Here is an 83,073-nt window from a genome sequence, read left to right as displayed (position 1 = left end):
CCCCCCCCCCCCCCCCCCCCCCCCCCCCCCCCCCCCCCCCCCCCCCCCCCCCCCCCCCCCCCCCCCCCCCCCCCCCCCCCCCCCCCCCCCCCCCCCCCCCCCCCGCGACGGCCAGGTCGTGGGCATGGCCCTGTGGTTCCTCAACTTCTCCACCTGGCGCGGCACCCACGGCATCTACCTCGAGGACCTCTACGTCCAGCCGCGGCACCGGGGCACGGGCCTGGGCAAGGAGCTGCTCCGCACGCTCGCCGCGGTCTGCGTCGAGCGCGGCTACTCCCGGCTGGAGTGGTCGGTGCTGGACTGGAACACCCCGTCGATCGAGTTCTACCGGGCGGCCGGCGCCGTCCCCATGGACGAGTGGACCGTGTTCCGCCTGACCGACGACGCGCTCGCGTCGTTCGCCTCCGACGACCGAACCTGACCGCGCGGCGCTAGCGTTCGACCCGTGACCACCGAGCGCGGACCGATCGAGTGCTGGCTGACGGACATGGACGGGGTCCTCGTCCACGAGGGGAACGCCCTGCCGGGTGCCAAGGAGTTCCTCGACCGGCTGGTCGAGCGACGGCGCCGGTTCCTGGTCCTGACCAACAACTCCATCTTCACGCCCCGCGACCTCGCGGCCCGGCTCAGCCGGACCGGCCTGCTCGTACCCGAGGAGGCGATCTGGACCTCGGCACTCGCGACCGCCGACTTCCTCGCCACCCAGCTGCCCGGCGGCTCGGCGTACGTCATCGGCGAGGCGGGGCTGACCACCGCGCTGCACGAGGTCGGGTACGTCATGACCGACACCGATCCGGACTACGTCGTCCTCGGGGAGACGCGCACGTACTCGTTCGAGGCGATCACGCGGGCGATCCGGCTGGTGGAGGGCGGCGCCCGGTTCATCGCGACCAACCCGGACGTGACCGGCCCCTCGCCGGAGGGTCCGCTGCCGGCCACCGGCTCGGTGGCCGCGATGATTACCGCGGCGACCGGCGCCAAGCCGTACTTCGTCGGCAAGCCCAACCCGATGATGTTCCGCAGCGCGATGAACCGGATCGAGGCGCACTCGGAGTCGACGATCATGGTCGGCGACCGCATGGACACCGACGTCGTCGCCGGTATCGAGGCGGGCCTGGAGACGGTGCTGGTCCTCTCCGGGTCCACCTCCGCGAGCGAGGTGAGCCGCTTCCCGTTCCGGCCCAGCCGGGTCCTCGACTCCATCGCCGACGTGATCGACCTGGTCTGAAGAAGGACCCCGTCGCCCAACCCCCTACCGGCCCCCTTCAGAGGCCCGGCCCCGAGCGTGACAGGGGCGGGGGGAAGGACGTCCTCGTTCAGCGGCCGTCGTACGCCAGCCGCGAGTCGGGCGCGGCCAGCAGGTAGAGCACCGCGCCCACCAGCGCCAGGATCGGCAGGCCGATCAGCGGCTGCTGCGCGGAGAAGGCGAACGTGAAGCCGGTCAGCCCCAGGAACAGCTGCATCGCCACCACCGGCGCCCGGGCCCAGCCGGCGACCCGCCACAGCCCTCGCGCGGCGGCCCCGAGCACGCCGGCGGCCAGCGCGGCCAGCACCACCTCGGCGAGCGCGCGGGGCACGCTCTGCGGGGCGCCGGTCAACGTGAGGTAGAGCAGCACCAGCGCGCCCACCGCGAACGCCACGGCCTCCAGAGCCACCGCCAGGGCCGCCCGGCGCAGTGACGGCGGCGCCTCCGTCGCCGGCCCGGCGGGGCGCGGCGCCGGCTGCGCGGCGGTGGCGCCGAACAGCCGGTCGGCGAGGCGACGGGGCGGCGGGGTGGGCGCTCCGCGGTCCTCGGTCACGACGGCGAGATTACGCCCGGGCTGCGGTCGCCCACCGGACGTCCTGCTGGTCCACGCCGGGCCGCTGGATAGCCTGGCGGCATGCGCGCGCTCGTGGTCGTCAACCCTGCGGCCACGACCACGACCGCCAAGATGCGCAACGTGCTCGTCGGCGCGCTGGCCAGCGAGCTGAAGGTGGACGTCGCCGAGACGACGCACCGGGGGCACGGCCGTGAACTGGGCGCCCGGGCGACCGCCGAGGGGATCGACGTCGTCGTCGCCCTCGGCGGTGACGGCACCGTGAACGAGGTGGTCAACGGCCTGCTCACCGACGGGCCCGGACCGGCCGTGCCGACGCTGGCGGTCGTGCCGGGCGGGTCGACCAACGTGTTCTCCCGGGCCCTCGGCCGGTCGCGCGACCCGGTGGAGGCGACCGCCGAGATCCTCGCCTCGCTGCGCGCCGGCCGGACGCGGTCGGTGTCGCTGGGCACCGCGAGCGCCACCGGCACGAGCACCGCGGCGGTCACCGGGGTCGCGCCGGAGGCGGCAGAGGCGGTTGCCCGGGCCGACGCCGACGCCGACGGCCCGGGGTGGACCGCCCCCCGGTGGTTCGTGTTCGCCGCCGGCTTCGGGTTCGACGCCGAGGTGATCGCCCGGGTGGAGGCCCATCGCGCCCGGGGGCGCCGGTCGACCGGCGCGCTCTACGTCCGGGAGGGCACCAGCGCCTTCCTGTTCGGGCGGGAGCGGCGACGCCCGGCGATGACGCTCCAGGTGCCCGGCGAGCCACCCGTCGAGGAGCTGTTCCTCTGCCTGGTGTCCAACGTCAGCCCCTGGACCTACCTGGGGGCGCGACCGGTCAACCCGACGCCGCAGGCCTCCTTCGACACCGGGCTGGACGTCTTCGCCCTGGGCCGCATGGGTGCCGCCCGGATGCTGCGCGCCCTGCGGCAGACCATGCGGCCCGAGCCGGATCTGCGCGGACGCGGCCTGCACCGGTGGCACGACCTCCGGGAGCTGACGATCACCGCCGTCCGGCCGCAGGGTTGGCAGGTCGACGGCGACCACCTGGGCACGGCCACCGGCGTCCGGATCACGGACGTGCCGCACGCGCTGCGCGTCATCGCCTGACGGCGTTCCTTGAGCGCTCGGCACGGAGTTTCCCCCCGCCGGGTGGCGGGCCTAGCACGGGCGTGGTGAGGTTGCTCACGCGGGGGTCAGCGTCGACCCCGATTCGCTTGACAGGCGTCCGGCACGTGAAAACATCGCTGCTGGGACGCAACCTGCCGGTAACAAAGCAGGCAGTCGCTGCCGCCAAGACGCTGGGTGACCGGTGTCGGCCCGGCGATCGCAGACCGAGCAAGGCGACTGACGCACCGACCGCAGACGACATCGAGGAGTACAACGCCATGGACTGGCGCCACCGCGCGCTCTGCCGGGACGAGGACCCGGAGCTGTTCTTCCCGATCGGGACGACCGGCCCCGCTCTCGTCCAGATCGAGCAGGCCAAGGCCGTGTGCCAGCGCTGCCCGGTGGTCTCGTCGTGCCTGGACTGGGCCCTGCGCTCGGGCCAGGACTCCGGTGTCTGGGGTGGGCTCTCCGAGGACGAGCGGCGCGCGCTGAAGCGGCGTCAGGCTCGCACCCGGGTCCACACCGCCTGATCCGGACCACCACGACGGCCGCCGGGGTTCACCGGCGGCCCACCGCACCACCGCGAACGCACCGACCGCCACGAGGCCGGTCCGGGTCCTCCCGGACCGGCCTCGGCGTCGTCCGGGACGGTGCAGCTCTCACCGCCGCGGCCGGGCGGTGCAGGGCAACGTCAGCACGACCTCGGTGCCCGACCGGCCCTCCAGCGTCCCCATCGTCAGGCTCCCGCCCAGCTCGCTGGTGACCAGCGTCCGCACGATCTGCAGGCCGAGCCCGTCGCTCGCCGCCGGGTCGAAGTCCGGTGGCAGGCCCTGCCCGTCGTCGCGGACCCGGACCCGCAGGTCGTCCCCCTCGCGCTCGGCGACCAGCTCGATGACCCCCGGCTCCCCCTCGGGGAACGCGTGCTCGGCCGCGTTGTGCAGCAGCTCGGTCACGGCGAGGACCAGCGGGGTCGCCGCCGCCGCGGGCAGCTCGCCGAACGAGCCGGTGCGGCGGGTGCGGGCCGCGGGCCCCACGGAGGTCAGGTCACCGAGCATCGGGAGCACCTGGTCCAGGACGTCGTCGACGTCGACGACGTCCTCCCGGCTGCCGGCGAGCGTCTCGTGCACGACCGCGATGGACGCCACGCGGCGCACCGACTCCTCCAGCGCCGCCCGGGCCGCGGGCTCGGTCATCCGGCGGGCCTGCAGACGCAACAGCGCGGCGACCGTCTGCAGGTTGTTCTTCACCCGGTGGTGGATCTCCCGGATGGTCGCGTCCTTGGTGAGCAGCGCCCGGTCCCGACGCCGCACGTCGGTCACGTCGCGGACCAGCACCAGCGCCCCGGGCTCGGCGCCGGGGGCGTGCAGCGGCAGGGCCCGCAGGAGCAGCGTCGCGCTGGCTGCCTCGACGTCCATGGGGTCCAGGTAGCGACCCGCGATCGCCGCGGTGATGCCGGCGGCCGCCGCTTCCCCCGCCACGCGGTCGGTGACCACGCGGCACGTCACCTCCGCGAGGACGGCGCCGGCCAGGTCGCCGACCACCCCGATCCGGCGGTAGGCCGAGAGGGCGTTCGGGCTGGCGTAGGTGACCCTGCCCGCCCCGTCGAGGCGCACCAGCCCGTCCCCCACACGCGGGCTCATCTCCGCGTCCTGCGCCCTGACCGGCGGGAAGGTGCCCGCGGACACCATGAGGCAGAGGTCGGCGGCGATGTCGAGGTAGGTGAGCTCGAGCGTCGACGGCGCCCGCGTCACCGCGAGGTTGGTGTCCTTGGCCAGGACGGCGATCCCCACGCCCTCGTGCCGCACGGGGATGACCTCGCGCCGGCGCGGGGGCGTACCCGACGGATCCGGCTCCCCGCCGGTGACCGGCCGCCCGTCGCGGAGCGCCGCGGTGAACGACCGGGCCGCGTCGGCGTCCACCTCGACGCCGACCATGTCCTCCGGCCGGCTGGTCGGCGCCGTCAGCGGGCGGACCTGGGCGACGCACCACCACGATCCCGAGGACAACGGCACCCAGAGCGTCAGGTCGGCGAAGGCGAGGTCGGCCAGCAGCTGCCAGTCGGCGACCAGCCGCCGGGCGTGGTCGATCTGGGCGGGGCTGGACGCCGTGCCACGGGTGAGGCGCTCCGAGAGGCTGCTCATGGTGCCCCGAGCCTATGGCCCGTCCCGAGGCCCACCCCGAGCGGGCGAGCGGGACCGGGTCCTCTCCTACGCTGCACCGCGTGCCTCCCCTCCCCGCCGTCCGCATCGAGCCGGCGGTCCCCGCCGACCACGACCGCATCGCCGCGCTCACCGTGGACGTGTATTTGCGCGGCGGCCTGGCGTCGGCGGGGTACGCCGCCGAGCTGGCCGACGTGGCCGGTCGTGCGCGGCTGGCCGAGCTGCTGGTCGCCCGCGACGAGGCCGGCCGCCTGGTCGGCAGCGTGGCGTTCGTGGCGGGCGGCGACTTCGGCGAGGTGCTCGAGTCCCCCGACGAGGCCGGTTTCCGCATGCTCGTGGTCGACCCGCGGGCGCAGGGCCGCGGGGTGGGTGCCGCCCTGGTGCAGGCGTGCCTGGCCCGCGCCCGCGCGGCGGGCCGGCGGCGCGTCGTCATCTCCACCGGCACGCGCATGAGCGCGGCCCACCGGCTGTACGAGCGGCTGGGCTTCACCCGGCTGCCGGCGCGCGACTGGACGCCCGCCCCCGGCGTCGACCTGCTCGTCTACACCCGCGACGTCTGCTGAAGGACCCCGCCCTCCTCACCCCTCGCACGCTCGGGGCGAGCCTCCGGGCGGGGCCGTCAGGCGTCGCCGACGGTGGCGATGAGGTCGCCTTCCTGGAGGACCTCGCCCTCGACCACGTGGAGCTCCTGCACGGTCCCCGCGCGCTCGGTGAGCACCGGGATCTCCATCTTCATGGACTCCAGGATCACCAGCGTGTCACCGGCGGACACCCGCGCACCGGGCTGCACCAGGACCTTCCAGACACTGGAGACCATCTCCGCGTGGATCTCCTCGACCGCCACCGGAACCTCCCGCGCCCGCCCGATCATGAGCCCCCATCCAAGCACGGGCCCCGGGCGTCAGGTTCCGGGGAAGGCGCGCCCCTCGGCCAGCCCGCCGAGCACCGCGCAGACCTCGGGGCCGTCGTGCGGCACCCCGGCCCCGGCCAGCCCGGACAGCGCCAGGCCGGCCGCACGCGCCGCCGCCGCGACGTCGTCCGCGCCGGCGCTCACGGTGGCCAGCAGCGCGTCGTACCAGCCGTCCAGCCGGTCACCGGGGTCGTAACCGCTGACCGCGACCAGGTCGACGCCGCCCTCGGTCGCGGGCGGGCGCCCGGAGCCGGGGAGGCGACCGCTGATCCGGCCGGCTCTCCCCGGCGGGAGCGTGGCGCGCAGCTGTGCGACGACCGCGGCCCGCGGTTCGCTGCGGGCCACGGGGCCCGGCCCGGGGACCCGGGGTCCGACGGCGCTGCGCAGCGCCAGCTCGACGGCGTCGACGCCGTGCGACCGCTCGAGCACCGCCATGTCCAGCGAGAAGCCCGCGGCGACCTCGGCCAGCTCGCCGTCGGGGTCGATGCCGACGGTGACCAGCCCGCGCCAGCCCACCTCGGCGAGGCGGTGCGCGGCCGCGGGCAGCTGCCGGGGCTCGCCGGGGGTCCAGGACACCCGTGCGATACCGGCGGCACGATCCCGGGCCACCGAGGTGGCGAAACGCAGTCCGTCGGCGGTGACCCAGGCGAGAAAGCCGCGTTCGCTGGCCGGCTCCACGCCGTCACCACCGAGGCGTTCCAGCACCTCGGCATCGGGACCGCCCCAGCGCAGCCCCGCCCGGACCACCTCGGCGGCCAGTCGCGCGTTGCCGGCCAGGGCGGGAGGAACCGGGAGCACCGTGTCGGCTCCGCTGCGCCGGGCCGCCTCCACGATCCGGTCGACGGCCAGGTAGGACTCGGCGGCCGGCGCAGGCCCCAGCAGCACTGCGTCGTCGGCCAGGCGGACGTGCCGTGCCGAGCGCTCCGTCTCGCTGTGCACCGCCACCGCCTTGAGGCCGAGCCGCTGGCACGCCCGGACCACGGCGCACCCAGCGGGTCCCCGTCCGGCGACGAGGACGGTCTCGATCCCCAGCTGCGGCACTGCTGCTCCTCCTGCGTTCGCCCTGCCCGGCGCACGGCCGGCTCTCCCCGTGAGAGGCTTGCCGGGTCAGCTTGGCGGGTCCGTCAGCGCGGCGCACCCCGCGTGCGCCGGCTCCGGCCCCCCGCACAACCCACGGGCCGCCCGGCCCACCAGCAAGTATGAGAGGAGGGCAGCGATGTCCAAGCGCGGACGCAAGCGTCGCTCCCGCAAGGGGAACAAGGCCAACCACGGCAAGCGCCCCAACGCCTAGAAGGACCCCGTCCTCCCCACCCTTCGCAGGCTCAGGGTGGGCCCCTGAACGGGGCCGGACGTCAGAGGCCCAGAACCCGTCGGGTTCTGGGCCTCTGACGTTCGGCCGCGTGCTCTCAGGCGGTGGGACGCTCCTCCGAGTGCTCGATCGTCAGCCGCTCGACGCTGACCTGGGTCCCGTCCTCCTCGAACGAGACGCTCGTCAGCTGCATCTTGATGCGGTCGCGCAGACCCGACGGCGGCTTGTCGCCACCGCAGCGTCGCCGGACCAGCGCCTTGAACTCCTGCTCGATGCCGAACTGGCGCAGACAGGGCGAGCACTCGTCGAGGTGCTCGGCGATCACGCCCCGGCGCTCGTCGGAGGTCTCGTGGTCGAGGAACTCGAAGACGTGCGTCAGGACGTCGTCGCACGAGTTGATGTCGAGGGGCTCACCGGCCCCCTGCTGGTCGCTCACGGGCGGGTCGCCTCCTCACCGGCCCCGGCGCGGACGAAGCCCCGCTCCCGGGCGTAGTCGGCCAGCAGCTTCTGCAGCCCTCGGCGACCGCGGTGCAGCCGGGACATCACCGTGCCGATGGGCGTGCCCATGATCTCGGCGATCTCCTTGTAGGCGAACCCCTCGACGTCGGCCAGGTAGACCGCGAGCCGGAAGTCCTCCGGTAGCTGCTGCAGGGCCTCCTTGATGTCGGAGTCCGGCAGGTGGTCCAGCGCCTCGATCTCGGCCGACCGCAGGCCCGAGGAGGTGTGCTCCTCGGCGGCGTAGAGCTGCCAGTCCTGCACCTGGTCGGTGGGGTACTGCTGCGGCTGCCGCTGCTTCTTGCGGTAGCTGTTGATGTAGGTGTTCGTGAGGATCCGGTACAGCCAGGCCTTGAGGTTGGTGCCCTCGGCGAACTGGTGGAACGCGGAGTAGGCCTTCACGAAGGTCTCCTGCACCAGGTCCTCGGCGTCGGCCGGGTTGCGGGTCATCCGCAGGGCCGCCGGGTAGAGCTGGTCCAGGTAGGGCAGCGCGTCGCGCTCGAACCGGGCGTCCCGCTCGGCGCGGGTCTCGGCGAGCTCCGTGCGACTCCCGCCCTCGCGGGCCTCCGGCACCTCCACCGGCGCGCCCTCGGGCAGCTGACCGGGGTTGTCGACCACGGAATCCTCAGGCACCGACCGTCCTCTCCGGGGCCCCCGGACGCGGGGCCCCACGTCGGTCGATCCTAGCCGTGCGGCGTCCGGACGGCCCGGGGGACGCCGGTGCACAGCCCGTGCGCGAGTGGTGGAGACGCTGCTGCTCACGGCCGGTGCAACGGCACCGGCGGCCGCGGCCATTCCCGACGGGCCGGTGCTCGCTACGCTGCGGCGCCGTGGCGGCAACCCCGGCGGTACGGGTCCTGGAGCAGGCGAAGGTGGCCCACACGCTGCACCCGTACGACCCCGAGCACCCGGCCGACCAGGGCCACGGCGAGGCCGCGGTCGCCGCGCTGGGGGCTGATCCGCGGCAGGTGTTCAAGACCCTGGTCACCCGGGTCGACGGCGTCCTCACCGTCGCCGTGGTGCCGGTCAGCGGGACCCTCGACCTCAAGGCGCTGGCCACCGCCGCCGGTGGACGCAAGGCGGCGATGGCCGACCCGGTCGACGCCGAGCGGGCCACCGGCTACGTCCTCGGCGGCATCAGCCCGCTGGGGCAGCGCAAGGCGCTGCCCACGGTCGTCGACGCCTCCGCCCTGGACTTCCCGACGGTGCTGGTCAGCGCCGGGAGGCGCGGGCTGCAGCTGGAGCTGCCCCCGGCCGAGCTGGTGCGGCTGACGCGCGCCCGCACCGCCTCCATCGGACGCTGAGGTCAGGGCGCCGCGTACGGCGTCAGGAGCTGGTCGACCGGGGCGAAGTCGTCGGTCAGCACGCGGGCGTCCCCGATGAACCTGGTGAGCTCCTCCCCCTCCGCCACCTGCCAGGCCAGGTCCCGGCGGGTCAGCGCGGCGGCGATCTCCTCGGCGGGCAGCGGCCGCTGCGACCCCACCGCGATGACGTTGCCGCCGTCCTCCCCGGCCAGAACCGGCGCGCGGGCCAGGAGGACCACGTGCTCGAACGCCTCGCGCATCGTGGCCAGCTCGGCGCGCACGAACGACAGCGGTGGGTGGTCGATGAGGTTGACCGCGTATACGCCGTCGTCGGCCAGCGCCCGGTCGACCAGCTCCAGCGCCTCCCGGGTGGTCAGCTGCCAGGGCACGGAGAGCCCGCCGAAGGCGTCGCCGACGACGAGGTCGCGCTGCCCCGCCGGCTCCTCGGCCAGCCCGACCCGGCCGTCGGCGACCCGCACCCGCAGGTCGGCCGACGTCTCCAGCCCGAGCTGCTCGCGGTCCATCGCGACCACGCCGGGGTCGACCTCCACCACCACGCTCTCGGTGCCGGGCCGCACCTCGGCGAGGTACCGCGGCAGCGTGAGCCCACCACCCCCGACGTGCAGTGCGGAGATGGGCTCGCCCGTGGGGAAGACGGCATCGGTCACCGCGGCGACCGCCCGGATGTAGGCGAACTCCAGGTGGGTCGGGTCGGCGAGGTCGACGTAGGAGTGCCGGAGGGTGTCGAGCATCAGCACCCGGCCCGAGGGCCGCTCCGGATCGGCCACCACCCGCGCGCAGTGGTAGGCCGTCTCCTCCTCGCAGGGGGTCGGGGCGACCGCGGCGAGGCCGGCGCCGACGACGGCCAGGACGAGCAGGCCGGCCGGGACGGTGCGCGGCCCGCCACCGCGCCGCAGGACCACGCCGACCGCCACGCCGGTGAGCACGGTGACCGCACCGGTGGCGACGAGGATGACGCTGCTGGGCAGCACCGCCACGAGCACGAACCCGGTGGCGAACGTCGCCGCGATCCCCCCGAGCGTGCCGATGCCCGACAGCCGCCCGACGACCGCGCCGGTCTCGTCCAGGCTGGCGAGCTGGAGCTTCACGACCATCGGCGGGACGGCGGAGAGCAGCGCCGCGGGCACGACCACGGCGACCGCGGCCAGCAGCAGCACGCCCCCGGCGTCGGCCCCGCTGAGCAGCGAGCCGGTGAACCGGACCAGCGGCAGCACGGCGACGACCAGGGCCCCGCCGGCGATCAGCAGCGGCGCCAGCAGCCGGCGCGGGTCCGTGCGGTCGGCCGTCGCACCACCCAGCCACGCGCCGACGGCGATCGCCGCGAGGGCGAAGCCGATCACGGCGGTGCTCGTCTGGACGGTCACGCCGACGTAGGGCGCGATCAGCCGAAGGCCGACGATCTCCAGCACGAGGACCGCGCCGGAGCTGAGGAAGGTCAGCCCCGCCGCGACCCAGGCCGGCAGCGCGCCGCCCGGTGGTGGGGGTGGCGGCGGCGTGTCGACCGGAGCACCGGCGGATGCCTCGTCCGCTGCCACGTCAGAACAGCGCCGGCTGGTCGGCGGGGGCGTCCACGCCGTCCGCCCGGGCCAGCAGCTCGGGCCCGTTGTTGCGCACGCTGTTGACCGCCGGGCTCACCGGCCGCAGCTCCAGGCCGGCGACGAGCTCCGGCGGGGTGGACCGGGCGAGCTCCGCCACGTCCTCGCGTGCGGGGTCCAGCCACTCCGCCCAGCGCTCCCGCGGGAGCACCAGCGGCATCCGGTCGTGGATCTCGGCGAGCGCACCGGTGGCCGGGGCGGTGACCACGGTGCACGTGTAGAGCCGGTCCTCCCCCTTTCCCCAGACCTCCCAGAGGCCGGCCATGGCGAGCACCGACCCGTCCTCGGGGGTGATGAAGTAGGGCTGCTTGGCCGGGGAGTCCAGGCGCTTGGCCCACTCGTACCAGCCATCGGCCGGGACCAGGCACCGCCGCGAGCGCGCCGCGCTGCGGAAGGCCGGCTTCTCGGTCAGCGACTCCGCCCGGGCGTTGAGCATCCGGTTGCCGACCGACACGTCCTTGGCCCACGAGGGCACCAACCCCCAGCGCACCGCCCGCAGCTCGCGGAACCCTCCACCGGTCGGCACGCCCTCGGTGTCGCGCTCGCGGGCGTGCCGGACGACGTAGACCTCCTTGGTCGGCGCCACGTTGTAGTCGGCGGCCAGCGGGGGCTGCCCGCCGGCCGGGACCGCCTCGAACTCGAGCGCGAGGTCCTCGGGCTTGCGGCTGGCCGCGTAGCGACCGCACATGACGCCTCCTCGAGGGCACGGGGCTGTTCCCCCAGCACTGTAGGTGCGGCCACCGACGAGCCGGCGCCCGTGCGTGTGCCAGCGACCACCGGGTAGGGCCCCTCTGTCGGAACGCTCGACGAGAGACGAGGATCACCGCGTGACCGCGACGCAGAACCCACCGACCGACCACCCGAAGACCGCCAGCGACAGCGCCGACCGGCGCTACGCGACGGTCAACCCCTTCACCGGCGAGACGGAGAAGGAGTTCGACTTCACGCCGACCGAGGCGATCGACGGCATCATCGAGCGGGCGCACGCCGCCTACCAGCAGTGGCGCGAGCTCCCGGTCGCCGACCGCGCCGCCGTGGTGCGCCGAGCCGCCGAGCTGATGGACGAGCGCCGCGAGGACCTGGCGAAGCTCATCACCACGGAGATGGGCAAGCGCCGCGACGAGGCCACCGGTGAGCTGTACCTCTGCTCGATGATCCTCAAGTACTACGCCGACAACGGCCCCGGCTTCCTGGAGCCGACGCCGATCCAGCCGCTGATGGGCAAGGGCGAGGCGGTCATCGAGACCCGCCCGATCGGCGTCCTGCTCGCCATCGAGCCGTGGAACTACCCCTTCTACCAGGTGGTCCGGGTGGCCGGCCCGAACCTGGTGCTCGGCAACACCGTCATCCTCAAGCACGCCGAGATCACCCCGCAGTGCGCGGTGGCGATCGAGCAGCTGTTCGCCGACGCCGGTGCACCCGAGGGCGTCTTCACCAACACCTTCCTGCGCATCTCCGACGTCGAGCAGGTCATCGCCGACCCCCGCATCCAGGGCGTGACCCTCACCGGGAGCGAGCGCGCCGGCAGCGCGGTCGGCGCGCTGGCGGGCAAGCACCTCAAGAAGTCGGTGCTCGAGCTCGGCGGCAGCGACCCGTTCATCGTGCTCGACGCCGACGACATGGCCGCGACGGTCAAGGCCGCGACGATGGGCCGGATGCAGAACACCGGGCAGGCGTGCACCGCCTCGAAGCGGCTGATCGTCACCGAGGAGCTGTACGAGCCGTTCGTCGAGGGGCTGAAGCAGGCGTTCTCGACCTTCTCCCCGGGCGACCCGGCCGACCCCTCGACGTCGCTGGCGCCGCTGTCCAGCGAGCGGGCCGCGCAGGACCTGCACGCGCAGATCCAGGACGCGATCGACAAGGGGGCGACCGTGGTCGCCGGCGGCCGGCGGCCCGACCGCCCGGGTGCGTTCGTCGAGGCCACGATCCTCACCGACGTCACCCCGGACATGCGCGCCTACAGCGAGGAGCTGTTCGGCCCGGCCGCCGTCGTCTACAAGGTGAAGGACGCCGACGAGGCGGTCGAGCTGGCGAACAACAGCGCCTTCGGCCTCGGCGCCACGGTGATGAGCAGCGACCTCGACCGCGCCCGCGCGGTGGCCGAGCGGCTGGAGGCCGGGATGGTGTGGATCAACCAGCCCACCGGCTCCTCCCCCGAGCTGCCGTTCGGCGGCATCAAGCGCTCGGGCTACGGCCGGGAGCTCTCCGAGCTGGCGATGTTCGAGTTCGCCAACCGGCGGCTGCTGCGCACCGTGCCGGTCAAGAAGGCCGACAAGCCGCAGGCGGGCTGATGGAAGGACCCCGTCCTCCTCTCGCCTCGCACGCTCGGCGCGAGCCTCGGGACGGGGCCACGGTGCGGCGCGGGTGACCGGGCAGACTGATCACGTGTCAGACGTCTGGTCCGCGCCGCACCACCCGGCTCCCGTCGACGCCGTCGTCACGCTGCCCGGCTCCAAGTCCCTCACCGCGCGGGCGCTCGTGCTGGCCGCCCTGGCCGACGGCCCCAGCCGGCTGGTCCGCCCGCTGCGCGCCCGGGACACCGACCTGATGGCGGCGGCGTTGCGGGCACTGGGGGTGCGGGTCGACGAGGACGGCGAGGACTGGCTGGTCACCCCGGGCGGGCTGCGGGGGCCGGTGACGGTCGACGCAGGCCTGGCCGGCACCATCCTGCGGTTCCTGCCGCCGGTGGCCGCCCTCGCCGACGGCGACGTGACGGTCGACGGCGATCCGCGGCTGCGTGAGCGCCCCAACGCCGGGCTGATCGGCGCCCTGCGGGCACTCGGGGTCGAGGTCGACGACGACGGCCGGGGCCGGGCACCGTTCACCGTGCACGGCACGGGGCGGGTGCGCGGGGGCGCGGTCACCGTGGACGCGAGCGAGTCCTCGCAGATCGTCTCCGGGCTGCTGCTCGCCGCGGCCCGGTTCGACGAGGGCATCGACCTGGCCCTGACCGGCGGGGTGCCGTCGATGCCGCACGTCGAGATGACGGTGACGACCCTGCGCGAGCACGGCGTCGACGTCACCGGCACCGGGAGCGGCTGGCGGGTGGTCCCCGGGCCGGTCGCGGCGCTGGACCGCGTCGTCGAGCCCGACCTCTCCAACGCCGCCCCGTTCCTCGCCGCCGCGCTGGTGACCGGCGGGCGGGTGACGGTCCGCGACTGGCCGGCGGTGACCACCCAGCCGGGCGCGCAGCTGGACCGGCTGCTGGCCGCCATGGGCGCCTCCGTCGAGCGGACCCCCGACGGCGCGCTGCGGGTCACCGGCGGGGCGGGCGTCCGCCCGCTCGTGGCCGACCTCGGCGAGGTGGGCGAGCTGACGCCGGTGCTGGCCGCGCTGTGCGCCCTGGCCGACGGCCCCTCCCGGCTGACCGGGATCGCCCACCTGCGCGGGCACGAGACCGACCGGCTGCAGGCGCTCGACGAGGTGCTCACCGCCGTCGGCGCCCGGGTGCGGCAGCTGCCCGACGGGCTGGAGATCGAGCCGGGCCCCCGGCGACCGGCCCACCTGGACAGCTACGCCGACCACCGCATGGTCATGGCGGCCGCCGTCCTCGGCCTGGCCGTCGAGGGGGTCCGGGTGGCCGACCCGGGCGCGGTCACCAAGACGCTGCCCGATTTCCGTGAGCGGTGGTCGAGGTTGCTGGGCGGGCCGGGCGGAGCCCTCTCGTGAGCGCGCAGCGCGGCGCCCGGCGCATGGACGAGGACGACGTCCGGGTCCGGCCGAGCCGCCGTGGCTCCCGCCCCCGCACGCGCACCCGCCCGACGCACGCCGACGCCGTGCCCGGTCTGGTGATCGCCGTGGACCGCGGACGCATGACGGTGCGGGTCGACGGGCCCGACGGCGCCGTCGACGTGACCACCATGCGCGCCCGCGAGCTCGGCAAGCACGGCGTCGTCGTCGGTGACCGCGTGCGGGTGGTCGGCGACACCAGCGGCCACACCGACAGCCTTGCCCGCATCGTCGCGATCGAGGAGCGCACGACCTCGCTGCGGCGCACCGCCGACGACACCGACCCGACCGAGCGCGTGGTGGTGGCCAACGCCGACCTGCTCGTCATCGTCACCTCAGTCACCGACCCCGAGCCGGCGCTGGGCTTCCTCGACCGCTGCCTGGTCGCCGCGTACGCCGGCGGGCTCGAGCCGCTGCTGTGCCTCACCAAGACCGACCTGGCGTCACCGCAGCCGCTGCTGGACCGCTACGCCGGGCTGAGCCTGGACGCCGTCCCGATGTCGCTGGAGCTGCCGCTGGACGCCCTGACCGAACGGCTGCGGGACCGGATGAGCGTGTTCGTCGGGCAGTCCGGCGTCGGCAAGTCGACCCTGGTCAACCGGCTGGTGCCCGACGCCTTTCGCGCCACCGGCGACGTGAGCAAGATCGGCAAGGGCCGGCACACGTCGTCGTCGGCCGTGCTGTTCGACCTCCCCGGCGGGGGCACCGTCATCGACACCCCCGGCATCCGGTCCTTCGGCCTGGCGCACGTGACCGCCGACGACGTCCTGGCCGCCTTCGAGGACATCGCCGAGGCCGCCACCGAGTGCCCACCGGGCTGCGGGCACACCGCCGAGGACCCCGAGTGCGCGCTGGACGCCTGGGCTGCCGCGGGACCGCCGGCCCGGGAGCAGCAGCTGGCCGCCCTGCGCGTCCTGCTGGGTGCGGTGGGCCAGGTCGGCCCCGGTTACTGACGGCGGAACCAGCTCCGCCGCGGCTCGGTGAACAGGTCGTCGGCCATCGGCTCGTCGACCGCCTCGATCCGCAGGTCGTGGCCCTGACCCGCCACGTCGCCCCCGAGGGCCTCGGTCAGCACGCAGGCACCGGTCTGCAGGTCCAGGCGGACCCGGTGCGCCTCGGGGTAGGTGGCCAGCACCTGCTGGGGGTGGTCCCGGTACTCGACGACGTCCACGTCCCGCGAGCGGAGCAGCGAGCAGCACCCGCAGCGCGGCTCGTAGGCCGGCGTCACCCGGGCGACGGCCTCCCACGCCGGGCGTCCGCCGTGCTCGGTCGTGACCACCGTGTCCACCAGCAGGGGCGGTTCGCCGGGCTCCGCATCCGTGTGCGAGTCGGCGAGCTCGGCCGGGTCCAGCATCGCGATCCAGAAGTAGTTCTCGTACATCGGGTCGTCGTGGAGCACTCCCCACGGCCGCTCCGCCACCAGACCGTCGGCCCGCCACACCGGCGCGGCAGCGGGCACGGTCAGGCGCGAATCACGGCCGGCCTGCAGCACCGCGCCGTCGAGGTCCTCCACCCGCAGGGAGTCGGGCCGGCGCAGCCACGCCCGCACGGGCGTGGCCCGCCACGGGTCGCCCGGCCAGGACACCGTGAAGCGGAGCGTCGCCCACCGCCACGGCGAGGAACGCGCGAGAGCGGCGAAGGCATCGGCGGACGGGGTCGGGGCCACGCCGGCAGTCTGCGGGGGCCGGCAGCGGGTCGTCGAACGGATTCGTCGACAGGTCGACACGTCGACGAGGTGACTCAGACCTCCACGTAGCCGCCGCTGCGCCAGTAGACCCCCGCGTCTCGGCTGAGCAGGCCCTCGTCGACCAGGTAGCGGCGCAGCGCGGCGACGTCGGGGTGCCAGACCGCCAGCAGCGCGTTCACCTCGCGCTCGGGGTAGCGGACGCCGGGCTCGAACACCCGCACCAGGTGGTCGAGGACCACCAGCCGCTTGCTGTGCTGGGCGGGGATCGATGTCAGCCGGCCGTCACGGACGAACGCCGACAGGACGGCGTCCACCGCGGGGTCCTCGGAGAGAGGCTCCGGTGCCGGGGCGGCCTCGGCGGCGGCACGGGCGGCCGTGCCGAACCGCTCGGTGTGCAGCGCCAGGACGTGGCCGTCGCGGTCGACCAGCCCGGCGCGGGCCAGCCGCCGGGCGGCGAGCGCGACCTCCTTCAACGACAGCCCCGACGCCGCGGCCACCTCCTCGATGGTCGTGGCGCCCAGCGCCAGCGCGGCCACGACCTTCAGCCGCACCGGGTCGGCGAGCAGCCCCGCGATCGTCGCTGCGTCCACGCACCCGACGGTATCCGTGCATCGGTGCCCGGGTGCGGGGTAGGACCCCGACCATGGTCAGCCCCATCGACATCCAGAAGGCCCTGTCCGGCATGGACTACCCCGCGGGCAAGGACGACATCGTCAAGCACGCCGAGCAGCACGGTGGCGACAAGGATGTCCTCGACGCGCTGAGGAACATCGAGGACCGCGAGTACGAGGGCCCGAGCGGGGTCAGTTCCGCCGTCTTCGACTGACTCCCCGCTAGGTTGGGTGCCCATGACGTCGGGTCGGGGCTTCTCAGAGGACATGCGGCTGGCACACGTGCTGGCCGACCAGGCCGACTCGATCAGCATGGAGCGGTTCAAGGCGCAGGACCTGACGGTCGACACCAAGCCCGACCTGACCCCGGTCACCGACGCCGACCGGGCGGTCGAGGAGATGCTGCGCATCACGCTGAGCCGGGCCCGCACCCGCGACGCGGTGCTGGGCGAGGAGTTCGGCACGACCGGCCACGGGTCCCGCCGCTGGGTGCTCGACCCCATCGACGGCACGAAGAACTTCGTCCGCGGCGTGCCGGTGTGGGCCACGCTGATCGCGCTGTTCGACGGCGACGAACCGGTCGTCGGGCTGGTCTCGGCGCCGGCGCTGAACCGGCGGTGGTGGGCGGCGAAGGACGTCGGCGCCTGGACCGGACGCCGGCTGGAGTCGGCCACCCGCTGCCGCGTGTCGGAGGTCGCCCGGCTCGGTGACGCCAGCCTCAGCTACTCCAGCCTCTCGGGCTGGGAGGAGCGGGGGCAGCTCGACGGCTTCCTCGACCTCACCCGCTCGGTGTGGCGCACGCGTGCCTACGGCGATTTCTGGAGCTACGTCCTCCTGGCCGAGGGGGCGGTGGACATCGCCTGCGAGCCGGAGGTCTCGATCTGGGACCTCGCCGCGCTGGATGTGATCGTGCGCGAGGCCGGCGGCCGGTTCACCGACGTCTCCGGCGCTCCGGGACCGGCCGGCGGGAGCGCCCTGGCGACCAACGGCAAGCTGCACGACGCCGCCCTGGAGCGGTTGGGGGCGGGCGAGACGGTCCACCCGCTGACCTCCGCCCCGCCGGTCCCGCCCTCCTGATCAGCTCCACTGATCAGCACCGCGACGGATCGACCACCGGCCCGGCCTCGCGCACCGGGACGACGTCCACCCCGACACCGCGCGCGGCCAGCAGCGCCGCACCGACGGCCGAGGCGCTGCGCAGGTGCACGACCTGGACCGGGCGCCGCAGGGCGTCGGCGAGCAGCTGCGGCACCGGAGCGGACCGCACCCCGCCACCGGTGAGCACCACCGGGACGTCGTCGTCGGGTGGCTCGAGCAGGCCCGTCGCGGCGGCCACCGCCCCGACGACGCCCTCCACCGCCGCACGCGCCAGGTGCGCCCGGCTGGTTCCCGGGTGCAGCCCGTCCCAGCCGGCGCGGTCCTCCGGTCCGGCGACCCCGCCCCGCTCGCCGGTGAGGAAGGGCCGGAAGACCGCTCCCCCGGCGTCGGGCACCGACGCGGCCGCCGCGAACAGCTCGGCCCAGGACAGGCCCAGGACACCGCACACCCAGGCCCAGGCCGAGCCGCCGTTCTGCAGGGCCGCCATCGCGTACCAGCCGCCCTGCGCGTCGGCGTAGCCGTGCACCAGGGGGTCCACCACCGGACACGGCGACCAGCCCGGGCGCAGCACCTGCGCACCGGTGCCCAGGTTCACCTGCAGGCCGGTGTCCGTGCCCGCCGCCAGCAGGGCCAGCGGGGTGTCCGCCGCGCCGACGACGACCGGCACCTCCCCGACGGGCAGGGCAGCCGCGCCGACCAGCTCCGTGCCGGGGCGGACCGTGGGGAGCAGCCGCGCCGGCACCCCGGCGGCAGCGGTCGCGGCACTCGACCACCCGTCCGCCGGGACGTCCCACAGCAGCGTGCCGGAGGCGTCGCTGCGGTCGGTGACCGGCGAGCCGCCGGGCACGAGCGCGGCCCGCAGCGCGTCCTTGGGCAGCAGGACGGCCGCCGCACGCCCGAGCACCTCCCGCTCGTGCCGGGCCAGCCAGGCGAGCACCGGCCCGGTCATCCCGGGCACGAGCGGGTTGGCCAGCGCGGCCCGGTCCGCCGAGGCGAGCTGCCGCCAGCCGGCCAGCTCGTCGACCGCGCGGGTGTCCGGCCAGAGCACCGCCGGCCGCAGCGGCGCACCGGCGTCGTCCACCAGGACGGTGCCGTGCATCTGACCCGACAGCCCGAGCGCTCGCACCCGGGAACCCCGCAGGACCGGCGAGAGCTCGTCCAGGGCCGCGTCCAGGGCGCCCTGCCACACCGCCACGTCGATCTCGGCCCGGTCCGGCGCCGGCCGGTCGTACGCGTACGGGGACTCGGCCTCGGCCACGACGGCGCCGTCGTCGCGCAGCACGACCACCTTCAGCCCGCTGGTGCCGAGGTCCGCCCCGAGGAAGAGGCCCGTCCTCATCGGCTGCCGACGGTTCCCAGCGGGCCGGGGCCCGGCATGTCGGCGGCCGCGCTCACGCGGCCGGCTCCGGGCTGTCCCCGTAGGCGTAGCTGCTGTCCACGTACCGCCCGCCGACCGCAGCGCCCGGCGGCGCGATGGCGTCCAGCCGGGCGAGGTCGTCGTCGTCGAGCTGGACCCCGACGGCGGCGACGTTCTCCTCCAGGTAGCGCCGGCGCTTGGTCCCCGGGATGGGGACGACGTCGTGGCCCTGGGCCAGCACCCACGCCAGCGCCAGCTGACCGGGCGCCACCCCCTTCTCCGCGGCGAGCTCGCGGACGGCGTCCACCAGGCGCAGGTTGGCCGCGAACGCCTCCCCGGTGAAGCGGGGGTGGCCCCGCCGCCAGTCGTCGGCGTCGAAGTCCTCCGGGCCCCTGATCGCCCCGGTGAGGAACCCCCGGCCCAGCGGGCTGAACGGCACGATGCCGATGCCGTGCTCGCGGGCGACCCCCAGCACCTCTTCCTCCAGGTCGCGTGTCCACAGCGACCACTCGCTCTGGAGCGCGGCGATCGGGTGGACGGTGACGGCGCGCCGGATCGACGCCGCACTCGCCTCGGAGAGGCCCAGGTGACGGACCTTCCCCTCGGCCACCAGCCCGGCCATGGCACCGACGGTGTCCTCGATCGGCACCCGTGGGTCGACCCGGTGCTGGTAGTAGAGGTCGATCACCTCGACGCCCAGCCGGCGCAGGCTGGCCTCGGCGCAGGCCCGTACGTTCTCCGGCCGGCCGTCGATGGTCATCCCGCCGTCCGGGCGGCGGGACAGCGAGAACTTGGTCGCCAGCTGCACCTCGTCCCGTCGCCCGGCGATCGCCTCGCCCACCAGCTGCTCGTTGTGGCCGCTGCCGTAGACGTCGGAGGTGTCGAGGAACGTCACGCCCAGCTCGAGGGCCCGGTGGATGGTCGCGATCGACTCGGCGCGGTCGGCCGGGCCGTACATCTGGCTCATCCCCATGCAGCCCAGGCCGACGCTCGAGACGGTCAGGCCGTCGCGGCCGAGCGTGCGGGTACCGACGGGAGGCGGCGTGGCGGCAGGCATGCCCGCATCCTCGTCCGGGCGTCGCGCCGTCCGCCACTGCTCAGGCGGCGTCCCGCACCCACCCCGACCCGGCAGCGGGAGGTCGCGGGCGGGCCGCCCCCAGCCGCGCGGACGGGACCGCGCCGGTGGAGCGCACCGTCCGCACCCGCGCACCGGCGGACCAGCGCCGGCAGGCACGGTCGGCGAGGCGCCAGAGCGTGGGCAGCGTGAGGAGCACCAGCGCCCCGGCGGCCCACCCCGCCAGGACATCGCTGACCCAGTGGGTGCCCAGGTAGACCGTGGTGGCGCCGACCGTGGCCGCGAGCACCGCCGCGACGACCGCCGCCACGCGCCGGTGACGCGTGACGAGGTACGCGACGAGCCCCCACATGACGACGGCGTTGGCGGCGTGCCCCGACGGGAACACCATGCCGTCGGTGAAGACCTCGGCGGCCCCGGGCCGGAGCGCGGCCTCCTCGAGCTGCAACGGGCCGAGCCGCCCGAAGGCGATCTTGGCCGCGCCCACCGTGGCGTTGAGCAGCAGCGTCGCGGCAGCCACCACGAGCAGCGGGCGCGGATCGCGGTCCCGGAGGAACCGCACGGCCAGCCAGCCGCCCAGGACCACCAGGCAGACCATCCGCTGCCCGAGCAGGACCCAGTGCGACAGCAGCGGTTCCCACTCCGGCCAGCGGAGCGCGGGCTGCCAGCGGAGGGCCGCGGCATCCACCGCCACCAGGGGCGATCCGGTGCGGACGGCGACTGCCAGGGCGGCGTAGACGGCGACCAGCACCCCCGCCAGCAGGACCTTGCGGTACCGATGACCGGGGCGCGGCGAGGAGGGTGAGGACCCACCGTCGCCCGGGATTCCCACGGGTCGAGGCTAGGCGGGGCGGCCCGACCGCGCCCCGCGACGACGGGCGGCGGCGGGCCGTTCGGCGCGTGCCCCCCACGACGCGCGTACCGAGGCACGCCTCCGCGCCCGCGTCCTCACGCACCGTCGCCGGCCGCGGGGAGTTTCCGGGTGCGGGCCGGGGGTAGCCGGGCAGGGCGTCCGGGTGCTCCCACCGCGCTGCACCGGCGCCGGGGCCGCCGCCCGGGCCCGCGCGACGTCACCCCGCCGGACGAACGTCCGAGGACGGACCGACCGAACCGGAGGATCCCATGAGCTCCCACCGCAGCCGGCCCGGCCTGCGCCGCACCGCCCGCGCCCTCGGCCTGGCCAGCACCGGCCTGGGCGTGGTCATGCTGCGCGACCCCGACGGCGTCGCCCGGCTCTCCGGGGTCGACGACTCCGCCACCGCCCGGTCGCTCATCCCCGCCGTGGGGGCCCGCGAGCTGGTGCACGCCGTCGGGTTGCTGGCCGGCCGGCCGGGCTGGGCCTGGACCCGCGTGGCCGGCGACGCGATGGACCTCACCGCTCTGGGCATCGCCCTGTCGCACCGCGAGGGCGACCGCCACCGGCGGCTCCGCAACGCCACGATCGCCGTCGCCGGGCTGGCCGCGCTCGACCTGCTCACGGCGATGCGGTCGGCGCGGCAGGGCGGCCGCAGCGCCGCGCGGGAGCTGCTGCCCGCCTCCCCGCCCTGGACGAGCGCGATCGACGTCTCGGCGGCCGCCACGGTGAACAAGCCGCCGCAGGAGGTCTACGCCCGCTGGCACGACTTCTCCCGGCTGCCGGAGTTCATGGCCCACGTGCGCGAGGTCCGCCCCGCCGGCATCGGGCGCTGGCACTGGGTCGCCGAGGCACCGGGCCGGCGCACCGTGGCGTGGGACGCCGAGGTGGTCGAGGAGTCCCCGGGCGAGCGGATCCGCTGGCGGTCGCTGCCCGGGGCCGACATCGAGAACGCCGGGGTGGTCGAGTTCCGCCCCGCCCCCGGCGGCCAGGGCACCGAGGTGCGGGTCCGGCTGGCCTATGCGCAGCCGGCCGGGAAGCTGGGCAAGGCGGTCGCGAAGCTCTTCGGCGAGGCCCCCGACCAGCAGATCCGCGACGACCTCGCCCGCTTCAAGCAGATCCTCGAGACCGGGCAGGTGGTCCGCTCCGAGGGCACGCCCGAGGGCCCGCTGGCCCGCCGGATGGCCAAGCAGCAGCCCGCCGCACCCCGCTCCTGATCCCGCCCCGTCTACGGAAGGACACCCCCGTGCGCGCCACCCAGTGGATGGGCAAGAACCACGTCGAGGTCAACGAGGTCCCCGACCCGCAGCTCCTCAACGACCGGGACGCGATCGTGAAGGTCACCTCCACCGCCATCTGCGGCTCCGACCTGCACCTCTACGACGGCTTCATCCCGACGATGAAGAAGGGCGACATCCTCGGCCACGAGTTCATGGGCGAGATCGTCGAGGTCGGCAAGGGCGTGTCGAAGCTCCGGGTCGGCGACCGGGTCGTCGTCCCGTTCCCCATCGCCTGCGGCGCCTGCAATGCCTGCGAGCGCGGGCTCTTCTCCGTCTGCGAGAACTCGAACCCGAACGCCGGGATGGCCGAGAAGCTGTGGGGCCACTCCCCCTGCGGGATCTACGGCTACTCCCACCTGGTCGGCGGGTACCCCGGCGGCCAGGCCGAGTACGCCCGCGTGCCGTTCGCCGACGTCGGTCCGCTGAAGATCGAGGACGACCTGACCGACGAGCAGGTGCTGTTCCTGACCGACATCTTCCCGACCGGCTACATGGGCGCGGAGATGTGCGACATCTCCGGCGGCGACGTCGTCGCGGTCTGGGGCGCCGGGCCGGTCGGGTTGTTCGCGGTCGCGAGCGCGAAGATGCTCGGGGCCGAGCGGATCATCGCCATCGACCGGTTCGACTACCGGCTGGCGAAGGCGCGGGAGGCGGGCGCCACCGACGTCCTCAACTACGAGGAGGTCGACGTCCTCGACGCGCTCAACGAGCTCACCGCGGGCCGCGGACCCGACGGGTGCATCGACGCCGCCGGGCTGGAGGCCACCCACCCGACCGCCGTGGTGGACGCCTACGACCGGGCCAAGACCGCGGTCATGGCCGAGACCGAACGACCGCACGCGCTGCGCGAGGCGATCATGGCCTGCCGCAACGGCGGCACCGTCTCGATCATCGGCGTCTACGGCGGGCTCATGGACAAGTTCCCGGTCGGCTCGCTGATGAACCGGTCGCTGACCGTGCGGACCGGCCAGGCGCACGTCCACCGCTACCTGAAGCCGCTCTACGACAAGATCCGCGACGGCGAGATCGACCCGACGTTCCTGATCTCCCACACGCTGCCGCTGGAGCAGGCGCCGCTGGGCTACCGGATGTTCCGGGACAAGGAGGACGACTGCACCAAGGTCGTCCTCAAGCCCTGACCGTCCATCTGCTGAGATGACCATGACCTGGCACGGCGACGGCGCCGCGCCCTGGTGGGAGGAGGGCGCCACCGTGCAGTACGCCGAGTCCGTCGTCGACCTGGTCGGCAACACCCCGCTGGTCAAGCTGTCGTCGGTGACCCGCCACCTGGGCCCCGACGCGCCGCTGGTGCTGGCCAAGGTCGAGTACCTCAACCCCGGCGGCTCGGTGAAAGACCGGATCGCCGTGCGCATGGTCGACGCGGCGGAGGCCGACGGCCTGCTGAAGCCGGGCGGGACGATCGTCGAGCCGACCAGCGGCAACACCGGCATCGGCCTGGCCCTGGTCGCCCAGCAGCGGGGCTACCGCTGCATCTTCGTCTGCCCCGACAAGGTCGGGCAGGAGAAGATCAACGTGCTCAAGGCCTACGGCGCCGAGGTGGTCGTCTGCCCGACCGCCGTGGACCCGGCCGACCCGCGGTCGTACTACTCGGTCTCCGACCGGCTCAGCCGGGAGACCCCCGGCGCCTGGAAGCCCGACCAGTACTCCAACCCCAACAACCCGCGCTCGCACTACGAGACGACCGGCCCGGAGATCTGGGCGCAGACCGAGGGCCGGGTCACCCACTTCGTCACCGGTGCGGGGACCGGCGGGACGATCAGCGGCGTCGGCCGCTACCTCAAGGAGGCCTCCGGCGGCCGGGTGCAGGTCATCGGCGCCGACCCCGAGGGCTCGGTGTACTCCGGCGGCACCGGCCGCCCCTACCTCGTCGAGGGCGTCGGCGAGGACTTCTGGCCGACGACCTACGACCCGGCCGTCGCCGACGAGATCGTCGCGGTCTCCGACGGCGACTCCTTCGCCATGACCCGCCGGCTGGCCCGCGAGGAGGGGCTGCTGGTCGGCGGCTCCTGCGGGATGGCGGTGGTGGCGGCGCTGCGCGTGGCCGAGCGCCTGACGAAGGACGACGTCCTGGTCGTGCTGCTGCCCGACGGCGGCCGCGGCTACCTGAACAAGATCTTCAACGACGCGTGGATGGCCGACTACGGCTTCGTCGAGGCCACCGGCGGCGAGACCGTCGGCGAGCTGCTGCACACCAAGTCCGGCGAGACGCCGAGCCTGGTGCACACCCACCCGAACGAGACCGTGCGCGACGCCATCGACATCCTCCGCGAGTACGGGGTCAGCCAGCTGCCGGTGGTCCGGGCGGAGCCACCGGTCACCGCCGGGGAGGTCGTCGGCTCGATCGACGAGAAGACGCTGCTCGACGCGCTCTTCGCCGGCCGGGCCTCGCTCGCCGACCGGGTGGAGAAGCACATGTCGCCCCCGCTGCCGATCGTCGGCTCCGGTGAGGCGGTCAGCGCCGCCGTCGCCCAGCTCGGCTCGGCGGACGCGCTGCTGGTGCACGTCGACGGCAAACCGGCCGGTGTGGTCACCCGGCAGGACGTGCTCGGGCACCTGGCCGGCATCACGCCTACGGTCGGCGCATGAGCGAGCTCCCGGGCTTCAACACCCGCGCCATCCACGCCGGGCAGGACCCCGACCCGGCCACCGGCGCGGTCATCCCCCCGCTGCACCTCACCACCACCTACAAGCAGGACGGCGTCGGTGGGCTGCGCGGCGGCTACGAGTACAGCCGCAGCGGCAACCCGACCCGCGACACGCTGCACGCCGCACTGGCCGCGCTGGAGGAGGGCACGACGGCGCTGGCGTTCGCGTCGGGCCTGGCCGCCGAGGACACCCTGCTGCGCACCACCTGCCGGGCCGGCGACCACGTCGTCCTGGGTGGCGACGCGTACGGCGGCACGTTCCGGCTGATCTCCCGGGTGCTGTCGGAGTGGGGCCTGGAGCACACGCCGGTCGACCTGGCCGACGCCGACGCGCTGCAGGCAGCGATCCGCCCGACCACGCGGGTCGTCTGGTGCGAGACGCCCAGCAACCCGCTGCTCAACATCACCGACATCGAGGCGACGGCGACGATCGCGCACGAGGCCGGCGCGCTGCTCGTCGTCGACAACACCTTTGCCTCGCCCTACCTGCAGCGGCCGCTGACGCTCGGTGCCGACGTCGTCGTGCACTCGACGACGAAGTACCTGGGCGGCCACTCCGACGTCGTCGGGGGCGCGCTCGTCACCCGGGACTCCGCGCTCGGCGAGAAGCTGGCCTACAACCACAACGCGATGGGTGCGGTCGCGAGCCCCTTCGACTCGTGGATGGTGCTCCGGAGCCTCAAGACGCTCGGCGTCCGGATGGACCGGCACTGCGCCAACGCCGCCCGGATCGCGGAGTTCCTCGCCGGCCGGCCCGAGGTCACCTCCGTGCTCTACCCGGGCCTGCCCGACCACCCGGGCCACGGGATCGCAGCGAAGCAGATGTCCGGCTTCGGCGGGATGATCTCGTTCCGGCTCCGCGACGGCGAGGACGCGGCGCTGACGGTGTGCGAGCGGACGAAGCTCTTCACGCTGGCGGAGTCGCTCGGCGGGGTCGAGTCGCTGATCGAGCACCCGGGCCGGATGACCCACGCCAGCGCCGCCGGCTCGCCGCTGGAGGTGCCCGCCGACCTCGTGCGGCTCTCGGTCGGTATCGAGGACGTCGACGACCTGCTCGCCGACCTCGAGCAGGCCATGACCTCGTGATCCTCCGGATCACACCGCGGCCACGTGTCGTCCCCCGCTCGCGCTGAGCCGCTGCGTCGTTCCTCGCGGGAGCCTCCGGCCCCCACTCGTCACGACCGGCACTCACCTGGGGAGGGTCAGGATCCTGGGCCCGTCCTCGGTGACGGCGACCGTGTGCTCGACGTGCGCGGCGCGGCTGCCGTCGGCGCTGCGCAGGGTCCAGCCGTCGGCGTCCACCCGGTAGTCGTCGCTGCCGCCGGCGAGGAACCACGGCTCGATGGCGATCACCAGGCCGGGACGCAGCGGCACCCCCCGCCCGGCGCGGCCCTCGTTGGGCACGGACGGCGCCTCGTGCATGCTCCGGCCGACGCCGTGGCCGCCCTGGTCGGTGTTGATCCCGCAGCCGCCTGCCCGGCCGACGGCGCCGATGGCGGCGGAGATGTCGCCGACCCGGTTGCCGACGACGGCCGCCGCGATGCCCGCGGCGAGCGCGCGCTCAGTGGTGGCCACGAGCTCGAGGTCCTCGGGCCGCGGGGTGCCCACCGGGAAGGTGATGGCCGCGTCCCCGACCCAACCGTCCAGGACGGCGCCGGCGTCCACGCTCAACAGGTCGCCGTCCTCCAGCACCTGCGGTGTCGGGATCCCGTGCAAGGCCACGTCGCTCACCGACAGGCAGACGACGCCGGGGAACGGCGGGGTGGTGGACAGCGGCGCGTAGCCGAGGAACGGCGAGGTGGCGCCGGCGTCGGCCAGGACGTCGCGGGCGACGGCGTCCAGTTGGCTCAGCCGCACGCCCGGCGCGGCGAACGCCCGCACCGCCGCGTGCATGTCGGCGACGACCGCGCCGGCGGCCCGCATGGCATCCAGCTCACCGGGGGTGCGCAGCTCAATCAACGGTTCTCCTCGTGCGGGTCGGCCGTGAGCACCGTCGTGTAGTGCTCGACGACGGGGAACGGGTCGTAGAAGGGGTGCAGCAGCGCCCGCCACTCCTGGTAGGCCGGCGAGCCGCGGAACCCCTCGGTGTGGTCCTCGAGACGGTCCCACTCCACCAGCAGCAGGTAGCCGGTACCCCGTTCCAGGCAGCGGGACAGCCGCAACCCGCGGAAGCCGCGGATCGACGCGATGAGGTGCCGGGCCCGCGCGAACGCGGCCTCGAACGCCGCCTGCTCGCCGTCCCGGACGGTCAACGGTGCATGTTCGAGGATCACGGCGGCACGGTACGGGAGGCAGGTGCTCCCCCCTCGCGTCAGCGTCGTCATCGCCACCCGGGACCGCCGCGAGTCGCTGCTGCGGTCGCTCGGCCGGCTGGACCGCGACGGGGTGCCGGTCGTGGTCGTGGACAACGCGTCGACCGACGGCACGGCGCAGGCGGTGCGCGAGCTGCACCCCGCCGTGCAGGTGGTCGAGCTGCCCGTGAACCGCGGGGCGGTGGCCCGCACCACCGGCGTCGAGCGGGTCGCCACGCCCTACGTCGCGTTCGCCGACGACGACTCGTGGTGGGCGCCCGGTGCCCTCGACCGGGCGGCGGACCTGCTGGACGCCCACCCCGGCGTCGCCGTCGTCGCGGCGCAGGTCCGGATGGCCGCCGACGGGTCGGTCGACGCGGTCACGCGCAAGCACCGGGCCGCCGTGCTGGGCACGACGCCGGGCGCCCCCGGCCCCGACGTGCTCAGCTACCCGGCGTTCGCCACCGTGGTCCGCCGCGACGCGTACCTGTCGGTCGGCGGCTTCTCGCCGCTGCTGTTCTTCGGCGGGGAGGAGCACCTGCTGGCGCTCGACCTCGCCGCGGCCGGGTGGCAGCAGGTCTACGCCGACGACGTCGTCGCCTGGCACGACCCCGCCGGGCCGGCCACCGTGTCCGCCGATCGCTGGGCGCTGCAGACGCGCAACGACCTGCTGGTGGACTGGCTGCGCCGGCCGCTCCCGGTGGCGCTGGCCGCCACCGCCCGGCTGGCCCGGCGGGCGGTGACCGAGCCGGCCGCCCGGCGAGCGCTCCTGGGGTGGGTGCGCCGGCTACCGGCCGTGCTGCGCCGACGCCGACCGGTCCCTCCGGCCGTCGAGCGCCGGTTCAGCCGTGCGCAGCGCCCGCTGGACGCCCCAGCTGCGCGCTGAACCACCGCCGCGCCTCCTCGATCCCGGCGGCCCCCCGGAGGCGCGACCGGGTCACCGCGTCGGCGAGGTCACCGGACAGGCAACGGGCGAGCGCCTCGTCCAGGGACTCGGCGGTGACCTCCCCGGGGTCCAGCACCAGCGGCCAGTCCAGTGCCCGCGCCTGCCCGGTCACCTTGGCGCCGCCGGCGATCGGGTCGCAGGCGATGACCGGGCGGTCGTTCTTGAGACCGAGGACCAGGCCGTGCAGCCGCATGCTCACGACGGCGTCCGCACGCCGGAGCAGCGCCTCGACCTGCGCCGGTCGCCGCGGGTGGGGCTTGTCGAAGAGGTCGGTGTCGATGGGGAACCAGGGCAGGGCGCGCGCGGCCAGCCACTCCTCGATCACGCCGCGGACGCGGTCGGCCCGGCTGCGGTCGCCGTACTCGCCCTGCACGGGCGCGAACGCCACCGCCAGCACCGGCGCCTCCGGTGCCGGGCCCTCCACCGCGAGATCGGGCCGGGTGATGTCCGGGGCGTCCCGCTCCCAGACCTCGTCGAACATCGACCGCACGGCGTCGTCGACGACGGAGACATTGACCGCCAGCCGCCGGGCGGTGGCGAAGGTCGCCGTCAGCTCCCGGAGCGGAGCGAGGTCCCTCCCGACCGGTCCCGTGGTAAAGACCAGGTGCGTGTAGTCCGCCGGGTCGACATCGCGCCAGTGCACGCCTCGCCCCAGGTAGGGCGCCCACGCCACGTCGTGGTCGATGCCCAGCTCGGTCAGCCACCCGGCGACGGCGTCGGCCCCCAGTTCGTCGCCGACGGTGGCGATCACCTCGTCGAAGCTGAACCATCCCGCCACCAGAACACGCACGACGTCCAGCCTCGCAGCCGGACGTCGCCCGGGCATCCGGAGGAAAGGAGATCCTCGCCCCCGTCCCGCGCCTCAGCGGTCGGTGTCGGCCACCAGGTCGGCGTAGTCGGGGTGCCGCTCGATCCAGCCGGCGACGAACGAACAGCGCGGCACCACGGCACCGCCCCGCGAGCGCACCTCGTCGAGAGCGGCGCGGACGAGGGTGCTGCCCAGCCCGGACTGCCCGGCGTCGGGGTCGATCTCGGTGTGGGTGAACACGAGGGTGTCGCCGCGGCGCTCGTAGGCGGCCACGCCCAGCACGCGGTCGCCGTCGCGGATCTCGAACCGGTCGGACTCGGGGACGTCGGTGACGGTGGTCTCCATGCCAGCGGTCAACCGGCCGCGGTGGCCGGCTGTTCCTCGACCAGCTGCAGGGCGCGGGTCGGGCACTGCCGCACCGCCTCCTCGGCGTCGCGGAGCTCGCCGCCTTCCGGGTGCGGGCGCAGCACCGTCACCGTCCCCTCGTCGCTGACCTCGAAGAGGTCCGGCGCGAGGGCCTCGCAGGCGCCGGCGCCCACGCAGCGCTCCAGGTCCGCCGCCAGCCGGCTCATCAGCTCCCCGCCAGCCGGGCCGGGAGCCGCTTGAGCCCGTTGACGAACGAGGACCGCAGCCGGTCCGGCGGACCGGTGATCTCCAGGTCCGGCAGCTGCTCGAACACCCGGGCGAAGGTGATGGCCAGCTCGCGCCGGGCCAGGTGGGCGCCCAGGCAGAAGTGCGGCCCCTTCGACCCGAAGCCGACGTGCGGGTTGGGGTCGCGCCCCAGGTCGAAGCGGTGCGGCTCGGCGAACACCTCGGGGTCGCGGTTGGCGGCGGCGTAGAAGAGCAGAAACTTGTCACCGGCGGCGAACCGGTAGCCGTTGAGCTCCCCGTCGCGGGTCGCGGTACGGCGCATCCAGGTGATCGGGCTGGTCCAGCGCACGATCTCCTCGACGGCCGTGCGGGTGAGCCCCGGATCGGCGAGCCAGCGGGCCCGCTGGTCCGGGTGCTCCTGCAGCGCCAGCAGCCCCTGCGAGATGGCGTTGCGGGTGGTCTCGTTGCCCGCGACCAGCAGCAGGATGAAGAACGAGGCGATCTCCTGGTGGGTCAGGCGCTCGCCGTCGACGTCGGTGGTGACCAGGGCCGTGGTGAGGTCGTCGGTGGGCCGCGCCACCCGCTCGGCGGCCAGGCGCTCCATGAGCCCGGCCAGTTCGATGCCGGCCATGAGCACCCCGGTGAGCGGGTCCTCCTCGTTCTCCACGAGCTCCGGGTCACCGCCGGAGAGGATGACGTTGGACTTCGCCAGCACCATCGCCCGGTCCGCCTCGGGGATGCCCATCATGTCGCAGATGACCCGCAGCGGGATGGGTGCGGCGAGGTCGGCCACGACGTCGAACGTGCCGTCCCCCGCGGCCGCCTTCCGCCGCACCTCGGCCAGGACGTCGTCGACGATCCCGGCCACGGAGTCCACCACGCGCTCGAGCATCCGCGGGGTGAACGTCTTCGCCACGATCCGGCGGATCTTGGCGTGCCGCGGGTCGTCCATGCTGATCAGCGAGCCGTAGAACTCGTTCAGGTCAGCCGGGATGTCCTGGATGGAGACCGCGCCCTCCCCCGAGCAGAAGACGGCCGGCTGGCAGCTGATCGCCTCCAGGTCGGCGTAGCGGGTGACCGCGTGGTAGCCGGGACCGCTCGGCATGTTCGGGATCTCCGGCTCGGCGAAGAACGCGAACGGTCGCTCGGCCCGGAGCCGGTCGAAGACGGCGTGGCGCTCGGCCGGGGGGCGCAGCCAGAAGTCGCGGTCGGACAGGTCGATGCCGAGGTCGGCGGCGCCCGCCTTGCGCGGGGGCGGCACGGTTCCCGGTGCTGGTGCGGCGTCGACGGACACGAGCGGTCCTCCCTGGGCGGCGGTCGTGCCCCGCACGCTAGAGAGAATCGGGGTGACACACAACACACTCCCGCGGGAGGCCCCGGGCCTGACGCACGGAGGCCCGATCACCTGCGTGACCGGGCCTCCGTCGTGGTAGCGGGGACAGGATTCGAACCTGCGACCTCTGGGTTATGAGCCCAGCGAGCTACCGAGCTGCTCCACCCCGCGTCGGTGATCCCCACAGTACACCTGCCGGGCACCGGAGTCACACCTGCCGGCCACCGGAGCTCCCGTCGGTCCCGCGACGCGCGCGACGCCACGCCCGCGACGACACTGTGACCAGCCGCTCGTCCCCTGGAGGTCCCCCGTGTCCCAACCGTCCGCCGGCCTGCGCAACGTCGATCTGCTGACCATCTACTGCAACGACCACCTGGCTGCCTCGACCGGGGGCATCGAGCTGGTCCGGCGGATGCTGGACGTGCACCGGGGGACGAAGTACGCACCCAGGCTCGAACAGCTGCTGGCCGAGCTGCATGAGGAGAAGGCCGCGCTGAGCGCCACCATGGACGCCCTCGGCCTCCCGATCCAGCGGCACAAGCAGGTGGCGCTGTGGATCGGCGAGAAGATCTCGCGGCTGAAGCTCAACGGCAGGCTGCTGAGCCGCTCCCCCCTGAGCGACCTGGTGGAGTTCGAGTTCCTCGCCTCCGCGGTCCGGGCCAAGCGCAGCGGCTTCGAGACCCTGCGGGAGGTGGCCGACGCCGACGACCGCCTCGACAAGGAACAGCTCGACGGGTTGGTCGAGCAGGCCAACCGGCAGCACGAGTGGGCCACCGTCGTCCGGCGCGAGGTCGCCGCGCGAATCTTCGGCGGGAACGACCACGCGTCGGACCGGGCGGCGGACTGACCCCTCCGGGTCCCGGCGGGCCCGGAACGTCCTCCGGAACGGGTTTGCCGCCCCCGCGGGTCGTGCACACCGGAGGAGGCCGATGTCGCCGCACCTCCCCGGTCGCGGCACCGCGTTCGTGCGGCCGGGCCGCGCCCGCGCCGCGACAACCACGGAAGGGGCTGCCGTGCGCGCAACGGGAGAAGCCGGGACCGGTCGGGTCGTCGTCGTGACCGGTGCGAGCGGGGGGATCGGGCGGGCCACCGCCGTCGCCTTCGCCCGCAGAGGGGACCGGGTAGCCCTGCTGGCCCGGGGCGAGACCGGCCTGGCCGGGGCAGCAGCGGACGTGCGGGCCGCCGGCGGCACCCCGCTGGTGATCCCGGTCGACGTCGCCGACGCGGCGGCCGTCGACGCGGCGGCGAGCCGGGTGGAGGAGGAGTTCGGGCCGATCGACGTCTGGTGCAACGTCGCCTTCAGCACCGTGTTCGCGCCCTTCGAGGAGATCACCGCCGAGGAGTGGGAGCGCGTCACCCAGGTCACCTACCTCGGGTTCGTGCACGGCACCATGTCGGCGCTGCGGCGGATGAAGCCCCGGGACCGCGGCGTGATCGTGCAGACCGGCTCCGCCCTGGCGTACCGGGGCATCCCCCTGCAGAGCGTCTACTGCGGGGCCAAGCACGCCATCAAGGGCTTCACCGAGTCCCTGCTGACCGAGCTCCGGCACGACGGCAGCAACGTGCACGTCACGATGGTCAACCTGCCCGGGGTGAACACCCCGCAGTTCGACTGGGTCCTCAACAAGCTCCCGGAACGGCCGCAGCCGGTGCCCCCGATCTACCCGGTGGACATGATGGCCGACGCGCTCGTGCACGCCAGCGAGCACCCGCGCCGCCGCGCGTGGTGGGTGGGCAACCCGACCGTCTGGACGATCCTCGGCAACAAGGTCTGGCCGCAGTTCCTCGACTGGTACCTCGCCCGGAACGGGTACGAGGGCCAGCAGCGGGGCGAGAAGGCCTCGTCCACCGACCCGGTCAACCTCTGGGAGCCGGCCGACGGGCCCGACGGCCGTGACTTCGGCGCCCGCGGCAGCTTCCGCCACCGCACCCGCGACCGGGATCCGCAGATCTGGGCCTCCCGTCACCACGGGACCCTCGCCGCAGCCGGCGCCGGGCTCCTGGCGACGGCGGTGGCCGCCTGGCGCCGCGATCGCTGACCAATGGCACGGCGGATCGAGGACTACGGGCTGATCGGTGACCTGCAGACCGCCGCCCTCGTGGGCCGCGACGGGTCGGTGGACTGGTTGTGCCTGCCCCGCTTCGACTCCCCCGCCTGCTTCGCCGCGCTGCTCGACGACGACGACGCGGGTCGCTGGCTGCTGGCACCCAGCGGGGCGGCCACCTGCACCGGACGCCGCTACCGCGGGGACTCGCTGGTGCTCGAGACGGAGTGGGAGACGCCCGACGGCTCGGTCGTCGTCATCGACTTCATGCCCGTGCGCGGCGAGTCCGCCGACGTCGTCCGGGTCGTGCAGGGGCGCTCGGGGGCGGGTGCGGATGCAGACCGACCTGCGGCCGCGCTTCGACTACGGCCAGCTCCGCCCGTGGATCTACACCGAGGGCGACGATCTCGTCGCCGTCGCCGTCGCCGGACCGGACGCGCTGTGGCTGCGCACCCCGATCCCCCTCGAGCAGCACGACGGCACGGCGCGGGCGGAGTTCTGGGTCGACGCCGGGGAGCGCGTGCCGTTCGTCCTCAGCCACGGTTCGTCCTACCGACCGCGTCCCCGGCCGCCGGAGCCCGAGGCGGCGCTCACCAACACCGAGACGTTCTGGGCCGACTGGATCGGCCGCTGCGACTACACCGGGCAGTGGGACGACGCGGTCCGCCGCTCGCTCATCACCCTCAAGGCGCTGACCTACGCCCCCACCGGTGGCATCGTCGCCGCAGCGACGACCTCCCTCCCCGAGAAGCTGGGCGGGGTGCGCAACTGGGACTACCGCTACACGTGGCTCCGGGACGCCACGTTCACCCTGCAGGCCCTGCTCGGCACCGGCTACGTGCACGAGGCACGGGCGTGGCGCGACTGGTTGCTGCGCGCGGTGGCCGGCGACCCTGCAGACCTCCGGATCATGTACGGCCTCGACGGCACCCGGCGGCTGCCGGAGCACGAGCTGCCCTGGCTCGCCGGCTACGAGGGCTCGGCGCCGGTACGGATCGGGAACGCCGCGGCCGACCAGTTCCAGCTCGACGTCTGGGGCGAGGTGCTCGACGGCCTGCACCTGGCCCGCGAGGCCGGCATGCCGCACAGCGCGGACGCGTGGTCCCTCCAGCGGGAGCTCCTGGACTACCTGGAGGGCGCGTGGCACGAGCCCGACAACGGCCTGTGGGAGGTGCGCGCCACGCGTCGGCACTTCGTGCACAGCAAGGTCATGGCCTGGGCCGGCGTCGACAGCGCGGTGCGGGCGGTCGAACAGCAGGGCCTCGACGGTCCGGTGGACCGCTGGCGGGCCCTGCGGGAGGAGATCCACGCCGACGTGTGCGCGAAGGGCTACGACGCCGAGCGCGGCACGTTCACCCAGTACTACGGCTCGCGGGGTCTGGACGCGGCCCTGCTGCTCATCCCGCGGTTCGGGTTCCTCGACTGGGACGACCCCCGGGTGACGGGCACCGTCGAGGCCGTCCGCCGCGAACTGGCCGAGGACGGCCTCCTGCTGCGGTACCGGCCGGAGGCCGAGGACACCGACGACGGGCTGCCCGGTCCCGAGGGCGCCTTCCTCGCCTGCAGCTTCTGGCTGGTCGACGCGCTGAACGGCACGGAACGCCGAACCGAGGCGACGGAGTTGTTCGAGCGGTTGCTCGGGCTGCGCAACGACGTGGGGTTGCTGAGCGAGGAGTACGACACCCGGCTCGGTCGTCAGCTCGGCAACGTGCCGCAGGCGTTCAGCCACGTCGGCCTGGTCAACGCCGCCCGTCACCTCAGCGGCACGCACCCGGCCGAGCAGCCCGGATCGGACCCGGCCGGCCGGCCGTGAGCCGGCTGGTCCCGTGGGAGTCGGGCCGTCCGGACCTCAGGACGGCGTGAGTCCGGCAGCAAGGTGTGACGGATGTGCGCAAGTCCCCAGCGGCGGTGCTGGCATCGTCGTGGGGCGGGAGGACGGCGCTTCTGCAGCTCGACCCAGCGGAGGTCGCGCGCTGCCGTGCGACCTGCGCACAGAACATCTCACCTTGCTGCCGAACTGAGGACGGCGTGAGTCCGGCAGCAAGGGGAGATTCGGGTGGGGATGTCCTCACTCTCGAGCGGCTCGGCGCCGGGGCTCTTGTCGTTGGGCGGCGTGCCGTCCGTAGGTGAGGTCGGTTCGCGGGGGAAGACCAATCCACCAGGCGACCCCGCCGACGAGAACGCCGATGGGCAGCCACCACACCTGGTCACGGCTGAGGTCCGGGTCGAACACCGCGTCACCGCCGCTTCGCAGGGACAACTCACTTCCGGCTGGGTGCCAGCGCTCGGTCTCCAGCTCGACCGTTCCGCTGTCAGTCGTCACCTCGCAGGTCGTGCGACTGCCCAGCCAACGGCCGTAGGCGTGCGGTTCGGTCTGGCAGGACAGCACCTCGGCGCTCACCGGCTGGCTGCGAAGCTGATGGGCCATCGACCAACCACCGGTACCGACACCGAGGGCTGCGACGGCCAGGGCGCAGAACCACATGCCGCGGTCCCACCAACGCCCGGGCCGCCGAGCGCCGGCCGCACGCCGTAGGACGTCCACTGCTTCCTCCTTCGCCACGCAGCCCGGCACCGCTGGACGGCACGAGGATGTGACATCTCGCTCCCGGGCTCGTGCACGACGCGCGGTCCGACCTTGCCGGGAGAGCTGCGCATCGCAGTTTCACGACGACAGCCAGGCCCGCCACTTCGCTGCCCACCAGCACCCGGCCGATGGCCGCTACGTCGGCGCCCCTCCCCGCACAGGGGTGATCAGGCGAGCAGCCTGGCCGCTGCCGCGCGGGCGGGGCAAGTTCTCCAGGAGCGGACTGCGGATTTCCCACCCATTTCACCCCTTGCTGCCGAACTCAGGACGGCGTGAGTTCGGCAGCAGGTGCCTCCGGGGTGCGCAGGAAAGGACACGTCTGGCCGCTCCGTCGGGCGTAGAGCCGCGTCACCGCGCGGCTCGACGCCCGACGGCTCGGCTCAACCCGCGTGCCGACAGGCTGCGGCAGGCCTCGGCCCGGCGAACTCGCACCTCGGAGGGGCGGGCCGTCATGCCGGGCGGGGCCCCTCCCACCCGGGAGTCACCTCGCTGCCGGACTCAGGACGGGGCGCCCGCTTCCACGGCGCTCGCGGCGGCGTCCCGTTCGGCCGCCCGGGTCCGCTGCGGCTCGACGGTGTACTTCGGGTCCTTCGCGCTGACCATGCCGGCGTCGAAGACGCCGAACCGGGTGAGCGCGGAGCCGGCCGCCAGGAGGGCTCCCCCGAGCACCGCCGGCAGCCGGCGTCGGCCGGAGGCCAGCGTCAGCGCCGTCCCCGCGACCGTGCAGGCCCGGGCCGTCTTCAGCAGCCGACCCGGGCGGCCGGCGCGGTAGGGCTCGCTGACCAGCCCGTGGCCGTGCTCCACCCGGTGCATCATCCCGAGCTCGATCGCGGCACCGGCCACCGCGACCTTCCGGGCGGGCCCCGCCTCCGCGACCGTGGTGCACGCCGTGGCGATGCCGCCCCCGGCGGCCATGGCCGAGCCGGCGAAGACCAACGGCAGCTCCCGGTGCGCCTCGTGCCACGAGGGCACCGCGGTGTCGGACAGCAGCGCCGCCGTATAGGTGGTCATCGGTCCGCCGAGCACGGCCGCCCCCACCCCGGTGAGCATCCGCAGACGCGGGAAGCGACCCAGCAGGTGGGCGCCGGCCGTGGCCGTGGCCAGGGCGCTGAACGGCGCCAGGATCCAGGACCCCACCGACAGCGGCGAGGTCGGCTTGAGCACCCGCAGCATGTAGAGGAACCGCGCCGGCCGGCCCAGGTCGTGGATGAGGAAGGCCACCGACGACAGCGCCCCGCCCCCGGCCGTCAGGTGCGCGACCCGTGCGAGGCCCGGCCGGCCGGTCAGCTCGGCCATCGTCCCCAGCAGCGCCGACGACCCGGCCGCCCCGCCGAGGAAGAGGTACAGGGGCACGTCCGGTGTCTTCCACACCGGCGGCTTGATCACCGGCCGCCCGTAGTAGGAGGTGAACTGCGCCTCCCCGGCCATCGACTCGCCGGGACGCGGCGGGCGGCCCCCAGCGCGACGCCGTCGCTCCCGGTCCTGGGCCGGTGGCCCGTCCGCCCGGCGCCAGCCCGCCCCGGGGACGCCGTCGGCCGCCGTCACCGGCGTCGCCCCACGAACGCCGACGCCACCAGGCCGACCACCATCGCCGCGCCCGCGGCGACGTGCCGCCACATCGACGGCAGGTCGCGGGTGGTCACCACCGGGTCCGGCGGGAGCCCGTAGACCTCCGGTTCGTCCAGGAGCAGGAAGAAGGCGCCCGCTCCCCCGACCCCGTCGTCCTCGTCGTGCCCGTACAGCCGGGCCCCCTCGACACCCTTGTCCTGCAGCGCCGCCAGCCGGGCGTCGGCCCGGGCCCGGAGCTCGTCCAGGTCGCCGAACTGGATCGACTCGGTCGGGCAGGCGCTCGCGCACGCGGGCTGGAGCCCGTCGGTGAGCCGGTCGTAGCAGAGGGTGCACTTGAACACCCGACCGTCGTCCTCCCGCTGGTCGATGACGCCGTAGGGGCAGGCGGGCACGCAGTAGCCGCAGCCGTTGCAGATGTCCTCCTGCACCACGACGCTGCCGAACTCGGTCCGGAACAGCGAGCCGGTCGGGCAGACGTCCAGGCAGGCGGCGTGCGTGCAGTGCTTGCAGACGTCGGAGCTCATCAGCCACCGGATCTCCCGGTCCGCCGACGGCGTCTGCTGCGGCGCGCTCTGCTCGGCCGTGGTCGCCGACGCCGGCACCCGGGGGTGGACGACGGGCGGGTCCTGCAGCGGCCGCTGACCGCCAACCGCGCCCGGCGCTCCCACCGTCGGCATCGGGAGGTCGACCGCGCGGCTCTGCTCGACGAACGCCACGTGCCGCCAGCTGTTGGCCCCGAGCATGCCGGTGTTGTCGTACGACGCCCCGGTCAGCCCGAGCTCCGCCCGGTTGCCCTCGGCGTCGTCCATCGGGAGCGTGTTCCACTCCTTGCACGCCACCTCGCACGCCTTGCAGCCGATGCACACCGACGTGTCGGTGAAGAAGCCGACCCGGGGCGGGTGGTCGTCGCCGTACCCGCGCTCGCCGGCGACGTCGGGGACCGGGCCGAACAACCGGTTCTGCGGGTCGTCCCCGGAGAAGGCGGTGCTCGCCGAACTGATCGTCGTCATGACCGCTCCTCGATCGGGGCTCGTCCGTTGGGGCCGAGCCGCCCACTGGCGACGCCGGCCCGGCGGCGGTGGTCCTCGACGAACTCGACCAGCGCCGGCCCCCGGGGCCGGCGGCCGGGCCGGATGTCGCAGGTGGCGACCTTGGACTCCTGGATGTGCACGTTCGGGTCCATCACCACGCCGAGCAGCTCGTTCGCCGAGTCGCCGGTGGTGATGCCGTTCTGGCCCCAGTGGTACGGGATGCCGATCTGGTGCACCTCGCGGCCGGCGACCCGCAGCGGGCGCATCCGCTCGGTGACGAGCACCCGTGCCTCGATGGCGTTGCGCGCGCTGACCAGCGTGGCCCAGCCCATGTGCTCCAGCCCGCGCTCGGCGGCCAGCTGGGGGCTGACCTCGCAGAAGAACTCGGGCTGCAGCTCGGCGAGGTACTCCAGGGTGCGGCTCATCCCGCCGGCGGTGTGGTGCTCGGTGAGCCGGTAGGTGGTGACGACGAACGGGAAGACCTCGTTCATCGCCGGGTTGGCCCGGTTCCACGCGCCCCTGATCTCCTTGCGCGCGGGGTTGGCCTGCCGCTCGTACAGCGGGTTGGGCACCGGTGACTCGGCCGGCTCGTAGTGGGTCGGCATCGGCCCGTCGGCCAGCCCGGCCGGCACGAACAGCCACGCCTTGCCATCGCCCTGCATGATGAACGGGTCCGTGCCGGCGAGCGCGTCCTCGGCGGTGGCTCCCTCGGGCGGGACGTAGTCGGGCCGCTTGGTGGCCTGGAAGTCCGGGACGTCCGGGCCGGTCCACTGCCCGGCGTCCTCGTCCCAGTAGACGTACTTCTTCCGCTCGCTCCACGGCCGGCCCTCCGGATCGGCCGAGGCACGGTTGTAGAGCACCCGGCGGTTCATCGGCCACGCCCAGCCCCACTCCGGCGCGACCATGTCCTGCTCGGTGTGCGGCTTCTTGCGGTTCGCCTGGTTGACCTCGTCGGCGAAGACCCCGGAGTAGATCCAGCAGCCGCAGCTGGTCGACCCGTCGTCCGCCAGCTCGGTGTACCCCGACACCGCCGTGCCGTCCGGCCCCGTCCCGCTGATCTCGCGGAGCACCGCGTGCGCGCTGGGCTCCTGCAGCGGACCGTGGGTCGGGTAGTCCCAGGTGAGATCGAGGATCGGCCGGTCCCGCGGGTCGGTGGAGCCGGCGAGCTTCTCGCGGATGATGCGGCCGAGGTGGAAGTAGAACCACAGGTCGCTGCGGCAGTCCCCCTGCGGCTCCACGGCCTGGGAGTGCCACTGCAGAAGCCGCTGGGTGTTGGTGAACGAGCCGTCCTTCTCCACGTGCGCCGCCGCGGGCAGGAAGAACACCTCGGTGGGGATCTGCTCGGTCACCAGCTCCCCGGTCTCGATCTCCGGGCCGTTCTCCCAGAACGTCGCCGACTCGATCAGCTGCAGGTCACGGACGACGAGCCACTCGAGGTTGGCCAGCCCGAGCCGGGACATCTTCCCGTTGGCGTTGCCGACGACCGGGTTCTCGCCGACGAGGAAGTAGCCGGGCACGGTGCCCTGGATCTGCTCGGCGATCGTCTGGTAGTTGCTGTGGTCACCGGTCAGCCGCGGCAGGTGGTCGAAGCAGAAGTCGTTCTCCGGCTGGGCGGCGTCGCCCCACCAGGCCTTCAGCAGGCTGACCGCGTACTTCCGCATGTTGCCCCAGTAGCCGACCGAGCCCGAGGCCTCGGCGACGAAGTCGTCCAGGTCACGGTCCTCGCGGGCGTGCGGCATCGGGATGTACCCGGGTAGCAGGTTGTAGAGCGTCGGGATGTCGGTCGACCCCTGGATGCTGGCGTGCCCGCGCAACGCCAGGATGCCGCCCCCGGGGCGCCCCATGTTGCCCAGCAGGGCCTGCAGCACGCTCGCGGCCCGGATGTACTGGACGCCGACGGTGTGCTGGGTCCAGCCGACCGAGTAGACGAAGGCGCTGGTGCGCTCGCGACCGGAGTTGCTCGTCAGCGCATCGGCGACCTTCCGGAAGACGGCCGGTTCGATGCCGCAGACCTCCTGGACCAGCTCCGGGGTGTAGCGCGCGTAGTGGCGCTTGAGCACCTGGTAGACGCACCGGGGGTGCTGGAGCGTCTCGTCGCGGCGGGGCTTGCCGCCGATAGGGACGCCACCGCTGCCCGACTTTTCCGAGCCGCCCTCCGCGTGCTCCTCCGCGTCGGCCGGCCGCGCTCCGGAGACGCCGGACGCGCCCGGTTTGGGCGCCTGGCGCTGGCCCGCCGCGGCGGTGACCTCCGTGCCCTCGTACTGCCACGACGTCTCCGCGTACTGCCCCTTCTCCGGGTCGTAGCCGGAGAACAGGCCGTCGAGGTCCTCGGTGTCCTGGAAGTCCTCCCGCAGGATGGCCGCCGCGTTGGTGTAGGCGACGACGTACTCGCGGAACTCCAGCTCGTTCTGCAGGACGTGGTTGATCAGCCCACCGAGGAAGGCGATGTCGCTGCCCGCCCGCAGCGGGACGTGCAGATCGGCGAGCGCGCTGGTGCGGGTGAACCGCGGGTCGACGTGGATGACCGTCGCGCCGCGCGCCTTGGCCTCCATCACCCACTGGAAGCCCACGGGGTGGGCCTCGGCCATGTTGGAGCCCTGGATGACGATGCAGTCGGAGTTGGCCAGATCCTGCTGCGGCATCGTCGCGCCGCCGCGACCGAACGTGGTCCCCAGACCGGGGACCGTGGAGGAGTGCTATATGCGCGCCTGGTTCTCGACCTGGACCGCGCCCAGGGCGGTGTAGAGCTTCTTCATGAGGTAGTTCTCCTCGTTGTCGAGGGTCGCCCCTCCGAGGCTCGCTATCCCCATCGTCCGGTTGACCCGCTTGCCGTCGACCTCGTCCTGCCAGGTCTCGCGGCGGGTCCTGATCACCCGGTCGGCGATCATGTCCATCGCGGTGTCGAGGTCGAGGTCCTCCCACTCCGTCCCGTACGGACGGCGGTAGCGGACCTTGGTCTGACGGGTCGTACTGGTGACCAGGTTCTTGCTGGCCGCCCCCTTGGGGCACAGCCGGCCGCGGCTGATCGGCGAGTCGGGGTCACCCTCGATCTGGGTGACCTTCTCGTCCTGGACGAACACCCGCTGGCTGCAGCCCACCGCGCAGTAGGGGCACACGCTCTGCACCACCCGGTCGGCGGTGGCCGTGCGGGGGGTCAGGGAGTTCGTGCGCTTGCTCCGGACGGCGTCGCCACGACCGAGCGGATCGTTCCCGGTGAGCTGCCGGACCACCGGCCAGGCGTCGAGCCAGGTCTTCATGCGCCCCTCCTGCAGAGCCCGCGCCGCCGGGAGGGGCGGACGGGTCGCCGGGCGTGCAGGCACGGTCTCGGTCGCACGCCTCGGCCCGTTCAGCTGCCGTATCCGACCCTAGCCATCCCCCGCGCTGCCTGCACGTCCGCGCGCTGCGCCGTGGTCGCCGGCTCGCCCGCACCGGGCTCGTCGCCCAGCATGGGGACGGTGAGCGGGAAGCCGGATGCCGTCGTCGTCGGTTCGGGGCCCAACGGCCTGGCCGCGGCCCTGCGGCTGGCCGCCGCGGGGCTGCGGGTGCAGGTCCTCGAGCGCGACGACCGGCCCGGAGGAGGCATCCGCTCCGCCGAGCTGACCCGGCCGGGCTTCCTCTCCGACATCTGCGCCTCGGTGCACCCCATGGCGGCCGCCGCTCCGTTCTTCCGCGAGTTCGACCTGCCGTCCCGCGGCGTGCGGCTCCTGCACCCGGAGGTCCCGTACGCCCACCCCCTCGACGAGGGCCGGGCCGCGGTCGCCCACCGGTCGCTGGAGCAGACGGCCGACGGGTTCGGGCCCGACGGCCCCGCCTACCGCCGGTTGCTCGGTCCGCTGGTCGACGCGGGCGACGACCTCGTGGACTTCTTCCTCGGCAGCGCGCTGCGCCGGTTCCCCACCCGGAGCCTCCCGGCGATGGCCTCGTTCGCCGTCAACGGCCTGCCCGACGTCCGCTGGCTGGCGCGCCGGTGGTTCCGCACCGAGGAGCCGAGCGCACTGCTCGCCGGGGCCGCCGCGCACGGGACGCTGGACCTCACCCGCGCGATCACCGGCGGGCTCGGCCTGCTGCAGGGGATGCTGGCTCACCACAGCGGCTGGCCGGTGGTCGAGGGCGGCTCGCAGCGGTTGGCCGACGCGATGGTCGTCGCCCTCCGGGAACAGGGAGGTGAGGTGGTCACCGGGCACGAGGTCACCGACCTGCGCGAGTTCGAGGGCGTCCCCGCGGTCCTGCTGGACACCACCCCGGAGGCCTTCGTCCGGCTGGCCGGCGACCGCGTCCACGAGGGGTACCGCCGCTGGGTCTCCCGGTACCGCCACGGCCCAGGCGTCTTCAAGATCGACTGGGCGCTGTCGGAACCGGTGCCCTGGACCCATGCCGACGTCCGCCGCGCCGGCACCGTGCACCTGTCGGGCACCCTCGACGAGACCGTTGCCGCCGAGTCCGCCCCCTCCTCGGGACGCGACACCGACCGGCCGTTCGTGATCGCCGTGCAGCCGACCGTGGCCGACCCGACGCGGGCACCGTCCGGGGGGCACGTGCTGTGGGCCTACGCGCACGTGCCGAACGGGTCCGACGTCGACATGACCGACCGGATCGAGGCGCAGGTGGAGCGGTTCGCCCCGGGGTTCCGCGACACGATCCTGGCCCGGCACACCATGCGCGCACCCGAGATGGAGGCGTACAACCCGAACTACGTCGGCGGGGAGATCTCCAACGGCGAGGCGTCCCTCCGGCAGATGCTCGCCCGCCCGGTGCCCCGGTGGAACACCTACAAGACGCCCGTGCCGGGCACCTACCTGGCCTCGTCGGCCACCCCACCGGGACCCGCCGTCCACGGCATGTGCGGGGACAACGCGGCACGGGTGGCGCTGCGGGAGGTCTTCGGCGTGCGCACCGGGCCCCCGTTGCGGCCCCCCGCGGCCCGACGTCCCGGTTCGCGCGCCCCGGGTTCGGACCCCGGGGGCCGCGGGTAGCGGACGTGGTGCCGCACCGGTCCACCCGCCACAGCGCGAGGAGCACCCATGAGCGAACCGACCCGGAGCAACTCCACCAGCGACCTGCTCCAGTCGTTGAGCACCGACCTCTCGGCCCTGGTCCGGCAGGAGCTGCAGCACGCCCAGGCCGAGCTGGCCGGCAAGGCCAAGCAGGCCGGTCGCGCCGGCGCACTCCTCGGCGCCGCCGGCGTCCTCGGCGCGATGTCCGTCGGCAGCGCGACGGCCCTCCTGCTGCGCGCCCTGGACCGCAGGGTGAGCCCAGCCACCTCCGCCGCGCTGGCGACCGGGCTCCTCGCCGGTGGCGCCGGCGCGCTCCTCGGGGGTGCGCTCGCGGAGCTGCGCCGTGCGTGGCCGCTGGTCCCGGACGAGACGGTGGAGAGCCTGCGCGACGACGTCCGCATCGCCTCAGCCCGCCGCCCGGCCGCGGGCTGAGGCACCGCGGCGCTCAGCGCCGCGCGGCGTCCAGAGCGGGGCGCGGCGACCGCGACCGGTCGGGCATCGGGGGCACCGCCGGTTGCGGCGCGTCGTCCGCGGGCGCGGACCGGACGAGGCGCAGGACGAGCACGACGGCGGCCAGCAGGTAGACCGGGGTGCCGGCGGCCCACAGGACGGCGCCGGCCACCTGCTGGTCGGCCACGGGGTCGAAGCCGTGGTCGGCGGCCCGCTCGACGTACACCCCGTACCAGGGGCTGGACGAGAGCATCATGACGCCACCGAGCACGGCCTCGCCGAACGCCGGCACGAGCACGGCGACCAGCCCCGCCACGAGCTGGCCGAGCCGTCGGCGCGGGACGCGCAGCACGCACCACCAGAAGACGACCCCCGCGGCGAGGAACGTCAGGTGCTCGGCGACGTGCACCGCCTCCGAGCGCACCGCCGCCTCGTAGGCCCCCGGCAGGTGCCAGAGGAGGACCACGGACAGGTAGCCGACGGCCACCCCGAGCACCACGGCGGGACGACGGGCACCCCGGGCCACCGCCGACCACGGGCGGGCGAGGACCTCGCGGGCCCGGGGCGGTAGCGCGGTGAGCACGCGCGGCACCGGATCGGCGAGCACGAGCAGCGGCGCGGCGACGATGGTCAGCAGCAGGTGCTGCGTCATGTGGGCGGTGAGGGAGTCCTCCGCCAGCCGCTCCAGCGGCGAGGCGAGGGCGGCGCCGAGCGCGGTCAGGCCGAGCAGCCAGGCCGCCCCCGGTCCGGCCGCCGCCCAGGGCGAGCGACGACGGGGCGCGGTCCAGGCCAGCAGGCAGGCGTAGCCGAGCGCGGCCAGCCCGAGGAAGGCGATCGTCGCGTAGGACCAGTCGCCGCCCCCGCCGAGCGGGTGGGCCAGCGTGCTGCCGGGGACGGGGACGCCGCTCACCGCGCCGGCTCCCCGGCCACCACGTCGAGGACCGTGTGCATGCCCGCGGCGTGGTGGCCGGTCACGGTGCACCACAGCCCGACGCGCTCGTCCGCCGCCACCGGGAAGGTGAGCTCGTGCGCCTCGCCCGGGTCGAGCACCGGGGTGACGGCACGTTGGTCGCCGTCGACGCGGACGGCGAGGTCGTGCGGCGCCGCTCCCGCGTTGGTCACCACGAGCCGGATCTCCCCCGGGAGCAGCGGACGCCCCTCGGTCACGATCTCCCACTCGGTCAGCCCGACGCGCTGGTCGGCGGCCGGCGGCGCGGGTGCCGCCGGTGCCGTGGACGAGGCCCCGGCCGCGCACCCGCTGAGGAGGACCGCGAGCCCGAGCGGCACCAGCCGCCGGTGCGCCCGGCGCCCGGTCACGGGTCCTCCAGCAGGGCGCGGACCGCGTCGGCGGCCGGGTGGTCGGGGGCCAGCTCCAGGAACCGCCGCAGCGTGGCGGCCGCCGCGTCGTCGGCGAGCGCGTGCTGCGCGGACCCCAGCAGGAGCAGCGCCTCCGGGTGCTCGGGGTGCTCGGCCAGCACGGTCTCCACCACGGGGCGGGCCTCGCCGGGCCGATCGTCGCGGAGCAGGGCGAACGCCAGCGAGAGCGCCACCGCCGGGTCGCCCGGCCGCTCCTCGAGCACCGCCCGGTAGCCGGTCGCCGCCTCGGCGAAGTGCCCGGCGTCGTCCAGCTCCCGCGCCTGCCGCAGCAGCTCGTCGGCGGGGTCGGCGCCGACCGCGCCCGGGGCGCTCACCGGTGCGGATCCCTCTTCGGCGGCGTCGGCGGCGGCGGGCGCCGCGGCGCGGGGGACGGCGACCAGGGCGACGGCGCCGGCCGCGGCCACGGCGACCACCGGGACGACGACCGCCGGTCGCGGCAGCCATGTCCGCCGCACCCGGACCGGCCTCTCCTCCGGAGCCGGGGCGCCGCCCTCACCGAGGTCGTCGGGGACCGGCTCCCGCCGGGGGGCCGACAGCCGCAGGATCTCGGCCAGCAGCTCGTCCTCCGCGGCGCGCGCCTGCGCGGTCGTCCGCGGCCCGGACCGGACGTCGTCCAGCAGCTGCAGGGCCGCCTCCAGGCGCTCGTCGTCGCCCGACCCGGTCAGCCGGTCCGGCCGCGCGGCGGCCGCAGCCACGGCGGCCTCGGCCGCCGTGCGGTCGGCGTCGGTCAACGTGGTCCGGCTGCCCGGCCGCCGGCGGGAGACCAGGACGCCGACCGCGACCACCCCGCCCGCCAGGGCCACCCCCGGCAGGACGACCAGCGCCCAGCCCACCCCCTCCCGGGGCGGGTCGAGCAGGATCCACTCGCCGTAGCGCCCCACGAACCAGGCGCGGATCTCCTCGGGGCTCTCGCCCGCCGCCACCTGCTCGGCGATGACCGCCCGCATCCCCCGGGCCGCCGGCGCCGCCGAGTCCGCCGCGGACTCGCCCGCACAGGTGGGGCACCGCAGCCCGGCCGCGATCTCCCGCGCGGTCGCCGCCGGATCGGGCTGCGTGACCGGCTCCTGGCGCCACCACAGCGCGGCGACGAGGGCGAGCACCGCGAGCACGACGGCCAGGACCCGCGCCCGGCCGCTCACCCCGCCTCCAGCCGCGGCAGCACCTCGTCCGCCAGCCACGCGGCGGAGACCGCGCCCACCCGGCGGGCGACGACCGTGCCGTCCCGGTCGACGACGAAGGTCTCGGGCACACCCGTCGTCCCCCACTCCACGGCCAGCCGGCCGTCGGCGTCGGCCACGCTCGGGAACGGGGTCCCGCCGACGCCCGCGAGGAACTCGCGGGCGGCGTCGTCGTCGTCGTTCACGTCGATGCCGACGACCCGCAGCCCCTGCGGCCCCCACTGCCGCGCCGTCTCGACCAGCAACGGCATCTCCTCCCGGCACGGCGCGCACCACGAAGCCCAGACGTTCACGAGCACCACCGAACCGCGCAGGTCCGCGAGGTCGACGTGCCCACCGTCCAGGGTGGCACCCGCCAGGGCCGGGGCCGGGCTCCCCACGATCGCCGTGGAGGGGGCCCCCTCGGGCCGGTCCAGCGCGAGCGCGAGTGGCACGGTCAGCACCAGACTCACGAGCAGGGCGGGGACCAGCATCAGCCACCGCCGCCGGCCACTCACCGCTCCCCCGACGACAGGCTCGTCGCGGGTTCCTCCGACGCCTGCTGCCCCCGCCGGACGCGGCGGGCGGGCCAGCCGGCCACCGCGGCCCCCAGCGCCATCACCCCGCCGGCGATCCAGAGCCAGGAGACCAGCGGGTTCACCGCGATCCGGACCAACGCCCACCCGCCGTCCGGGTCGACCTCGGTGACGGTCAGGTAGACGTCACCGGCGAGCGTGGACCGGACCGCCGGCGAGGCCACCGTGATGGAGTGCGCGGGGAACGTCCGCAGCTCGGGCGCGGCCGCGCCCCTCGCCCGGCCGGCCTCCTCCAGCTCCAGCCGCGCGACCACGCGCATCTCCTGCGCCGTCCGCTCGCGTTCCACCGATTCCAGCCGCGCCGTCCAGCCCGCCGCGCTCACCGCGTCCCCCACCGCGACGCGCTGCTCCGTCGCCGTCGCGAAGGAGGAGGACGCCGCCACGGCGACGGCGGCCAGCGCCACCCCGACGTGCACGACCAGCCCGCCGTACAACCGGCGCCGGCGGCGGCCGGCCTCCAGCAGCGCCCGCGGCCACGACCGGCCGGTGGCCCGCCGGACGACGCGCGTCCCCTGGCCGACCAGCTGCACCGACGTGGCCAGGACGAGGGCGGCCAGGCCGAACGCGGTCAGCGCCGCGGCGCCGGAGACGCCCAGCACCACCAGCAGCGCGACCAGCCCGACGGCGACGGCGACCGGCACCGCCACCCGGCGGGCGAGCGCCGGCACCGAGTCGCTCCCCCACGACACCAGCGGACCCAGCGCCATCAGCAGCAGCACGACGAGCGCGACCGGCACCGCCATCTGGTTGTAGTAGGGCGGGCCCACCGACACCTGGCGGCCGTCGGCCAGCTGGGCGAACACCGGGAAGAGGGTGCCCAGCAGGACGGTGAAGGCCAGCCCGACCAGCAGCACGTTGTTCCCGAGGAACACCGTCTCCCGGGAGAGCCGGGCGGACAGGGTCCCGTCGGGCCCGAGCCGGTCGGCCCGCCACACCAGCAGCACCGCGACGACGACCAGCACGACGGCGACGAACCCCAGGAGCAGCGCACCCAGCGACGACCGGCTGAAGGCGTGGACGCTGTCGACGATGCCGCTGCGGGTCAGGAACGTGCCGACCAGCACGAGCACGAAGGAGGCGACGGCCAGGCAGACGTTCCACACCCGCAGGGTCGCCCGCCGCTCCTGCACCATGGCGGAGTGCAGCAGCGCCGTGGCCGTCAGCCACGGCAGCAGGGAGGCGTTCTCCACCGGGTCCCACGCCCAGTAGCCGCCCCAGCCCAGCACCGCGTAGGACCACCAGGCGCCGAGCACGATCCCCAGCGTCAGGAAGGTCCAGGACACGAGGGTCCACCGGCGGACGGCCAGCAGCCAGCCGCGCCCGGTGTCCCCGGTGGCGAGGGCCGCGACCGCGTAGGCGAAGGGGACCGCGAGTCCGACGTACCCCAGGTACAGCAGCGGGGGGTGCGCCCCCATGAGCGGGTTGTCCTGCAGCAGCGGGTTCGGGCCCGGGCCGTCGGTGGGCGCCGGGGAGACCCGCTCGAACGCGTTGCCCCCGAACAGCGCGAGCGCGAAGAAGAAGGCGGCGACGACCGACAGCGTCACCAGCACCCAGGGGTGGTGCCGGGCGGCCCGCGCGTCCGGGCGGCGGGCGACCGCGGCGGCGTAACCGGCGAGCACCACCAGCCAGAGCAGCAGCGACCCCTCCAGGGCGGACCAGAGGCTGGTCACCGTGTAGTACAGCGGCACGGCGCGACCGCCGTTCTCCGCCACGTACCGCACGCCGAAGTCGTGGGTGAGCAGCGCCCACTCGAGCACGGCGGCGGCCGCCAGCGCCGTCCCGAGGACGGCATAGGTCAGCCGCCGCGCCGATCCGGCCGGCGCGCGGCCCGTCGCGACGCCCACCCAGGCCGCCACGGACGTGAGCGCGAGGACGAGTCCCGAGGCCAGCGAGGCGGTCCCGAGCAGCGCCGTCACCCGCTCTCCCCGATCGGCTGGTACTCGTTGGAGTGCTTGACCAGGACCAGGTCGCCCACGAAGACGCCGTCCGCGCGCAGCCACCCCTCGACGACCGCGCCCTGCCCCTCGGCGAACACTGCCGGCAGGGCCCCGGAGTAGACGACGGGAAGGGTCCCGACGCCGTCGGTGACGGTGAACCGGGCCTCCGCGCCGACGCGCTCCAGGGAGCCGGCCTGCACCAGGCCCCCGAGGCGCAGCCGCTCGTCCTCCCCCGGCTGCTCCGCGACGACCTCCGTCGGCGTCCGGTAGTAGACGAGGGTGTCGGCGAGCCCGCTGACCCCCAGCAGCGCGAGCGCGCCGGAGACCGCCCCGACCACCACCAGCAGCCGGAGCGACAGGGTGCGCCGCCGCGCGGTGGACCGGCTCACCGGTCACCCCGCCCCGGCCGGGTGGCCCACAGGTACCCGGCCCACACCAGCAGCGTGAGCAGGTAGCCGAGGACCACCGCCAGCTGCCCGCTCACCGGCCGCCCCCGGGGACGACGGTGATCACCGGCGCGTCCTCGCCGCCGGCACCGGCGGGCGCGCCGGCCGGCTCGGACGCCTCCGCCCGCAGCCGGGCGACCCGGCGGCGGACGACGAGCACCGCGAGGAGGGTGAAGGCGAGGACGCCCGCGCCCAGCGCCCACGCCATCGTGGGGTGGATCGGTGGGCTGCCCTCGGGGCCGAGCACGGTGGGCGGCTGGTGCAGCGTCCGCCACCAGACGACCGAGAAGTGCACGACCGGCACGTTGAGGAAGGCGACGATGCCGATGGCCGCGGACCGGCGGGCGGCGACGTGCGGGTCGTCGGCCATCCGTCGGACGCCGAGGTAGGCGACGTAGACCAGCAGGAGCACCGCCGTCGTCACCAGCCGGGCATCCCACGTCCACCAGACGCCCCAGACCGGGCGGCCCCACAGCATGCCCAGCGCGATCGCCAGCGCCGTCAGCCCGACGCCCAGCTCGGCGGCCGCCTGCGCGTACCGGTCGAAGCCGAGCTCACGGCGCACCAGGTAGCCCACGCTGCACACCAGCACGGTCGCGAACGCCAGGTAGGCCACCCAGGCGGCCGGGACGTGCACGTACATCAACCGCTGCGCCGGACCCTGCACCCCGTCCTCGGGGGCGACGACGAGCGCCAGGACCAGCGCGACCGCGGTCGCCCCGGCAGCGGCGGCGGGGAGGAGCGCACCGCCGGGCACCGGAGTCCTACGCACGCTCGCTCCTCCTGTCGACCGGTCCCCGCCCGGGAAGGCCCGGGGACGGCTGGGTCAGCGGGGACCCGGCCAGCCTCTCACTCCTCCAGGAGGAAGGGGAAGACGGCCCAGGCGGTCGCCCCGGCGACCAGGTCGTAGGCGACCAGCAGCACCAGCCACGGGAGCGGCTCCGCCACGACGCCGGCCTGCGTCCCGGCCAGCAGGGCGGGCAGCCCGGCGGGGAGCACCAGGGCCGCGAGCAGGCCCGCACCGCGGGCCGAGGCCGCCAGCAGGGCGCCGAACACCGTGGTGCTCGCCGCGACGCCGCCCAGGCCGAGCGCCGCCGCCGCGCACCCGGCGAGGGAGACGGGGCCGTCGAGGAGCAGGACGGCGAGGACGGTCCCCGTGGTCCAGGTGACCGCGAGCGCGGTCCAGAGGACGGCGGCCTTGGCGAGGAACAGCGCCCCGGCCGGGACCAGGCCGCGCAGCAGGTCCCAGGAGTCCTCGTCGCGCTCCGCCGCCGCGACCAGCCGGGCCAGCGGAACCGCGGCGGTGAGCACGAGCAGCCAGACCAGGCCGGGCGCGGCGGCCCGGAGCGCGCCGGGGTCGGGGCCGAGCACGAGACCCCCCAGCACGACCCCGGCCGCGACGAACGGCAGCACCGAGGCGAAACCGTCGACGCCACCCAGGGCGATCCGCGCGTCCCGCCGGACCAGCAGCGGGACGGTGCGCAGCACGCCGGCGCGGCCCTCCCGCCGTCCACCTCCCCCGCTCACCCGAGCACCGTCGCGGCGCCACCGACGAGCTCCAGGCGGGCGTCGACCGGGCCCAGGCCGGCGGCGACCTCCGAGCCCGCGACGAGCACCGCCGACCCGGCGCGGGCCAGGTCCTCGACAGTGCGGCGCACGGCCTCCCGGCCGGCCGCGTCGAGGTGCTCCATGGGTTCGTCGAGGCACACCACCGCCGGGGTCACCACCCGGGCCACGGCGAGGGTCACCCGCGCCCGCTGCCCCGCCGAGAGGCGGCCGGCCTCCTGTCCCCACAGCTCCTCGGGGAGCCCGCACGCGGTGAGGGCCGCCGCAGCGGCACCGGCCGGCTGCTCCCGGCCGGCCAGGGCGCCGGCGAACGTCACGGCGTCCAGTGCCCGCTGCCGACGGCGCGCGGCCGCCCCGGGGCGCAGGTACAGCGCGTGCCCGGTCACCGACCGGGTGCCCGACGTCGGCTCCACCAGCCCCGCCGCGATCCGCAGCAGCGTGGTCTTGCCGGCGCCGTTCCCCCCGCCGACGACGCAGACCGCGCCGGCCGACAGCCGCAGCGTCAGGGGGGCGAGCGCGGTCCGCCCGCCGTAGCGGCGGGCCACCTCCTGCAGGCACAGCACCGGCGGTTCCCCCGCGGCAGGGCGGCCGGTCCTCGACTGGGTCATCGTGCCGAGGATGGTGCCACCGCCGCCCGCGCCCGGGCCGAGCAGCTGCGGTTGTGCGGCCGAAGCCAGCCACTAGGGTCGGACGGGACCGCACGGGAGCCCTCCCCGGAGGGGCAGCCCGACCAGCCCGCCACGGAGGTGCGATCGTGCCAGCCGACCTCGCTCCGGTGGCCGCACCGGAGCCGGGCTCGGTGCTCGATCCCGTGGGCCCCGAGGCGGCGCAGATCGCCGGCCTCACCTGGTTCATGATCGTCCTGGGCGGTCTGCTGTGGCTGGCCACCGTGGTGTTCCTGGTGCTGGCCCTCCGGCACCGCGCGCGCCGCGAGCCACGGGCCGCGAACCGGGGCGCGAAGGCCTTCATCGCCGTGTGGGGCGTGGTCGTCCCGATCGTCGTCCTGCCCGCCGTCTTCGCCTACAGCCTCGTGGTGGGCGTCGACATCTCCCGGCCTGCCCCTCCCGAGGCGCTCACCGTCGAGGTCGTCGGCCACCAGTTCTGGTGGGAGGTGCGCTACCCCGACGCCGACGTGGTGACCGCCAACGAGATCCACGTGCCGGTCGGCCGCCCCGTCCGGCTGGAGATGACGTCGGCGGACGTGATCCACAGCCTCTGGATCCCGCCGGTGGCCGGCAAGCTCGACCTCCTCCCCGGGCAGACCAACGTCCTGTCCTTCCAGGTCGAGGAAGCCGGTCGCTACCTCGGGGAGTGCGCCGAGTTCTGCGGCATCCAGCACGCCCGCATGCAGTTCGTCCTCGTCGCCCAGGAGGAGGACGAGTTCGCCGACCACCTGGTCGCGTTGCAGGCGGGCTCCGCGGAGCCGGACGGCGAGCTCGAGGAGGCCGGCCGCGAGGTGTACCTGGCCGCGGGCTGCGGGCAGTGCCACCGGATCGAGGACGTCAGCGAGGGGGACGACTTCGCCCCGGACCTCACCCACCTCGCGTCCCGGGACACGATCGCCGCGGGGATGCTCGAGAACACGCGGGGCAACCTGGCGGGCTGGATCCTCGACCCGCAGGGCCTCAAGTCGGGGGTCCGCATGCCGCCGAACAACCTCTCGGGCGACGACCTGCAAGCGCTGCTGGCCTATCTGGAGAGCCTCGAATGACCGCGCTGCAGGATCCCCCGGCCACAGAGGACCGACTCGCCGCCACGTGGGCCACCCCACCCGGCCTGGCCGGCTGGTTCACGGCCCTCAACCACAAGCAGGTGGGCCAGCGCTTCCTCATCACCGCGTTCGTCTTCTTCGCCCTGGGCGGCATCCAGTCGGTGCTGATGCGCTGGCAGCTCGGGAGCGCCGAGAGCACCTTCCTCGACGCGCAGACCTACAACGAGCTGTTCACCATGCACGGCACGACGATGATGTTCCTGTTCGCCGTGCCGGTGGGCGAAGCCTTCGCGATGTACTTCCTGCCGCTCATGCTCGGCACCCGGGACCTGCCGTTCCCCCGGCTGACCGCCTTCGGCTGGTACATCTACGTGCTCGGCGGGATCTTCCTCTACAGCAGCTTCCTGTTCGGCCAGGTCCCCGACGGCGGCTGGTTCGCCTACACCCCGCTCACCGGGCCCGAGTACTCCCCGAGCAACTCGATGGACTTCTGGCTGCTGGGCGTGACGTTCGTGGAGATCGCGACGATCGCCGGAGCGATCGAGCTGGTGGTGCTGATCCTCCGGTACCGGGCGCCGGGCATGAAGATCAGCCAGATGCCGCTGCTGGCGTGGAACGTGCTGGTCACCGGGATCGCCGTCATCTTCGCGTTCCCGCCGCTGGTGGTCGCCAGCGTGCTCCTCGAGCTGGACCGCAAGATCGGCACGCACTTCTACGATCCGGCGGCCGGTGGCGAGTCCTTGCTCTGGCAGCACCTGTTCTGGTTCTTCGGCCACCCCGAGGTCTACATCATCCTGCTGCCGGGGCTGGGCATCGTCTCCACGATCGTGCCGGTCTTCGCCCGCAGCCGGATCGTCGGCTACAGCCTGATCGCCGTCTCGACGGTCGCCATCGGCATCCTGTCGTTCGGCGTGTGGGTGCACCACATGTTCGTGACGGGGATCCCGCAGCTCGGGCTGGCCTTCTTCTCCGTGGCGAGCCTGTTCATCCCGATCCCGAGCGCCATCCAGGTCTCGGCGTGGATCGCCACCATCTGGCAGGGCCGGGCGGTGTGGAAGACGCCGATGATGTACGTCGTCGGCTTCATCGTGATCTTCGTCCTCGGCGGGGTCACCGGGGTGATGGTCGCCTCGGTCCCGTTCGACCAGCAGGCGCACGACAGCTACTTCGTCGTCGCGCACTTCCATTACGTGCTCATCGGCGGGATCCTCTTCCCGGTGCTGGCCGCCGTCCACTTCTGGATGCCGAAGATGAGCGGCCGCCTGCTCGACGAACGCATCGGCAAGACGGCGTTCTGGCTGACCTTCGTCGGCTTCAACGTGACGTTCTTCCCGCTGCACATCACCGGGCTGCAGGGCATGCCGCGCCGCCTCTACACCTACGCGGAGAACACGGGGTGGGAGCTCACGCAGGCGATCGCGACCGCGGGCACCGTCGTCCTCACCCTGGGCCTGCTCATGACGCTGGGCAACGTGGTGCTGTCGGCGCGGTACGGCGAGCGGGCCGGGGACGACCCGTGGGGCGGGGAGACCCTGGACTGGTACGCGACCTCGCCGCCGCCGGCCTACAACTTCCGCGGCATCCCGGAGGTCGCCAGCCGCTCGCCGCTGTGGGACACCCGGCCCTTCCGGCCGAAGTACGACCCGGCCACCTGGCAGGACGAGCTGCGCGAGCCCCGCGCTCCCGTGCGGCAGGTCGTGCTCACCAGCATCCTCGACGCCGCCCCCGAGGAGCTGGTCACCCTGCCGCAGAAGTCGTGGTGGCCGCTGCTGATGGCCTCCTCGCTCACCGTCGCCCTGATCGGCACGATGATCGACGTCTACCCCGTCGCCCTCACCGGTGTGCTCGCCGCGGTCGTGACCGGTGTGGCCTGGGTCTGGAACAGGCAGGACCGGCTGTGAGGACCAGCGGACACGCCGGGGACGCCGCCCCCCGTCCGGCCCCGCACATCGCCCGCGGCACCGGGTGGTGGGGGATGCTGCTGCTCCAGCTCGTCCTGGTGTCGATGCTCGCGGCGCTGCTGTTCTCCTACTTCTACCTGCGCGACGGCTTCGACACGTGGCCGCCCGAGCCGGCGCCCGCCCCCGCGCTGGGGCTGACCGCGGTCGCCACCGCGCTGCTGCTGCTCAGCGCCGTCCCGGTGGCCGCGGTCCACCTGTCGGCGCGGGCCGGGAAGGCGGCCGGCCGGGTCCCCGCCGCGCTGGCCGCCGCCGTCGTCCTCGGGGTGGCGTTCCTCCTCGTGCAGTTCGCCGACTACGCGGCCAACGACATCGACCCGCAGCGCGACGTGTACGGCTCCCTCTTCCTCGCCCTCGCCGGCTTCCACCACGTCAACGCCGCCCTGGCCCTGCTCGGGCTGGGCATCGTGCTGCTGCGCGTGCGGACCGGCAGCATGCCCCCCCGCGAGCAGGAGATGGCGGTGACCGCCGCGCACTACTGGTACTTCGTGGTCTGGTCCTGGATCGTCATCGCCGCCACCCTCTACTTGACGCCGAGGTTCTGGTGACCGCCGCGACTCCGGAGACCAAGCGCCCCGCCGGCCGGCCGGTCCTGTTCTGGTTCGGTGTCGGCGGTGGCACCGCGGCCTGGCTGCTGCACCTGCTGGTCGGCTACTGGTTCATCGAGATCGGGTGCCCCACCGAGGGCCTGGCGCTCCCCGTCTTCCTCGTCGTGCTGACCGTGGCCCTCACGGTCATGGCCCTGGCCGCGACCTGGGCGTCCTGGTGGTCGATGCGGCACCTGCCACCGCAGCCGGAGTCCGCCGCCGTCCCCGGTCCCGAGCTCCGGCCGCTGCTGCCCTGGCGGCGTCGGCGCGACCCCGCGGACGCGCCCCCGGCCGGCGCCTGGGACCCGGTGCCGAGCCCCGCGCGCAACCGGCTGCTCGCGCTCACCGGCCTCACCATGAACCTGCTGGCGGTCGGCCTGATCGTGCTGGCGCTGCCCCCCGTCCTCGTGTACGGACCGTGCTGGTGACCGGGGGACGGCGGGGAATGCGGGCCCGGCTGGCGGCGGCGCTCGTGGCCGCCGCGGCCGGGCTGAGCGCCTGCACCGACGCGACCGGCGAGCCGCAGGTGTCCGCGGACCGCGGGCGCGAGCTGCTGCGCGAGTACGGCTGCGCGGCCTGCCACCAGGTGCCGGGGGTGACCGGGCCGCAGGGCCGGGTGGGTCCGCCGCTCGGGACGCTCGTCGAGCGGCGGGTGATCGCCGGGCAGCTCCCCCACACGCCCGAGAACCTGCGAAGCTGGATCCAGGACCCCCAGGAGCTGGACCCCGGCAACCTGATGCCCGACCTCGGGGTGACCGACGAGGACGTCGACGCCATCGTCGCCTACCTGTACTCGCTGGAGCCCTCGTGAGCCGCCGCCGGATCCCGACGGCCGCGCGCCTGCTCCAGGTGCTGGCGCTGGTCGCGGCCTGCGTCGCCCTCACCCTGGTGGCGGCACCGGTCGAGGCCGCCCCGGCCCCGGCGCCGCCCGCCGAGGAGGTCGCCGACGGCGGGACCGTCTACCAGCGGTACTGCGGGATCTGCCACAACAACGACGGCAGCGGCATCCCCGGGACCGGCGACGAGGCGGGGCCGGACCTGCGCGGGTTGCCGGTGGCCTACGTCGACCTGGTCATCCGCACCGGCCGGATGCCGATCCTGCACCGGCCGGTCGGCGCCGTGGAGGAACAGCTCACCGACGCCCAGCGCGAAGCGGTCGTCACCTGGATGGCCGAGGAGTTCGACCTGGAGGGCGGGATCCCCGAGGTGGGGGGAGGCGACCCGGGCCGCGGTCAGCCACTCTGGCTGACCAACTGCGCGCCCTGCCACAGCGCCGGGGGCAACGGCGGCATCTCGGCCGACGGGACGGTCGCCCCGGAGGTCACCGGCATCGACCCCACCGGCATCGTGGAGGCGATCCGGGTCGGCCCGTTCGAGATGCCCCGGTTCGGCGACGAGGTCCTCAGCGAGCAGGACGCCGCCGACATCGCCGCCTACGTGCAGGACCTGTCGGACGCCGAGACCACCCCCCTGGGGCTCTCGGACGTCAGTCGCGTCTACGGCGGTGTCTTCACCGGCCTGATCGCCCTGGCCATGGCGGGCGCGCTGGTGCTCGTCGTCCGGACCGGCCGGCGATCGGCCCCGGAACCGGCCGGGCGCACCCCCTCGGACCCGGAGGACAGGGAGGGCACGGAGCAGTGACGGCCACGGAGCCCCGCCCGGAGTCCCGCCCCGCGCTCCTGCGCCGCCCGGTCCCGCTCGCGGCCGGAGCCGTGGCGGCGATCCTGCTCGCGGCGTTCGTGGCGGGCCTGGTGCTGGACTGGCCCACCTCCGCGCTCGGGCTGCTCCTCGGCATCGGCACGCTGTGCGCCGCTCTCGTCGTGGCCGCCGCGCTGCCCGCTGACGAGGACCAGGAGCTCGCCTGGCCGGGCCAGCGCGAGCCGGGGGACGCACCGCTGCTCGCGGCGGTCGCCGGTCACCCGGTCCGCCGGCGCTGGGTCCTCGGTGGCGTCGGCGTCGGCGCGCTCGCCGGGATCGGCCTGCTCGCCTGGCTGGGCCGGGACGAGCCGCCGGCCACCAGCTGGCGGCGGGGGACGCACCTGGTGACCGCCGAGGGCCAGCGGATCCGCGCGGCGGACGTGCCGATCGGCGGCTTCGGCACCGTGTGGCCCGAGGGCGCCGCCCGGGAGGACCTGGCGGCGGTCGTGCTGGTGCGGCTCTCCGCGCAGAGCGCGCAGCCGCCGACGGTCCTCGACTGGGTGGTCGGCGAACGGCTGGTCGCCTACTCGAAGGTCTGCACGCACGCCGGCTGCCCGGTCGGGCTGTACCAGGAGGACAGCGACTCGCTGTTCTGCCCCTGCCACCAGGCCACCTTCGACGCGGCGCGCGGGGCGGTACCGACGTTCGGGCCGGCGTCGCGCCCCCTCCCCCAGCTCCCCCTCGGCGTCGACGCGGACGGCTTCCTGGTGGCCCTCGGCGACTTCGCGACGCCCATCGGTCCGGTGCGCGGATGAGCGTCCAGGAAGCCCCCACCCGGCCCCGGTGGCTGCGCGAGCTGTTCGTCCCGACGCACTGGTCGTTCCTGCTGGGGCCGGTCGCGGTGATCTGCTTCGCCGTCCTGCTGCTGACCGGGCTGGTGCTGACCTTCTTCTACGAGCCGTCGGCCGAGCTGGTGGAGTACCAGGGCTCGGCCGACCTCTACGACGGCCGCGAGCTGCCGGCCGCGTTCTCCTCCGTCGTCTCGATCAGCCACGACCTGCCCGGCGGGCTGCTGCTGCGCCGGGTGCACCGGGTGGCGAGCTACCTCTTCGTCGCGGCGCTGCTGCTGCACGTGCTCCGGGTGCTCCTCGCCGGGGCCTTCCGGGGTCGCCGCATCTCGAACTACCTGCTCGGCCTGGTCCTGCTCGCACTGGCCTTCGCGCTGGGCTGGTCGGGCCAGAACCTGGTGTACGACGTGATCACCGGCAGCAGCGTCCGGATCGGGTACTCGATCGCGGCGAGCATGCCCTGGCTCGGCGGGGAGCTGGCCGACCTCGTCTTCGCGGGCCCGGACGTCGCCGACGTCGTCCCCCGGCTGTTCTGGCTGCACGTCCTGCTGCTGCCGGTCGCCTTCGGAGGGTTGCTCGCCGTCCACCTGTGGCTCGTCGTCCGCCAGCGGCACACAGTGCTGCCGCGGCGCCGTCGCCCCGACGGACAACTGGTCGTGGCGACCCCCGCCCGGAGCGGGTTGCGGTCCCGCGCACTGCTGCTCACCCTGCTGACCACCACGCTGCTCGTCGTCTCCGCCGCGCTGGTCCCCTTCGGGGACGTCCTGCACATCGGCCCGTACCTGCCCGGTGTGGCCGGCAACGACATGTACCCGGACTGGTACCTGTTCCCGGCCGAGGGCGGCATCCTCATCCTGCCGGCCGTGGAGTTCAGCATCCTGGGGGCGACGATCACGAACCCGTTCCTGGGCGGTGTCCTGCTGCCGGTGCTCATCGGCGGGGCGGTGGTGGTCTACCCGCTGCTGGAGCGGCTGTTCCGCCGGCGTCCGGAATCCGACCTCGACCTCAGCGAGCGACCGCTCGACGCGCCGTTCCGTGTCGCCTTCGTCACCTTCGTCGTGGTGCTCGGCGCGGTGACGGGCGCGGGGGCGGCCAGCGACGTGATCGCCCAGGTGCTCGGGCTGGAGGTGGTCACCGTCATCTGGTTCCTGCGCATCGCGCTGGTGGCGGCCCCGCCGGTGCTCGCGGGTGCTCTGTTCTGGTACGCCCGGCGGCGCTCCCGCCAGTCCCCGCTCTGACCCCGGGCGGCGCGGCTCAGGCCACCCGCAGCTCCTCGACGTCGGCCTCGCGCAGGCCCACGCCGAGCCCCGGGGCAGCGAGGTCCGGCCGGACCCGGCCCTCCCGCGGCTCGGGGGCGCCGTCGAACAGCCGGCGCTCGAACCGCTCGTGGTCGTGGAACCACTCGAGGTGGCGCAGGTTGGGCGTGGCCAGGCCCAGGTGTGCGTGCAGGGTGGGCACGCAGTGCGCGGAGACCTCGAGCCCGTGCCCCGCGGCCACCGCCGCCGCGCGCAACCACTCGGTGACCCCGCCGCAGCGGCTGGCGTCCACCTGCAGGCAGTCGACGGCGCCGGCGCCGCAGAGGGCAGCGAAGTCCTCGATCCGCGCGCCGTACTCCCCGGCGGCGACGTCGCAGTCCAGGGACCGGCGCACGAGTCGCAGCCCGGCCAGGTCGTCGGAGGAGACCGGCTCCTCGAACCAGACCACCCCCAGGTCGTCGAGCGCCCGGCCCACCCGGACCGCCTGCTTGGCGGTGTAGCCGCCGTTGGCGTCGACCAGCAGATCGACGCGGTCCCCGACGACCTCGCGGGCCAGCCGCGTGCGGGCCAGGTCGCGGCGCTCCGCGCTGCCCCACGACTCCCCGATCTTGATCTTCACCCGGTCGAAGCCCCGGTCGAGCCAGCCCGTCAGCTGCTCGCGGGTCGCGGCGTCGTCGTAGGTGGTGAACCCACCGCTGGCGTAGACCGGCGAGTCCCGCCGCACGGCCCCCAGGAGCACCGCCAGCGGCACGTCGAGCAGCCGCGCCTTCAGGTCCCAGAGGGCGACGTCGACCGCGGAGATCGCCATCGCGACCAGGCCGGGGACGCCGGCGTTGCGGGCGGCCCGGGCCATGGCATGCGTGGCGTCCTGCGGGTGCAGGGCCGATCGCCCCTCCACCACGCCGGCGAGCAGGCCGGGGATGAGCGCCGCGGTGGACCGGTCGGCATAGGTCCAGCCGGTCCCGGTGCGGTCCCCGGCAGCGGCGCGCACCACGATCGCCGTCGTCGCGTCCCACTGCAGGGTGCCGTCGGCCTCGGGGCGGTCGGTCGGCAGCCGGTAGACGGCAACGACCACGCTCTGCACCGGGACGTCCGGTGTGCTTCCCACGGCAGCGGTGCTCCTCTCCAGGAGGTGGTCAGCCGGCGGAGCGGCCGGTCAGCGTGCGCCGCACCGCGGTGACCGCCCCGGTCACCGCGGCGGTGGTGACGCCGGCGGCCGCCGCCAGCACCGCCCCCTGCGCCAGCCGGCCCGGCGGATGCGGGGCCGGTGCCAGCACCCGTTCCGGGTTGTCCTCGAGCCGCGCGCCGGTCACCAGACCGGCGAGCGCCTCGGCCAGGTGCACCGCCCTGCGGCCGGTGTCGGCCTGCTCGACCTGGGTGCGGCAGCTGAAGCCGTCGGCGAGCACCACCGCCTGGGGGTCGCCCTCGCGCAGCGCGGGCAGCAGGGCCTGCTCGGCACAGGCCATGGAGACGTCGTAGTGACCGCGCTCGAAGCCGAAGTTCCCGGCCAGCCCGCAGCAGCCGGAGTTCAGCACGTCGGCGTCGAACCCGGCCCTCCGCATCAGCTCGCGGTCGGAGTCGAAGCCCATGATCGAGTGGTGGTGGCAGTGGGTCTGGACCATCGCCGCGCGATCCGCCCGAGGGGGCTCCCACTCCGGCGCGCGCTCGCCCAGCAGCTCGGCGAGCGTGCGGGCGGACGCCGCGAGCAGCCGGACGTCCTCGTCGTCCGGGAGCAGCTCGGGGGCGTCGGATCGGAACACCGCGGTGCAGCTGGGCTCCAGCGCCACGACCGGCATGCCCGCGCGCAGCTCCGGTGCGAGCGCGCCCGCCGTCCGGCGCAGGATCCGTGCGGCCGTCGCCAACTGGCCCGTGGAGATCCAGGTGAGCCCGCAGCAGAGCTCCTGGTCCGGGATCCGCACGGTGAAGCCGGCGTCCTCCAGCACCGTCACCGCCGCCTCGCCGATGTGCGGCTGGAAGAACTCGGTGAACGTGTCCGGCCACAGCAGCACCTCGCCACGCTCCCCCGTTCCGCGCGGTCCCCGGTCGCGGTACCAGGAGGTGAAGCGCTGCGGGGCGAACAGCGGCAGGTCGCGCTCCGGGGTCACCCCGCCGACCGCCTTGGCCACCGTGCGCACCCCCGGCGTCTGCGTCAGGGCGTTCACCACCCGCGGCGCCAGCGCGGCGAACCGCGCGACCAGCGGCAGCCAGCCGAGCGTGTAGTGGGTCCGCGGGCGCAGCCGGCCCGCGTAGTGGTGCGACAGGAACTCCGCCTTGTACGTCGCCATGTCCACGTCGACCGGGCAGTCGCTGCGGCAGCCCTTGCACGCCAGGCAGAGGTCCAGCGCGTCCCGGACCGCGGTAGAACGCCAGCGGTCGCGGACGACGTCGCCGCGGAGCATCTCGAACAGCAGGCGCGCGCGACCGCGGGTGGAGTGCTTCTCGTCGCCGGTCACCTGGTAGCTCGGGCACATCACCTGGCCGGACCCGACCTCCAGGGAGGAGCGGCACTTGCCCACGCCGACGCACCGCGCCGCGGCGTGGGCGAACGAACCGTCGTCCTCCGGGTAGCCGAAGGCGACCTCGGGCTGCCAGGCGGGGTAGTCGGCGGTGACCCGGAGGTGCTCGTCGAGGGGGTACGGAGCGACGACCTTCCCCGGGTTCATCCGGTTGTCCGGGTCCAGCAGCGCCTTCATGCGGCCGAACGCCTCGACGATCTCCGGTTCGAACATCCGGGGCAGCAGTTCGCCGCGCACCTGACCATCGCCGTGCTCGCCGGACATGGAGCCGCCGTAGCGGGTGACGAGCTCGGCGGCGTCCTCGAGGAACGGGCGGTAGGTGTGCTCGCCGCCCGGTGCGCCCAGCGGGAACGGGATGCGCAGGTGCACGCACCCGTGACCGAAGTGCCCGTACAGGGAGGAGGGCGTCAGGCCGTGCCGGTCGAGCAACTCCGCGAGGTCGGCCAGGTACTCCCCGAGCTGATCGGGTGCGACGGCGGAGTCCTCCCACCCCGGCCAGGTGTCGTGCGCGTCCGGCGGATGCGCAGTTGCGCCGAGCCCGGACTCGCGGAAGGCCCACATGTCCGCCTGGTCCGCGGGGTCGCTCAGGACCAGCACGGCCGGCGGCTCGGGCGCGGAGCGGAGGTCCTCGACCATCCGATCCATGCGTCCGCCCAGTTCCTCCTCGTCGTCCCCGGCGAGCTCGACCAGCAGCCAGCCGCTGCCGTCGGGCAGCTTCTCCAGGGCCCGGGGGTTCATCCCGAGCTCGTCCTGGTTGCGGCGGAGCACCTCGTCGACGCCCTCGAGCCGGTGCGGACGGTGCGGGAGCAGCCGGGCGACGTCGCGGCCCGCGGCGACGACGTCGGGGTAGCCGAGGACCGCCAGCCGACGCACCCGCGGCAGCTCCGACAGCTGCAGCTCCGCGCGCAGCACGGTCACCAGCGTCCCCTCGCTGCCCACCAGCGCCCGGGCCACGTCGAAGCCGTTCTCGGGCAGCAGCGCGTCGAGGTTGTAGCCGGAGACACGGCGCGGGATCCGCGGGAAACCGGTGCGGATCTCGGCGAGGTAGCGGTCCCGCAGCGCCCGGAGCCCGCGGTAGACCTCGGCGCGGCGGCCACCCGCCCGGACGATCTCGGCGTACTTCTCGTCGCTCGTCGGCCCGACCCACATGCGGGTGCCGTCGGCCAGCAGGACCTCCAGCCGGGAGACCTTGTCCACCGCCTTGCCGTACACCTGCGCCGAGGCCCCGCACGCGTTGTTGCCGAGCATGCCGCCGACCGTGCAGGTCCAGTGGGTCGCCGGCTGCGGCCCCCAGGTGAGCCCGTGCTCGGCGAGCCGGGCGTCGAGGTGGTCGAGCACCATGCCCGGCTCCACGACGCAGGTCCGCCGGTCGGTGTCGACCGAGACCAGGCCGGTGCAGTACCGGCTCCAATCCAGGACGACGGCGGCGTTGGTGGTCTGGCCGGCGAGGCTGGTGCCGCCGCCTCGCGACAGCAGGGGCACACCGTGCTCGCGGCAGACCGCCGCCGCCTCGACCGCTGCCTCCACCGTCCGCGGTTCCACGACCCCCAGCGGCGGGATCCGGTAGTTCGAGGCATCGGTGGAGTACGCGCCGCGGGTGCCGGTGTCGAACCGGACACCGCCGTCGACCCGGCGGCGCAGGTCGGCCGCCAGCGCCGCGACGTCCACCCGGTGGGGCCCGGCAGGCTCCGGCGGCAGGCTGGTGGGCGGGGGCAGATCGGTGACCGCCATCGCTCAGCCCCGGTGCGGCAGGAACTCCTGGATCTTGGTCTTGGCCCCCTGCCTGACCACACCCCACGCGTCCTCGTCGCCCTTGAACAGCGATCTGGCCGTCTCGGTCATCTGCTCGAGCGTCGCGTGCGGCGGGATGGGCGGTACGTCGGCGTCGACGTGCACGTCGAGCAGCGCCGGCCGGCCCGCCGCCAGCGCGCGGTCCCACGCCGGCCCCAGCTGGTCCGGGTCGTCCACCGTGATCGCCTCGAAGCCGAGGCCGGCGGCGAACGCGGCGTAGGAGACGTCGGGCAGCGACTGCGAGTCGGCGAGCTTCGGGAACCCGCCCATGGCCCGCATCTCCCAGGTCACCTGGTTGAGGTCGTTGTTGTGCAGGACCGCGATCACCATGCGGGGGTCGGTCCACTCCCGCCAGTACCGGGAGATGGTGATGAGCTCGGCCAGGCCGTTCATCTGCATCGCCCCGTCGCCGACGAAGGCGATGACCGGCCGGTCGGGGTGCCCGAACTTGGCACCGATGCCGTAGGGCACCGCCGGGCCCATGGTGGCCAGCGTCCCGGACAGCGAGCCCCGGGTGTCCGGGCCGAACCGCAGGTGGCGCGCGTACCAGTTGGCCGACGACCCGGAGTCCGCGGTGATGATGGCGTTGCCGGGCATCCGATCGTTCAGCTCGTAGAACAGCCGCATGGGGTTGACCGGGTCGGCGTCGGTCATGGCACGCATGTGGATGGTCTCCCACCAGCGCCGGACACCGTCCTCGATGCCCTCCCGCCACGAGCGGTCGGCCTTGCGCTCCAGCAGCGGGATCAGCGCCCGGAGGGTGGTGGCGGCGTCCCCCACGAGGTTCAGCTCGTACGGGTACCGCATGCCGATGTACTTCGCGTCGTGGTCGATCTGGACCCCGCGGGCCTGGCCGTACTCGGGGAAGAACTCGCTGTAGGGCAGGTTGGAGCCGACCGTCAGCAGGGTGTCGCAGTCCTTCATCATGTCCCAGGTCGGCCGGGTGCCCAGCAGCCCGATCGACCCGGTCACGAACGGCAGGTCGTCGGGGAGCACGTCCTTGCCGAGCAGCGCCTTCGCCACGCCGGCGCCGAGGATGTCGGCGACCTCGACGACCTCCGCGCGGGCGCCCCGAGCCCCCTGGCCGACGAGCATCGCGACCTTGCTCCCGCTGTTGAGCAGGTCGGCGGCGGCGCGGATCGACCGGTCGTCCGGAACGATCGTCGGCGCCGAGGTGTGTGCGCTGCTGGAGGGCACCATCTTGTGCTCGTGCGTCGGCGGGCTGTACTCCAACTCCTGCACGTCGGCCGGGATGATCACCGCGGTCGGCGCGTGCTCGGCGGCCGCGATCCGCATGGCGCGGTCGATCACGTTGGGGAGCTGCTCGGGCGTGTTCACCACGTGCACGTAGTGGTGGGCGACGTCCTTGAACAGCGACAGCAGGTCGACCTCCTGCTGGTAGGAGCCGCCCATGGCGCTCCGGTCGGTCTGCCCGACGATCGCGACCACGGGCACGTGGTCGAGCTTGGCGTCGTACAGCCCGTTGAGCAGGTGGATCGCGCCCGGCCCCGAGGTGGCCATGCAGACGCCCACCCGGCCGGTGAACTTGGCGTACCCCACCGCCTCGAAGGCGGACATCTCCTCGTGACGGGACTGGACGTACTGCAGGCCGTCCTGCTTCCCGAACGCCTCGAGGATGCCGTTGATCCCGTCACCGGGATAGGAGAAGACCTTCTCGACGCCCCACTCCCGGAGGCGGTCCAGCAGGACGTCGGCGACAGTCTGGCTCATGGGGAGATCCCTCCCGTTGGGTTGCACCGTCCTTGGACGCGCTACCCGTCGAGCCGGGATGAAACCGAGACGGGACTTTACGATCGGATGACCAGGTCCCCCAGTCGAGGTGAGGGGGACGACCGGTCGGTCGAGCACGTCGGCCCCCGGGGACGACACGGAGGCAGCCACGCTCACCGCCGAGCCCGCCTCGTCAGCGGGTGCTCGTGCTCGGGGCGGGGACGACGTCTTCTCCGGCCTCGCGAGTGGGCGCGCAGCCCGGACCTTCCGGCCGCCCCGTTCAGGCCCCGACCCAACCCCCGGTAGCCGCGGACGCGGCACCGGCCAACCCGGGAGGACCGATGAGCGCAGGAGGAGACCACCGCGGGCACGGTGGACCGCATGATCCCGAGTTCCGCGTCGGGCGCGGAAAGCCGGCCCGGCGGCGGATCGCCGCGCTCGCCGTCGCGATCATCGTCATCATCTTCGCCGTCATGCTGGGCGTGTGGCTGCTCGGCAGGTCCGCCGCCGACGCGCAGAGCCCAGCCGGGGCCGGGGGCGCGGACCACAGCGCTGAGGCGGAACCGGCCGCTGACGGGGGTTGCCCGGGCCTCGATCGGTCCGGTCAGCGGGCCGACCGGACCGCCTGAGCGAGCCGGGCTCGAGGCACACGATCTCGGGCACGTGCTCGAGCTCGCACCCGCACCGACGCAGCCACCCCGCCCCGGCCGTCGGTGAGGACGACCCGGTCGGACTGCGTACCCACGGTCGGCCGCTGACGACAGAGGCCCCGCCGAGCCCGTCTCCGGGGCCCGGCGGGGCCACTGCACTGCGTTGGTAGCGGGGACAGGATTCGAACCTGCGACCTCTGGGTTATGAGCCCAGCGAGCTACCGAGCTGCTCCACCCCGCGTTGCGTCCGCCACCCTACCCTTTGGGCGGGACCGACCCGCTGACGGCCCCGTGGTCGGCGCGACCACGGGGCCGACAGCCGGCTCAGGAGGTGCTGGACGTGCCCGCTGCCGGCGGCGCAGCCGTCGCCCCGCCGGTGGGGTGACCGTTCGGCGACGCCGTCGTGCCGGGAAGCAGCGGGTCCTCCGGAGCGCGGCGCGGGAGACGGGGCTCCTCCCCCAGCCCCTTGACCAGCGACGCGAGCACCATGAGGAGCACGACCGCGAAGGGGAAGGCGGCGACGATCGAGGCGGTCTGCACCCCGCCCAGGCCGCCGCTGACCAGCAGGACGGCTGCGGAGGCGGAGATGACCAGCCCCCAGATCACGCTGACGACGCGCGCCGGGTCCTGCCCACCGCGGCTGCTGAGCGAGCCGAGCACGAAGGTGGCGGAGTCGGCGCTGGTCACGAAGAACGTGACGATCAGGATCATCGCCCCGATCCCGGCCACCACCCCACCGGGCAGCGTGTCGAGCAGCCCGAACAGCTGCGACTCGGTCGACTGCCCGGCGAGCTCCGCCCCCTCCTGCTCGGCGAGGATTCCGGCTCCGCCGAAGACGGAGAACCACAGCCCGCTGACCAGCGTCGGCACCGCCAGCACGCCGATGACGAACTCCCGGATGGTGCGCCCGCGCGAGATGCGCGCGATGAAGGTCGCGACGAAGGGCGACCACGAGATCCACCACGCCCAGTAGAAGATCGTCCAGCCGTTGATCCAATCCGACCGCTCGGCGTCGAAGGGGCCGGTCTGCAGGCTCATCGTGGGGAGCTCGGCGAGGTAGCTGCCGAGGGTCGTGGTGAACGCACCGACCAGCCGGCCGGACGCCGCGGTGAACAGCACGAAGGCGAAGAGCCCCACCGCGAGGACGACGTTGGCGGTCGACAGCCACTTGATCCCGCGGTTGATCCCGGAGAGCGCCGAGATCAGGAAGAGGACGGTGACCACCGCGATGATGGCCAGTTGCACGCCGGAACCGGTCGCGATGCCGTCGTCGAGCGAGGCGAGGCCCCCGTTGATCTGCGCGGCGCCCAGGCCGAGCGACGTGGCGACACCGAAGACGGTGGCGACCACGGCGACCGTGTCCACCGCCACGCCGAGCGGGCCGTCGACGCGGTCACCGAGCAGCGGTCGCAGCGCGCCGCTGATCGTGGCCTTCCAGCCGCGGCGGAACCGGGCGTAGGCCAGGGCCAGGGCCAGGACGGCGTAGATGCCCCAGGGGTGCAGGCCCCAGTGGAAGAACGAGTAGCGCAACGCATCCCGGGCGGCCTCCGTGGTCCCCGGGTCGGCCGTCGGCGGGGTGAGGAAGTGCGACACCGGCTCCGCCACGCCCCAGAACACCAGGCCGATGCCCATACCCGCGCTGAAGAGCATCGAGAACCAGGCCCGGGTGCTGTACTCCGGCCGGTCGGTGTCCGCACCCAGCCGCACCCGTCCCCACCGCGAGGCCGCGACCACGATCACCGCGACCAGCACGATCGTGGCGGTGAGCAGGTAGAACCAGCCGAACCGGTCGACCACGAAGGTGCGCGCCGAGGTGGCGGCGGAGTCGAGGGACTCCGGTGACAGCACGCCCCAGAGGACGAAGGGGAGCACGATGGCCAGCGAGGCCCAGAAGACGGCGGATGTTCTTCGCACGAGCGGAAGGATCCTTCGGTCGGGAACAAGAGAGCCGGGTGCCCACCGGCGGCAGACCGTAGGGCGGCGGGGTCGACGGCCGGTCGACGATCCAGACTTGCACCACTTGCGGAGCGCCGCATCTTTCCGGGCGTGACAAGCCCCACCCCCGCGGGACCGGAACCGTCGGGGATCGTGGGCGGGTGCCACCTCAGCCGCCCACGCAGCAGGACCCCCACCACGCCGTCGACCTCGCCCTCCGGGCGGGGGAACTGCTGCTGTCGGCCGGCGCCAGCGCCGCCGAGGTGACCGCCACGTGCACGGTCGTGGCCCGGTCCTGCGGGCTCGGGCGGGTGGAGTGCGACATCACCTTCACCTCGATCACGGTCTCCGGCCACCCCGCCGCGGACGCCGCCCCGATCAGCGGGCTGCGCCTGGTCCAGCGGCGGGAGCTGGACTACTCCCGCGCCACCGCCGTCCACAACGTGGTCGGCGACCTGGCCGCGGGACGGGTGACCCCGCCGGAGGCCGACCACCGGCTGCGGGCGATCGCCACCGCACGGCACCCCTACCGCCGGTGGGTGGTCACCGGGGCGCGTGCGTTCCTGGCCGCCGGGGTAGCCGTGCTGCTCGGCGCCGGGCCCGTGGTGACGGCGGCCGCCTTCGGTGCCACGGTGCTGGTCGACCTCGCCATCGACCGCCTCGGCCGCCGCGGACTGCCGCCCTTCTTCCTCAACGCCGCCGGCGGGCTGATCGCCACCTCGGTCGCCCTCGCCCTCGTGGCCGCCGACATCGGCGTCCGCCCGTCGCTCGTCGTCGCCGGCGGCATCGTGCTGCTGCTGCCGGGTGTCACGCTCGTCGGCTCGGTGCACGACGCGATCACCGGCTTCTACGTGACGGCGAGCGCCCGGGCCTTCGAGACGTTGCTGCTGACGGCCGGGATCATCAGCGGGGTGGCGGTCGGGCTGTCAATCGGCGTGCGGCTCGGCGTGCCGATGACGATGTGGGACCCCTCGCCGAGCGGTTTGGCGGAGGTGCCGCTGCAGCTCGCGGCCGCAGCCGCCGTCTCGGCCTCCTTCGCCGTCGCCAACTACGCCCCCCGGCGCACCCTGGCTCCGGCGGCGGCCGCCGGTGCGCTCGGTTGGGCGGTGTTCGTCGGGCTGGACCAGCTGCGGCTGTCGGTCACCCTCGCGACGGCCGCCGCCGCCGTCGTCATCGGCCTCGGCAGCTTCGTCATGGCTGCCCGCCAGCGGGTCCCCGCGCTGGTCTACGTGGCCGCCGGGATCATCCCGCTGCTGCCCGGGCTCGCCATCTACCGCGGTCTGCGCCGGCTCACCGAGGGCGACACGCTGGGCGGCCTCACGCTGCTCGGGACCGCCATCGCCATCGGCCTGGCGCTGGCGGCGGGGTCCCTGCTCGGCGAGTACGTGGCGCAGTCCCTGCGACGGACCAGGCTGCCCGGGGAGCGGCGCCTGACCGGCCTGGTCCAGGCCCGAGGAGCACGCGCGCGGAGCGTCACCGGCGGCGGTCGCGGGGTGGCACGCGCCTGACGCGGAGGCGTCGGCACGGACCCGTGTGAACGGTGGGACGGGCCGTCACGCGCGAGGCGCCGGACCCGTGCGCCTCCGGCACCCCCGTTCCCGGCCCGCCTACAGTCCGGGTCGTGGCGGGGGACGTGGCGGCGAGCAGTTTCGTCGGAGACCCGCAGCCGGTGGAGATCCACCACCGCGGGATCTGGTACTCCGGCGAGCTGCTCGGCTGGCGGCACACCCCCGACGGCCGGGTCTCCGCCCGCGTGCGGTGCACCGTCGACGGGCTGCGGCACTCGACGTGGAAGGACCTCGCCGAACTCCGCCTGCCGGATCCGGCCCACCCACCGCGGCGGGAACCGTTCCCCGCACCGACGGCACGCCCGCTGGCCGCCGCGCCGGTGGCCGACCCGGACCGCACGCGCCCGCACACGCTGCTCGCCGCGCTGACCACGCGACCGCGCCCACCCGCGCACGTGGGTACGCCGCCGGCCCCGCGGGCCCCCGCCGACCCGGGGACGCCGTCTCCCGTCCAGCAGATGCCGGCCGGAGGGCGCGCCCCGACGTCGGAACCGGCGCTGCCGCCGGCACGACCGCGGCCGACGCCGTACCGCCGTGCACCACGCCAGGCCGACGGCTGGTCGCGCGACTGGCCCGACGCCCGCACGCACGAGGAGCTCAGCGCCGTCTGACCACGGGACCGGCGGCCCGAGCACCCGGAAGGACGAGAACGACGAAGGCCCGACCCCTGGTGGGGCCGGGCCTTCGTGGTGGTAGCGGGGACAGGATTCGAACCTGCGACCTCTGGGTTATGAGCCCAGCGAGCTACCGAGCTGCTCCACCCCGCGTCGGTGACACCACCGTACCAGCCTTCCCGGACGGGTGGGCGCCGAGGTCGGCGCCCACCCGTCGCGGGCCGGCGGTCACCCGCCTCCGGCCGCCGCCTGCTGGGCCTGCTGATAGGCCGTCACGGCCTCCTGCAGATCGGCCAGCGCCGCACCTTGGCCGGCGAAGTCACCGGACCGCTGGGCGGTGGCCAACGCCTCGAGCGCGGCGTTGATGTCCTGGACGGCCTGCTCCATGTCCGGCGTGGCCGGCAGACCGTCCGTGCCGTCCGGCGGGATCGGTACGTCGGTGGGATCGGCCGGCTGCTCCACGCCGGGGGTGTCCTCCCCCTGCTCCGCCTCGGTCGGCACCCCGTCGGCGTCGGACGCGACCACCCCTGCGCCGTCGCCGAACACCTGGTCCAGCGCCTCGGAGAGGGTGTTGGCGTAGCCGATGCGGTCACCGAAGTTGACCAGCACCCGCTGCAGCAGCGGGAAGCCGCCCTCCCCGGTGCTCTCCACGTAGAGCGGCTCCACGTAGAGCAACCCGGCGTCACCGATCGGCAGCGTCAGCAGGTTGCCGAACACGGCAGCGGAGTTCTGGCTGTCGAACAGCGTGAGGTCGGGCCGCACCTGGTTGTTCGTGATGAACGCGTTCTGCACCTGCCCGGGACCCCGGAACGGAGTGTTGCCGGGTAGCTGCAGCACCTGGAGTGCGCCGTAGGTCTCCGGCGCACTCGACGCCGAGACGAACGCCGACAGGTTCTCCCGTTGGAAGGCGTTCAGCGCACTGGTCAGCTGGAACGTCGCCTCGTCGTCACCTGGTCGCTGGGCCAGGATGTAGTACGGCGGCTGGTTCTCCTCGATGTTCCGCGTCGGGTCGTCGGGGATCTGCCACCGGTCGCTGCCCTCGTAGAAGGCGATCGGGTCATCGACGTGGTAGCGGGTCAGGATGTCCCGCTGCACCTTGAACAGGTCCTCCGGGTACCGGACGTGGCTGATCAGTTCGTCGCTCATCTCGCTCCTCGGCTCTACCACGCCGGGGAACGCCTTCATGAAGGTCTGGAGGACCGGGTCCTCTTCCTCCCAGGCGTACAGCGTCACCGTGCCGTCGTAGGCGTCGACGGTGGCCTTCACCGAGTTGCGGATGTAGTTCACCGTCTCGTTCGGCAGCGCGGTCGTCCCGGTGCCGGTGAGCGCGTCCGCCACCGCCTCGCCGAGCTGCATCTGCTCGGAGTAGGGATAGGAGTCCGACGTCGTGTAGGCGTCGAGGATCCAGGTCACCCGGCCGTCGATCACCGCGGGGTACGGGTCGCCGTCGACCTCCAGGAAGGGCGCCGCCTTCTCCACGCGTTCGCGCGGGTCCCGGACGTAGAGGACCTTCGACTCCTCGTTCACCGCGCTGGAGAGCAGGAAGTTGCGCTCGCGGTAGTAGATCGCGTACGTCAGCTGCCGGAAGAAGCTGCCGACCGAGACACCGCCCTCGCCGTCGTAGGTGTTGTTGATCTGCCGATCCTCGGATCCGCCCTCCGGCAGGTCGAACTCCCGCGGCGCGCTGCCCTCCGGAGCCCCGACCACCGAGTAGTCCTGGATCAGCTCGCCGTAGTAGATCCGGCTCTGCTCGACCGGGATGTTCCCCCGGGTCGGCAGGTCGCCGGTGGTGAAGTTCGGCTCGCCGCCCTCGGAGCCGGCCACGACCTCGTTCGCCGGAGCGGCGACGAAGCCGTGCCCATGGGTGTAGACGGTGTGCCGGTTGATCCAGGTGCTCTGGTTCTCCGACAGCCCGGCGCTGTCCAGCTCGCGCACCGCCACGACGTAGTCCCCGGTCTCGCCGTCGATGGTGTAGCGGTCGATGTCGAGCTTCTCGGGGAAGCCGTACACGTTCCGGATCTGCTGGCGGGCCGTGAACGTGTCGGTCAGGACGTTCGGGTCCAGCAGCCGGGCGTTCGGGATGGTCTCGGTGTCGTTCCGCAGCTCGGCCAGCGCGACGTCGGGGTCCACCTCGTTGCCGGTGGTCTCCTGCGCGTACTGGACGTAGTCGATGTCGTCGAGACCGTAGGCCTCCCGGGTCGACTGGATGGCCCGCTCGATGTAGTCGGCTTCCTTCTCGTTGGCGCTCGGGTTGACGACGAACTGCTGGACGATCGCCGGGTAGGCCACGCCGATGACCAGGCTGGAGACCAGGAGCAGCACGAGGGCCGCGGCCGGCAGCAGGAAGTTGCGGACGAGGATGTTGGCGAAGAACGCCAGGGCACACACGGCCGCCACGAAGACCAGGATCGTCTTGGGCGTCAGCAGCGCGTTGACGTCGGTGTAGCTGGCACCGGTGAAGACGCCACCGCGGTTGGAGTAGACCAGCCCGTAGCGGTCCAGCCAGTAGGCGACGGCCTTGAGGGCGAGGAAGAAGCCCAGCAGCACCGACAGCTGCACCCGCGCCGCGGCGGTCAGCTTCTGCCCGGGCGTCTGCAGCCGCAGCCCGCCGAACACGTACTGCGTCAGCAGCGAGCCGATGAGCGCCAGGATGACGATCGCGAACCCGAAACCGAGCAGCAGCCGGTAGAAGGGGTAGTCGAAGACGAAGAACGACAGGTCGATGCCGAACTGGGGATCGGTCCGGCCGAAGTCGGTGCTGTTGCGGAACGACAGCCACGTCTCCCAGCTGCTCTGCGCGGTGAACCCCGCGAACAGGCCGAGGACGACGGCGATGCCGGTCAGCACGAGGCCGCGCCGCGGCTCCAGCGACTGGCGGTAGCGCTCCAGGTTCTGCTGCTCGAGCGACATCGGCCGGAAGGTGGGCCGGAACCGGTAGGCCAGGTACACGGCCAGCGCGGTGAGCCCGCCGGTCGCCACGCCGGCGACGGCGAACAGCAGCACGCGTGACTGCAGCTCGGTCCAGAAGACCTCGGTGTACCCGGTCTCGTCGAACCACAGGTAGTCGACGTAGACGTTGGTGAGGGTGCCGACGGCGGTGAACAGCACCAGCAGCACGGCGATGGCACCGATGACCAGCTTCGCGCGCCGGGACAGCGTCGGCACCGGCACGGGGGGCCGCATGGCCACGAGCGGTCTCCTTCACTTGCAGGCGTGGTCTCTCGGCCACGCGACGATCGACCGTGGGGTCGGGTGGTGCGGCGCCGGGCGGACCCGGCCCCCAGGACAACGCACCGGACGGCGCGGGGTTCCCGGTGGGGGCGCGTCGGCGCCGTGTGGGGTCGGGTCAGCAGCTCTCCGGTGTCCGGCCGGCGCGCACGTCGGCAAGGGCCGCCAGCGCGTCGTCGAGGGTGGCGACCCGGGCCAGCGGGACGCCGGTGTCGGGAGCGGCCAGCGCCTCGGCGCAGTTGTCGGCGGGGACCAGGAACAGCTCGGCGCCGATGTCGCGGGCGGACACCATCTTCAGCGGGACACCGCCGATGGGTCCCACGTTCCCCGCCAGGTCGATCGTACCGGTGCCGGCTATGACCGCGCCGCCGGTCAGATCCTCCTCGCCCACGAGGTCCAGGATGCCGAGGGTGAGCATGAGCCCGGCCGACGGGCCGCCGACATCGGCCACCTGGATGTCCACGTCGAACGGCGCGGACGGCTGGTCGAGCACGCTGACGCCCAGCCGCGAGCCCTCCCGCTCCTCGGCCGCCTGGGTGGTGACCGTCGCGGTACCCGGCTCGCCCAGCCGCGTGTAGCCGACCGTGACCGGCGTCCCGGGCGGGATGCCGGCGAGGACGTCGGTCAGGACCTCCGAGTCGGGCACCGGCTGCCCGTCGACCGACTCGATCGCGTCGCCCTCTTCGAGCAGCCCCTGCGACGGCGAGCCCTCGGGGACCTCCCGCACGACCACCTTCTGCGGGTAGCCGAGCTCGCCCAGGGCGACGCTCTCGGCCGCCTGCTCCGAGGTGAGGAAGGCCTGGCGGTTGACCTGCCGGGTCTCCTCCTCGGTGCGGTCGGGCGGGTAGACGGACTCCTCGGGGACGACGCTGACCTCGTCGTCGAACCAGCCGCGCACGGCCTGCACGAGGCTCAGCCCGCCACGGCTGACCCCGACGGTGGTGAGGGTGAGGTCGCCCTCGACCTCGTTGCGCTCCCTGCCCTCCACGGCGATGATCGGCTCGCCGTCGACCTCCCCGAGCGTGTCGAACGTCGGGCCGGGGACCTGTGCCACGTAGGGCACCGGCACGCTCGTGCCGAGCACGCCGAACAGCAGCAGCAGAACGGCGCCGACACTGAGGACGGCGATCCGACGGGTCACGACCGGCGAGCTTAGGGCCCCGTCGCCGGGGCGCGGCGCGAGCCCGCGGCAGCGGGGCCGGTGGGAGCCCTCCGGCCGTCCCCCACCGCGCGCCGGCGGGGCGCCCGCGCGACCTGGTGCGCTCCTGGCGAACGCGATCCCGCCCCACGGCCGAAGATCACGCGTCTACCGTGGACGCATGAGCGACCACCCGTTCGGCTTCGGCCTGCCCGACCGCGACCCCGAGCGCCGGGAGCCCGGCAAGGGCGGTGACCAGGGCGGCGACCCGTTCGGCCTCGGCGCCCTCTTCGGCGGCATGGCCGGCGGCGGGTCGCCCGACGACGTGCTCGGCAAGATGCCGCTGTTCGCCGAGCTGCAGAAGCTCATGAACTGGTCGGGGGGCCCGGTCAACTGGGACCTGGCCCGGCAGGGGGCGATCAGCCAGCTGGCGGCCGGGCACCAGCCGTCGTCGGAGCAGGAGCGCTCCGCGACCGCCGAGGCGCTCCGGCTGGCCGACCTGTGGCTCGACCAGGTGACCGAGCTGCCGTCGGGGATCGAGCGCACCGCCGCGTGGTCGCGGGTGGAGTGGGTCGAGCAGACCCAGCCGGCGTGGGCTGCGCTCATCGATCCGCTGGCCGAGCGCGTGGTGGCGGCGATGACCAGCGCGTTGCCGCAGGAGGCGGCCATGTCCTTCGGGCCGGTCGCCGGGATCATGGGCCGCATGGGCGGGCTGATGTTCGGCGCCCAGGTGGGGCAGGCCCTCGGCACGCTCGCCGGCGAGGTGCTCACCAGCACCGACGTCGGGCTGCCGCTGGCGCCGGCCGGCACCGGCGTGCTCGTGCCGCAGAACCTGGCCACGTTCGCCGAGGGGCTCGACCGCCCGGCCGACGAGGTCCGGCTCTTCGTGGCGCTGCGCGAGGCGGCCTCCCAGCGGCTGTTCGCCCACGTCCCCTGGCTGCGCCAGCAGCTCCAGGACGCCGTGCACGCCTACGCCCGCGGCATCACCATCGACCGCGAGGCGATCGAGCGGGGCATCAACGAGGCGATGTCCGGCGGCATGGGCGCGGGGCTGGACCCCAGCGACTCGGAGAGCATCCAGCGCCTCCTCGGCAGCGGCGTGCTCGAGCCCGAGGAGACGCCCGAGCAGCAGATGGCGCTGCGCCGTCTCGAGACGCTCCTGGCCCTGGTCGAGGGCTGGGTGGACACCGTGGTCGCCGCCGCGGCGGGCGACCGGCTGCCCGGGCACGACGCCCTCGCCGAGACGATGCGGCGCCGACGGGCCTCCGGTGGGCCGGCGGAGCAGACCTTCGCCACCCTGGTCGGGCTGCAGCTGCGTCCCCGCCGGCTGCGCGACGCGGCCACGGTCTGGGGCGCCATGGGGCAGCAGCACGGCAGCGCGGCGCGGGACCGGCTGTGGTCGCACCCGGACCTCCTGCCGACCTCGGAGGACCTGGACGAGCCGCTGGACTTCGTCGCCCGTCAGGGCGTCGACGACGAGCTCGCCGCGCTGACCGCCGACGACGCGGAGCGGGCTCCGGACCGCGCGTCCGACGCCGAAGGGAGCTCCGACACCGAGGAGGGCTCCGACCCCGAGGAGGGCGAGGACCGGCGCGAGCCAGGCGACCAGGGGTAGCCGGCTCAGCCGTCGACGTCGAGCGGCGGCTCGGCTCCCGCCGCGCCTGCGGTGGCCGCCAGCTCGACGCCCTCCAGGAAGCCGCGGGCGCGCTCCGCGCGGGGGTACCGGGCGACGAGCGCCCAGAAGCGCTCGTCGTGACCCGGCTCGAGCAGGTGCACCAGCTCGTGCACCAGCACGTAGTCGACGACGTACTCCGGCATGGAGCGCAACCGGCTCGACAGGCGGATGGTGCGGTCGGCCGGGGTGCAGGACCCCCAGCGCCGGTGCTGGTTGTCCACCCAGCGCACGCTCGCCGGTTCGGCGAGGCCGTCGAGGTGCGCCGCCGACAGCGCCCGCGCCCGCGCCAGGAGCTCGACGTCACCACCGAGGGAGCGCTTGCGGCGCTCCTCGCGCGTGCGGAGCTTGGCGACCATCTGGGCGACCCAGCGCTGCTCCTCGGCCGGGCTGAAGGCCGCCGGGATGAGCACCACGGTCCGGCCCATCTCCCGGTAGGCGGTCACCGTGCGCCGCCGACGGCTGCTGCGCCGGACCTCCACGACGTCGCCGTCCCCCGGTCCAGGCAGGGCGCTCGCGTCAGGGGGCGTTCGGGGCACGGGAAGACCGTAGGACACCGCCTCGGCGTGGCGCCTGCGCGGAGACACCCGCTCGGGTGCAGGTCGCACGGACGGTGGACATCGCCGCCGCTCCAGCCGGTGACCACGGTGGCCGGACGCGGGCGTCCACACCCGTACGGGGACGTCTGTGCTGGTCGGCGGGGCGGCGGGGGTCACCGCGGGCGATCCGTCCCCGGCCCCTCCCTCGGTTCCGCACAGGGACACGCCATGCCGTCCCCATGGCATCCACAGCGTCGTCCACAGCTGTGGGGAAGGGAGGGCCCCCGACCGCCGGGGAACTCGCCGCCGGGCGGCCGCCGACGGGGATGGCGACCACCGGGCACGGGTAGCGTGCTCGCCCAACGGTGCCCGGCGTGCGAGCCGCGGCACCCCGGAGACGAGGAGATCCCGTGGCGGAGAGCTACAACGGCTATTGCGTGAAGTGCAAGGAGAAGCGCGACTTCGACGGTGAGGTCAAGGTCAGCGAGTCCGGCCGCCGGATGGCGCAGGGCACCTGCCCCGTCTGCGGCACCAAGATGAACCGGATCCTCGGCAAGGCCTAGAAGGACCACCCTCCTCCCCGCACCTCTCAGGCTCGGCGCGGGCCCCTGGAGGGTGGCCGTTCCAGGCAGTTGCGGTCGGCGGCGTTCCGGGAAGGGGCGCCGCCGTCGTCGTCCCGGACGGCCCTGTGGACGACGAGCGCGCCGCCGCCGCGCAGCTGCCACCCTGCCGGGGTGAGCGACAACGCCCATCCCCTCCTCCCGGCGGCGACGCCGCTGCTCGTCGGTGACGACGAGGGCGTCCAGATCGGCGGGGTCGACTCCACCGACGGGCTGCTCCTCCACCCGGCCGCGGGGCTCGCTCCGCTGCTCCGCGCGCTCGACGGTCGTCGATCGCGGCGGGTCGTCCGGGCCGAGGCCGCCCGCGCGGGCCTGGCGCCCGGCCTCGTGGACGCAGCCCTCGACGCGCTCACCTCGGCGGGCCTGGTGCGGCAGCTGGACCCGGCCGACCTGCTCGCGATCGGTCCCGGTCCGGCCGCCGCCGCCCGCGCGGCGGTCGAGCTGCCGGCGGCCGGCTCCACCCCGGGAACGGCCGGCTGGCGGACCAGGCGGCGAGCCACCGTGGTGGTCGAGGGTGCGACACGTGTGGGCACCCCGCTGGCCGCTGTCCTGGCCGCGAGCGGGATCGGCCGCGTCGTGGTGCGGGACGCGGGCGTGGTCACCGCCGCAGACGCGATGGTCGGCGGCCTGACCGCCGCCGACGAGGGGCGGCCCCGCGCCGTGGCGGCGGCGGACGCCGTCCGCCGGGTCAGTCCGCAGACCGATCTCGGGCCCCTCCCGGCGGGGCTGCGGCCCGACGTCGTCGTCCTCACCCGCCCCTGGGACGCATCGGACCCCCTGGTCCCGGCCGTGCCGGGACCGCACCTGGTGGCCACGGTGCGCGGTGAGACGGGCGTCGTCGGGCCGCTGGTGATCCCGGGTGCCACCAGCTGCCTGCGCTGCGGCGACCTCCACCGGCGCGACGCCGACCCGCGCTGGCCCCGGCTGGCGGCCCAGCTGACCGCCGCGGAGCCGCCCGCCAGCGGGGCCACGCTCACCTGCCTGCTGACCGCGCTGCTGGCGGCCGGTCAGGTGCTCGCCTGCGTCGACGGACGCGGTGCACCGGTCACCCTCGACGCCACCGTGGAGCTGCGCCCACCCGACCTGCTGCCCCGCCTGCGCCGATGGCCGCCGCACCCGTCCTGCGGCTGCGGCGCGGCGGCGGGCGGGGAGACCGACTCCACGGACGGCGAGGGACGCCCTCCCGGCGGGATCCCGGTTCGTCGGGCGACAATGGCCGCTGAGCGAGCTCACGGGCTCACCGGACACGACACGGCGCCGCTCCGACCGGACGCCGGCGAGGAGGACGTGTGAGTGACGAGCGACCGGCCATGCCCCGGGGGTCGGTCGCGCGGACCGCGCGCCTGGCCTCCCTCCCCCTGGGCGCCGCGGGCCGCGCGACCATGGGCCTGGGCAGGCGTCTGTCGGGGCAGTCCGCGGACACGGTGAACGCCGAGCTGCAGCAGCGCACCGCCGAGCAGCTGTTCGCGGTGCTGGGGCAGCTCAAGGGCGGCGCCATGAAGCTGGGCCAGACCCTGTCGGTGTTCGAGGCGGCGGTGCCCGAGGAGATGGCCGCGCCGTACCGCGAGGCCCTCACGAAGCTGCAGGAGGAGGCGCCGCCGATGCCCGTGCGGACCGTGCACGCGGTCCTCGCGCAGCAGCTGGGCGGCTCGTGGCGCCAGCGCTTCGCCGACTTCGACGACGCCCCGGCCGCGGCGGCGAGCATCGGCCAGGTGCACCGGGCGACGTGGCGGGACGGCCGCGACGTGGCGGTGAAGATCCAGTACCCGGGCGCGGCGACGGCGCTGATGAGCGACCTGAACCAGCTGGCCCGGTTCGCCCGGCTGTTCGCCGCCGTCTTCCCCGGGCTGGACGTTAAGCCGCTGATCGCCGAGCTGAAGGCGCGCGTGGTGGAAGAGCTGGACTACGGCCTGGAGGCCGACGCGCAGCGGGCGTTCGCCGCCGCCTACGCCGGGGACGCCGACATCGCGGTCCCGCGGGTGGTGGCCAGCGCACCCAAGGTCATCGTCTCCGAGTGGCTCGAGGGCACGCCGCTGTCCCGGATCATCACCTCGGGGAACCGTGAGGAGCGGGACCGCGCCGGCCGGCTGCTGGCGACGCTGCACTTCTCCGCGCCGCAGCGCGCCGGGCTGCTGCACGCCGACCCGCACCCGGGCAACTTCCGGCTCGTGCCCGACGGCCGCCTCGGGGTCATCGACTTCGGGGCCATCGCCCGGCTCCCCGACGGCCACCCCGAGCCGATCGGGCGGCTGCTGCGCTGGGCCCTGGCCGGCCGTGCGGCGGAGGTGCTGGCCGATCTGCGCGCGGAGGGCTTCGTGCGGCCGGGGGTGCACGTCGACCCCGAGGCGGTGCTCGACTACCTGCTCCCCCTCCTGGAGCCCATCGCCGGGCGGCACTTCCACTTCACCCGCGCCTGGATGCAGCAGCAGGCCACGCGGATCGCCGATCCGCGGACGGAGGCCAACCGGCTGGGCAGGCAGTTGAACCTGCCACCGGCGTACCTGCTGATCCACCGGGTCTCGATCGGATCTATCGGGGTGCTCTGCCAGCTGGATGCCGCGGCCGACTGGCGGGCCGTCCTCGAGGAGTGGCTCCCCGGCTTCGCCGACTGAGACCCCCGACCGACGCGGGGGGACGGTTTCCGGACCGCACCGCCGGCCCCACGGCACCGGGACGGCTCGTGGTGGCGGTGCGGTCCGGAGGACCGTCGGCGCCGTCCCGAGGCTCACCCCGAGCGTGCGAGGGGTGAGGAGGACGGCGGCCCCGTCCCGAGGCTCACCCCGAGCGTGCGAGGGGTGAGGAGGACGGCGGCCCCGTCCCGAGGCTCACCCCGAGCGTGCGAGGGGTGAGGAGGACGGGGTCCTTCTAGTAGACGGCGGCGCTGGCGCGGGCGGCCCGGCGGACCGCGCGCTCGGCGCGACGGGCGGCCCGCCGTGCCAGGTAGAGACGACGGGCGCGCGAGACGGCCATCGCCTCGGCCTGCAGCTCGGTCATGCGGCTGCGGGCCATCTCGTGCTCGAGCATGTACATGGCTGATTCCTCTGATCGGCTCCCCCACGGGAGCACGGAACTGCTGGTGGTGTGGTTACCGGACCCGGATGACCGCGGGCTCACGCCGCGACGACCTTCCGGGGTCGGCCACGTGGCCGCTTGCGGGCGATCACGGCGCCCCGGTCGAAGATCTCGCCGCCCCAGACGCCCCACGGCTCGGCGCGCGAGAGCGCGCCGGCCAGGCACGCCTCCCGGACCGGGCAGTCGCCGCAGAAGCTCTTGGCGAGCTCCAGCTGTGCCGGGCTCTCGGCGAACCACAGCTCGGGGTCCTCCACCCGGCACGGCAGGGGGCGCCGGACCGGGGCGGGGGGCAGGGACGGACGGGGTCGCCGCGGGACGGGGCCTCCGGTCCGGGAGAGCCCGGGCCGGCGGTGGGACGTCGGGCGGTCGATCGTCTGCTGCACTGCCGCTCCTCCTCGTACTCGTCGGGTACGGCCGGCGGGGGCCCGCCGACCGAAGTCGGGGCCGGGCGCCGCGGAGGAAAGAAAAAGGCCGCGGATCCCGGGGTTCGGGTTCCGCGGCCTCGAGGAGGTCCGGTGAGCGGCTAGCTCAGCGGTCTCCCGGGGGAACGGATCCCGAGGGTGGTGCCGTCGTTCGTGGGCAGGTAGGTGGGCGCGAAGGGGCGCTCGACAGCGCGGAGCGACTTCGGGCGCCGGTCGAGGGCGACGGCCGCGAACGGCGTGCCGACGGCCCACTCGCCACCGGCGCAGCCGGCGGAGGACAGACCGGTGCCCTCGTGCTGAGCAGCGGGACCAGCCATGACCAGGCCCCCCGTACGCGTGTCGATGCCGCCCAGGCCGAGGAGGTCGGCGGAGGCAGCGGTGATCGAAGTGATGATGGTCATCGGGATGCCCCCTCCTTCCTCTCTCCGCCCCCGGCCGGTCGGCCGGGCGCGCTACGGGGCGCAGCTCGTGTGGAACGGGACACTATGACCGCCCGGATTCCGGGTCAATCGAATTAACGACGAGTCCTCCGGACGGTGTCCCCACCGGTCTCGGAACCGCCTGCCGTCGCCCTCGGCGACCGCTCCCTCACCGCCTCAGCCGGTGACGGTGGCCAGCACGTCCTCGCCGTAGAGCTCCAGCTTCCGGGCGCCGATCCCGGGCAACCCGGACAGCTCGCGGAGGCTGGCCGGCCGGCTCTCCGCAATGGCCTGCAGGGTGGCGTCGGAGAAGACGACGTAGGCCGGCACCGAGGCGGACTGGGCCGCCTGGCTGCGCCAGGCGCGCAGCCGCTCGAACAGCTCCCCGGCCTCGCCCTCCAGGACCACCTTGGGGCGCTTGGCGGGGCGCCGGGCCGGGGGCGCGGTCGGCCCGGAGCCCGGCGCCAGCCCCTCGAGGAACCGGCTCCGCGGCCGGGAGCGCCGGCCGCCCGGGTTGCGGGCCAGCGACCAGGACAGGGTCAGCTGCTCGCGGGCGCGGGTGACCGCCACGTACAGCAGCCGGCGCTCCTCCTCCACCGCCACCGGACGGCTCAGCGACTGGGCGATCGGCAGCACGCCGTCGACCAGTCCGACGACGAAGACGACGTCCCACTCCAGGCCCTTGGCGGCGTGCATCGAGGCGAGGGTGACGCCCTGGACGGTTGGTGCGTGCTGGGCGTCGGCCCGCTCGGCGAGGTGGGTGACGAAGCCGGCGAGGTCGAGCGAGGGGTTCTCGGCGACCAGGTCGACGGCGAGGTCGACCAGCGCGGCGAGGGACTGCCAGCGGTCGCGCGCCGCGCCCCCGGCCGGCGGGCGGTGCTCCACCCAGCCGGTGGAGGCCAGCACGTCGCGGACGGCGGGCACGAGCATGCCCGGCTCGTTGCCCCCGGCGGCCGCCCCGCGCAGCAGCAGCACCGCCTCCCGGACCTCGGGCCGCTCGAAGAAGCGCTCCCCGCCCTTGAGGACGTAGGGCACGCCCGCGTCGGCGAGCGCGGACTCGTACACCTGGGACTGCGCGTTGATCCGGAACAGCACGGCGATCTCGGCGGCGGGCGTGCCGTCGTCGATGAGGGCCTTGCAGCGCGCCGCGACCGCCGCCGCCTCGGCCGGCTCGTCGGGGTGCTCGACGAACGTCGGCTCCGGGCCCTGCGGCCGCTGGCCGAGCAGGCGAAGCCCGGGCAGGCCCTTGCGCGGAGGCGCCTGGCCGATCAGCCGGTTGGCCAGCCCGACGACCTGCGGGGTCGACCGGTAGTCGCGCTCCAGCTTGACCACGGCCGCGTCGGGATACCGGTCGGCGAAGCCGAGCAGGTAGTCGGGGTCGGCGCCGGTGAAGGAGTAGATGGTCTGGTTCGGGTCGCCGACCACGCAGATCTCGGCCCGCCCTCCGAGCCAGGCGTCGAGCAGCCGCTGCTGCAGCGGGTTGACGTCCTGGTACTCGTCGACGACGAAGTGCCGGTACTGGCCCCGGACCTGGCGGGCGACGTCCGGGTGCTCCTCGAGCGCGTAGGCGGTGACCAGCAGCAGGTCCTCGAAGTCGAGGGCGCCGTCGCGCTGCTTGGCCTGCTCATAGCTGGCGTAGACGGCGGCGACGGCGGCGGGCTCGAACGGGGCCTCGCGGCCGGCCGCCTGCGCGCGGGCCGGGTAGTCCTCCGGCGTCGCCAGCGTGGTCTTGGCCCACTCGATCTCGCTCGCGAGGTCGCGCAGGCTCGTCCGGTCGGTGGTGAGCCGGTTGCGCGTAGCGGCGGAGGCCACCACCCGCAGCTTGTTCTCGATCAGCCCGGGCATCGGGCCGCCGAGCACCCGGGGGGCGAAGTACCTCAGCTGCCGCATCGCCGCGGCGTGGAAGGTGCGCGCCTGCACCCCGCCCACGTCGAGGGCGGCCAGGCGGGCGCGCAGCTCACCCGCCGCCCGCGCGGTGAAGGTGACCGCGAGCACCTGCTCGGGGACGTAGGTGCCGGTGTGCACGCCGTAGGCGATCCGGTGGGTGATCGTGCGCGTCTTCCCGGTGCCGGCACCGGCGAGGATGCAGACCGGCCCCGACACCGCCTGCGCCGCCGCACGCTGCTCGTCGTCGAGGCCGTCGAGCACGGCCTCCGCGTCCGCGTGCGCCATCGCCGGCGTCCCTCCCCGTTCCTCACCCGACTCGTACCCGGGAGCCGACGGCCCCCGGCGACGATCCTCCCAGCCGGCAGCGACGGACGGCGGGAAGGATCCCCAGGAGCACCACGTTGGGACCCACGCACCACCGCCACCCCGCCACGGGGCTGGACCGACCCGGCACGAACAGGGAGACTCCCCGCGATGACCACGACCCCCGGCGC

Annotated in this window: 80 protein-coding genes, 3 tRNA genes and 2 pseudogenes (1 of these 85 cut by a window edge); 39 read left to right on the top strand and 46 right to left on the bottom strand. The window is 74.4% G+C overall.

Translation table 11 applies throughout. The features are described 5' to 3' along the window. Together ACI8AG_RS11740 and ACI8AG_RS11735 are read left to right on the top strand one after the other, a co-directional pair. Positions 1–421, top strand: a 421-nt coding sequence (locus ACI8AG_RS11740; RefSeq protein WP_456597178.1) for an N-acetyltransferase family protein, incomplete at its 5' end; no start/stop codon positions are given. A gap of 24 nt (positions 422–445) precedes the next feature. Then, positions 446–1,228, top strand: coding sequence for an HAD-IIA family hydrolase (locus ACI8AG_RS11735; RefSeq protein WP_456589265.1), 783 nt, complete (start codon positions 446–448; stop codon positions 1,226–1,228). An 88-nt stretch (positions 1,229–1,316) separates the two neighbouring features. On the opposite strand, the gene ACI8AG_RS11730 is transcribed toward ACI8AG_RS11735, so the two are convergent. After that, the gene (locus ACI8AG_RS11730; RefSeq protein ID WP_456597177.1) at positions 1,317–1,799 is read right to left on the bottom strand and encodes a hypothetical protein; all 483 of its coding nucleotides are present in this window, start codon (positions 1,797–1,799) and stop codon (positions 1,317–1,319) included. An 81-nt stretch (positions 1,800–1,880) separates the two neighbouring features. Between ACI8AG_RS11730 and ACI8AG_RS11725 the strand changes: the two genes are divergently transcribed. Together ACI8AG_RS11725 and ACI8AG_RS11720 are read left to right on the top strand one after the other, a co-directional pair. Next, positions 1,881–2,906, top strand: a complete 1,026-nt coding sequence (locus ACI8AG_RS11725; protein ID WP_456589267.1) for a diacylglycerol/lipid kinase family protein — start codon at positions 1,881–1,883, stop codon at positions 2,904–2,906. A gap of 107 nt (positions 2,907–3,013) precedes the next feature. Continuing rightward, a complete protein-coding gene (locus ACI8AG_RS11720; RefSeq protein WP_456597176.1) occupies positions 3,014–3,436 on the top strand; it encodes a WhiB family transcriptional regulator in 423 nt (140 codons plus the stop codon). Between the two features lie 129 nt (positions 3,437–3,565). Here the strand turns inward: ACI8AG_RS11720 and ACI8AG_RS11715 are convergent, their stop codons facing one another. Further along, positions 3,566–5,047, bottom strand: coding sequence for a sensor histidine kinase (locus ACI8AG_RS11715; protein ID WP_456597175.1), 1,482 nt, complete (start codon positions 5,045–5,047; stop codon positions 3,566–3,568). Between the two features lie 80 nt (positions 5,048–5,127). On the opposite strand from ACI8AG_RS11715, the gene ACI8AG_RS11710 reads away from it, so the two are divergent. Then, the gene (locus ACI8AG_RS11710) at positions 5,128–5,628 is read left to right on the top strand and encodes a GNAT family N-acetyltransferase (protein ID WP_456597174.1); all 501 of its coding nucleotides are present in this window, start codon (positions 5,128–5,130) and stop codon (positions 5,626–5,628) included. A gap of 56 nt (positions 5,629–5,684) precedes the next feature. On the opposite strand, the gene ACI8AG_RS11705 is transcribed toward ACI8AG_RS11710, so the two are convergent. Both ACI8AG_RS11705 and ACI8AG_RS11700 read right to left on the bottom strand, forming a co-directional pair. Next, positions 5,685–5,936 carry a biotin/lipoyl-binding carrier protein gene (locus tag ACI8AG_RS11705; RefSeq protein ID WP_456597173.1) on the bottom strand — a complete coding sequence of 84 codons (252 nt, stop codon included), beginning with the start codon at positions 5,934–5,936 and terminating at the stop codon, positions 5,685–5,687. A gap of 30 nt (positions 5,937–5,966) precedes the next feature. Continuing rightward, positions 5,967–7,016, bottom strand: a complete 1,050-nt coding sequence (locus ACI8AG_RS11700; RefSeq protein ID WP_456597172.1) for a biotin carboxylase N-terminal domain-containing protein — start codon at positions 7,014–7,016, stop codon at positions 5,967–5,969. A gap of 175 nt (positions 7,017–7,191) precedes the next feature. Between ACI8AG_RS11700 and ACI8AG_RS11695 the strand changes: the two genes are divergently transcribed. Further along, complete coding sequence (locus tag ACI8AG_RS11695) at positions 7,192–7,266, top strand: 50S ribosomal protein bL37 (protein ID WP_014377707.1); 75 nt, start codon at positions 7,192–7,194, stop codon at positions 7,264–7,266. Between the two features lie 115 nt (positions 7,267–7,381). Here the strand turns inward: ACI8AG_RS11695 and rsrA are convergent, their stop codons facing one another. Both rsrA and ACI8AG_RS11685 read right to left on the bottom strand, forming a co-directional pair. Continuing rightward, the gene (rsrA, locus tag ACI8AG_RS11690) at positions 7,382–7,720 is read right to left on the bottom strand and encodes a mycothiol system anti-sigma-R factor (protein ID WP_456589272.1); all 339 of its coding nucleotides are present in this window, start codon (positions 7,718–7,720) and stop codon (positions 7,382–7,384) included. Next, the gene (locus ACI8AG_RS11685) at positions 7,717–8,412 is read right to left on the bottom strand and encodes a sigma-70 family RNA polymerase sigma factor (protein WP_456589273.1); all 696 of its coding nucleotides are present in this window, start codon (positions 8,410–8,412) and stop codon (positions 7,717–7,719) included. The genes rsrA and ACI8AG_RS11685 overlap by 4 nt, the downstream gene beginning before the upstream one ends. A gap of 197 nt (positions 8,413–8,609) precedes the next feature. Here ACI8AG_RS11685 and ybaK point away from each other — a divergent pair, with 197 nt between their 5' ends. Then, entirely contained in the window at positions 8,610–9,083 is a 474-nt protein-coding gene (gene ybaK, locus ACI8AG_RS11680) for a Cys-tRNA(Pro) deacylase (protein ID WP_456597171.1), read from the top strand. A gap of 2 nt (positions 9,084–9,085) precedes the next feature. Here ybaK and ACI8AG_RS11675 read toward each other — a convergent pair whose 3' ends face one another. After that, a complete protein-coding gene (locus ACI8AG_RS11675; protein WP_456597170.1) occupies positions 9,086–10,639 on the bottom strand; it encodes a fused MFS/spermidine synthase in 1,554 nt (517 codons plus the stop codon). 1 nt (position 10,640) lies between these two features. Then, on the bottom strand, positions 10,641–11,387 hold the full coding sequence (locus tag ACI8AG_RS11670) for an SOS response-associated peptidase (RefSeq protein WP_456597169.1): 747 nt from the start codon (positions 11,385–11,387) through the stop codon (positions 10,641–10,643). Between the two features lie 139 nt (positions 11,388–11,526). Between ACI8AG_RS11670 and ACI8AG_RS11665 the strand changes: the two genes are divergently transcribed. The 3 genes from ACI8AG_RS11665 to rsgA all read left to right on the top strand — a co-directional run bounded on the left by ACI8AG_RS11665 (position 11,527) and on the right by rsgA (position 15,381). Next, positions 11,527–12,990 carry an NAD-dependent succinate-semialdehyde dehydrogenase gene (locus ACI8AG_RS11665; protein ID WP_456597168.1) on the top strand — a complete coding sequence of 488 codons (1,464 nt, stop codon included), beginning with the start codon at positions 11,527–11,529 and terminating at the stop codon, positions 12,988–12,990. Between the two features lie 94 nt (positions 12,991–13,084). Next, positions 13,085–14,368, top strand: a complete 1,284-nt coding sequence (gene aroA / locus ACI8AG_RS11660) for a 3-phosphoshikimate 1-carboxyvinyltransferase (RefSeq protein WP_456597167.1) — start codon at positions 13,085–13,087, stop codon at positions 14,366–14,368. After that, the gene (gene rsgA / locus ACI8AG_RS11655) at positions 14,365–15,381 is read left to right on the top strand and encodes a ribosome small subunit-dependent GTPase A (protein ID WP_456597166.1); all 1,017 of its coding nucleotides are present in this window, start codon (positions 14,365–14,367) and stop codon (positions 15,379–15,381) included. The genes aroA and rsgA overlap by 4 nt, the downstream gene beginning before the upstream one ends. Here rsgA and ACI8AG_RS11650 read toward each other — a convergent pair. Together ACI8AG_RS11650 and ACI8AG_RS11645 are read right to left on the bottom strand one after the other, a co-directional pair. Then, complete coding sequence (locus tag ACI8AG_RS11650) at positions 15,375–16,094, bottom strand: hypothetical protein (protein ID WP_456597165.1); 720 nt, start codon at positions 16,092–16,094, stop codon at positions 15,375–15,377. The two genes, rsgA and ACI8AG_RS11650, sit on opposite strands and share 7 nt — an antisense overlap. Before the next feature lie 74 nt (positions 16,095–16,168). Continuing rightward, complete coding sequence (locus ACI8AG_RS11645; protein WP_456597164.1) at positions 16,169–16,705, bottom strand: DUF2087 domain-containing protein; 537 nt, start codon at positions 16,703–16,705, stop codon at positions 16,169–16,171. Positions 16,706–16,758: 53 nt separating this feature from the next. On the opposite strand from ACI8AG_RS11645, the gene ACI8AG_RS11640 reads away from it, so the two are divergent. Further along, positions 16,759–16,941, top strand: a complete 183-nt coding sequence (locus ACI8AG_RS11640) for a DUF2795 domain-containing protein (RefSeq protein ID WP_456589282.1) — start codon at positions 16,759–16,761, stop codon at positions 16,939–16,941. A 22-nt stretch (positions 16,942–16,963) separates the two neighbouring features. Continuing rightward, positions 16,964–17,803, top strand: a complete 840-nt coding sequence (hisN, locus tag ACI8AG_RS11635; protein WP_456589283.1) for a histidinol-phosphatase — start codon at positions 16,964–16,966, stop codon at positions 17,801–17,803. A 13-nt stretch (positions 17,804–17,816) separates the two neighbouring features. Here the strand turns inward: hisN and ACI8AG_RS11630 are convergent, their stop codons facing one another. The 3 genes from ACI8AG_RS11630 to ACI8AG_RS11620 are packed head-to-tail and all read right to left on the bottom strand — an operon-like array spanning position 17,817 to position 21,088. Continuing rightward, positions 17,817–19,163 (bottom strand): FGGY family carbohydrate kinase, encoded by a 1,347-nt coding sequence (locus tag ACI8AG_RS11630; protein WP_456597163.1) that lies wholly within the window; start codon positions 19,161–19,163, stop codon positions 17,817–17,819. 52 nt (positions 19,164–19,215) lie between these two features. Next, a complete protein-coding gene (locus ACI8AG_RS11625; protein WP_456597162.1) occupies positions 19,216–20,238 on the bottom strand; it encodes an aldo/keto reductase in 1,023 nt (340 codons plus the stop codon). 40 nt (positions 20,239–20,278) lie between these two features. Beyond that, positions 20,279–21,088, bottom strand: coding sequence for a phosphatase PAP2 family protein (locus tag ACI8AG_RS11620; protein WP_456597161.1), 810 nt, complete (start codon positions 21,086–21,088; stop codon positions 20,279–20,281). Between the two features lie 290 nt (positions 21,089–21,378). Here ACI8AG_RS11620 and ACI8AG_RS11615 point away from each other — a divergent pair, with 290 nt between their 5' ends. The 4 genes from ACI8AG_RS11615 to ACI8AG_RS11600 are packed head-to-tail and all read left to right on the top strand — an operon-like array spanning position 21,379 to position 26,141. Next, positions 21,379–22,326, top strand: a complete 948-nt coding sequence (locus ACI8AG_RS11615; protein WP_456597160.1) for an SRPBCC family protein — start codon at positions 21,379–21,381, stop codon at positions 22,324–22,326. A gap of 29 nt (positions 22,327–22,355) precedes the next feature. Next, positions 22,356–23,528 (top strand): zinc-dependent alcohol dehydrogenase, encoded by a 1,173-nt coding sequence (locus ACI8AG_RS11610; RefSeq protein WP_456597159.1) that lies wholly within the window; start codon positions 22,356–22,358, stop codon positions 23,526–23,528. Positions 23,529–23,544: 16 nt separating this feature from the next. Continuing rightward, complete coding sequence (locus ACI8AG_RS11605; protein ID WP_456597158.1) at positions 23,545–24,996, top strand: cystathionine beta-synthase; 1,452 nt, start codon at positions 23,545–23,547, stop codon at positions 24,994–24,996. Then, positions 24,993–26,141, top strand: a complete 1,149-nt coding sequence (locus ACI8AG_RS11600; RefSeq protein WP_456597157.1) for a cystathionine gamma-synthase — start codon at positions 24,993–24,995, stop codon at positions 26,139–26,141. The genes ACI8AG_RS11605 and ACI8AG_RS11600 overlap by 4 nt, the downstream gene beginning before the upstream one ends. 102 nt (positions 26,142–26,243) lie before the next feature. Here the strand turns inward: ACI8AG_RS11600 and map are convergent, their stop codons facing one another. Next, positions 26,244–27,014 carry a type I methionyl aminopeptidase gene (gene map / locus ACI8AG_RS11595; protein WP_456597156.1) on the bottom strand — a complete coding sequence of 257 codons (771 nt, stop codon included), beginning with the start codon at positions 27,012–27,014 and terminating at the stop codon, positions 26,244–26,246. Next, complete coding sequence (locus ACI8AG_RS11590; RefSeq protein WP_456597155.1) at positions 27,011–27,328, bottom strand: antibiotic biosynthesis monooxygenase family protein; 318 nt, start codon at positions 27,326–27,328, stop codon at positions 27,011–27,013. Before ACI8AG_RS11590 ends, map begins: the two co-directional genes overlap by 4 nt. 22 nt (positions 27,329–27,350) lie before the next feature. Between ACI8AG_RS11590 and ACI8AG_RS11585 the strand changes: the two genes are divergently transcribed. Continuing rightward, positions 27,351–28,232 (top strand): glycosyltransferase family 2 protein, encoded by an 882-nt coding sequence (locus ACI8AG_RS11585; RefSeq protein WP_456597154.1) that lies wholly within the window; start codon positions 27,351–27,353, stop codon positions 28,230–28,232. Here the strand turns inward: ACI8AG_RS11585 and ACI8AG_RS11580 are convergent. From ACI8AG_RS11580 to ACI8AG_RS11560, 5 genes are all read right to left on the bottom strand, one after another. Beyond that, positions 28,189–29,082, bottom strand: a complete 894-nt coding sequence (locus tag ACI8AG_RS11580) for a polysaccharide pyruvyl transferase family protein (RefSeq protein WP_456597153.1) — start codon at positions 29,080–29,082, stop codon at positions 28,189–28,191. The genes ACI8AG_RS11585 and ACI8AG_RS11580 overlap by 44 nt on opposite strands. 72 nt (positions 29,083–29,154) lie before the next feature. Next, positions 29,155–29,445 (bottom strand): GNAT family N-acetyltransferase, encoded by a 291-nt coding sequence (locus tag ACI8AG_RS11575; RefSeq protein WP_456589295.1) that lies wholly within the window; start codon positions 29,443–29,445, stop codon positions 29,155–29,157. 8 nt (positions 29,446–29,453) lie between these two features. Further along, positions 29,454–29,672 (bottom strand): ferredoxin, encoded by a 219-nt coding sequence (locus ACI8AG_RS11570; protein WP_456597152.1) that lies wholly within the window; start codon positions 29,670–29,672, stop codon positions 29,454–29,456. Beyond that, positions 29,672–30,985 carry a cytochrome P450 gene (locus ACI8AG_RS11565; RefSeq protein WP_456597151.1) on the bottom strand — a complete coding sequence of 438 codons (1,314 nt, stop codon included), beginning with the start codon at positions 30,983–30,985 and terminating at the stop codon, positions 29,672–29,674. Before ACI8AG_RS11565 ends, ACI8AG_RS11570 begins: the two co-directional genes overlap by 1 nt. Positions 30,986–31,118: 133 nt before the next feature. After that, positions 31,119–31,195, bottom strand: a tRNA-Met gene (locus ACI8AG_RS11560). 139 nt (positions 31,196–31,334) lie between these two features. Here ACI8AG_RS11560 and ACI8AG_RS11555 point away from each other — a divergent pair. From ACI8AG_RS11555 to ACI8AG_RS11540, 4 genes and pseudogenes are all read left to right on the top strand, one after another. Beyond that, entirely contained in the window at positions 31,335–31,871 is a 537-nt protein-coding gene (locus tag ACI8AG_RS11555) for a hypothetical protein (RefSeq protein WP_456597150.1), read from the top strand. Positions 31,872–31,989: 118 nt separating this feature from the next. Further along, positions 31,990–33,063: an SDR family oxidoreductase gene (locus tag ACI8AG_RS11550; protein WP_456597180.1), complete on the top strand. Its 1,074-nt coding sequence runs from the start codon at positions 31,990–31,992 to the stop codon at positions 33,061–33,063. A gap of 3 nt (positions 33,064–33,066) precedes the next feature. After that, positions 33,067–33,336: pseudogene (locus ACI8AG_RS11545) on the top strand (trehalase-like domain-containing protein); the annotation flags it as partial. Positions 33,337–33,403: 67 nt separating this feature from the next. Then, the gene (locus tag ACI8AG_RS11540) at positions 33,404–34,882 is read left to right on the top strand and encodes a glycoside hydrolase family 15 protein (protein ID WP_456597149.1); all 1,479 of its coding nucleotides are present in this window, start codon (positions 33,404–33,406) and stop codon (positions 34,880–34,882) included. A gap of 255 nt (positions 34,883–35,137) precedes the next feature. Here ACI8AG_RS11540 and ACI8AG_RS11535 read toward each other — a convergent pair whose 3' ends face one another. The 4 genes and pseudogenes from ACI8AG_RS11535 to fdh form a co-directional block, all read right to left on the bottom strand. Then, the gene (locus ACI8AG_RS11535; protein WP_456597148.1) at positions 35,138–35,632 is read right to left on the bottom strand and encodes a hypothetical protein; all 495 of its coding nucleotides are present in this window, start codon (positions 35,630–35,632) and stop codon (positions 35,138–35,140) included. A 522-nt stretch (positions 35,633–36,154) separates the two neighbouring features. Next, a complete protein-coding gene (gene nrfD, locus ACI8AG_RS11530; RefSeq protein WP_456597147.1) occupies positions 36,155–37,084 on the bottom strand; it encodes an NrfD/PsrC family molybdoenzyme membrane anchor subunit in 930 nt (309 codons plus the stop codon). A 113-nt stretch (positions 37,085–37,197) separates the two neighbouring features. After that, entirely contained in the window at positions 37,198–38,235 is a 1,038-nt protein-coding gene (locus tag ACI8AG_RS11525; protein ID WP_456597146.1) for a 4Fe-4S dicluster domain-containing protein, read from the bottom strand. Then, positions 38,232–41,513 (bottom strand): annotated as a pseudogene (fdh, locus tag ACI8AG_RS11520) (formate dehydrogenase). Before fdh ends, ACI8AG_RS11525 begins: the two are co-directional and overlap by 4 nt. Positions 41,514–41,702: 189 nt before the next feature. Here fdh and ACI8AG_RS11515 point away from each other — a divergent pair. Further along, complete coding sequence (locus ACI8AG_RS11515; protein ID WP_456597145.1) at positions 41,703–43,229, top strand: phytoene desaturase family protein; 1,527 nt, start codon at positions 41,703–41,705, stop codon at positions 43,227–43,229. A 48-nt stretch (positions 43,230–43,277) separates the two neighbouring features. Beyond that, a complete protein-coding gene (locus ACI8AG_RS11510) occupies positions 43,278–43,682 on the top strand; it encodes a phage holin family protein (RefSeq protein WP_456589305.1) in 405 nt (134 codons plus the stop codon). 13 nt (positions 43,683–43,695) lie between these two features. On the opposite strand, the gene ACI8AG_RS11505 is transcribed toward ACI8AG_RS11510, so the two are convergent. From ACI8AG_RS11505 to ACI8AG_RS11465, 9 genes are all read right to left on the bottom strand, one after another. Further along, on the bottom strand, positions 43,696–44,610 hold the full coding sequence (locus ACI8AG_RS11505) for a cytochrome c oxidase assembly protein (RefSeq protein WP_456597144.1): 915 nt from the start codon (positions 44,608–44,610) through the stop codon (positions 43,696–43,698). Next, a complete protein-coding gene (locus ACI8AG_RS11500) occupies positions 44,607–45,017 on the bottom strand; it encodes a hypothetical protein (RefSeq protein WP_456597143.1) in 411 nt (136 codons plus the stop codon). Before ACI8AG_RS11500 ends, ACI8AG_RS11505 begins: the two co-directional genes overlap by 4 nt. Beyond that, positions 45,014–46,216, bottom strand: a complete 1,203-nt coding sequence (locus tag ACI8AG_RS11495) for a cytochrome c-type biogenesis protein CcmH (protein WP_456597142.1) — start codon at positions 46,214–46,216, stop codon at positions 45,014–45,016. The genes ACI8AG_RS11500 and ACI8AG_RS11495 overlap by 4 nt, the downstream gene beginning before the upstream one ends. Then, positions 46,213–46,728 carry a TlpA family protein disulfide reductase gene (locus ACI8AG_RS11490; RefSeq protein WP_456597141.1) on the bottom strand — a complete coding sequence of 172 codons (516 nt, stop codon included), beginning with the start codon at positions 46,726–46,728 and terminating at the stop codon, positions 46,213–46,215. Before ACI8AG_RS11490 ends, ACI8AG_RS11495 begins: the two co-directional genes overlap by 4 nt. 20 nt (positions 46,729–46,748) lie before the next feature. Next, the gene (locus ACI8AG_RS11485) at positions 46,749–48,746 is read right to left on the bottom strand and encodes a heme lyase CcmF/NrfE family subunit (protein ID WP_456597140.1); all 1,998 of its coding nucleotides are present in this window, start codon (positions 48,744–48,746) and stop codon (positions 46,749–46,751) included. Continuing rightward, the gene (locus ACI8AG_RS11480) at positions 48,743–49,156 is read right to left on the bottom strand and encodes a cytochrome c maturation protein CcmE (RefSeq protein WP_456597139.1); all 414 of its coding nucleotides are present in this window, start codon (positions 49,154–49,156) and stop codon (positions 48,743–48,745) included. Before ACI8AG_RS11480 ends, ACI8AG_RS11485 begins: the two co-directional genes overlap by 4 nt. Before the next feature lie 91 nt (positions 49,157–49,247). Beyond that, positions 49,248–49,985 (bottom strand): cytochrome c biogenesis protein CcsA, encoded by a 738-nt coding sequence (ccsA, locus tag ACI8AG_RS11475; RefSeq protein ID WP_456597138.1) that lies wholly within the window; start codon positions 49,983–49,985, stop codon positions 49,248–49,250. 77 nt (positions 49,986–50,062) lie between these two features. Then, positions 50,063–50,740 carry a heme exporter protein CcmB gene (locus ACI8AG_RS11470; RefSeq protein ID WP_456597137.1) on the bottom strand — a complete coding sequence of 226 codons (678 nt, stop codon included), beginning with the start codon at positions 50,738–50,740 and terminating at the stop codon, positions 50,063–50,065. Next, a complete protein-coding gene (locus ACI8AG_RS11465) occupies positions 50,737–51,387 on the bottom strand; it encodes an ABC transporter ATP-binding protein (RefSeq protein WP_456597136.1) in 651 nt (216 codons plus the stop codon). The genes ACI8AG_RS11470 and ACI8AG_RS11465 overlap by 4 nt, the downstream gene beginning before the upstream one ends. A gap of 146 nt (positions 51,388–51,533) precedes the next feature. On the opposite strand from ACI8AG_RS11465, the gene coxB reads away from it, so the two are divergent. The 8 genes from coxB to ACI8AG_RS11425 are packed head-to-tail and all read left to right on the top strand — an operon-like array spanning position 51,534 to position 58,759. Next, positions 51,534–52,490 carry a cytochrome c oxidase subunit II gene (coxB, locus tag ACI8AG_RS11460; RefSeq protein ID WP_456589315.1) on the top strand — a complete coding sequence of 319 codons (957 nt, stop codon included), beginning with the start codon at positions 51,534–51,536 and terminating at the stop codon, positions 52,488–52,490. Beyond that, positions 52,487–54,391: a cytochrome c oxidase subunit I gene (gene ctaD, locus ACI8AG_RS11455; RefSeq protein WP_456589316.1), complete on the top strand. Its 1,905-nt coding sequence runs from the start codon at positions 52,487–52,489 to the stop codon at positions 54,389–54,391. The genes coxB and ctaD overlap by 4 nt, the downstream gene beginning before the upstream one ends. Further along, a complete protein-coding gene (locus tag ACI8AG_RS11450; RefSeq protein WP_456589317.1) occupies positions 54,388–54,996 on the top strand; it encodes a cytochrome c oxidase subunit 3 in 609 nt (202 codons plus the stop codon). Before ctaD ends, ACI8AG_RS11450 begins: the two co-directional genes overlap by 4 nt. Further along, positions 54,993–55,463: a hypothetical protein gene (locus ACI8AG_RS11445; RefSeq protein ID WP_456589318.1), complete on the top strand. Its 471-nt coding sequence runs from the start codon at positions 54,993–54,995 to the stop codon at positions 55,461–55,463. Before ACI8AG_RS11450 ends, ACI8AG_RS11445 begins: the two co-directional genes overlap by 4 nt. Continuing rightward, positions 55,460–55,846: a c-type cytochrome gene (locus tag ACI8AG_RS11440; protein ID WP_456589319.1), complete on the top strand. Its 387-nt coding sequence runs from the start codon at positions 55,460–55,462 to the stop codon at positions 55,844–55,846. The genes ACI8AG_RS11445 and ACI8AG_RS11440 overlap by 4 nt, the downstream gene beginning before the upstream one ends. Continuing rightward, positions 55,843–56,676 (top strand): c-type cytochrome, encoded by an 834-nt coding sequence (locus ACI8AG_RS11435; protein ID WP_456597135.1) that lies wholly within the window; start codon positions 55,843–55,845, stop codon positions 56,674–56,676. The genes ACI8AG_RS11440 and ACI8AG_RS11435 overlap by 4 nt, the downstream gene beginning before the upstream one ends. Continuing rightward, positions 56,673–57,488 carry a QcrA and Rieske domain-containing protein gene (locus ACI8AG_RS11430; RefSeq protein ID WP_456597134.1) on the top strand — a complete coding sequence of 272 codons (816 nt, stop codon included), beginning with the start codon at positions 56,673–56,675 and terminating at the stop codon, positions 57,486–57,488. The genes ACI8AG_RS11435 and ACI8AG_RS11430 overlap by 4 nt, the downstream gene beginning before the upstream one ends. Then, positions 57,485–58,759, top strand: a complete 1,275-nt coding sequence (locus tag ACI8AG_RS11425) for a cytochrome b N-terminal domain-containing protein (RefSeq protein WP_456597133.1) — start codon at positions 57,485–57,487, stop codon at positions 58,757–58,759. The genes ACI8AG_RS11430 and ACI8AG_RS11425 overlap by 4 nt, the downstream gene beginning before the upstream one ends. A gap of 16 nt (positions 58,760–58,775) precedes the next feature. Here ACI8AG_RS11425 and ACI8AG_RS11420 read toward each other — a convergent pair whose 3' ends face one another. Genes ACI8AG_RS11420 through ACI8AG_RS11410 form a run of 3 tightly spaced genes read right to left on the bottom strand, consistent with a single transcriptional unit; the run spans position 58,776 to position 64,815 of the window. Continuing rightward, positions 58,776–59,885 carry an enolase C-terminal domain-like protein gene (locus tag ACI8AG_RS11420; protein WP_456597132.1) on the bottom strand — a complete coding sequence of 370 codons (1,110 nt, stop codon included), beginning with the start codon at positions 59,883–59,885 and terminating at the stop codon, positions 58,776–58,778. Positions 59,886–59,913: 28 nt separating this feature from the next. Continuing rightward, positions 59,914–63,024: an FAD-binding and (Fe-S)-binding domain-containing protein gene (locus ACI8AG_RS11415; RefSeq protein WP_456597131.1), complete on the bottom strand. Its 3,111-nt coding sequence runs from the start codon at positions 63,022–63,024 to the stop codon at positions 59,914–59,916. A gap of 3 nt (positions 63,025–63,027) precedes the next feature. Next, on the bottom strand, positions 63,028–64,815 hold the full coding sequence (locus ACI8AG_RS11410) for a thiamine pyrophosphate-requiring protein (protein WP_456597130.1): 1,788 nt from the start codon (positions 64,813–64,815) through the stop codon (positions 63,028–63,030). 341 nt (positions 64,816–65,156) lie between these two features. On the opposite strand from ACI8AG_RS11410, the gene ACI8AG_RS11405 reads away from it, so the two are divergent. Beyond that, positions 65,157–65,444, top strand: coding sequence for a hypothetical protein (locus tag ACI8AG_RS11405; protein ID WP_456597129.1), 288 nt, complete (start codon positions 65,157–65,159; stop codon positions 65,442–65,444). Positions 65,445–65,629: 185 nt separating this feature from the next. Here the strand turns inward: ACI8AG_RS11405 and ACI8AG_RS11400 are convergent. Further along, a tRNA-Met gene (locus ACI8AG_RS11400) sits at positions 65,630–65,706 on the bottom strand. 83 nt (positions 65,707–65,789) lie between these two features. Continuing rightward, positions 65,790–67,379, bottom strand: coding sequence for a BCCT family transporter (locus ACI8AG_RS11395; RefSeq protein WP_456589327.1), 1,590 nt, complete (start codon positions 67,377–67,379; stop codon positions 65,790–65,792). Positions 67,380–67,561: 182 nt separating this feature from the next. Here ACI8AG_RS11395 and ACI8AG_RS11390 point away from each other — a divergent pair, with 182 nt between their 5' ends. Both ACI8AG_RS11390 and ACI8AG_RS11385 read left to right on the top strand, forming a co-directional pair. Further along, a complete protein-coding gene (locus tag ACI8AG_RS11390; RefSeq protein ID WP_456589328.1) occupies positions 67,562–68,908 on the top strand; it encodes a threonine/serine ThrE exporter family protein in 1,347 nt (448 codons plus the stop codon). Between the two features lie 113 nt (positions 68,909–69,021). Next, a complete protein-coding gene (locus ACI8AG_RS11385; protein ID WP_456597128.1) occupies positions 69,022–69,579 on the top strand; it encodes a hypothetical protein in 558 nt (185 codons plus the stop codon). A 79-nt stretch (positions 69,580–69,658) separates the two neighbouring features. Here ACI8AG_RS11385 and ACI8AG_RS11380 read toward each other — a convergent pair. The 3 genes from ACI8AG_RS11380 to ACI8AG_RS11370 form a co-directional block, all read right to left on the bottom strand. Beyond that, positions 69,659–69,735 (bottom strand) — tRNA-Met (locus ACI8AG_RS11380). A 75-nt stretch (positions 69,736–69,810) separates the two neighbouring features. Continuing rightward, positions 69,811–72,765: a UPF0182 family membrane protein gene (locus tag ACI8AG_RS11375; RefSeq protein ID WP_456597179.1), complete on the bottom strand. Its 2,955-nt coding sequence runs from the start codon at positions 72,763–72,765 to the stop codon at positions 69,811–69,813. A 163-nt stretch (positions 72,766–72,928) separates the two neighbouring features. After that, positions 72,929–73,951, bottom strand: coding sequence for a YlbL family protein (locus tag ACI8AG_RS11370; protein ID WP_456597127.1), 1,023 nt, complete (start codon positions 73,949–73,951; stop codon positions 72,929–72,931). A 178-nt stretch (positions 73,952–74,129) separates the two neighbouring features. On the opposite strand from ACI8AG_RS11370, the gene ACI8AG_RS11365 reads away from it, so the two are divergent. Further along, positions 74,130–75,563: a zinc-dependent metalloprotease gene (locus ACI8AG_RS11365; protein ID WP_456597126.1), complete on the top strand. Its 1,434-nt coding sequence runs from the start codon at positions 74,130–74,132 to the stop codon at positions 75,561–75,563. 5 nt (positions 75,564–75,568) lie between these two features. Here the strand turns inward: ACI8AG_RS11365 and ACI8AG_RS11360 are convergent, their stop codons facing one another. Then, a complete protein-coding gene (locus ACI8AG_RS11360; RefSeq protein WP_456597125.1) occupies positions 75,569–76,159 on the bottom strand; it encodes a M48 metallopeptidase family protein in 591 nt (196 codons plus the stop codon). 410 nt (positions 76,160–76,569) lie between these two features. On the opposite strand from ACI8AG_RS11360, the gene ACI8AG_RS11355 reads away from it, so the two are divergent. The 3 genes from ACI8AG_RS11355 (at position 76,570) to ACI8AG_RS11345 (ending at position 79,391) form a co-directional block, all read left to right on the top strand. Further along, a complete protein-coding gene (locus ACI8AG_RS11355; protein WP_012950213.1) occupies positions 76,570–76,722 on the top strand; it encodes a DUF5679 domain-containing protein in 153 nt (50 codons plus the stop codon). A 171-nt stretch (positions 76,723–76,893) separates the two neighbouring features. After that, positions 76,894–78,072 (top strand): ThiF family adenylyltransferase, encoded by a 1,179-nt coding sequence (locus tag ACI8AG_RS11350; protein WP_456597124.1) that lies wholly within the window; start codon positions 76,894–76,896, stop codon positions 78,070–78,072. After that, the gene (locus tag ACI8AG_RS11345; RefSeq protein ID WP_456597123.1) at positions 78,069–79,391 is read left to right on the top strand and encodes an ABC1 kinase family protein; all 1,323 of its coding nucleotides are present in this window, start codon (positions 78,069–78,071) and stop codon (positions 79,389–79,391) included. Before ACI8AG_RS11350 ends, ACI8AG_RS11345 begins: the two co-directional genes overlap by 4 nt. Before the next feature lie 253 nt (positions 79,392–79,644). On the opposite strand, the gene ACI8AG_RS11340 is transcribed toward ACI8AG_RS11345, so the two are convergent. The 4 genes from ACI8AG_RS11340 to ACI8AG_RS11325 form a co-directional block, all read right to left on the bottom strand. Next, on the bottom strand, positions 79,645–79,809 hold the full coding sequence (locus ACI8AG_RS11340; RefSeq protein ID WP_456594748.1) for a hypothetical protein: 165 nt from the start codon (positions 79,807–79,809) through the stop codon (positions 79,645–79,647). An 80-nt stretch (positions 79,810–79,889) separates the two neighbouring features. Beyond that, complete coding sequence (locus ACI8AG_RS11335) at positions 79,890–80,105, bottom strand: WhiB family transcriptional regulator (RefSeq protein WP_456589878.1); 216 nt, start codon at positions 80,103–80,105, stop codon at positions 79,890–79,892. A 269-nt stretch (positions 80,106–80,374) separates the two neighbouring features. After that, positions 80,375–80,674: a hypothetical protein gene (locus ACI8AG_RS11330; protein ID WP_456597122.1), complete on the bottom strand. Its 300-nt coding sequence runs from the start codon at positions 80,672–80,674 to the stop codon at positions 80,375–80,377. 195 nt (positions 80,675–80,869) lie between these two features. After that, positions 80,870–82,864, bottom strand: a complete 1,995-nt coding sequence (locus ACI8AG_RS11325; protein ID WP_456589880.1) for an ATP-dependent helicase — start codon at positions 82,862–82,864, stop codon at positions 80,870–80,872. A gap of 189 nt (positions 82,865–83,053) precedes the next feature. Between ACI8AG_RS11325 and ACI8AG_RS11320 the strand changes: the two genes are divergently transcribed. After that, positions 83,054–83,073: the start of a mycoredoxin gene (locus ACI8AG_RS11320; RefSeq protein WP_456589881.1), read on the top strand. The gene runs 247 nt beyond the window's last position; 20 of the gene's 267 nt are visible here — the first part of the coding sequence; it begins with the start codon at positions 83,054–83,056; the stop codon falls past the right edge of the window.

Source organism: Blastococcus sp. SYSU DS0552 (genome assembly GCF_054050815.1).
The sequence above is the reverse complement of the archived record's forward strand: the minus strand, read 5'-3'. Positions and strand labels throughout refer to the sequence as shown.

Coding starts and splice junctions, on each gene's coding strand:
- ACI8AG_RS11325 (WP_456589880.1), bottom strand. CDS start 82,864: ATGGCGCACGCGGACGCGGAGGCCGTGCTCGACGGCCTCGACGACGAG.
- ACI8AG_RS11510 (WP_456589305.1), top strand. CDS start 43,278: ATGAGCGAACCGACCCGGAGCAACTCCACCAGCGACCTGCTCCAGTCG.
- ACI8AG_RS11540 (WP_456597149.1), top strand. CDS start 33,404: ATGCAGACCGACCTGCGGCCGCGCTTCGACTACGGCCAGCTCCGCCCG.
- ACI8AG_RS11715 (WP_456597175.1), bottom strand. CDS start 5,047: ATGAGCAGCCTCTCGGAGCGCCTCACCCGTGGCACGGCGTCCAGCCCC.
- ACI8AG_RS11600 (WP_456597157.1), top strand. CDS start 24,993: ATGAGCGAGCTCCCGGGCTTCAACACCCGCGCCATCCACGCCGGGCAG.
- ctaD (WP_456589316.1), top strand. CDS start 52,487: ATGACCGCGCTGCAGGATCCCCCGGCCACAGAGGACCGACTCGCCGCC.
- ACI8AG_RS11330 (WP_456597122.1), bottom strand. CDS start 80,674: ATGACCATCATCACTTCGATCACCGCTGCCTCCGCCGACCTCCTCGGC.
- ACI8AG_RS11625 (WP_456597162.1), bottom strand. CDS start 20,238: ATGCCTGCCGCCACGCCGCCTCCCGTCGGTACCCGCACGCTCGGCCGC.
- ACI8AG_RS11725 (WP_456589267.1), top strand. CDS start 1,881: ATGCGCGCGCTCGTGGTCGTCAACCCTGCGGCCACGACCACGACCGCC.
- nrfD (WP_456597147.1), bottom strand. CDS start 37,084: ATGGCCGGGGAGGCGCAGTTCACCTCCTACTACGGGCGGCCGGTGATC.
- ACI8AG_RS11670 (WP_456597169.1), bottom strand. CDS start 11,387: ATGTGCGGTCGCTACGCGGCCAGCCGCAAGCCCGAGGACCTCGCGCTC.
- ACI8AG_RS11575 (WP_456589295.1), bottom strand. CDS start 29,445: ATGGAGACCACCGTCACCGACGTCCCCGAGTCCGACCGGTTCGAGATC.
- ACI8AG_RS11705 (WP_456597173.1), bottom strand. CDS start 5,936: ATGATCGGGCGGGCGCGGGAGGTTCCGGTGGCGGTCGAGGAGATCCAC.
- ACI8AG_RS11415 (WP_456597131.1), bottom strand. CDS start 63,024: ATGGCGGTCACCGATCTGCCCCCGCCCACCAGCCTGCCGCCGGAGCCT.
- ACI8AG_RS11640 (WP_456589282.1), top strand. CDS start 16,759: ATGGTCAGCCCCATCGACATCCAGAAGGCCCTGTCCGGCATGGACTAC.
- ACI8AG_RS11490 (WP_456597141.1), bottom strand. CDS start 46,728: ATGCTGGTCCCCGCCCTGCTCGTGAGTCTGGTGCTGACCGTGCCACTC.
- ACI8AG_RS11410 (WP_456597130.1), bottom strand. CDS start 64,815: ATGAGCCAGACTGTCGCCGACGTCCTGCTGGACCGCCTCCGGGAGTGG.
- ACI8AG_RS11405 (WP_456597129.1), top strand. CDS start 65,157: ATGAGCGCAGGAGGAGACCACCGCGGGCACGGTGGACCGCATGATCCC.
- ACI8AG_RS11615 (WP_456597160.1), top strand. CDS start 21,379: ATGAGCTCCCACCGCAGCCGGCCCGGCCTGCGCCGCACCGCCCGCGCC.
- ACI8AG_RS11425 (WP_456597133.1), top strand. CDS start 57,485: ATGAGCGTCCAGGAAGCCCCCACCCGGCCCCGGTGGCTGCGCGAGCTG.
- ACI8AG_RS11340 (WP_456594748.1), bottom strand. CDS start 79,809: ATGTACATGCTCGAGCACGAGATGGCCCGCAGCCGCATGACCGAGCTG.
- hisN (WP_456589283.1), top strand. CDS start 16,964: ATGACGTCGGGTCGGGGCTTCTCAGAGGACATGCGGCTGGCACACGTG.
- ACI8AG_RS11465 (WP_456597136.1), bottom strand. CDS start 51,387: ATGACCCAGTCGAGGACCGGCCGCCCTGCCGCGGGGGAACCGCCGGTG.
- ACI8AG_RS11515 (WP_456597145.1), top strand. CDS start 41,703: ATGGGGACGGTGAGCGGGAAGCCGGATGCCGTCGTCGTCGGTTCGGGG.
- ACI8AG_RS11365 (WP_456597126.1), top strand. CDS start 74,130: ATGAGCGACCACCCGTTCGGCTTCGGCCTGCCCGACCGCGACCCCGAG.
- ACI8AG_RS11570 (WP_456597152.1), bottom strand. CDS start 29,672: ATGAGCCGGCTGGCGGCGGACCTGGAGCGCTGCGTGGGCGCCGGCGCC.
- ACI8AG_RS11630 (WP_456597163.1), bottom strand. CDS start 19,163: ATGAGGACGGGCCTCTTCCTCGGGGCGGACCTCGGCACCAGCGGGCTG.
- ACI8AG_RS11525 (WP_456597146.1), bottom strand. CDS start 38,235: ATGACGACGATCAGTTCGGCGAGCACCGCCTTCTCCGGGGACGACCCG.
- ACI8AG_RS11375 (WP_456597179.1), bottom strand. CDS start 72,765: ATGCGGCCCCCCGTGCCGGTGCCGACGCTGTCCCGGCGCGCGAAGCTG.
- ACI8AG_RS11605 (WP_456597158.1), top strand. CDS start 23,545: ATGACCATGACCTGGCACGGCGACGGCGCCGCGCCCTGGTGGGAGGAG.